At 51.8% G+C, this 115343-nt stretch carries 95 protein-coding genes and 1 rRNA gene (1 of these 96 running past the window's edge); 64 read left to right on the forward strand and 32 right to left on the reverse strand.

The annotated features are described in order from the left end of the window. Positions 1 to 111: 111 nt before the first annotated feature. Positions 112 to 227, forward strand: a 5S ribosomal RNA gene (rrf, locus tag AACU19_RS00005). A gap of 333 nt (positions 228 to 560) precedes the next feature. Next, complete coding sequence (kgtP, locus tag AACU19_RS00010) at positions 561 to 1859, forward strand: alpha-ketoglutarate permease (protein ID WP_000841107.1); 1299 nt, start codon at positions 561 to 563, stop codon at positions 1857 to 1859. Here kgtP and AACU19_RS00015 read toward each other — a convergent pair. The 5 genes from AACU19_RS00015 to trxC form a co-directional block, all read right to left on the reverse strand. Then, positions 1856 to 2179, reverse strand: coding sequence for a YfiM family lipoprotein (locus AACU19_RS00015; RefSeq protein WP_072004035.1), 324 nt, complete (start codon positions 2177 to 2179; stop codon positions 1856 to 1858). The two genes, kgtP and AACU19_RS00015, sit on opposite strands and share 4 nt — an antisense overlap. 44 nt (positions 2180 to 2223) lie before the next feature. Continuing rightward, positions 2224 to 3579, reverse strand: a complete 1356-nt coding sequence (gene pssA, locus AACU19_RS00020; RefSeq protein ID WP_000949265.1) for a CDP-diacylglycerol--serine O-phosphatidyltransferase — start codon at positions 3577 to 3579, stop codon at positions 2224 to 2226. 113 nt (positions 3580 to 3692) lie between these two features. Next, positions 3693 to 6353 (reverse strand): peptidyl-lysine N-acetyltransferase PatZ, encoded by a 2661-nt coding sequence (gene patZ, locus AACU19_RS00030; RefSeq protein WP_105277900.1) that lies wholly within the window; start codon positions 6351 to 6353, stop codon positions 3693 to 3695. Between the two features lie 31 nt (positions 6354 to 6384). Further along, positions 6385 to 7083 carry a tRNA-uridine aminocarboxypropyltransferase gene (gene tapT / locus AACU19_RS00035; protein WP_032184923.1) on the reverse strand — a complete coding sequence of 233 codons (699 nt, stop codon included), beginning with the start codon at positions 7081 to 7083 and terminating at the stop codon, positions 6385 to 6387. 68 nt (positions 7084 to 7151) lie between these two features. Beyond that, the gene (gene trxC / locus AACU19_RS00040; protein ID WP_039021704.1) at positions 7152 to 7571 is read right to left on the reverse strand and encodes a thioredoxin TrxC; all 420 of its coding nucleotides are present in this window, start codon (positions 7569 to 7571) and stop codon (positions 7152 to 7154) included. A gap of 206 nt (positions 7572 to 7777) precedes the next feature. On the opposite strand from trxC, the gene AACU19_RS00045 reads away from it, so the two are divergent. Further along, positions 7778 to 8815 carry a tRNA/rRNA methyltransferase gene (locus AACU19_RS00045; protein WP_105277901.1) on the forward strand — a complete coding sequence of 346 codons (1038 nt, stop codon included), beginning with the start codon at positions 7778 to 7780 and terminating at the stop codon, positions 8813 to 8815. Positions 8816 to 8862: 47 nt separating this feature from the next. On the opposite strand, the gene ung is transcribed toward AACU19_RS00045, so the two are convergent. After that, positions 8863 to 9552: a uracil-DNA glycosylase gene (gene ung / locus AACU19_RS00050; protein ID WP_105277902.1), complete on the reverse strand. Its 690-nt coding sequence runs from the start codon at positions 9550 to 9552 to the stop codon at positions 8863 to 8865. Positions 9553 to 9856: 304 nt separating this feature from the next. Between ung and grcA the strand changes: the two genes are divergently transcribed. Next, positions 9857 to 10240, forward strand: a complete 384-nt coding sequence (grcA, locus tag AACU19_RS00055; RefSeq protein ID WP_000627804.1) for an autonomous glycyl radical cofactor GrcA — start codon at positions 9857 to 9859, stop codon at positions 10238 to 10240. Between the two features lie 55 nt (positions 10241 to 10295). On the opposite strand, the gene eamB is transcribed toward grcA, so the two are convergent. Beyond that, entirely contained in the window at positions 10296 to 10883 is a 588-nt protein-coding gene (gene eamB, locus AACU19_RS00060; RefSeq protein ID WP_000189198.1) for a cysteine/O-acetylserine transporter, read from the reverse strand. A 102-nt stretch (positions 10884 to 10985) separates the two neighbouring features. Here eamB and AACU19_RS00065 point away from each other — a divergent pair, with 102 nt between their 5' ends. Then, positions 10986 to 11867: a LysR family transcriptional regulator gene (locus AACU19_RS00065; RefSeq protein WP_001353021.1), complete on the forward strand. Its 882-nt coding sequence runs from the start codon at positions 10986 to 10988 to the stop codon at positions 11865 to 11867. Positions 11868 to 12075: 208 nt separating this feature from the next. Here the strand turns inward: AACU19_RS00065 and srmB are convergent, their stop codons facing one another. After that, positions 12076 to 13410, reverse strand: a complete 1335-nt coding sequence (gene srmB / locus AACU19_RS00070; RefSeq protein WP_000219193.1) for an ATP-dependent RNA helicase SrmB — start codon at positions 13408 to 13410, stop codon at positions 12076 to 12078. Between the two features lie 131 nt (positions 13411 to 13541). Between srmB and trmN the strand changes: the two genes are divergently transcribed. Next, entirely contained in the window at positions 13542 to 14279 is a 738-nt protein-coding gene (gene trmN / locus AACU19_RS00075) for a tRNA(1)(Val) (adenine(37)-N(6))-methyltransferase TrmN (protein WP_105277903.1), read from the forward strand. Here the strand turns inward: trmN and nadB are convergent. Then, the gene (nadB, locus tag AACU19_RS00080) at positions 14264 to 15886 is read right to left on the reverse strand and encodes an L-aspartate oxidase (protein ID WP_105277904.1); all 1623 of its coding nucleotides are present in this window, start codon (positions 15884 to 15886) and stop codon (positions 14264 to 14266) included. The genes trmN and nadB overlap by 16 nt on opposite strands. A 255-nt stretch (positions 15887 to 16141) precedes the next feature. Between nadB and rseD the strand changes: the two genes are divergently transcribed. From rseD to shoB, 13 genes are all read left to right on the forward strand, one after another. Further along, on the forward strand, positions 16142 to 16297 hold the full coding sequence (gene rseD, locus AACU19_RS00085) for a rpoE leader peptide RseD (protein ID WP_001303621.1): 156 nt from the start codon (positions 16142 to 16144) through the stop codon (positions 16295 to 16297). Continuing rightward, positions 16294 to 16869 (forward strand): RNA polymerase sigma factor RpoE, encoded by a 576-nt coding sequence (gene rpoE / locus AACU19_RS00090; RefSeq protein ID WP_001295364.1) that lies wholly within the window; start codon positions 16294 to 16296, stop codon positions 16867 to 16869. The genes rseD and rpoE overlap by 4 nt, the downstream gene beginning before the upstream one ends. Before the next feature lie 32 nt (positions 16870 to 16901). Next, positions 16902 to 17552, forward strand: a complete 651-nt coding sequence (gene rseA, locus AACU19_RS00095; RefSeq protein WP_001168459.1) for an anti-sigma-E factor RseA — start codon at positions 16902 to 16904, stop codon at positions 17550 to 17552. Beyond that, positions 17552 to 18508 (forward strand): sigma-E factor regulatory protein RseB, encoded by a 957-nt coding sequence (rseB, locus tag AACU19_RS00100; protein WP_105277905.1) that lies wholly within the window; start codon positions 17552 to 17554, stop codon positions 18506 to 18508. Before rseA ends, rseB begins: the two co-directional genes overlap by 1 nt. Further along, positions 18505 to 18984, forward strand: coding sequence for a SoxR-reducing system protein RseC (gene rseC, locus AACU19_RS00105; protein ID WP_000589075.1), 480 nt, complete (start codon positions 18505 to 18507; stop codon positions 18982 to 18984). Before rseB ends, rseC begins: the two co-directional genes overlap by 4 nt. A 197-nt stretch (positions 18985 to 19181) precedes the next feature. Next, complete coding sequence (gene lepA, locus AACU19_RS00110; RefSeq protein WP_000790168.1) at positions 19182 to 20981, forward strand: translation elongation factor 4; 1800 nt, start codon at positions 19182 to 19184, stop codon at positions 20979 to 20981. Between the two features lie 15 nt (positions 20982 to 20996). Beyond that, the gene (gene lepB / locus AACU19_RS00115) at positions 20997 to 21971 is read left to right on the forward strand and encodes a signal peptidase I (protein ID WP_000002542.1); all 975 of its coding nucleotides are present in this window, start codon (positions 20997 to 20999) and stop codon (positions 21969 to 21971) included. 272 nt (positions 21972 to 22243) lie between these two features. After that, positions 22244 to 22924 carry a ribonuclease III gene (rnc, locus tag AACU19_RS00120; RefSeq protein ID WP_001068343.1) on the forward strand — a complete coding sequence of 227 codons (681 nt, stop codon included), beginning with the start codon at positions 22244 to 22246 and terminating at the stop codon, positions 22922 to 22924. After that, positions 22921 to 23826 (forward strand): GTPase Era, encoded by a 906-nt coding sequence (era, locus tag AACU19_RS00125; RefSeq protein ID WP_000063883.1) that lies wholly within the window; start codon positions 22921 to 22923, stop codon positions 23824 to 23826. Before rnc ends, era begins: the two co-directional genes overlap by 4 nt. Positions 23827 to 23837: 11 nt before the next feature. Then, entirely contained in the window at positions 23838 to 24566 is a 729-nt protein-coding gene (gene recO / locus AACU19_RS00130) for a DNA repair protein RecO (RefSeq protein ID WP_000399393.1), read from the forward strand. Between the two features lie 11 nt (positions 24567 to 24577). Then, a complete protein-coding gene (gene pdxJ, locus AACU19_RS00135; RefSeq protein WP_010349139.1) occupies positions 24578 to 25309 on the forward strand; it encodes a pyridoxine 5'-phosphate synthase in 732 nt (243 codons plus the stop codon). Then, positions 25309 to 25689: a holo-ACP synthase gene (acpS, locus tag AACU19_RS00140; RefSeq protein WP_000986038.1), complete on the forward strand. Its 381-nt coding sequence runs from the start codon at positions 25309 to 25311 to the stop codon at positions 25687 to 25689. The genes pdxJ and acpS overlap by 1 nt, the downstream gene beginning before the upstream one ends. Before the next feature lie 419 nt (positions 25690 to 26108). After that, entirely contained in the window at positions 26109 to 26189 is an 81-nt protein-coding gene (gene shoB, locus AACU19_RS00145) for a type I toxin-antitoxin system toxin ShoB (protein ID WP_000128779.1), read from the forward strand. Positions 26190 to 26382: 193 nt separating this feature from the next. On the opposite strand, the gene yfhL is transcribed toward shoB, so the two are convergent. Together yfhL and AACU19_RS00155 are read right to left on the reverse strand one after the other, a co-directional pair. Further along, positions 26383 to 26643, reverse strand: coding sequence for a 4Fe-4S dicluster ferredoxin YfhL (gene yfhL, locus AACU19_RS00150; RefSeq protein ID WP_001196283.1), 261 nt, complete (start codon positions 26641 to 26643; stop codon positions 26383 to 26385). Between the two features lie 55 nt (positions 26644 to 26698). Further along, on the reverse strand, positions 26699 to 27547 hold the full coding sequence (locus AACU19_RS00155) for a MurR/RpiR family transcriptional regulator (RefSeq protein ID WP_001013779.1): 849 nt from the start codon (positions 27545 to 27547) through the stop codon (positions 26699 to 26701). 208 nt (positions 27548 to 27755) lie between these two features. Between AACU19_RS00155 and yfhb the strand changes: the two genes are divergently transcribed. Both yfhb and tadA read left to right on the forward strand, forming a co-directional pair. Then, positions 27756 to 28391 carry a phosphatidylglycerophosphatase C gene (gene yfhb / locus AACU19_RS00160; RefSeq protein WP_105277906.1) on the forward strand — a complete coding sequence of 212 codons (636 nt, stop codon included), beginning with the start codon at positions 27756 to 27758 and terminating at the stop codon, positions 28389 to 28391. Positions 28392 to 28448: 57 nt separating this feature from the next. After that, positions 28449 to 28952 (forward strand): tRNA adenosine(34) deaminase TadA, encoded by a 504-nt coding sequence (gene tadA / locus AACU19_RS00165; RefSeq protein ID WP_206748650.1) that lies wholly within the window; start codon positions 28449 to 28451, stop codon positions 28950 to 28952. Here tadA and mltF read toward each other — a convergent pair. Continuing rightward, positions 28949 to 30505 (reverse strand): membrane-bound lytic murein transglycosylase MltF, encoded by a 1557-nt coding sequence (gene mltF, locus AACU19_RS00170; RefSeq protein WP_105277908.1) that lies wholly within the window; start codon positions 30503 to 30505, stop codon positions 28949 to 28951. The genes tadA and mltF overlap by 4 nt on opposite strands. 257 nt (positions 30506 to 30762) lie before the next feature. Between mltF and purL the strand changes: the two genes are divergently transcribed. The 5 genes from purL to glnB all read left to right on the forward strand — a co-directional run bounded on the left by purL (position 30763) and on the right by glnB (position 39255). Continuing rightward, positions 30763 to 34650 (forward strand): phosphoribosylformylglycinamidine synthase, encoded by a 3888-nt coding sequence (gene purL / locus AACU19_RS00175; RefSeq protein WP_105277909.1) that lies wholly within the window; start codon positions 30763 to 30765, stop codon positions 34648 to 34650. 576 nt (positions 34651 to 35226) lie between these two features. Then, positions 35227 to 36654 (forward strand): two component system sensor histidine kinase QseE/GlrK, encoded by a 1428-nt coding sequence (gene qseE / locus AACU19_RS00180; protein ID WP_105277910.1) that lies wholly within the window; start codon positions 35227 to 35229, stop codon positions 36652 to 36654. A 164-nt stretch (positions 36655 to 36818) separates the two neighbouring features. Then, positions 36819 to 37532, forward strand: coding sequence for a two-component system QseEF-associated lipoprotein QseG (gene qseG / locus AACU19_RS00185; RefSeq protein ID WP_105277911.1), 714 nt, complete (start codon positions 36819 to 36821; stop codon positions 37530 to 37532). Further along, positions 37522 to 38856 carry a two-component system response regulator GlrR gene (gene glrR / locus AACU19_RS00190; protein WP_012599921.1) on the forward strand — a complete coding sequence of 445 codons (1335 nt, stop codon included), beginning with the start codon at positions 37522 to 37524 and terminating at the stop codon, positions 38854 to 38856. Before qseG ends, glrR begins: the two co-directional genes overlap by 11 nt. Before the next feature lie 60 nt (positions 38857 to 38916). After that, positions 38917 to 39255, forward strand: coding sequence for a nitrogen regulatory protein P-II (gene glnB, locus AACU19_RS00195; protein ID WP_000717691.1), 339 nt, complete (start codon positions 38917 to 38919; stop codon positions 39253 to 39255). A gap of 43 nt (positions 39256 to 39298) precedes the next feature. On the opposite strand, the gene hmpA is transcribed toward glnB, so the two are convergent. Next, positions 39299 to 40489, reverse strand: coding sequence for an NO-inducible flavohemoprotein (gene hmpA / locus AACU19_RS00200; protein WP_105277912.1), 1191 nt, complete (start codon positions 40487 to 40489; stop codon positions 39299 to 39301). Between the two features lie 327 nt (positions 40490 to 40816). Between hmpA and glyA the strand changes: the two genes are divergently transcribed. Then, positions 40817 to 42070: a serine hydroxymethyltransferase gene (gene glyA, locus AACU19_RS00205; RefSeq protein WP_000919159.1), complete on the forward strand. Its 1254-nt coding sequence runs from the start codon at positions 40817 to 40819 to the stop codon at positions 42068 to 42070. Positions 42071 to 42267: 197 nt separating this feature from the next. On the opposite strand, the gene AACU19_RS00215 is transcribed toward glyA, so the two are convergent. Then, positions 42268 to 43461 (reverse strand): ROK family protein, encoded by a 1194-nt coding sequence (locus AACU19_RS00215; RefSeq protein ID WP_105277913.1) that lies wholly within the window; start codon positions 43459 to 43461, stop codon positions 42268 to 42270. A gap of 117 nt (positions 43462 to 43578) precedes the next feature. On the opposite strand from AACU19_RS00215, the gene AACU19_RS00220 reads away from it, so the two are divergent. The 6 genes from AACU19_RS00220 to AACU19_RS00245 all read left to right on the forward strand — a co-directional run bounded on the left by AACU19_RS00220 (position 43579) and on the right by AACU19_RS00245 (position 52508). Continuing rightward, entirely contained in the window at positions 43579 to 46860 is a 3282-nt protein-coding gene (locus AACU19_RS00220) for a DUF5107 domain-containing protein (RefSeq protein WP_105277914.1), read from the forward strand. Positions 46861 to 46956: 96 nt separating this feature from the next. Further along, complete coding sequence (locus AACU19_RS00225; RefSeq protein WP_001124916.1) at positions 46957 to 47940, forward strand: substrate-binding domain-containing protein; 984 nt, start codon at positions 46957 to 46959, stop codon at positions 47938 to 47940. A 22-nt stretch (positions 47941 to 47962) separates the two neighbouring features. Continuing rightward, a complete protein-coding gene (locus tag AACU19_RS00230; protein ID WP_088541194.1) occupies positions 47963 to 49474 on the forward strand; it encodes a sugar ABC transporter ATP-binding protein in 1512 nt (503 codons plus the stop codon). Positions 49475 to 49498: 24 nt separating this feature from the next. Beyond that, positions 49499 to 50497 (forward strand): ABC transporter permease, encoded by a 999-nt coding sequence (locus tag AACU19_RS00235; protein WP_105277915.1) that lies wholly within the window; start codon positions 49499 to 49501, stop codon positions 50495 to 50497. A gap of 32 nt (positions 50498 to 50529) precedes the next feature. After that, a complete protein-coding gene (locus tag AACU19_RS00240; protein ID WP_198599074.1) occupies positions 50530 to 51624 on the forward strand; it encodes a zinc-dependent alcohol dehydrogenase family protein in 1095 nt (364 codons plus the stop codon). 11 nt (positions 51625 to 51635) lie between these two features. Continuing rightward, a complete protein-coding gene (locus tag AACU19_RS00245; RefSeq protein WP_105277916.1) occupies positions 51636 to 52508 on the forward strand; it encodes an aldose 1-epimerase in 873 nt (290 codons plus the stop codon). A 46-nt stretch (positions 52509 to 52554) separates the two neighbouring features. Here the strand turns inward: AACU19_RS00245 and AACU19_RS00250 are convergent, their stop codons facing one another. From AACU19_RS00250 to hcaE, 6 genes are all read right to left on the reverse strand, one after another. Continuing rightward, entirely contained in the window at positions 52555 to 52977 is a 423-nt protein-coding gene (locus AACU19_RS00250) for a DoxX family protein (RefSeq protein ID WP_001094726.1), read from the reverse strand. 96 nt (positions 52978 to 53073) lie between these two features. Beyond that, positions 53074 to 54276, reverse strand: a complete 1203-nt coding sequence (hcaD, locus tag AACU19_RS00255) for a phenylpropionate dioxygenase ferredoxin reductase subunit (RefSeq protein ID WP_105277917.1) — start codon at positions 54274 to 54276, stop codon at positions 53074 to 53076. Between the two features lie 9 nt (positions 54277 to 54285). Next, the gene (gene hcaB / locus AACU19_RS00260; protein ID WP_001281377.1) at positions 54286 to 55098 is read right to left on the reverse strand and encodes a 3-phenylpropionate-dihydrodiol/cinnamic acid-dihydrodiol dehydrogenase; all 813 of its coding nucleotides are present in this window, start codon (positions 55096 to 55098) and stop codon (positions 54286 to 54288) included. Further along, positions 55095 to 55415: a bifunctional 3-phenylpropionate/cinnamic acid dioxygenase ferredoxin subunit gene (locus AACU19_RS00265; protein ID WP_001080102.1), complete on the reverse strand. Its 321-nt coding sequence runs from the start codon at positions 55413 to 55415 to the stop codon at positions 55095 to 55097. Before AACU19_RS00265 ends, hcaB begins: the two co-directional genes overlap by 4 nt. Beyond that, the gene (gene hcaF / locus AACU19_RS00270) at positions 55415 to 55933 is read right to left on the reverse strand and encodes a 3-phenylpropionate/cinnamic acid dioxygenase subunit beta (protein WP_001276084.1); all 519 of its coding nucleotides are present in this window, start codon (positions 55931 to 55933) and stop codon (positions 55415 to 55417) included. The genes AACU19_RS00265 and hcaF overlap by 1 nt, the downstream gene beginning before the upstream one ends. Further along, positions 55930 to 57291, reverse strand: coding sequence for a 3-phenylpropionate/cinnamic acid dioxygenase subunit alpha (gene hcaE / locus AACU19_RS00275; RefSeq protein WP_000211172.1), 1362 nt, complete (start codon positions 57289 to 57291; stop codon positions 55930 to 55932). The genes hcaF and hcaE overlap by 4 nt, the downstream gene beginning before the upstream one ends. Before the next feature lie 135 nt (positions 57292 to 57426). On the opposite strand from hcaE, the gene hcaR reads away from it, so the two are divergent. Both hcaR and AACU19_RS00285 read left to right on the forward strand, forming a co-directional pair. Next, positions 57427 to 58317, forward strand: a complete 891-nt coding sequence (gene hcaR / locus AACU19_RS00280) for a DNA-binding transcriptional regulator HcaR (RefSeq protein ID WP_105277918.1) — start codon at positions 57427 to 57429, stop codon at positions 58315 to 58317. A gap of 160 nt (positions 58318 to 58477) precedes the next feature. Then, positions 58478 to 59617 (forward strand): 3-phenylpropionate MFS transporter, encoded by a 1140-nt coding sequence (locus AACU19_RS00285; RefSeq protein WP_105277919.1) that lies wholly within the window; start codon positions 58478 to 58480, stop codon positions 59615 to 59617. On the opposite strand, the gene csiE is transcribed toward AACU19_RS00285, so the two are convergent. The 3 genes from csiE to suhB form a co-directional block, all read right to left on the reverse strand. After that, positions 59609 to 60889, reverse strand: a complete 1281-nt coding sequence (csiE, locus tag AACU19_RS00290; RefSeq protein WP_032184892.1) for a stationary phase inducible protein CsiE — start codon at positions 60887 to 60889, stop codon at positions 59609 to 59611. The two genes, AACU19_RS00285 and csiE, sit on opposite strands and share 9 nt — an antisense overlap. A gap of 190 nt (positions 60890 to 61079) precedes the next feature. Beyond that, complete coding sequence (locus AACU19_RS00295) at positions 61080 to 61934, reverse strand: alpha/beta hydrolase (protein ID WP_024212144.1); 855 nt, start codon at positions 61932 to 61934, stop codon at positions 61080 to 61082. 144 nt (positions 61935 to 62078) lie between these two features. After that, positions 62079 to 62882, reverse strand: a complete 804-nt coding sequence (suhB, locus tag AACU19_RS00300; protein ID WP_000553451.1) for an inositol-1-monophosphatase — start codon at positions 62880 to 62882, stop codon at positions 62079 to 62081. 118 nt (positions 62883 to 63000) lie between these two features. On the opposite strand from suhB, the gene trmJ reads away from it, so the two are divergent. The 11 genes from trmJ (at position 63001) to sseB (ending at position 72115) form a co-directional block, all read left to right on the forward strand. Continuing rightward, positions 63001 to 63741, forward strand: coding sequence for a tRNA (cytosine(32)/uridine(32)-2'-O)-methyltransferase TrmJ (gene trmJ, locus AACU19_RS00305; protein ID WP_000940023.1), 741 nt, complete (start codon positions 63001 to 63003; stop codon positions 63739 to 63741). A gap of 269 nt (positions 63742 to 64010) precedes the next feature. Next, a complete protein-coding gene (gene iscR / locus AACU19_RS00310; protein ID WP_001241357.1) occupies positions 64011 to 64499 on the forward strand; it encodes a Fe-S cluster assembly transcriptional regulator IscR in 489 nt (162 codons plus the stop codon). 240 nt (positions 64500 to 64739) lie between these two features. Continuing rightward, positions 64740 to 65954: a cysteine desulfurase gene (gene iscS, locus AACU19_RS00315; protein ID WP_001295373.1), complete on the forward strand. Its 1215-nt coding sequence runs from the start codon at positions 64740 to 64742 to the stop codon at positions 65952 to 65954. A gap of 27 nt (positions 65955 to 65981) precedes the next feature. Then, positions 65982 to 66368, forward strand: a complete 387-nt coding sequence (gene iscU, locus AACU19_RS00320; protein WP_000331707.1) for a Fe-S cluster assembly scaffold IscU — start codon at positions 65982 to 65984, stop codon at positions 66366 to 66368. 16 nt (positions 66369 to 66384) lie between these two features. Next, entirely contained in the window at positions 66385 to 66708 is a 324-nt protein-coding gene (iscA, locus tag AACU19_RS00325; RefSeq protein ID WP_000028953.1) for an iron-sulfur cluster assembly protein IscA, read from the forward strand. A gap of 95 nt (positions 66709 to 66803) precedes the next feature. Continuing rightward, positions 66804 to 67319 carry a co-chaperone HscB gene (gene hscB, locus AACU19_RS00330; protein WP_000384413.1) on the forward strand — a complete coding sequence of 172 codons (516 nt, stop codon included), beginning with the start codon at positions 66804 to 66806 and terminating at the stop codon, positions 67317 to 67319. A gap of 16 nt (positions 67320 to 67335) precedes the next feature. Further along, positions 67336 to 69186 carry a Fe-S protein assembly chaperone HscA gene (gene hscA, locus AACU19_RS00335; protein WP_105277920.1) on the forward strand — a complete coding sequence of 617 codons (1851 nt, stop codon included), beginning with the start codon at positions 67336 to 67338 and terminating at the stop codon, positions 69184 to 69186. Between the two features lies 1 nt (position 69187). Then, complete coding sequence (fdx, locus tag AACU19_RS00340) at positions 69188 to 69523, forward strand: ISC system 2Fe-2S type ferredoxin (protein ID WP_001124471.1); 336 nt, start codon at positions 69188 to 69190, stop codon at positions 69521 to 69523. An 11-nt stretch (positions 69524 to 69534) separates the two neighbouring features. Next, complete coding sequence (gene iscX / locus AACU19_RS00345; protein WP_000523616.1) at positions 69535 to 69735, forward strand: Fe-S cluster assembly protein IscX; 201 nt, start codon at positions 69535 to 69537, stop codon at positions 69733 to 69735. 177 nt (positions 69736 to 69912) lie between these two features. Beyond that, positions 69913 to 71196, forward strand: a complete 1284-nt coding sequence (pepB, locus tag AACU19_RS00350) for an aminopeptidase PepB (RefSeq protein ID WP_000133573.1) — start codon at positions 69913 to 69915, stop codon at positions 71194 to 71196. Between the two features lie 142 nt (positions 71197 to 71338). Continuing rightward, positions 71339 to 72115, forward strand: coding sequence for an enhanced serine sensitivity protein SseB (sseB, locus tag AACU19_RS00355; RefSeq protein ID WP_001353034.1), 777 nt, complete (start codon positions 71339 to 71341; stop codon positions 72113 to 72115). Positions 72116 to 72146: 31 nt separating this feature from the next. Here the strand turns inward: sseB and timP are convergent, their stop codons facing one another. Beyond that, positions 72147 to 72272, reverse strand: a complete 126-nt coding sequence (timP, locus tag AACU19_RS00360) for a small toxic inner membrane protein TimP (RefSeq protein ID WP_243204021.1) — start codon at positions 72270 to 72272, stop codon at positions 72147 to 72149. A gap of 342 nt (positions 72273 to 72614) precedes the next feature. Next, positions 72615 to 73460, reverse strand: a complete 846-nt coding sequence (sseA, locus tag AACU19_RS00365) for a 3-mercaptopyruvate sulfurtransferase (protein ID WP_074500906.1) — start codon at positions 73458 to 73460, stop codon at positions 72615 to 72617. 205 nt (positions 73461 to 73665) lie between these two features. Between sseA and yfhM the strand changes: the two genes are divergently transcribed. The 14 genes from yfhM to AACU19_RS00435 all read left to right on the forward strand — a co-directional run bounded on the left by yfhM (position 73666) and on the right by AACU19_RS00435 (position 101973). Further along, positions 73666 to 78627: an alpha2-macroglobulin gene (yfhM, locus tag AACU19_RS00370; protein WP_000736251.1), complete on the forward strand. Its 4962-nt coding sequence runs from the start codon at positions 73666 to 73668 to the stop codon at positions 78625 to 78627. Further along, the gene (gene pbpC / locus AACU19_RS00375; RefSeq protein WP_001137628.1) at positions 78628 to 80940 is read left to right on the forward strand and encodes a peptidoglycan glycosyltransferase PbpC; all 2313 of its coding nucleotides are present in this window, start codon (positions 78628 to 78630) and stop codon (positions 80938 to 80940) included. A gap of 148 nt (positions 80941 to 81088) precedes the next feature. After that, entirely contained in the window at positions 81089 to 81520 is a 432-nt protein-coding gene (gene ndk / locus AACU19_RS00380) for a nucleoside-diphosphate kinase (RefSeq protein WP_000963837.1), read from the forward strand. Positions 81521 to 81669: 149 nt separating this feature from the next. Then, positions 81670 to 82824: a bifunctional tRNA (adenosine(37)-C2)-methyltransferase TrmG/ribosomal RNA large subunit methyltransferase RlmN gene (locus AACU19_RS00385; protein ID WP_000003317.1), complete on the forward strand. Its 1155-nt coding sequence runs from the start codon at positions 81670 to 81672 to the stop codon at positions 82822 to 82824. Between the two features lie 284 nt (positions 82825 to 83108). Then, the gene (gene rodZ, locus AACU19_RS00390; protein ID WP_032184883.1) at positions 83109 to 84122 is read left to right on the forward strand and encodes a cytoskeleton protein RodZ; all 1014 of its coding nucleotides are present in this window, start codon (positions 83109 to 83111) and stop codon (positions 84120 to 84122) included. Between the two features lie 26 nt (positions 84123 to 84148). After that, the gene (ispG, locus tag AACU19_RS00395; protein WP_000551807.1) at positions 84149 to 85267 is read left to right on the forward strand and encodes a flavodoxin-dependent (E)-4-hydroxy-3-methylbut-2-enyl-diphosphate synthase; all 1119 of its coding nucleotides are present in this window, start codon (positions 84149 to 84151) and stop codon (positions 85265 to 85267) included. 110 nt (positions 85268 to 85377) lie between these two features. After that, the gene (gene hisS, locus AACU19_RS00400) at positions 85378 to 86652 is read left to right on the forward strand and encodes a histidine--tRNA ligase (protein WP_001107185.1); all 1275 of its coding nucleotides are present in this window, start codon (positions 85378 to 85380) and stop codon (positions 86650 to 86652) included. Positions 86653 to 86669: 17 nt separating this feature from the next. After that, positions 86670 to 87290, forward strand: coding sequence for an ancillary SecYEG translocon subunit YfgM (gene yfgM, locus AACU19_RS00405; RefSeq protein ID WP_000409211.1), 621 nt, complete (start codon positions 86670 to 86672; stop codon positions 87288 to 87290). A gap of 10 nt (positions 87291 to 87300) precedes the next feature. Further along, positions 87301 to 88479: an outer membrane protein assembly factor BamB gene (bamB, locus tag AACU19_RS00410; protein WP_001177040.1), complete on the forward strand. Its 1179-nt coding sequence runs from the start codon at positions 87301 to 87303 to the stop codon at positions 88477 to 88479. 117 nt (positions 88480 to 88596) lie between these two features. Continuing rightward, positions 88597 to 90069: a ribosome biogenesis GTPase Der gene (der, locus tag AACU19_RS00415; RefSeq protein ID WP_001353036.1), complete on the forward strand. Its 1473-nt coding sequence runs from the start codon at positions 88597 to 88599 to the stop codon at positions 90067 to 90069. A gap of 62 nt (positions 90070 to 90131) precedes the next feature. Next, positions 90132 to 90347 carry a zinc ribbon domain-containing protein gene (locus AACU19_RS00420; protein ID WP_000422357.1) on the forward strand — a complete coding sequence of 72 codons (216 nt, stop codon included), beginning with the start codon at positions 90132 to 90134 and terminating at the stop codon, positions 90345 to 90347. Positions 90348 to 90556: 209 nt separating this feature from the next. Beyond that, positions 90557 to 92731: an intimin-like inverse autotransporter SinH gene (sinH, locus tag AACU19_RS00425; RefSeq protein WP_105277921.1), complete on the forward strand. Its 2175-nt coding sequence runs from the start codon at positions 90557 to 90559 to the stop codon at positions 92729 to 92731. A gap of 55 nt (positions 92732 to 92786) precedes the next feature. Then, positions 92787 to 93779, forward strand: a complete 993-nt coding sequence (locus AACU19_RS00430; protein ID WP_105277922.1) for a SinI family autotransporter-associated protein — start codon at positions 92787 to 92789, stop codon at positions 93777 to 93779. 109 nt (positions 93780 to 93888) lie between these two features. After that, positions 93889 to 101973, forward strand: a complete 8085-nt coding sequence (locus AACU19_RS00435; protein ID WP_105277923.1) for an adhesion domain-containing protein — start codon at positions 93889 to 93891, stop codon at positions 101971 to 101973. Positions 101974 to 102028: 55 nt separating this feature from the next. Here AACU19_RS00435 and xseA read toward each other — a convergent pair whose 3' ends face one another. After that, entirely contained in the window at positions 102029 to 103396 is a 1368-nt protein-coding gene (gene xseA, locus AACU19_RS00440) for an exodeoxyribonuclease VII large subunit (RefSeq protein WP_105271458.1), read from the reverse strand. A gap of 161 nt (positions 103397 to 103557) precedes the next feature. Between xseA and guaB the strand changes: the two genes are divergently transcribed. Then, the gene (gene guaB, locus AACU19_RS00445; protein WP_001299507.1) at positions 103558 to 105024 is read left to right on the forward strand and encodes an IMP dehydrogenase; all 1467 of its coding nucleotides are present in this window, start codon (positions 103558 to 103560) and stop codon (positions 105022 to 105024) included. A gap of 68 nt (positions 105025 to 105092) precedes the next feature. After that, positions 105093 to 106670, forward strand: coding sequence for a glutamine-hydrolyzing GMP synthase (guaA, locus tag AACU19_RS00450; protein ID WP_000138270.1), 1578 nt, complete (start codon positions 105093 to 105095; stop codon positions 106668 to 106670). 93 nt (positions 106671 to 106763) lie between these two features. On the opposite strand, the gene AACU19_RS00455 is transcribed toward guaA, so the two are convergent. The 3 genes from AACU19_RS00455 to AACU19_RS00465 all read right to left on the reverse strand — a co-directional run bounded on the left by AACU19_RS00455 (position 106764) and on the right by AACU19_RS00465 (position 108339). Next, positions 106764 to 107303, reverse strand: coding sequence for a DUF5384 family protein (locus tag AACU19_RS00455; protein WP_000755178.1), 540 nt, complete (start codon positions 107301 to 107303; stop codon positions 106764 to 106766). Between the two features lie 15 nt (positions 107304 to 107318). Beyond that, positions 107319 to 107837 carry an outer membrane lipoprotein gene (locus tag AACU19_RS00460; RefSeq protein WP_001295476.1) on the reverse strand — a complete coding sequence of 173 codons (519 nt, stop codon included), beginning with the start codon at positions 107835 to 107837 and terminating at the stop codon, positions 107319 to 107321. Between the two features lie 310 nt (positions 107838 to 108147). Continuing rightward, entirely contained in the window at positions 108148 to 108339 is a 192-nt protein-coding gene (locus AACU19_RS00465) for a YfgG family protein (protein WP_000076001.1), read from the reverse strand. Positions 108340 to 108356: 17 nt separating this feature from the next. Here AACU19_RS00465 and AACU19_RS00470 point away from each other — a divergent pair, with 17 nt between their 5' ends. Together AACU19_RS00470 and pdeF are read left to right on the forward strand one after the other, a co-directional pair. Further along, positions 108357 to 108509 carry a hypothetical protein gene (locus AACU19_RS00470; RefSeq protein WP_001666647.1) on the forward strand — a complete coding sequence of 51 codons (153 nt, stop codon included), beginning with the start codon at positions 108357 to 108359 and terminating at the stop codon, positions 108507 to 108509. A 181-nt stretch (positions 108510 to 108690) separates the two neighbouring features. Continuing rightward, positions 108691 to 110934 carry a cyclic-guanylate-specific phosphodiesterase PdeF gene (gene pdeF, locus AACU19_RS00475; protein ID WP_105277924.1) on the forward strand — a complete coding sequence of 748 codons (2244 nt, stop codon included), beginning with the start codon at positions 108691 to 108693 and terminating at the stop codon, positions 110932 to 110934. 38 nt (positions 110935 to 110972) lie between these two features. Here the strand turns inward: pdeF and ppx are convergent, their stop codons facing one another. From ppx to purN, 3 genes are all read right to left on the reverse strand, one after another. Beyond that, positions 110973 to 112514 (reverse strand): exopolyphosphatase, encoded by a 1542-nt coding sequence (gene ppx, locus AACU19_RS00480; RefSeq protein WP_105277925.1) that lies wholly within the window; start codon positions 112512 to 112514, stop codon positions 110973 to 110975. Between the two features lie 4 nt (positions 112515 to 112518). Next, positions 112519 to 114585: a polyphosphate kinase 1 gene (gene ppk1, locus AACU19_RS00485; RefSeq protein WP_000529576.1), complete on the reverse strand. Its 2067-nt coding sequence runs from the start codon at positions 114583 to 114585 to the stop codon at positions 112519 to 112521. A 171-nt stretch (positions 114586 to 114756) separates the two neighbouring features. Continuing rightward, a protein-coding gene (purN, locus tag AACU19_RS00490) for a phosphoribosylglycinamide formyltransferase (protein WP_001028614.1) crosses the window boundary here: on the reverse strand, positions 114757 to 115343 show its 3' portion. The gene runs 52 nt beyond the window's last position; only the last 587 of its 639 coding nucleotides appear in the window; its start codon lies beyond the right edge, outside the window; it ends in the stop codon at positions 114757 to 114759.

The raw sequence follows: 115343 nt of genomic DNA on the forward strand, positions 1-115343 counted from the left end.
ACCGTGAGGCTTAACCTTACAACGCCGAAGGTGTTTTGGCGGATGAGAGAAGATTTTCAGCCTGATACAGATTAAATCAGAACGCAGAAGCGGTCTGATGAACAGAATTTGCCTGGCGGCCTTAGCGCGGTGGTCCCACCTGACCCCATGCCGAACTCAGAAGTGAAACGCCGTAGCGCCGATGGTAGTGTGGGGTCTCCCCATGCGAGAGTAGGGAACTGCCAGGCATCAAATTAAGCAGAAGGCCATCCGTCAGGATGGCCTTTTTGCGCTGGTGCGGAAAAAATGCCGGATGCGACGCTGGCTGCATCTTATCCGTCCTACGCTCCCACATAAGCCAGATTCAACAGCGAATACGGCTTCCCCAAATTGCCCACTTAAATACTTCCTCCTTACCAGAAATCTATCCTTAAGCTCCTTAATAACCATTTTCCTGCTAACTAAATTCATGGTTAAGGTTGCATAATGATGCGCAACAAATGTATAACATTTTCTTTACCAAAAAAAATAAACAACAGCGACCGACAAAAGCATCGGATTACGGCAGGAGACATAATGGCATGGCTGAAAGTACTGTAACGGCAGACAGCAAACTGACAAGTAGTGATACTCGTCGCCGCATTTGGGCAATTGTGGGGGCCTCTTCAGGTAATTTGGTCGAGTGGTTCGATTTCTATGTCTACTCGTTCTGTTCACTCTACTTCGCCCACATCTTCTTCCCTTCCGGGAACACGACGACTCAACTACTGCAAACAGCAGGTGTTTTTGCTGCGGGATTTCTGATGCGCCCAATAGGCGGTTGGCTATTTGGCCGCATAGCCGATAAACATGGTCGCAAAAAATCGATGCTATTATCGGTGTGTATGATGTGTTTCGGCTCACTGGTTATCGCCTGTTTGCCAGGCTACGAAACAATCGGTACCTGGGCTCCGGCATTATTGCTTCTTGCTCGTTTATTCCAGGGATTATCCGTTGGCGGAGAATATGGCACCAGCGCCACCTATATGAGTGAAGTTGCCGTTGAAGGGCGCAAAGGTTTTTACGCATCATTTCAGTATGTGACGTTGATCGGCGGGCAACTGCTAGCTCTACTGGTTGTCGTGGTTTTACAACACACCATGGAAGACGCTGCACTCAGAGAGTGGGGATGGCGTATTCCTTTCGCGTTAGGAGCTGTGTTAGCTGTTGTGGCGTTGTGGTTACGTCGTCAGTTAGATGAAACTTCACAACAAGAAACACGCGCTTTAAAAGAAGCTGGATCTCTGAAAGGATTATGGCGCAATCGCCGTGCATTCATCATGGTTCTCGGTTTTACCGCTGCGGGCTCCCTTTGTTTCTATACCTTCACCACTTATATGCAGAAGTATCTGGTAAATACTGCGGGAATGCATGCCAACGTGGCGAGTGGCATTATGACTGCCGCATTGTTTGTATTCATGCTTATTCAACCACTTATTGGCGCGCTGTCGGATAAGATTGGTCGTCGTACCTCAATGCTATGTTTCGGTTCTCTGGCAACCATTTTTACCGTTCCTATTCTCTCAGCATTGCAGAACGTTTCTTCGCCTTACGCCGCTTTTGGTCTGGTGATGTGCGCCCTGCTGATAGTGAGTTTTTATACTTCAATCAGTGGAATACTGAAGGCTGAGATGTTCCCGGCACAGGTTCGCGCATTAGGCGTTGGTCTGTCATATGCGGTCGCCAATGCTATATTTGGTGGTTCGGCGGAGTACGTAGCGTTGTCACTGAAATCAATAGGAATGGAAACAGCCTTCTTCTGGTATGTGACCTTGATGGCCGTGGTGGCGTTTCTGGTTTCACTAACATTGCACCGTAAAGGAAAAGGGATGCGTCTTTAGTGATGCGCCAGTTGCCAGACGGTATAGCCAGTAGTTGCACCGGCGACATCCCAGGTAAAATCTTTCCAGCTCCAGCCGCTCCCCTCGGGGCGGCTATCCCAAAGTTCTTTTGACGCGCCCAGCCCAACAGAGAACATCAGCCCGAAAGTGGCACTGCGATCGCGACTCATCCCCTGATGCTGTGAATATTCATTTCCGGCAGCGGAAAGCATCGCCGAGGCGATAAAGTGTTGAGCTTTATCCTGCCCGCTCCAGCTATCGTTAGCCATATGGCTGCATCCAGAAAGTAACAATAGCGAACAGACAAAAAGAATACGCAAAACGTGGCCTCCAAAAACAAACCCCGTACAGGACGGGGTTGTGATTACAGGATGCGGCTAATTAATCGGTCGATGCGGATACGGCGCAAACGGCGAATGAGTTTACGAACCTTCACCGGATAATCGGCAATACTTTGCAGATCGCGATAGTGCTTAACGATGGTGGTATGCTCGCGGATCAGCTCCAGTTCTTTCTCTCGCTGTGGCGCAAGCTCCAGTTGCGGATCGTGAATCAAAATAGCGTTTTCCAGATCCAGACGCCAGGCGCGCGGGTTCAGGTTATTGCCGGTGATCAGCATCCACTTATCATCAACCCACATCCCTTTCAGGTGATAGGTGTTGTCGTCGTCTTTCCATAACCGAACCACTAACTGGTCAGTATTGACGTAATACTGCAAACGGCTCAGGAAACGACGCAGATTGATCTCATAGAGATAAGGCAATGCGCCAATTATCTTGAAAGGTTCATCTTCCGGAATGTAGAAGTCATTCGCGGTTTTATCACCAACAATAATTTCGACCTTTTTCCCTTCGCGCAGTAACTGGATGATATTACGCACAAGGATTGCTGGCAGGTTGAAATATGGTGTACAAATGGTTAGTTTCTGCTCGGCACAAGGCATAAGGTGGAAAATGGTCTTGTTCAACAGACTCGATTTCCCCAGGCCCACCAATGGCGTAACAGAAAGCTGATCGTTATCAGCATCACCCTGGAAATGATAAGCGGCATCACGCAGCTCCTGGCGGAACAGGCGAATGTCGTTCTTGATTTCCGGGCTTTTTGGACGATTAACATCATCCAGACGATTAACTCCGCGACCATTCATTATATTCTGTGTAACCCATTCGAACATAATGTCTGACATCTTGCGGTTACGAATCAGATGATAACGGTCGTAGCGGTATTTATCGTGCTGATGCAGGTAAACATCGTTCAGGCTGGCACCGCTATAAAGTACGCTATCGTCGATGATAAAGCCTTTAAAGTGCAGAACACCAAGGGCCTCACGGGTATTGATTGGAACGCCATAAACTGGAACATCTACGCCCGGATTTTCCTGCGCCATGCGGCAGTACCAGTCAGCGTTAGTGTTAGATGCCGCAGCGCCAATGCGTCCACGTTGTGCACGATGCCAGTCGACCAGCACCCGTACATCCAGTTCCGGACGCTGCCTTTTAGCCTCATACAACGCGTTCAGAATGCCTTTGCCACCGTCATCCTGTTCGAGATACAGGGCGACAATGCAAATGCGCTGCTTCGCGCTGGCTATTTTTTCCAGCAGCGTCTCCCGGAAGTCGGCGGGAGCGTAAAAGAAATCGACATCATCAACTGATTGAGAAATCTTGGGTAGTTGGGCAAGGTGTTGTTGATGTTTATTACGCTTAAATTTTGACAACATCACAGTGCATTTCTTCTCTGTTCATTGAAGGGTCCTCTGTGCAATGCAGACGACATAAGCGGGCAATAATAACACCAGTCCCGATTAAGTGGTCAACATTTCCAGTACCTTACTCATGATTCCTCGCGCTGGGCAAGATTTAGCATAAGCCCAACGATCCCCTCTTCGAGCTGGATATCAACGTTAAACCCGAGCTTGCGGGCCAGCGTCACCATGCCACGATTGTTTGGCATCGTAATACCATTCAGACGTTGCAGTCCGTGATCTCGCGTATAGGTAATCAACTTTTCCATTAAGCGTCGACCTAAGCCTAACCCTTTGAGATCCGAGCGAACCAGCACGGCAAATTCGGCATCGATGTTATCAGGATCGGAGATCGCACGCGTGACGCCGAGGATCTCTTCCGTTTGATCAATACGTCGTACCGCTACAAATGCCATTTCCCGATCGTAGTCGATCTGCGTCATGTTGGCTAAATCTTCATGGGTAAATTCGTTGATCTCGCTAAAGTAGCGGTAATAAAGATCTTCTTTGGTGACTCGCGAAATGAACTGCTGAAGTTGTGGCTCATCTTCCGGCAAAATCGGGCGGAACAAGCAACGTTCGCCGTTTTTCAATTCTACCCATTCTTCCAGCTGATGAGGATAAGGGCGGACTGCCAGGCGACTCTCGTTATCGCCTTCAAACGGAGCGATATCCAGCGTGACATCAAGCGCGGTAAATTCATTGCCGGAAGCCAGCAAAGGATGAATATCCAGCCTCTGAATCTCCGGACAATCGACAATCAAGTTAGAAACCTGCACCAGTAACTGGCTTAATCCCGCCACATCCAGCGGGCGTAGCGCACTACGCGCACGAATCTTTTTACTTTTGATCCCCTGAATGACCAGATAACGTGCCAGGTTCATGTTCAGCGGCGGTAGTGCGACGACGGCTTGATCTTCAGGACGCCACTCCACACCGCCTTCGCCCAGCATGATCAACGGTCCGAAAACCGGATCGTGCTCAACCACTACTCGCAACTCCTGAGCGCCAGCACGGTTAGCCATACTTTGTACCAGCAGGCCGTGGATACGCGCCTGCGGCCAGGCCATTTTTACGCGATCGAAAATAGCATTTGCGGCTTGCTGGACTTCATTGGCTGTACGCAAGTAGAGCATGACGCCCTGAACTTCTGATTTATGTGGAATATCCGGCGAGCGTAATTTTAGTGCCACCGGATAACCAATCTGTTCGGCAATATGCACAGCCTCGGTGCTGTCAGTGGCAATCCAGGTGGGAAGTGTGTTCATGCCGTACGCTTGCAGGATAGGCTGAACTTCATGGGTATCGAGCGACGTTGCCCCTTCGACAATGGCCTGTTGCAACAGAAGATGCGCTTCTGCGGTATTAGAGGTCAGATTGCTGGGCAACGCCGGCGTTTCGCGTAGTTGCTTCTGATTACGCCGGTACTCCACCATATGCATAAAAGCGGTGATGGTTCCTTCCGGGGTGCGGTAGGTCGGCAGCCCGGCTTCGCTGAATAAACGTCGTGCCTCTTGCGAGGAGTGCTCGCCGCACCAGTTCGTCAGCAGAGAAACATACTTGCTGCGGGGATGATGCTTTACTGCTTCAATTAATGCATGCGCGCTTTCTGTTGCGGGAGCAGCGGCGCTGGGCGAATGAATAACCATCAGCGCATCAAAATCCTGACTGTGGAGCAGAATATCCAGCGTTTTAATATAATGCTCACTACTGGCGTCATCACGAAGATCGAGCGGGTTAGAGATTGCCACATGTTCTGGCAGTGCATCGCGCAATTTCTGGCAGGTTTCTTCACTGAGCGTAGCCAGCTTGCCATTGCGTGACCATAAGGCATCCAGCGCCAGTGCGGCAGGTGCTGCACCGTTGCTGATAATCATCAGCCGCTCTCCACGTAGCGGGCGCATATGGCTAAGGGTTTCGACTGCCGAAAACAGCTCGTGGGTATCCTGCACTCGCAACAAACCGGCGCGCTGAATAGCTGCATCCCAGGCAGGATCCATTCCTGCCGTGGTGTTCAGTAGTCGTTGCGCCGCCGGGCTACGTCCACTTTTAATCACCAGAATCGGTTTATTACGTGAGGCGCTACGTGCAGCCGAAACAAAACGTCGCGCATCACTTAATTGTTCGAGGTAGAGCAGGATTGCACTGGTTTTGCTGTCGCGCGCCAGATAATCGAGCAATTCATCAACGTCGATATCCAGACTGTCGCCGAGAGCAATAAAGTAGGAAAAGCCCATTTCCCGCTGTTGTGCCCAGTCGAGGATGGTATTGGAGACGGCGGCAGACTGCGAAATAAACGCCAGTTTGCCGCGTTTAATCGGTACAGGCGAAAAGCTGGCATTCAGGCCTTGCCAGGGGGCCAGTAATCCCAGACTGTTTGGCCCCAGCAGACGCATGTTATGGCGCAGGGCGCAGGCGCGGAGATCTTCGTGTTGCGATGCCGGGGCGGAAAGAATAATGCAGGTTTTACAGCCTTTCTCGCCGAGCTCTTCCAGAAGAGTAAGATTGCGGCTGGCATTGGTACATAAAACCGCAAGATCGGGTGTAAAGGGCAGGCTGGCAATATCCGGCCAGGCCAACACACCCAACACCGCTTTCCAGGCAGGCGTCACCGGGAGTACCGGCCCGTTAAATCCCCCCGCCAGCAGGTTACGCATCATCAGGTAACCTGCGCGATTGGGTTTCATCGATGCGCCAATTACCGCAATCGATTTTGGTCGCAGTAGTGCTTCCAGTCCTCGCTGACTCATATCGGTCTCCCGCAGAAGTGACCGAATGATTTTAAACGCTTTCTAACTGTTCTGCTGTGATGCTACCCAGATGTTGCGTTTTTCCTGCCAGATAGCGTGTTTTAAAGCGGGTGAAATACTCGCCTAGACCTGCCGCCGCTCCGGTATCGCCGGCCATATCTAACAGTGCGATGGCAACTTCGGCAGTGCAGTATTGGCCTTCAGCCTGGGCTTCACGCAGGCGATAGGCAGAAAGCCGGGAAAGATCGACGGAAATGACGGGAAGATTATCCAGATACGGACTTTTACGAAACATCTTGCGAGCTTCCGGCCAGGTACCATCGAGCATGATAAACAGCGGTGGCTTACCAGCAGGTGGTGTAAAAATCACTTCCCGTTGCTCATCAGCATACGAGGCGGGAAAGACCACCATTGGCTGATAATCCGGGTTTTGTACCAGAGCTAGCAAATCCTGCGAGGGTTCGGTACGGGACCATTGAAACGCGACGGTATTTGGCAAGATATCGGCAATCAGACGCCCGGTGTTACTGGGCTTCATTGGCTCGGTGTCGAACATCAGCAAACAAAAGCGACTTTTAGCTTCCGCTGGAGTAATTGTCGAACAGAGACATAATTTCTCTGGCAAAAGACAGCGTTGGCAGCGACGAACGCGATTACCGCGGGCAAGAAAAGGACGTGTTGCGCGCGCAATACGCTCGGCGCGTAACTGGAGAACAGCGTTTTCGGTCATAAGAGAGCGTCGAAAAAACGCCATTGTCGCAGAGGAGAAAACGGGGCACAAGATGCACCCCGACAAGATTAAAGCGATTCGTTCAGCCAGCTATCGAAAGGTGCTTTTGGTACTGCGCCATTAAGCATGTCGACAACCTGACCGTTTTTGAAAATCATGATTGTCGGAATGCTACGAATACCAAAGCGGCTGCTTAATTCACGTTCAGCTTCGGTATTCACTTTCACAAAGCGCACTTTACCGCTACGCTCTTGCGCAACATCTTCAAAAATTGGTGCGAAATTACGGCAGGGGCCGCACCACGGCGCCCAGAAGTCGATCACCACAGGCAGATCATCTTTCAGCAATTTATCGAGCGTTTCACTGGTCGCATTAATCACCTCTCCGTCAAACAAGTCGTGACCGCAGCGTCCGCATTTTGCCGCATCTTCGATCCGATCGTCGGGAATGCGATTGATGGCCTGACAATGGGTACAAACGGTATTCATAACTAACCTCGGGATGAGTAAGGAGACTTATCGGCAACGACGCCGGTATGTTTCTAATATGTTACATATTATCGGGGACATTGTTCCAGACAACAATCTGTTTTATTCAATAGGTATGATAGTCGCAGGCTTTGGTACGAAATCATGGCGAACCGCGCGCACTTCGGGTAATCTGCGCGCTTCGCGCAGCGCTGGTGGAGAAAAGCATGAACGATGAGATGAAAGGTAAAAGCGGCAAGGTCAAAGTGATGTATGTCCGCAGTGATGATGATTCTGATAAACGTACCCATAACCCGCGTACCGGGAAAGGGGGCGGGCGTCCAGGAAAATCTCGTGCCGACGGTGGCCGTCGCCCCGCCCGCGATGACAAACAAAGTCAACCCCGTGACCGCAAGTGGGAAGAGTCTCCGTGGCGCACGGTTTCCCGCGCGCCAGGTGATGAGACGCCGGAAAAGGCCGATCACGGTGGCATCAGTGGTAAAAGTTTTATTGATCCGGAAGTGTTGCGTCGTCAGCGTGCGGAAGAAACCCGCGTCTACGGCGAAAACGCCTGTCAGGCACTGTTCCAGAGCCGCCCCGAAGCGATTGTTCGCGCCTGGTTTATTCAGAGCGTAACGCCACGTTTTAAAGAAGCATTGCGCTGGATGGCGGCAAACCGCAAAGCGTATCATGTGGTGGATGAAGCGGAACTGACCAAAGCGTCAGGCACGGAACATCACGGCGGCGTTTGCTTCCTGATCAAAAAGCGTAACGGTACAACCGTGCAGCAGTGGGTAAGTCAGGCAGGTGCGCAGGATTGTGTACTGGCACTGGAAAACGAATCTAACCCGCATAACCTGGGTGGCATGATGCGCAGTTGCGCGCACTTCGGCGTGAAAGGCGTTGTGGTGCAGGATGCGGCGTTGCTGGAATCCGGTGCGGCTATCCGTACCGCAGAAGGCGGTGCAGAGCATGTTCAGCCGATTACTGGCGACAATATTGTTAACGTGCTGGATGACTTCCGCCGGGCGGGTTACACCGTAGTGACCACCTCCAGCGAGCAGGGTAAACCGCTGTTCAAAACCAGTCTGCCAGAGAAAATGGTGCTAGTGCTGGGTCAGGAATATGAAGGGTTACCGGATGCCGCACGCGATCCGAACGATTTGCGCGTGAAGATTGACGGAACTGGCAATGTTGCCGGGCTGAATATCTCTGTTGCAACCGGCGTTTTGCTTGGCGAATGGTGGCGTCAGAACAAAGCCTGATAAATCAGCCGGGTGGCAATTCTGCCATCCGGCGTTTTCCCTTAAATTTACTCACTCTCTGCCGGTAATACTGGCATCCAGTCAATCGGTTTCTCGCCACGTTGTTCCAGCCACTGATTTGCCAGCACAAAATGATTGCAGCCAAAGAATCCACGATGTGCAGAAAGCGGTGATGGATGCGGCGCTTTCAGTACGTGATGGCGTTGCTTATCAATAATCGCCCCTTTCTTTTGCGCATGTGATCCCCACAACAAAAACACCACGCCTTCGCGGTGCTGGTTAATCAGGCTGATGACTTTGTCGGTGAAGGTCTCCCAACCGAGGCTGGCGTGGGAATGCGCCTGACCTGCGCGAACCGTCAAGACGGTATTGAGCAGCAAAACGCCCTGACGCGCCCAGCTCTCAAGATAGCCATGGCCAGGGCGGGTAAAGCCAGGAATAGTATTTTCCAACTCTTTATACATATTCAGTAATGACGGAGGAATGGCGATTCCGGGACGAACAGAAAATGCCAGACCATGCGCTTGCCCGGGGCCATGATAGGGGTCCTGACCGAGGATCACGACTTTGACATCGCCCAACTCGGTAAAGCGAAAGGCGTTAAAGACATCTTTTTGTGGTGGATAGATAGTGACGCCGGACTGCCGCTCGCTGGCGACGGTCTGAAGGGTATTAAGAAAATAGGGTTGCTGCTTCTCTTCAGCCAGCACGTCATGCCAGGTTAATTCGTTAGCCATCTCGCTCTCCTGCGAATCTTCAATCCGCCTAGCTTAACTGCTTCTTTCTACAGAACAAAATCATGCTCATTTTATAGACAAAAAGACATGCAAAAAAATGTAAATTGGTAAAATTTCACACCTGCATAAGTTGATGTAAAACAATAAAATCCATTTGTGACCACATTCGATATGTGGTTTTTATTGATTTAAATCAAAGAATCAAGGGTGTTTGAGGAGTATATATACACTCAAGCAACAATGGTTTTACCAATTGGCCGCGACAGGCTGAACAAATCAAATAATTTTGCCGGGGAGGCATCACATGATTACAGGTATCCAGATTACTAAAGCCGCTAATGACGATCTGCTGAACTCTTTCTGGCTGCTGGACAGCGAAAAAGGCGAAGCGCGTTGCATCGTTGCGAAAGCAGGTTTTGCAGAAGACGAAGTGGTTGCAGTAAGCAAACTGGGTGACATTGAATACCGTGAAGTTCCAGTAGAAGTTAAACCAGAAGTTCGCGTTGAAGGTGGTCAGCACCTGAACGTAAACGTTCTGCGTCGTGAAACTCTGGAAGATGCAGTTAAGCATCCGGAAAAATATCCGCAGCTGACCATCCGTGTATCCGGTTATGCAGTTCGCTTTAACTCTCTGACTCCGGAACAGCAGCGCGATGTTATCGCTCGTACCTTTACTGAAAGCCTGTAAGGTTTAAGTAGCAAGTTACTAAGCGGAAGAGGGCGACCTCTTCCGCTTTTTTTCATTAACAGAAAATGCGCACCGCGCAATAGACCAGCAACAACGCCAGCACGATATTTAACTGGCGACCATACTGGCGAAACAATCGCTGAAACAGATGCCCCGCCAGCGCCCAGCACACATTGCCAAAGGTCCCAATCATTGCCAGCAAAACGCTGACGCCAATCACCCAGCTTAACGCCTGCGTTTGTGGCAGGACAAATGTCGACAGTGCTGTAATGCCGTACAAAATAATTTTGACGTTCACAAACTGCAAAGCAAAGCTGGCCCAGAAGCTGATCGGTTTGGCCTGAAGTCCGTCTTCCTTGGTTGGACTGGTAGCGATTTTCCACGCCAGCCAGACAATATATGCCGCTCCTGCCCAACTCAAAAGGTGCACCGCTGCCGGGTCAATAACAGCCAGTGAAAATGAAATTCCTGCACACAGTAACATCACAATCAAAAATCCCAGACTCATCCCTGCCAGTACGCGGGTACTCTGGCGAAAGCCGTGCGTTGTGGCTGAGCTAAGGGCGAGAATGTTGTTCGGTCCGGGCGTCAGAGCGGTAATCAGGGTGTAAGTCCAAAAAGCACTTAAAAGGGTCGGTGTCACTTGTTATCTCCTCTGTTTTGATAGACAGTACCCGACACGGAACATTTAAAAAAATGAATGTTTTTACATTCTAAATTCGATATTTTCGATAGGTTTGGGGTTATGGATCTGCGCCGTTTTATTACGCTTAAAACCGTGGTGGAAGAGGGTTCCTTTTTGCGAGCTTCGCAAAAGTTATGCTGTACACAATCGACGGTGACTTTTCATATTCAGCAGCTTGAACAGGAGTTCTCAGTACAATTGTTTGAGAAAATTGGCCGACGGATGTGCCTCACTCGCGAAGGCAAAAAGTTGCTGCCGCACATCTATGAACTCACCAGAGTGATGGATACGCTTCGTGAGGCTGCCAAAAAAGAGTCGGAACCGGACGGGGAACTACGCGTTGTTTCGGGCGAAACGTTGCTCTCTTACCGAATGCCGCAGGTGTTGCAGCGTTTTCGGCAACGTGCACCAAAAGTGCGTTTATCGCTGCAGTCGCTGAACTGTTACGTGATCCGTGATGCTCTACTGAATGATGAGGCCGATGTCGGTGTTTTTTATCGCGTAGGAAATGATGATGCTCTGAATCGACGAGAATTGGGTGAACAATCGCTGGTGCTGGTGGCTTCACCGCAAATTGCAGATATCGATTTTACCCAGCCGGGAAGACATAACGCCTGTAGTTTTATTATCAACGAACCGCAATGTGTCTTCCGGCAGATATTTGAGAGCACGCTGCGCCAGCGGCGGATCACGGTGGAAAATACCATTGAGCTTATAAGTATCGAAAGCATAAAGCGTTGTGTCGCGGCGAATATCGGAGTTAGCTATCTGCCGCGTTTTGCGGTGGCAAAAGAGTTGGAGTGCGGAGAATTAATCGAATTGCCTTTTGGCGAACAGTCGCAGACCATTACGGCAATGTGCGCACACCATGCCGGGAAAGCGGTTAGCCCGGCGATGCACACTTTTATTCAGTGTGTTGAAGAGTGTTTTTTGCCGGGATAAAAATAATGCCGGGCTTAAACCCGGCACCCAACTTGTCGACGAAGTGCGTTTTGTTCATGCCGGATGCGGCGTGAACGCCTTATCCGGCCTACAAGATCGTGCAAATTCAATATATTGCATGAGCCATGTAGGCCTGATAAGCGTAGCGCATCAGGCAGTTTTGCGTTTGCCAGCACTTTTAATTCCGGGCTTAAACCCGGAATTAAGATCACTCTTCTGTCGTTTGCGGTGGCACGCCCGTTCCGCTTGGTTTACGGCGCTTACCAATATTTTTGGTGTCGCGATGGCGTTTTTTCACCCGCGGCTTCTCTTTCTCTTTAGCTTTTTTCTTCTCGGCACGTTTAGCCAGTACTTTCTTCGATGGCTTGCCGGTCTGCTTTTCGCTTGGCGCACGCGTTTTCGGGCGTAACTCATCAATAACGCGAGCTTTAATTGGCTCTTCAATATAGCGGCCTACTTTGCCCAGCAGCAGATGGTCATGAGCTTCAACCAGTGAAATCGCGGTTCCCTTACGACCAGCGCGAGCAGTACGTCCGATACGGTGTAAATAAGTATCGCCACTGCGTGGCATATCGAAGTTAAAGACATGGCTGACATCCGGAATGTCGATACCGCGCGCGGCAACATCGGTGGCAACCAGTACGTTTACGCGACCTTCGGTCAGACGCTTGATCGCTTCGTTACGCTTGCCTTGTACCATCTCACCTTCGAGATAGCAGTTGTTGATGCCCGCTTCGCGCAGCCAGTTTGCCAGTTCATGCACACGCTCACGCTTACGCACAAATACAATTGAGCGGGTCGCTTCCGGTTGTTTTAACAGATGCACCAGTAATGCGGTTTTATGCTCAAGATCATCAGCACGGTAATACCACTGATGAATCTTTTTGCGCTCACGGGTGGAGGGATTCGCAGAAACTTCCACCGGATCTTCAAGCAGACGCTCGGCAAAATCCTGAATGGCATCGCCTTCAAGCGTTGCCGAGAAGAGCAGGGTCTGTTTACGCCAGCGCGTTTCGCCTGCAATATGTTCGATATCCTGAGCAAACCCCATATCCAGCATACGGTCTGCTTCGTCGAGGATCAGCGTTTCAACCGCGCGGCAATCGAAGTTCTCTTCTTTTATGTATTGCAGCAGACGTCCGGTCGTGGCAACCACGATATCCTGGTTTTCGCTGAATACTTCCGCGTGGTTCATATAGGCTACGCCGCCGGTGATGGTGGCGATATCCAGATGCGTATGTTTCGCCAGTTCGCGGGCATGATCGGCCACCTGCATCGCCAGTTCGCGAGTCGGGGTGAGGATCAAAATACGCGGCGGACCGGATTTCTTACGGGGGAAATCGAGCAGGTGCTGCAACGCTGGCAGCAGATACGCCGCCGTTTTACCGGTGCCTGTCGGCGCAGAACCGAGTACATCACGGCCATCGAGCGCAGGCGGAATGGCGGCAGCCTGAATGGCGGTCGGGCGAGTGAAACCTTTATCCTGGAGGGCTTCCAGCAGGCTTTCGTCGAGTTCAAGTTCGGAAAAAGTCGTTACAGTCATGTTCTACCTCTGTGTGGGGCGCTGATTATAGACGTTACGGCTGCAATCTTCATCTGTTTGTATGGATATCGCTTCTCGGGTATTGTTCTCACCCGGTGCTATCGCCGTTTTTCCTGCAAGGTTTTATTTTCATGTCACAGTCTACATCCGTGCTTCGTCGTAATGGATTTACTTTTAAACAGTTTTTTGTTGCTCACGATCGCTGTGCGATGAAAGTGGGAACGGATGGCATTTTGCTGGGCGCATGGGCACCGGTGGCTGGGGTAAAACGTTGCCTTGATATCGGCGCGGGTAGCGGGTTGCTGGCATTAATGCTGGCGCAGCGAACCGATGACAGCGTGATGATTGATGCCGTTGAACTGGAAAGTGAAGCTGCGACTCAGGCGCAGGAAAATATCAACCAGTCCCCGTGGGCAGAGCGGATTAATATCTATCCGGCGGATATTCAGCAGTGGATCACACAGCAGACAGCACGCTTTGATTTAATCATCAGTAACCCGCCTTATTATCAGCAGGGCGTTGAGTGCGCTACGCCGCAGAGGGAACAGGCACGCTATACCACTACGCTTGATCATCAATCGTTGCTAACCTGTGCGGCGGAGTGCATTACCGAAGAGGGATTTTTCTGCGTGGTGTTGCCAGAGCAGATTGGTAATGGTTTTACTGAACTGGCATTAAGTATGGGCTGGCATTTACGTTTGCGGACGGATGTGGCGGAAAACGAAGCGCGACTGCCGCATCGGGTGCTGCTGGCATTCTCCCCGCAGGCAGGAGAATGCTTTAGCGATCGCTTAGTCATTCGTGGGCCAGACCAGAACTATTCCGAAGCGTATACGGCGCTGACCCAGGCTTTTTATCTGTTTATGTAATGATTGCTGGGGGAAAGGATCGATGGACCGGAATGCGTGAGTAGCTGTGGGTAATCCAGCGTAAAATGCAGGCCACGGCTCTCTTTGCGCATCATCGCACAGCGAACAATCAACTCGGCAACCTGTACCAGATTACGCAGCTCCAGCAAATTATTTGAGACGCGGAAATGGGCGTAATATTCGTCTATTTCTTGTTGGAGCATGGTTATCCGCCGCAGGGCGCGTTCCAGGCGCTTCGTTGTGCGCACAATGCCAACGTAATCCCACATAAACAGACGTAACTCGTGCCAGTTATGTTGAATCACCACCAGCTCGTCTGGGTTCTCAACGCGGCTTTCATCCCATGGCGGTAACGTACTGACGCCGTGGGCATAAGGCATACGCCTGGTAATATCCTCCGCCGCCGACCAGCCGTAAACCAGACACTCCAGTAATGAATTTGAGGCCATGCGGTTAGCGCCGTGTAAGCCGGTATAACTCACTTCGCCAATGGCGTACAAACCTTCGACGTCCGTACGCCCATGATCATCAACCATTACACCACCGCAGGTATAATGTGCAGCAGGCACAATCGGCACCGGTTCTTTCGTGAGATCTATCCCCAGCCCGAGCAACTTTTCATAGATCATCGGGAAATGCTGGCGAATAAAATCGGCAGGCTTATGGCTGATATCGAGGAACATACAATCTGCGCCGAGGCGTTTCATTTCGTGATCAATAGCACGGGCGACAATATCGCGCGGAGCCAGTTCGCCGCGCTCGTCAAAATCAGGCATGAAACGCGTGCCATCCGGTCGCTTGAGATAAGCGCCTTCGCCGCGCAGTGCTTCCGTTAACAGAAAATTGCGTGCCTGCGGATGATACAGCGCGGTAGGATGGAACTGATTAAATTCGAGATTGGCGACCCGGCAGCCCGCGCGCCACGCCATAGCAATACCATCGCCAGAAGATATATCCGGATTGGTAGTGTACTGGTAAACTTTTGACGCACCGCCGGTTGCCAGCACCACTGCTTTTGCGTGGCAGGTTTCCACCGTTTCTTTATTTCGGTTCCATACCCACGCGCCAACAACTCGTCGCGTGCCCGGCAGGCCAATTTTGTCAGAGACAATCAGATCAACCGCGTTGCTGCGCTCCAGCACGCGAATATTCGGATGGTTCTGCGCCTTGCTCACTAGTGTGGTTTCTACTTCTTTACCGGTGGCGTCCGCAGCATGAAGAATTCGTCGGTGACTATGTCCACCTTCACGGGTCAAATGGTAACTTTCTTCGCCATTCGATTGAACGTGGGTATCAAACAACACCCCCTGGTCAATTAACCATTGCACACAGGAACGCGCATTGCTGGCGACAAATTCAACTGCATGGCGATCACAAATACCAGCACCGGCTATCATTGTGTCTTCCACATGCGAATCAATGCTGTCAGTTTCATCAAACACGGCGGCAATTCCGCCCTGGGCATAAAATGTTGAACCTTCCGTGACTGGGCCTTTACTTAGAACGATGACATGATGCCGATCAGCCAGACGTAGCGCCAGTGAAAGCCCGGCAGCGCCGCTACCGATAATCAACACGTCACATGAATGTTCAGGGAGAGTATTCATTTTTTTTGTTTAATTTACTAAACACAGTTTGGTCAGCATAGCATCATGTTGTGCGATTAAACACCTGCTATTTTAATTTTTGTTACAGGGGCTAAACAGACCGAATCACGGCGACGAGAAAACGAGAAGTTACTGGCTGGCGAAGGATTAGGTGGTGAAATAAAAAGGCCGTTGGGTTACTCTTCAGGCAGTTAAATGGGCATTTCTACACAGATAATGCGATGTTCAGATTCTGTAGACTTATAATGATAGATAATGATCCGTCTACAGCATGACAAACAAAAACAGATGCGTTACGGAACTTTACAAAAACGAGACACTCTAACCCTTTGCTTGCTCAAATTGCAGCTAATGGAGTGGCGTTTCGATAGCGCGTGGAAATTTGGTTTGGGGAGACTTTACCTCGGATGAGCGAGCAGTTAACGGACCAGGTCCTGGTTGAACGGGTCCAGAAGGGAGATCAGAAAGCCTTTAACTTACTGGTAGTGCGCTATCAGCATAAAGTGGCGAGTCTGGTTTCCCGCTATGTGCCGTCGGGTGATGTTCCCGATGTGGTACAAGAAGCTTTTATTAAAGCCTATCGTGCGCTGGATTCGTTCCGGGGAGATAGCGCTTTTTATACATGGCTGTATCGGATTGCTGTAAATACAGCGAAAAATTACCTGGTTGCTCAGGGACGCCGTCCACCTTCCAGTGATGTGGATGCCATTGAAGCTGAAAACTTCGAAAGTGGCGGCGCGTTGAAAGAAATTTCGAACCCTGAGAACTTAATGTTGTCAGAAGAACTGAGACAGATAGTTTTCCGAACTATTGAGTCCCTCCCGGAAGATTTACGCATGGCAATAACCTTGCGGGAGCTGGATGGCCTGAGCTATGAAGAGATAGCCGCTATCATGGATTGTCCGGTAGGTACGGTGCGTTCACGTATCTTCCGAGCGAGGGAAGCTATTGATAACAAAGTTCAACCGCTTATCAGGCGTTGACGATAGCGGGATACTGGATAAGGGTATTAGGCATGCAGAAAGAACAACTTTCCGCTTTAATGGATGGCGAAACGCTGGATAGTGAGCTGCTTAACGAACTGGCTCATAACCCAGAAATGCAAAAAACCTGGGAAAGCTATCACTTAATCCGTGACTCAATGCGGGGTGATACTCCCGAGGTGCTCCATTTCGATATCTCTTCACGCGTAATGGCCGCCATTGAAGAAGAGCCAGTACGTCAACCGGCGACACTGATCCCAGAGGCCCAGCCTGCGCCGCATCAATGGCAGAAAATGCCATTTTGGCAGAAAGTACGTCCATGGGCTGCACAGCTTACCCAAATGGGCGTAGCAGCATGCGTATCGCTTGCAGTTATCGTTGGCGTCCAGCACTATAATGGGCAATCTGAAACGTCCCAGCAGCCCGAAACGCCAGTATTTAATACACTGCCGATGATGGGTAAAGCCAGCCCGGTTAGCCTGGGAGTACCTTCTGAAGCGACTGCAAACAATGGTCAACAGCAGCAGGTACAGGAGCAGCGTCGTCGCATTAATGCAATGTTGCAGGATTACGAACTGCAACGTCGACTCCACTCTGAACAGCTTCAGTTTGAGCAGGCCCAAACACAGCAAGCCGCTGTACAGGTGCCAGGAATTCAAACTTTAGGAACGCAATCGCAGTAATGAAGCAACTTTGGTTTGCCATGTCATTAGTGACAGGTAGCCTGTTATTCTCTGCTAACGCCTCGGCCACTCCCGCGTCCGGGGCGTTATTACAGCAGATGAACCTGGCCAGTCAGTCACTGAATTACGAGCTGTCATTCATCAGCATCAATAAACAGGGTGTTGAGTCTCTGCGTTATCGACATGCACGCCTCGATAACCGTCCTCTTGCACAATTGTTGCAAATGGATGGCCCGCGCCGGGAAGTGGTACAGCGCGGCAATGAAATCAGCTACTTTGAACCGGGCCTTGAACCGTTCACGCTTAATGGCGATTACATTGTTGATTCTCTGCCATCGCTCATCTATACCGATTTCAAACGCCTTTCTCCTTACTACGATTTTATCTCCGTGGGACGCACGCGTATTGCTGATCGTCTTTGCGAAGTCATTCGCGTGGTGGCCCGTGATGGCACACGCTATAGCTACATCGTGTGGATGGACACCGAATCGAAATTACCGATGCGGGTTGATCTCCTTGATCGCGATGGTGAAACGCTGGAACAATTTCGCGTGATTGCTTTTAACGTTAATCAGGATATCAGCAGCAGTATGCAGACGCTGGCGAAAGCAAATCTGCCGCCGCTGCTTTCTGTTCCTGTAGGTGAAAAAGCTAAATTCAGCTGGACGCCAACCTGGTTGCCACAGGGGGTTAGTGAGGTTTCCAGCAGCCGACGTCCGTTACCGACGATGGACAACATGCCTATCGAATCACGTCTCTATTCCGACGGATTATTCAGCTTCTCGGTAAACGTTAACCGCGCTACGCCATCGAGCACCGATCAGATGTTGCGCACCGGACGCAGAACCGTCAGTACAAGCGTACGTGATAACGCCGAAATCACCATTGTCGGCGAACTGCCGCCGCAAACGGCGAAACGCATTGCCGAGAATATTAAGTTCGGGGCAGCGCAATGATCAAAGAGTGGGCTACGGTCGTCTCCTGGCAAAACGGGCAGGCGCTGGTCAGTTGTGATGTTAAAGCCTCATGCAGCAGCTGTGCTTCTCGTGTCGGTTGCGGTAGCCGCGTGCTGAATAAACTTGGCCCACAAACCACGCATACCATTGTCGTACCCTGTGATGAACCGTTAGTGCCGGGGCAAAAAGTGGAATTAGGAATCGCCGAGGGCAGCCTGCTTAGCTCCGCATTACTGGTTTATATGTCGCCGTTGGTGGGATTATTCCTCATCGCTTCGTTATTTCAGCTACTCTTTGCTTCAGATATTGCAGCATTATGCGGTGCGATTCTCGGCGGCGTTGGTGGATTCCTGATTGCACGCGGCTATTCGCGAAAGTTTGCTGCCCGGGCAGAATGGCAACCGATCATCTTAAGCGTGGCATTGCCGCCTGGCCTTGTGCGATTTGAAACATCTTCGGAAGACGCGAGCCAGTGATTTCACTGGCTTTGTTGCATTTTGCATAACAAATGCGAGGACGTTTCCAGATACCACAATCCATACGGTATGAACATTTCCTCGCCTCAATGTTGTAGTGTAGAATGCGGCGTTTCTATTAATACAGACGTTAAGCTCAGAACAGCGACTTCTAAAAGCCTGGTTAACCGGGCATTAAGGCACAATAATCATACTTTATGAAGAATATACGTAACTTTTCGATCATAGCTCACATTGACCACGGTAAATCGACGCTGTCTGACCGTATTATCCAGATCTGCGGTGGCCTGTCTGACCGTGAAATGGAGGCGCAGGTTCTCGATTCCATGGATCTTGAGCGTGAGCGTGGCATTACCATCAAAGCGCAAAGCGTGACGCTGGATTACAAAGCGTCTGACGGCGAAACCTATCAGCTTAACTTTATCGACACCCCGGGCCACGTAGACTTCTCCTATGAAGTTTCCCGTTCGCTGGCTGCCTGTGAAGGTGCATTGCTGGTGGTCGACGCCGGGCAGGGCGTAGAAGCACAAACCCTGGCAAACTGCTACACCGCGATGGAAATGGATCTCGAAGTAGTGCCGGTACTGAACAAGATTGACCTGCCGGCAGCTGATCCTGAACGCGTAGCAGAAGAGATTGAAGATATCGTTGGTATCGACGCCACCGACGCAGTGCGCTGCTCAGCGAAAACCGGCGTTGGTGTGCAGGACGTTCTCGAACGTCTGGTGCGCGATATTCCGCCGCCGGAAGGCGATCCGGAAGGCCCGTTACAGGCGCTAATTATCGACTCCTGGTTCGACAACTACCTGGGCGTTGTTTCACTTATCCGTATTAAAAACGGCACCCTGCGTAAGGGCGACAAAGTGAAAGTCATGAGTACCGGGCAGACCTATAACGCCGACCGTCTGGGTATTTTCACGCCGAAGCAGGTTGACCGCACTGAACTGAAATGCGGTGAAGTTGGCTGGTTGGTATGTGCGATCAAAGACATCCACGGTGCACCGGTAGGCGATACCTTAACACTGGCGCGTAATCCGGCAGAAAAGGCGCTGCCTGGCTTTAAGAAAGTCAAACCGCAGGTTTACGCAGGCTTGTTCCCGGTAAGCTCTGACGACTATGAAGCCTTCCGTGACGCGCTGGGCAAACTCAGCCTGAATGATGCCTCACTGTTCTATGAGCCGGAAAGCTCCAGCGCGTTGGGCTTTGGTTTCCGCTGCGGCTTCCTCGGCTTGCTGCACATGGAGATCATTCAGGAACGTCTGGAACGTGAATACGATCTGGATCTGATCACCACGGCGCCGACCGTAGTGTATGAAGTTGAAACTACGTCAAGAGAAGTTATTTACGTCGACAGCCCATCGAAGCTGCCAGCGGTAAATAACATCTACGAACTGCGCGAGCCGATTGCAGAGTGTCACATGCTATTGCCGCAGGCATATCTCGGTAACGTTATTACGCTGTGCGTAGAAAAACGTGGCGTACAAACCAACATGGTTTACCACGGTAACCAGGTAGCGTTGACCTACGAGATCCCGATGGCTGAAGTGGTGCTCGACTTCTTCGATCGCCTGAAATCTACCTCGCGTGGTTATGCGTCTCTGGATTACAACTTCAAACGCTTCCAGGCGTCCGACATGGTACGTGTAGACGTATTAATCAACGGTGAACGTGTTGATGCGCTGGCGCTGATCACCCACCGTGATAATTCGCAAAACCGTGGTCGCGAGCTGGTGGAAAAGATGAAAGATCTGATCCCACGCCAGCAGTTTGATATCGCCATTCAGGCTGCGATTGGTACGCACATCATTGCGCGCTCCACCGTGAAACAGCTGCGTAAAAACGTACTGGCTAAATGTTATGGCGGCGATATCAGCCGTAAGAAAAAGCTGCTGCAGAAGCAGAAAGAAGGTAAGAAACGCATGAAGCAGATCGGTAACGTCGAGCTGCCGCAGGAAGCGTTCCTCGCCATTCTGCACGTCGGCAAAGACAACAAATAACCCTTAGGAGTTGGCATGGCGAATATGTTTGCCCTCATTCTGGTGATTGCCACACTGGTGACGGGCATTTTATGGTGCGTGGATAAATTCTTTTTCGCACCTAAGCGACGGGAACGTCAGGCAGCGGCTCAAGCGGCTGCTGGTGACTCACTGGATAAAGCAACGCTGAAAAAAGTTGCGCCGAAGCCAGGTTGGCTGGAAACCGGGGCTTCTGTTTTTCCGGTGCTGGCTATTGTATTGATTGTGCGTTCGTTTATTTATGAACCGTTCCAGATCCCGTCAGGTTCGATGATGCCGACTCTGTTAATCGGTGACTTTATTCTGGTAGAAAAGTTTGCTTACGGCATTAAAGATCCTATCTACCAGAAAACGCTGATCGAAACCGGTCATCCGAAACGTGGCGATATCGTGGTCTTTAAATACCCGGAAGATCCAAAGCTTGATTACATCAAGCGTGCGGTGGGTTTACCGGGCGATAAAGTCACTTACGATCCGGTTTCAAAAGAGCTGACGATTCAGCCGGGATGCAGTTCCGGTCAGGCGTGTGAAAACGCGCTGCCGGTCACCTACTCAAACGTGGAACCGAGCGATTTCGTTCAGACCTTCTCGCGCCGTAATGGTGGGGAAGCAACCAGCGGATTCTTTGAAGTGCCGAAAAACGAAACCAAAGAAAATGGAATTCGTCTTTCCGAGCGTAAAGAGACTCTGGGTGATGTGACGCACCGTATTCTGACAGTGCCGATTGCGCAGGATCAGGTGGGGATGTATTACCAGCAGCCAGGGCAACAACTGGCAACCTGGATTGTTCCACCGGGCCAATACTTCATGATGGGTGACAACCGTGACAACAGCGCGGACAGCCGTTACTGGGGCTTTGTGCCGGAAGCGAATCTGGTAGGTCGGGCAACGGCTATCTGGATGAGTTTCGATAAGCAAGAAGGCGAATGGCCGACTGGTGTGCGCTTAAGTCGTATTGGCGGCATCCATTAATAGCTTATCTTCGTTCACGTTGTCGCCGTTATGGCGACAACGTGAATTATTTATGAGATAAATCTCCCGTGGCTAACGACATCCCCCGTCGTTGTGTATAGAATATTCCCCCGAAGTTTAAGGTTGGCACCTCCAGGTTGCCACGGCACACGAAACAGCGTTGGTCCCCATATACCGGTAAACTGAAACTGCAGCGAAGCAGTTAGCAGAGCCATGTATATCAGGTCTGTTTCGTGTGCTGAATTGTTGACGCATTTATTTATTGGTATCGCATGAACCCCATCGTAATTAATCGGCTTCAAAGGAAGCTGGGCTACACTTTTAATCATCAGGAACTGTTGCAGCAGGCATTAACCCATCGTAGTGCCAGCAGCAAACATAACGAGCGTTTAGAATTTTTAGGCGACTCTATTCTGAGCTACGTTATCGCCAATGCGCTTTATCACCGTTTCCCTCGCGTGGATGAAGGCGATATGAGCCGGATGCGCGCCACGCTGGTCCGTGGCAATACGCTGGCTGAACTGGCGCGCGAATTTGAGTTAGGTGAGTGCTTACGTTTAGGGCCAGGTGAACTTAAAAGCGGTGGATTTCGTCGTGAGTCAATTCTCGCCGACACCGTCGAAGCATTAATTGGTGGCGTATTCCTCGACAGTGACATTCAAACCGTCGAGAAATTAATCCTTAACTGGTATCAAACCCGTCTGGACGAAATTAGCCCAGGCGATAAACAAAAAGATCCGAAAACGCGCTTGCAAGAATATTTGCAGGGTCGCCATCTGCCGCTGCCGACTTATCTGGTAGTTCAGGTACGTGGCGAAGCGCACGATCAGGAATTTACTATCCACTGCCAGGTCAGCGGCCTGAGTGAACCGGTGGTTGGCACAGGTTCAAGCCGTCGTAAGGCTGAGCAGGCTGCCGCCGAACAGGCGTTGAAAAAACTGGAGCTGGAATGAGCAACGATAAAAGTTACTGCGGATTTATTGCTATCGTCGGACGTCCGAACGTTGGCAAATCCACATTGTTGAATAAATTGTTGGGGCAGAAAATCTCCATCACCTCCCGCAAGGCGCAGACAACTCGTCACCGCATTGTGGGGATCCATACTGAAGGCGCGTATCAGGCGATCTACGTCGATACCCCAGGCCTGCATATGGAAGAAAAACGCGCCATTAACCGCCTGATGAACAAAGCGGCGAGCAGTTCCATTGGCGACGTTGAGCTGGTGATTTTTGTCGTTGAAGGCACCCGCTGGACGCCGGACGATGAAATGGTGCTCAACAAACTGCGCGATGGCAAAGCGCCGGTAATCCTCGCGGTGAACAAAGTGGATAACGTGCAGGAAAAAGCCGATCTGCTGCCGCATTTACAGTTCCTGGCAAGCCAGATGAACTTCCTCGATATCGTGCCGATCTCTGCCGAAACCGGGCTGAATGTCGACACTATCGCGGCAATCGTGCGTAAGCATCTGCCTGAAGCGACCCATCACTTCCCGGAAGATTACATCACCGATCGCTCACAGCGTTTTATGGCGTCTGAAATCATCCGCGAAAAACTGATGCGTTTCCTCGGCGCTGAACTGCCGTACTCCGTGACCGTGGAGATCGAACGTTTCGTCTCTAACGAACGCGGTGGTTATGACATCAACGGTTTGATTCTCGTTGAGCGTGAAGGGCAGAAGAAGATGGTTATTGGCAACAAAGGGGCCAAGATCAAAACCATCGGGATTGAAGCGCGTAAAGACATGCAGGAAATGTTCGAAGCGCCTGTTCACCTTGAGCTGTGGGTAAAAGTGAAATCCGGTTGGGCCGACGACGAACGCGCACTGCGCAGTCTCGGTTACGTTGACGATCTTTAAGAGTAACTCCGATGGAAGGCTGGCAGCGCGCATTTGTCCTGCATAGTCGCCCGTGGAGCGAAACCAGCCTGATGCTGGACGTCTTCACGGAGGAATCGGGTCGCGTGCGTCTGGTTGCCAAAGGCGCACGCTCTAAACGCTCTACTCTGAAAGGTGCATTACAGCCCTTCACTCCTCTCTTGCTACGTTTTGGCGGGCGTGGCGAAGTCAAAACGCTGCGCAGTGCTGAAGCTGTCTCGCTGGCGCTGCCATTAAGCGGTATCACCCTTTACAGTGGTTTGTACATTAACGAACTTCTCTCCCGCGTGCTGGAATACGAGACGCGCTTCTCTGAACTCTTTTTCGATTACTTGCACTGCATTCAGTCTCTTGCAGGTGCCACTGGTACGCCAGAACCCGCGCTGCGCCGCTTTGAACTGGCACTGCTCGGTCATCTGGGTTATGGCGTCAATTTTACCCATTGTGCGGGTAGCGGCGAGCCGGTAGATGACACCATGACGTATCGTTATCGCGAAGAAAAAGGGTTTATCGCAAGCGTCGTTATCGACAATAAAACGTTCACTGGAAGGCAGTTAAAAGCGTTAAACGCGCGGGAATTTCCTGACGCAGACACACTACGCGCCGCGAAACGCTTTACCCGCATGGCGCTTAAGCCGTATCTTGGCGGTAAACCATTAAAGAGCAGGGAACTGTTCCGGCAGTTTATGCCTAAGCGAACGGTGAAAACACATTATGAATGATGAGGATTGTCATGGCTGAATTACTGTTAGGCGTCAACATTGACCATATTGCAACGCTGCGTAACGCACGTGGTACTGCTTACCCGGATCCGGTGCAGGCGGCGTTTATTGCTGAGCAGGCGGGGGCGGATGGCATTACCGTGCATCTACGTGAAGATCGTCGCCACATTACCGACCGCGACGTGCGCATCCTGCGTCAGACGCTGGATACCCGCATGAATCTGGAGATGGCGGTGACCGAAGAGATGCTGGCGATCGCCGTTGAGACAAAGCCGCATTTTTGCTGCCTGGTACCGGAAAAGCGTCAGGAAGTCACGACCGAAGGCGGCCTGGACGTTGCAGGGCAGCGTGACAAAATGCGTGATGCCTGCAAACGTCTGGCGGATGCCGGGATTCAGGTTTCTCTGTTTATTGACGCCGATGAAGAGCAGATCAAAGCCGCGGCAGAGGTTGGCGCACCGTTTATTGAGATCCACACCGGTTGCTATGCCGATGCCAAAACTGACGCTGAACAGGCGCAGGAGCTGGCGCGCATTACGAAAGCCGCGACCTTTGCCGCAAGTCTCGGTCTGAAAGTTAACGCTGGTCACGGTCTGACCTATCACAACGTGAAAGCCATTGCCGCCATTCCTGAGATGCACGAACTGAATATCGGTCATGCCATTATTGGTCGTGCAGTGATGACCGGACTGAAAGATGCGGTGGCAGAAATGAAGCGTTTGATGCTGGAAGCGCGTGGCTAATGGCAATATTAGGTTTAGGCACGGATATCGTGGAGATCGCTCGCATAGAAGCGGTGATCGCCCGATCCGGTGAGCGCCTGGCTCGCCGCGTATTAAGCGATAACGAATGGGAAATCTGGAAAACGCACCACCAGCCAGTGCGTTTTCTGGCGAAGCGTTTTGCTGTGAAAGAAGCGGCAGCAAAAGCGTTTGGCACCGGGATCCGCAATGGTCTGGCGTTTAATCAGTTTGAAGTATTCAACGATGAGCTCGGCAAACCACGGTTGCGGCTATGGGGTGAGGCGTTAAAACTGGCGGAAAAACTCGGCGTTGTAAATATGCATGTAACGCTGGCAGATGAGCGCCACTATGCTTGTGCCACGGTAATTATCGAAAGTTAAAATAATATCGTTCTCTTTAAAAAGTAAAACCCCCGAACTGGTAAGGAACGGGGGTTTTACTTTACAACTTTAATTTTGTGCAGCACACGATTCCAACAAAAATGATTATGGATCAATTTCGTTATCCTGTACAAGCAACTTGCAATCTTTAGCATAAAAACTCGAGCCTTTACGAAGAAATCGATATTGATGAAAAGATTAACGTGACCGCTTTTTGATAAGTACATTAGAATCGGCGTCGTTATTGGATATTTTGCTGTGTTCTACGCCATGCCACTGAATTCCCCCATTGAAACGAGTGGTGTCGTCAAAGCTCTGGTGTGGAGTGCGGCACTCGATTCCAATAACTCGCACGTTCAGTTTTGGGGAGATGTAAGGGCTAATCTGAACGGCTGCATTCCTTGTTTAAGGAAAAACGAATGACTGATTGCCGATACCTGATTAAACGGGTCATTAAAGTCGTCATTGCTGTTTTACAGCTGATCCTTCTGTTCTTGTAACACCAGGAAACGTACTTAAGGCGCGTCAGGTTAACCAGCCAGGCGCGCCTTTAATAATTAGACGTAAGTGTCGGCGTATATATTATCGGAATTCATTTAATGAATATATTCATTAATGACATCATGAAAATGAATATGTAACTTTCGCTTTTATACGAGCAATTAAGCAATATCCTGCTCATAGAGCAAAATATTAAATTTTATCCGCGTGGTGCATCAGCACAAATTTATCCCACAACTGTTCTTCTGTCTCGACATGCGCCGGATCTTTCACAATAGTATTAGGGATCGGGCACACCTTCTGGCAGGTTGGTGTCTCGTAGTGCCCTACGCACTCGGTACACTTATCGCTGTTAATCTCGTAGATATGATCGCCCATTGAAATCGCCTCATTCGGGCATTCGGGTTCACACATATCACAATTGATGCATTTTTTAGTGATTAACAGCGCCATAAGGAAACTCTCAAAACAACACAAACCGGGCGGGCATTATACGCGCATTCTTTACTCAAACCAGTTTTTTCACCAACGCTTCACTATGACGAATACGTTCTGGTGCCAGTTCCAGATCCTGCTGAATCAGCGCAATGAACAGTAAATCCGTTAACATTCCCTGAGCGTGACAAGCAGAGATTGAAGCACTGTTTGTCGCTTGTTCTTCGGCAATGGTATACAGGCAATGAGAAGCACGCTGTTGCAGGGCATTGGGAGTAAAGCCGGTAATCGCCAGCACTTTTCCGCCCACTCGCAGCATCTCATCTGCCGCCAGGTTTAACTCGCGTCGTACACCGGTGTAGGATATGGCTAATAACAGATCGTCAGGGGACGACGCCTGTACTGTAGCGAGTAGCGCATGCATATCGCGCACTGCGGCAGCATTGAAGCCAATCTTCATCAGCTTCCAGGCAAAGTTTTGCGCCACCAGACCCGAAGCGCCAATACCGGTCAGAATTATCCGCCGTGCAGAGCGCAACATTGTTACGCATTCATGCAGTTTCTCTTCACTATTAACATTTAGCGTTGCGTACATAGCGGCAGTATTTTCTTTAATCAGTTTTTCGCCGACCAGCCGTAACGGATCATCACCGCGGATTTGGTTATGAATGGGCACGGAGGGAGATTCCGGCTGGCTTGCCAGCGCTTCACTCAACGCCAACTTAAGTGCCGGAAAACCTTTATAGCCGAGTTTTTGCGCGAACTTCACGACGCTGGACTGACTGACTCCGGCTTCGTTGGCCAGTTGCTGAGAGCTTAAATGGCGCGCCGTATCAGGTTGTAGCAGCAGATAATCCGCCAGTTTTTTATCACTCTGGGCAAGCCCCTGGTAACGCTGACGGATACGAAGTAAGCCGTTCATATCTTTCCTCGCGATGAAATAATGGCGACAACAGGCAATATGAGACACACGCGGGTGAATTTTATATTCCATTGCTGCTAATTGCCATGAATTAAAAATTCCAGATAGCCATGATGCAGTCGATTGTTGCCGGAAAAGTGATGATCTATCTGTTAGGCTATGTAGTAGCGAAGATTAATCAGGATGTTTCAGTCCAGAGGAGTATGGTTTGGCAACTCACGAGCGTCGTGTGGTGTTTTTTGACTTAGATGGAACATTGCATCAGCAGGATATGTTCGGCAGTTTTATGCGTTATTTACTGCGTCGCCAACCGCTGAATGCATTACTTGTCCTGCCGTTGTTGCCGGTCATTGCCATCGCGTTATTGATAAAAGGTCGTGCAGCACGCTGGCCGATGAGTCTGCTTCTTTGGGGATGCACTTTTGGTCACAGTGAAGCGCGCTTACAAGCGTTGCAGGCCGATTTTGTGCACTGGTTTCGCGACAATGTTACCGCTTTTCCGCTGGTTCAGGAGCGATTAACCACCTACCTGTTAAGTTCCGATGCTGATATCTGGTTGATTACCGGCTCTCCGCAGCCGCTGGTTGAAGCGGTTTATTTCGATACGCCCTGGTTGCCGCGGGTTAATCTTATTGCCAGTCAGATCCAGCGGGGTTATGGCGGTTGGATATTGACGATGCGTTGTCTGGGACATGAAAAGGTCGCACAACTGGAGCGCAAAATTGGCACGCCGCTGCGGCTGTACAGTGGCTATAGCGACAGTAATCAGGACAACCCGCTGCTTTATTTCTGCCAGCATCGCTGGCGGGTAACCCCGCGTGGTGAACTCCAGCAACTGGAATAGAGTAAAGCATAGCGTACGTGTATAATGCGCCGCGCTTTTATAATCGGAGTTTTCTTTTTGACTGAAGTCGAATTTAGCCACGAATACTGGATGCGTCATGCATTGACGCTGGCGAAGCGTGCCTGGGATGAGCGGGAAGTACCGGTCGGCGCGGTATTAGTGCATAACAATCGGGTAATCGGCGAAGGCTGGAACCGTCCGATTGGTCGACATGATCCCACCGCGCATGCAGAAATCATGGCTCTGCGGCAGGGCGGTCTGGTGATGCAAAATTATCGTCTGATCGACGCCACATTGTATGTCACGCTTGAGCCATGTGTGATGTGTGCCGGAGCGATGATCCACAGTCGTATTGGTCGCGTGGTCTTTGGTGCGCGTGACGCGAAAACGGGCGCTGCGGGATCTTTAATGGATGTGCTGCACCATCCGGGTATGAATCACCGAGTGGAAATTACAGAAGGAATACTGGCGGATGAGTGCGCGGCGTTGCTCAGTGACTTCTTTCGCATGCGCCGACAGGAAATTAAAGCGCAGAAAAAAGCGCAATCCTCGACGGATTAATTTTGTTTCTCTTCACTCCCTTTCCTCGAAAACAGCAGAGAGGGAGAGTGGGTCAAATAGTTTGATGACGACTGGGAAAGAAACGAGAGAAAAGGAAATTTCTCTTTGCCCAGCTCCGTTGGCGATACTGCCGGATAATCCTGCGCCAGTTGCATCGCCGCTTCTGTAGCCTGCTTCTCTTTCTCTTGCAGATAACCCACCAGGCTAATCTGATACTTACGAATATTTTCGACATAAGCGTAGGCTTCATGCCCACGTGCGTAGCCGTAAGTCAGCTTGCTGTAATAGGGTTTCTGGCTAAGTAAAGGCAGGCGCTGTTTCACGTCAGCCCAACTGTCAGGATTACCTTTAGTTTTTGCCGTCAGGGCGCGGGCATCCAGCATATGCGCATAGCCCATATTGTACGCGGCGAGGGCAAACCAGATCCGTTCGTTCTCCGGCACACTTTCCGGCACTTTACTCATCATATCCTGCAAATAACGCACGCCGCCGCTGATACTCTGTTCGGCATCGGTACGATCCGTAATGCCGAGGCTTTGCGCGGTATTTTTGGTTAACATCATCATGCCGCGCACGCCCGTCGGTGAAGTGGCCTGCGCATCCCAGTGCGATTCCTGATAAGCAATAGCGGCCAGCAAACGCCAGTCAATTTCTTCGGCGTACTTCTCAAACAGCGGTTTCAACTGCGGCAGTACGGTATCGACGGCGCGTAAAAACGTGCGCGTATCGACGTAATCAAAATCATCGCCATGCCCCAGGTATTTCTCTTCAATGCGTGCCAGCGTGCCGTCTTCATTCATTTCGTTGAAGAAGTCGAGCAGAGCGGCAGAAAGGGTATTATCGCCATCTAACGGGCTAAACCATGTCACCGGCTGTTCGTCGGTGATATCAAGCGCTACAGCGAGTTCCGGGTGAACGCGCTGAAACAGGCTGATGGCGACAGAATCAGCAATGGTGTAATCGAGTTTTCCTTCGATGACATCTTCCATTAGTTCTGCTGAGCCTTTTTTGTCGTCTACCTTCCAGCTTAATTCCGGGAATTTTGTTTCTTTCAGGGTCTGGAGATCGTTAACCACCACATGGCCTGGTGCGATGGTAAGTTGCTCCGCTGTCAGATTGCCCAGCGTACGCGGGCGATACTGACCCACTTTATAAACCAGTTGTTGTGACACGGAATAGTAGGTAGGGCCAGGCTGATAGTTTTTTACCCGCTCACTGTTATAAACCAGTCCTGCAGCCAGCAGATCGGCGTTGCCGTTATCGAGGTCGTCAAACAGCTGGCTGATATTCTGCCGCACGGTCACTTTCAGTTTTACGCCGAGGTACTCGGCAAACTGTTTCGCCAGTTCGTAATCCAGGCCAAAAGGTTTCCCGTTGATTTCGTTATAAGTCAGTGGGGTATGAATAGTGCTCACACGCAACTCTCCCCGCGCTTGAATGGCGGCGATACGGTTGTCGGCTTTACCAAACCAGGGAATGGATGGCCAGAGAGCGACCGCGAGCAGCAGTGCCAGAATGCCGATGAACAGATAATTAATCTTTAATTTTTTCAATTAGTTAATTCTCTGTGTCGTGCGCATCCCAGCTTGAAAAAACGTAATAATAGTGAAAGGTTTACTCATAAATGAGCGGCATTTTGCGTAAACCAGCGCCAGTTAGCAACTTATTACAGCCATTGGCGGCACGCGTTGCTAATTCACGATGGTGATTTTATTTCCACGCAAACGGTTTCGTCAGCGCATCAGATTCTTTATAATGACGCCCGTTTCCCCCCCTTGGGTACACCGAAAGCTTAGAAGACGAGAGACTTATGATGGAAATTCTGCGTGGTTCGCCTGCATTGTCGGCATTCCGAATCAACAAACTGCTGGCACGTTTTCAGGCTGCCAGGCTCCCGGTTCACAATATTTACGCCGAGTATGTCCATTTTGCTGACCTCAATGCGCCGTTAAACGATGATGAGCACGCACAACTTGAACGCCTGCTGAAATATGGCCCGGCACTCGCCAGTCATGCCCCGCAAGGCAAACTCCTGCTGGTGACCCCGCGTCCTGGTACCATCTCTCCCTGGTCTTCGAAAGCGACCGATATCGCCCATAACTGCGGGCTGCAACAGGTAAACCGCCTTGAGCGCGGCGTTGCTTACTATATAGAAGCCGGTACGCTGACCCATGAACAATGGCAGCAGGTGACCGCTGAACTGCACGACCGTATGATGGAAACGGTCTTTTCTGCTTTAGATGATGCAGAGCAGCTGTTTGCACACCATCAACCGACTCCGGTCACCAGCGTTGATTTGCTGGGGCAGGGCCGTCAGGCGCTAATCGACGCTAACCTGCGTCTTGGCCTGGCACTGGCGGAAGATGAAATTGACTATCTGCAGGATGCATTCACAAAGCTGGGTCGTAACCCGAACGACATCGAGCTGTATATGTTCGCCCAGGCGAACTCTGAGCACTGCCGTCATAAAATTTTTAACGCCGACTGGATTATCGACGGTGAACAGCAACCGAAATCGCTGTTCAAGATGATCAAAAATACCTTCGAAACCACGCCGGATCACGTTCTTTCTGCTTATAAAGATAACGCCGCCGTGATGGAAGGTTCCGAAGTGGGCCGCTACTTTGCTGACCACGAAACGGGCCGCTACGATTTCCATCAGGAACCGGCGCACATTCTGATGAAAGTCGAAACCCACAACCACCCAACGGCGATTTCTCCGTGGCCGGGCGCAGCTACCGGTTCCGGCGGTGAAATCCGCGATGAAGGTGCCACCGGCCGCGGCGCGAAGCCGAAAGCTGGCCTGGTCGGTTTCTCCGTATCCAACCTGCGTATTCCTGGCTTTGAACAACCGTGGGAAGAAGATTTCGGTAAGCCTGAGCGCATTGTCACTGCGCTGGATATCATGACCGAAGGCCCGCTGGGCGGCGCGGCATTTAACAACGAATTTGGTCGTCCGGCACTGAACGGCTACTTCCGTACCTATGAAGAAAAAGTGAATAGCCACAACGGCGAAGAGCTGCGCGGGTATCACAAACCGATCATGCTGGCGGGTGGGATCGGCAACATTCGCGCCGATCACGTACAAAAAGGCGAGATCAACGTCGGTGTGAAACTGGTCGTTCTCGGCGGCCCGGCAATGAACATCGGTCTTGGCGGCGGCGCGGCCTCTTCCATGGCCTCCGGCCAGTCTGACGCGGATCTCGATTTCGCGTCCGTTCAGCGCGATAACCCGGAAATGGAACGTCGTTGCCAGGAAGTGATCGACCGCTGCTGGCAGCTTGGCGACGCGAACCCGATTCTGTTTATCCACGACGTCGGCGCAGGCGGTCTTTCTAACGCCATGCCGGAGCTGGTGAGCGACGGCGGACGCGGCGGTAAATTTGAACTGCGCGATATCCTGAGCGACGAACCGGGCATGAGCCCGCTGGAAATCTGGTGTAACGAATCCCAGGAACGCTACGTGCTGGCCGTTGCTGCCGATCAGTTACCGCTGTTTGACGAACTGTGTAAGCGTGAGCGCGCACCGTACGCGGTGATTGGTGAGGCCACCGAAGAATTACATCTTTCTCTGCACGATCGTCATTTTGATAATCAACCCATCGATCTGCCGCTCGACGTACTACTTGGCAAAACGCCGAAGATGACCCGCGATGTGCAAACGCTGAAAGCGAAAGGCGACGCGTTGTCCCGTGAAGGGATCACCATCGCTGACGCGGTGAAGCGTGTGTTACATCTGCCGACTGTGGCGGAGAAAACCTTTCTGGTGACCATCGGCGATCGCAGCGTAACCGGCATGGTGGCGCGCGATCAGATGGTGGGTCCGTGGCAGGTGCCGGTCGCTAACTGCGCAGTCACTACCGCCAGCCTCGACAGTTACTACGGTGAAGCGATGGCAATAGGCGAACGTGCGCCAGTTGCACTGCTGGATTTCGCCGCTTCTGCCCGCCTGGCGGTCGGTGAAGCGTTAACTAACATCGCCGCTACGCAGATTGGCGATATCAAACGCATCAAACTTTCCGCTAACTGGATGGCGGCAGCAGGTCATCCAGGTGAAGATGCGGGCCTGTATGAAGCCGTTAAAGCGGTGGGCGAAGAGCTTTGTCCGGCGCTGGGCCTGACGATTCCGGTGGGTAAAGACTCCATGTCGATGAAAACCCGCTGGCAGGAAGGTAACGAAGAGCGCGAAATGACGTCGCCGCTGTCGCTGGTGATTTCTGCATTTGCCCGCGTGGAAGATGTGCGTCACACCATCACGCCGCAGCTTTCTACCGAAGATAACGCACTGCTGCTGATTGATCTGGGCAAAGGCAATAACGCGCTGGGCGCAACGGCGCTGGCGCAGGTTTATCGTCAGCTTGGCGACAAACCGGCAGATGTACGCGATGTCGCGCAACTGAAAGGCTTCTATGATGCGATTCAGGCGCTGGTTGCACAGCGTAAGCTGCTCGCGTATCACGACCGCTCTGATGGCGGGCTGGTGGTAACGCTGGCGGAAATGGCCTTTGCTGGTCATTGCGGCATTGACGCGGATATCGCCACTCTGGGTGACGATCGCCTGGCGGCGTTGTTTAACGAAGAACTGGGTGCGGTGATTCAGGTTCGAGCCGCTGACCGTGAAGCAGTTGAAGCGGTACTGGCACAGCATGGGCTTGCTGATTGCGTCCATTATGTTGGGCAGGCGGTTTCCGGTGACCGTTTTGTGATTACCGCCAACGAGCAGACTGTATTCAGCGAAAGCCGCACTACGTTGCGTGTCTGGTGGGCAGAAACTACCTGGCAGATGCAACGCCTGCGTGACAACCCGGAGTGTGCCGATCAGGAACATCAGGCGAAATCTAACGACGCCGATCCGGGCCTGAATGTGAAACTGTCGTTTGATATCAACGAAGATGTGGCAGCACCGTATATTGCCACCGGTGCGCGTCCGAAAGTTGCCGTGCTGCGTGAGCAGGGTGTGAACTCGCATGTTGAAATGGCGGCAGCTTTCCACCGTGCAGGCTTCGATGCAATCGATGTGCATATGAGCGACCTGCTGGCTGGACGCACGGGCCTGGAGGATTTCCACGCTCTGGTAGCGTGCGGCGGTTTCTCCTACGGTGACGTGCTGGGTGCTGGTGAAGGTTGGGCGAAGTCTATCCTGTTCAATGACCGTGTACGCGATGAGTTTGCAACCTTCTTCCACCGTCCGCAAACGCTGGCGCTGGGGGTATGTAACGGTTGCCAGATGATGTCTAATCTGCGTGAACTGATCCCGGGTAGCGAGTTGTGGCCACGTTTCGTGCGTAACACCTCCGATCGCTTTGAAGCGCGTTTCAGCCTGGTAGAAGTGACACAAAGCCCGTCGCTGCTGTTGCAAGGGATGGTGGGTTCGCAGATGCCGATTGCTGTCTCTCACGGCGAAGGACGCGTGGAAGTGCGCGATGCGGCGCATCTGGCGGCACTGGAAAGCAAAGGGCTGGTGGCACTGCGCTATGTCGATAACTTCGGCAAAGTCACTGAAACCTACCCGGCTAACCCGAACGGTTCTCCGAATGGTATTACGGCGGTCACGACTGAAAATGGTCGAGTCACCATTATGATGCCGCACCCGGAACGTGTTTTCCGTACTGTCAGTAACTCCTGGCATCCGGAAAACTGGGGCGAGGATGGCCCATGGATGCGTATTTTCCGCAATGCGCGTAAGCAGTTGGGGTAAGTCGTCAAACTATTGGTTTTGCTGCCCGGATGTGGCATTCACGCCGCATCCGGCATTAAACGCCGACCACTATCATAAGCTCCCAGCTCCGGGAGCTTTTTTTGTGTCTGTAAATCACGACAATGGGTGGTTTACCGTGTCGCTTTTTGGCGACATTTAATTGATTGATTTTATTTGGATCTAATAAATTTATCTTAAGGTGTCTCTTTTTAGCGACATAATGGCTGATTTACACCCAAATAGCGAAGAAGTCATAAATCCATCAAAACAACGTATAATCAGTACGTTACCAAACTATTTTATTTATTGGCACAGTTACTGCATAATAGTCATCAGTGGCTCATTCACCGACTTATGTCAGCCCCTTCGGGACGTGCTACATAAAATTCGAATGACGCACAACAAGGTGCCTGCCGTCCAACTTCTGATATCAGCTTAGCTATATCAACCCTCGGGCGAAACGTCGAGTTAGGCACCGCCTTATTCCATAACAAAGCCGGGTCATTCCCGGCTTTGTTGTATCTGAACTTCCCCTCGGTTAGCATCAGGCTATTCGCGTCTGACGAGAGTAACACCTTGAAACGCTGGCCCGTTTTTCCCCGCTCATTACGACAACTGGTAATGCTGGCATTTTTGCTGATTCTGCTGCCCCTGTTGGTGCTGGCATGGCAAGCCTGGCAAAGCCTGAATGCGCTTAGCGATCAGGCGGCGCTGGTTAACCGCACTACGCTTATTGATGCCCGGCGCAGTGAAGCGATGACCAACGCGGCGCTGGAGATGGAGCGTAGCTACCGTCAGTATTGCGTGCTGGATGACCCAACCCTGGCGAAGGTTTATCAAAGCCAGCGCAAGCGTTATAGCGAAATGCTCGATGCCCACGCAGGCGTACTGCCGGACGATAAACTATACCAGGCATTGCGTCAGGACTTGAACAATCTGGCTCAACTTCAGTGTAACAACAGCGGTCCCGATGCTGCCGCCGCCGCGCGTCTGGAAGCCTTTGCCAGCGCCAATACCGAAATGGTACAGGCCACGCGCACAGTGGTGTTCTCTCGTGGACAGCAGCTTCAGCGTGAAATCGCCGAACGTGGGCAATATTTTGGTTGGCAATCGCTGGTGTTATTTCTGGTAAGTCTGGTGATGGTGCTGCTCTTCACGCGGATGATTATCGGCCCGGTGAAAAATATTGAACGGATGATCAACCGTTTGGGGGAAGGGCGTTCTCTGGGCAATAGCGTTTCGTTCAGTGGACCGAGTGAGTTACGCTCGGTTGGGCAACGTATTCTTTGGTTAAGTGAGCGCCTGTCATGGCTGGAATCCCAACGTCATCAATTTTTAAGACATTTATCTCATGAATTAAAAACCCCGCTGGCGAGTATGCGCGAGGGCACTGAATTACTGGCTGACCAGGTTGTCGGGCCGCTTACGCCCGAGCAAAAAGAGGTGGTGAGCATCCTTGATAGCAGCAGCCGCAATTTGCAAAAACTGATCGAACAACTGCTTGATTACAACCGTAAACAGGCGGACGGCGCGGTGGAACTGGAGAAAGTAGAGCTGGCACCGCTGGTGGAAATGGTGGTTTCTGCTCATAGCCTGCCCGCGCGGGCTAAAATGATGCATACCGACGTCGTTCTCAAAGCAACAGATTGCCTGGCGGAGCCAATGCTACTGATGAGCGTGCTGGATAATCTTTACTCCAATGCGGTGCACTACGGGGCTGAATCCGGTAACATTTGTATTCACAGCAGTTTACATGGCGCACGGGTTTATATTGATGTCATCAATACAGGCACACCCATTCCGCAAGAGGAACGCGCCATGATCTTCGAACCCTTTTTTCAGGGAAGTCACCAGCGAAAAGGGGCGGTGAAGGGCAGCGGTCTGGGATTAAGTATTGCCAGGGATTGTATTCGCCGTATGCAGGGGGAACTGCATCTGGTCGACGAGAGCGGGCAAGAGGTTTGCTTCCGCATTGAATTACCGTCGTCGAAAAACACGAAATAATGTTAAGAGCCTATCCCATCAGGCTATTTTATTTGCCAGTTTGGCCCCGTGCAGTGCTCGAAATCCTTACGTACTACGTGTACGCTCCGGTTTCTCCGCGCTGTCCATGTCCAAACTGCCTGCAACAATTACGCCCACTGGGATAGGTTTTAAGTCTGGTGAATATGCGACACATTTTTCAACGATTATTGCCCCGACGGCTATGGCTGGCAGGGCTGCCATGTCTGGCATTGCTGGGTTGCGTGCAGAGTCACAATAAGCCAGCTATTGATACGCCAGCAGAAGAAAAAATTCCGGTTTATCAACTGGCTGACTATCTTTCTACTGAATGCAGCGACATCTGGGCACTGCAAGGTAAGTCAACCGAAACCAATCCGCTTTACTGGCTGCGGGCGATGGATTGTGCTGATCGTTTAATGCCTGCGCAGTCGCGTCAGCAAGCCCGCCAATATGACGACGGCAGCTGGCAAAATACCTTCAAACAAGGGATTTTGCTCGCCGACGCCAAAATTACGCCTTATGAGCGCCGCCAGCTGGTCGCGCGCATTGATGCGTTAAGTACCGAGATCCCGGCACAGGTTCGCCCACTGTATCAACTCTGGCGCGACGGTCAGGCGCTGCAACTGCAACTGGCGGAAGAGCGCCAACGCTACAGCAAACTCCAGCAGTCCAGCGACAGCGAACTGGATACTTTGCGCCAGCAACATCACGTTCTACAGCAGCAACTGGAGCTCACCACCCGCAAGCTGGAAAATCTGACCGATATTGAACGTCAGCTCTCGACCCGCAAACCGGCTGGCAATTTCTCGCCGGATACGCCGCACGAGAGTGAAAATCCCGCGCCATCTACCCATGAGGTCACTCCTGATGAGCCATAAGCCTGCGCATTTATTACTGGTCGATGACGATCCTGGATTGCTGAAACTGCTTGGCTTGCGTCTGACCAGCGAAGGCTACAGCGTGGTCACGGCAGAAAGTGGAGCTGAAGGATTGCGGGTACTGAATCGCGAAAAAGTAGATTTAGTCATCAGCGACCTGCGGATGGATGAAATGGACGGTATGCAGTTGTTTGCCGAAATCCAGAAAGTGCAGCCGGGAATGCCGGTAATTATTCTTACCGCCCATGGTTCCATTCCCGATGCGGTTGCCGCGACACAGCAGGGCGTGTTCAGTTTCCTCACCAAGCCTGTCGATAAAGACGCGCTGTATCAGGCAATTGACGATGCTCTGGAGCAATCAGCTCCCACTACCGACGAACGCTGGCGCGAGGCGATTGTCACTCGTAGTCCGTTAATGTTGCGCTTGTTGGAACAGGCGAGGCTGGTGGCGCAGTCAGATGTTAGCGTTTTGATTAACGGTCAGAGCGGTACCGGGAAAGAGATTTTTGCCCAGGCGATCCACAACGCCAGCCCGCGCAACAGCAAGCCGTTTATTGCTATTAACTGTGGCGCATTGCCCGAGCAATTACTGGAGTCCGAGCTGTTTGGTCATGCGCGTGGCGCGTTTACTGGCGCTGTCAGCAATCGCGAAGGTTTATTCCAGGCGGCGGAAGGCGGTACGCTGTTTCTCGATGAGATTGGCGACATGCCCGCACCGTTGCAGGTCAAACTGCTACGCGTGTTGCAGGAGCGCAAAGTGCGCCCGCTGGGCAGCAACCGCGATATTGATATCGACGTGCGGATTATTTCCGCCACTCACCGTGACCTGCCAAAGGCGATGGCGCGCGGGGAATTCCGTGAAGATCTCTACTATCGCCTCAACGTTGTCAGTCTGAAAATCCCGGCATTGGCGGAGCGCACAGAAGACATTCCGCTACTGGCAAACCACTTATTGCGCCAGGCGGCAGAGCGACATAAACCGTTTGTCCGCGCATTCTCCACCGATGCAATGAAACGACTGATGACCGCGAGCTGGCCGGGCAACGTGCGCCAGTTGGTCAACGTGATTGAACAGTGCGTGGCGCTGACATCATCTCCGGTAATTAGTGATGCGTTAGTCGAGCAGGCGCTGGAGGGCGAAAATACGGCTCTGCCAACATTTGTCGAAGCGCGTAATCAGTTTGAACTCAACTACTTGCGTAAGCTGCTGCAAATCACCAAAGGTAATGTCACCCACGCGGCGAGAATGGCGGGGCGCAACCGGACAGAATTTTATAAACTGCTTTCCCGACACGAGCTGGATGCAAACGATTTCAAGGAATGAATCGGCGTAATGTGTTACGTTTAGCAGATCAAAAGACAGGCGACCTTTTCAAGGAATAGCATGAAAAAGATTGATGCGATTATTAAACCCTTCAAGCTGGACGATGTCCGCGAAGCACTGGCTGAAGTCGGCATTACCGGCATGACGGTCACCGAGGTGAAAGGTTTTGGCCGCCAGAAAGGCCATACCGAGCTGTATCGCGGCGCGGAGTATATGGTGGATTTTCTGCCGAAAGTGAAAATTGAGATTGTCGTGCCGGACGACATTGTCGATATCTGCGTAGATACGATTATTCGCACGGCGCAAACCGGCAAAATCGGTGACGGTAAAATTTTCGTCTTTGACGTGGCGCGGGTTATTCGTATCCGTACCGGTGAAGAGGATGACGCGGCAATTTAAACCGCGTCAGGGTTGCCGGATGTCTCCATCCGGCAACCTCAAATCACAGCACTTTATGCGGGCCAAAGCATTCGTAATGAATGTTTTCCTGTTTCACACCCAGGTCCACTAACTGTTTCGCGGCAAACTGCATGAAGCCAACCGGGCCGCAGAGATAGAACTGCATTGTCGGATCGCTGAACGCACCTTCCAGTTTGCTCAAATCCATCAGACCTTCACTATCAAACTGACCTTTAGCGCGATCGGCTTTGCTCGGCTGACGATACCAGGTGTGCGCGGTAAAGCGTGGCAGTGCTTGCCCCAGTTCCTTAACTTCATCGGCAAAGGCATGAACATCGCCATTTTCTGCCGCATGGAACCAGTTTACCTGAGCGCTATGACCTGCTTTTGCCAGCGTGTCGAGCATTGCCAGCATTGGTGTTTGACCGACACCGGCAGAGATTAACGTCACTGGTGTGTCATCTGCGACAGCCATAAAGAAATCACCTGCCGGAGCGACCAGTTTCACAACATCGCCAACGTTGGCGTGATTGTGCAGCCAGTTGGATACCTGCCCACCCTCTTCGCGTTTCACCGCAATACGATAGCCTTTGCCATCAGGTTTACGGGTCAAAGAGTACTGACGAATCTCCTGATGCGGGAAACCTTCCGGTTTCAACCAGACGCCGAGATATTGCCCCGGACGGTATTCCGCCACTGCACCGCCGTCCACCGGCTCAAGTTCGAAGCTGGTGATCAATGCGCTGCGCGGTGTTTTAGCCACAATGCGGAAATCGCGAGTACCTTCCCAGCCACCGGCTTTGCTGGCGTTTTCGTTATAGATTTCCGCCTCGCGATTGATAAATACATTAGCCAGTACGCCATAGGCTTTACCCCACGCGTCCAGCACTTCCTGGCCCGGGCTGAACATTTCGTCCAGCGTCGCCAACAGGTGTTCGCCGACGATGTTGTACTGTTCCGGTTTGATCTGGAAACTGGTGTGCTTCTGCGCGATTTTTTCAACCGCTGGCAGCAGCGCAGGCAGGTTTTCGATATTGCTGGCGTAGGCGGCAATGGCGTTAAACAAGGCTTCACGTTGATCGCCATTACGCTGGTTACTCATGTTAAAAATTTCTTTGAGTTCTGGGTTATGAGTAAACATACGGTCGTAGAAATGGGCGGTTAACTTTGGCCCTGTTTCCACCAGTAAAGGGATGGTGGCTTTTACTGTAGCGATGGTTTGAGCGTCAAGCATATGGTCTTCCTTTTTTTGCATCTTAATTGATGTATCTCAAATGCATCTTATAAAAAATAGCCCTGCAATGTAAATGGTTCTTTGGTGTTTTTCATGAGGAATGTGATGAAGTGAAAAATTTGCATCACAAACCTGAAAAGAAATCCGTTTACGGTTGCAAGCTCTTTATTCTCCAAAGCCTTGCGCAGCCTGAAGGTAATCGTTTGCGTAAATTCCTTTGTCAAGACCTGTTATCGCACAATGATTCGGTTATACTGTTCGCCGTTGTCCAACAGGACCGCCTATAAAGGCCGAAAATTTTATTGTTAGCTGAGTCAGGAGATGCGGATGTTAAAGCGTGAAATGAACATTGCCGATTATGATGCCGAACTGTGGCAGGCTATGGAGCAGGAAAAAGTACGTCAGGAAGAGCACATCGAACTGATCGCCTCCGAAAACTACACCAGCCCGCGCGTAATGCAGGCGCAGGGTTCTCAGCTGACCAACAAATATGCTGAAGGTTATCCGGGCAAACGCTACTACGGCGGTTGCGAGTATGTTGATATCGTTGAACAACTGGCGATCGATCGCGCGAAAGAACTGTTCGGCGCTGACTACGCTAACGTCCAGCCGCACTCCGGCTCCCAGGCGAACTTTGCGGTCTACACCGCGCTGCTGGAACCCGGCGACACCGTTCTGGGTATGAACCTGGCACATGGCGGTCACCTGACTCACGGTTCTCCGGTTAACTTCTCCGGTAAACTGTACAACATCGTTCCTTACGGTATTGATGCTACCGGTCATATCGACTACGCCGATCTGGAAAAACAAGCCAAAGAACACAAGCCGAAAATGATCATCGGTGGCTTCTCTGCATATTCCGGCGTGGTTGACTGGGCGAAAATGCGTGAAATCGCTGACAGCATCGGTGCTTACCTGTTCGTTGATATGGCGCACGTTGCGGGACTGGTCGCTGCTGGCGTCTACCCGAACCCGGTTCCTCATGCTCACGTAGTGACTACCACCACTCACAAAACCCTGGCGGGTCCGCGCGGCGGCCTGATCCTGGCGAAAGGCGGTAGCGAAGAACTGTACAAAAAACTGAACTCTGCCGTTTTCCCTGGTGGTCAGGGCGGCCCGTTGATGCACGTAATCGCTGGTAAAGCGGTTGCTCTGAAAGAAGCGATGGAACCTGAGTTCAAAACTTACCAACAGCAGGTCGCGAAAAACGCTAAAGCGATGGTAGAAGTATTCCTGGAGCGCGGCTACAAAGTGGTTTCCGGCGGTACTGATAACCACCTGTTCCTGGTTGATCTGGTTGATAAAAACCTGACCGGTAAAGAAGCTGACGCCGCTCTGGGCCGTGCTAACATCACCGTCAACAAAAACAGCGTACCGAACGATCCGAAGAGCCCGTTTGTGACTTCCGGTATTCGTGTAGGTACTCCAGCGATTACCCGTCGTGGCTTTAAAGAAGCCGAAGCGAAAGAACTGGCTGGCTGGATGTGTGACGTGCTGGACAGCATCAATGATGAAGCGGTTATCGAGCGCATCAAAGGCAAAGTTCTCGATATCTGCGCACGTTACCCGGTTTACGCATAAGCGAAACGGTGATTTGCTGACAATGTGCTCGTTGTTCATGCCGGATGCGGCGTGAACGCCTTATCAGGCCTACAAATTCTTGCAAATTCAATATATTGCAATCTCCGTGTAGGCCTGATAAGCGTAGCGCATCAGGCAATTTTTCGTTTGTGATCATCAAGGCTTTCTTCGGGAAGCCTTGTTACGTTATCGCGCCATCAAATCTGTCGTAACTGCGCCTCAACATACAAATAGCCAATCCCCAGCACCTGTTGTGCGCGGCTTAATTGCCCAAAGCCAATTTGCGTCGCTTTCACGCTCGGTCCTTCGTCACGGTCGAACGGGTTAAATCCTGTTAGGCGAATAATGGAATTAAGCCAGTTCTCACCAAAGGCGCAGCTGCGACCGTACAGCCAAATCTGATTAATATTGAGGATATTGAGGAAGTTATACAGACTCAAACCAATGGCGTTGGCACTGCGGTCAACCCAGCTGGTGATCCACGGTTCTCCACTCTGCCAGGCAGCGATTAACTGCGCGGTAGTCAGTTTTTCAGGATCAAGCTGAGTATTAACCGGTTGTGATTTTAGCCATACCCGCGCCTGTTTTTTTAATGCGCTTAACGAGGCGACGGTTTCCAGGCAGCCATAACGTCCACAGTCGCAGGCGACGCCATCCGGATTAACGATGGTGTGACCAATCTGTCCGCTACCATACAAACTGCCGCGATAAATTTGCTCGTTAATCACGAACGACGAGCCAATACCGTAATCAACGTTGATCACGCAGAAATCCCGTCCTTGCGAATTATTTTGCCATTTCTCCGCCAGCGCCAGCATCACGCAGTCATTATCGACCATCACCCGAATGCCCAGCTTCTCTTCCAGCAGATACTTCACCTCAACCGGCGTTGTCCACGGCGCTTGCGGCATGGTTTGCGACACGCCAGTCACTGGATCAACCTGACCGTGGATAGCCAGCGCCAGGTTGATGGTACGGTCTGGCCACAGTTTACGATGACGATGCCAGCATTTTTCGATTTCGGACAACAGAGCCTGCGGTGTCGGTGCATCAATCTGAAAATACTCAAATTCGCCTTTCGGACTTAAACAGGCATTAGCGACCTGACACTCAATGCTGGTGGGCGTCACGTTCAGGCACAGCGTCCAGTCACCTTCCGGCGCGATCAGCCATGTACCGCTACTGTGCCCGCGCGTCTGGCTTTCATCGTCGATATTCACCACCCGCTTTTCGCTTTCCAGTTCCTGCAAAATATTACTGACCGCCGGAATTGAAATTTGCGCCAGCCGGGCCAGCGTTGATTTATTGGCGCGCTTTTGCCGGTACAGCAGTTCCAGAATCACGCATTTGTTATGGTGGCGGATCTGTTGATTGTTAATGCAGGCTCTCATATTCACTAAACCTTGTTTAGTTAATTGCGTGATTATTCCGCGAAAACATTGCCAGATTGTTCAATACACTGCCACAAATCTTTTAATTCAGTATGTCTTGTTAATATTGAGGGCACCATGACTCCAGTAAAAGTGTGGCAAGAGCGCGTTGAGATCCCGACTTATGAAACCGGGCCGCAGGATATACACCCTATGTTCCTGGAAAATCGCGTTTATCAGGGATCGTCCGGCGCGGTTTATCCCTACGGCGTGACCGATACGCTGAGCGAGCAGAAAGTCCTGAAATCCTGGCAAGCGGTGTGGCTGGAAAACGACTATATCAAAGTGATGATCCTGCCGGAGTTGGGCGGTCGGGTGCATCGCGCTTGGGATAAAGTGAAACAGCGCGATTTTGTCTATCACAATGAGGTGATTAAACCGGCGCTGGTAGGGCTATTGGGGCCGTGGATTTCGGGCGGGATTGAGTTTAACTGGCCACAACACCATCGCCCAACCACCTTTATGCCCGTTGATTTCACCATCGAAGCCCATGAAGACGGCGCACAAACTGTGTGGGTTGGCGAAACGGAGCCGATGCACGGTTTACAGGTGATGACCGGTTTCACACTACGCCCTGACCGGGCCGCACTGGAGATTGCCAGCCGCGTCTATAACGGCAATGCCACGCCGCGTCATTTCTTGTGGTGGGCTAACCCGGCAGTGAAAGGTGGCGAAGGGCATCAGAGCGTTTTCCCGCCGGATGTAACGGCGGTGTTTGATCACGGCAAACGGGCCGTCTCCGCTTTCCCCATCGCCACCGGCACTTACTACAAAGTGGACTACTCCGCCGGAGTGGACATTTCTCGCTATAAAAATGTGCCCGTTCCAACCTCATATATGGCTGAAAAATCACAGTACGATTTTGTTGGCGCGTGGTGTCACGATGAAGATGGTGGTTTGCTACACGTTGCCAACCACCATATCGCGCCAGGTAAAAAACAGTGGAGCTGGGGACACAGTGAATTTGGCCAGGCGTGGGATAAGAGCCTGACTGACAATAACGGCCCGTATATCGAACTGATGACCGGTATTTTTGCCGATAACCAGCCTGATTTTACCTGGCTTGATGCTTACGAAGAGAAGCGTTTCGAGCAGTATTTCCTGCCTTATCATTCTCTGGGCATGGTGCAAAACGCCTCCCGCGATGCGGTGATTAAACTCCAGCGTAGCGAGCGGGGGATTGAGTGGGGGCTGTATGCCATCTCCCCGTTGAAAGGATGCCGCCTGGCGATCCGCGAAATCGGCAAATGCAACGCGTTGCTCGACGATGCCGTGGCTCTGACGCCAGCGACCGCCATACAGGGCGTGTTGCATGGTATCAATCCTGACAGACTAACCATTGAACTCTCCGATGCTGACGGCAATATCGTACTGAGTTATCAGGAACATCAGCCGCAAGAGTTGCCGTTGCCGGACGTCGCCAAAGCGCCACTGGCAGCACAAGAGATTACCAGTACAGATGAAGCCTGGTTTATCGGTCAGCATCTGGAGCAATATCATCATGCCAGCCGTTCCCCCTTCGATTACTACCTGCGCGGCGTGGCGCTGGACCCACTGGATTATCGCTGTAACCTGGCGTTGGCGATGCTGGAATATAACCGCGCCGACTTCCCGCAAACGGTGGCGTATGCCACTCAGGCGCTGAAACGCGCACATGCGTTGAACAAAAACCCGCAGTGCGGACAGGCGAGTTTAATTCGCGCCAGTGCTTACGAACGTCAGGGGCGATATCAACAAGCCGAAGAGGATTTCTGGCGTGCGGTCTGGAGCGGCAACAGTAAAGCCGGTGGCTATTATGGTCTGGCACGGCTGGCGGCGCGTAATGGTAACTTCGACGCGGGGCTGGATTTTTGCCAACAAAGTCTTCGCGCCTGCCCAACCAATCAGGAAGTGCTTTGCCTGCATAACCTGCTGCTGGTGTTAAGTGGTCGTCAGGACAACGCGCGTTTGCAGCGAGAGAAGTTGCTGCGTGATTATCCGCTGAACGCCACTCTGTGGTGGCTGAACTGGTTCGATGGTTGTAGCGAATCTGCCCTCGTACAGTGGCGAGGTCTGTGTCAGGGACGCGACGTTAACGCCCTGATGACCGCCGGGCAACTGATTAACTGGGGCATGCCCGCTCTGGCGGCAGAGATGCTGAACGCACTGGACTGTCAGCGCACGCTACCGCTTTACCTGCAAGCCAGTTTGCTGCCAAAAGCTGAACGCGGAGAACTGGTCGCAAAAGCTATTGATGTCTTCTCGCAGTTTGTCCGTTTCCCTAATACGCTGGAAGAAGTGGCGGCGCTGGAGAGTATCGAAGAGTGCTGGTTTGCCCGGCATTTACTGGCCTGTTTCTACTACAACAAACGCAGCTACGGCAAAGCCATTGCCTTATGGCAACGTTGCGTTGAGATGTCGCCGGAGTTTGCCGACGGATGGCGTGGGCTGGCAATCCATGCGTGGAATAAGCAGCATGATTATGAACTGGCTGCGCGTTATCTTGATAATGCTTATCAACTTGCGCCGCAGGATGCACGTTTGCTATTCGAACGGGATTTGCTGGATAAGTTAACCGGTGCTGCACCAGAAAAACGTCTGGCGCGTCTGGAAGCTAATCTGGAAATCGCCCTGAAGCGTGATGACATGACCGCAGAATTGCTCAATTTGTGGCATCTCACTGGTCAGGCCGACAAAGCGGCAGAGATTCTCGCCACGCGTAAATTCCATCCGTGGGAAGGCGGAGAAGGGAAAGTCACCAGTCAGTTTATCCTCAACCAGTTGTTACGCGCCTGGCAATACCTTGATGCCAGACAACCGCAGCAGGCCAGCGAACTGCTTCATGCCGCGCTGCACTATCCGGAGAATTTAAGCGAAGGCCGTTTACCGGGGCAAACTGACAACGACATCTGGTTCTGGCAGGCGATATGTGCCAAAGCCCAGGGCGATGAAACTGCAGCGACGCGTTGTTTACGTCTGGCGGCGACGGGTGATCGCACTATTAACATCCACAGTTATTACAACGATCAACCGGTTGATTATCTCTTCTGGCAAGGGATGGCGCTGCGATTACTGGGCGAACAACAAACCGCACAGCAACTGTTTATTGAAATGAAACAGTGGGCGCAAGAGATGGCGAAAACCAGTATCGAAGCGGATTTCTTTGCCGTCTCGCAACCTGACTTGTTATCGCTGTATGGCGATTTACAACAGCAACATAAAGAAAAATGTCTGATGGTGGCGATGCTGGCGGCTGCGGGATTAGGCGAGATTGCGCAATACGAATCTGCTCGCGCTGAATTGACGGCGATTAATCCAGCCTGGCCGAAAGCGGCATTATTTACCACCGTGATGCCTTTTATTTTTAGCTACGTTCACTAAACACTATTAACTGTAATATTTGAGCGGCACGCGCTGCCGCTCACGCTCAAATAATTAAAATAAGCCGTTGTAAATAAAAACCCTACAGGATGCACTATGCCTAAAAAAATGAGAACAACCCGTAATCTATTATTAATGGCTACGCTATTAGGTAGCACACTATTTGCCAACGCTGCGGAAAAAGAAATGACCATTGGTGCAATATACCTTGATACCCAGGGATATTACGCTGGAGTGCGCCAGGGCGTTCAGGATGCGGCAAAAGATTCTTCAGTACAGGTACAGTTAATTGAAACTAACGCCCAGGGCGATATTTCGAAAGAAAGTACCTTTGTTGATACCCTCGTGGCGCGTAATGTCGATGCCATTATTTTGTCGGCAGTGTCTGAAAATGGCAGTAGCCGCACCGTTCGCCGCGCCAGTGAGGCGGGTATTCCGGTGATTTGCTACAACACCTGTATTAATCAAAAGGGTGTCGATAAATATGTCTCGGCATATCTGGTTGGCGATCCGCTGGAATTTGGTAAAAAACTGGGTAACGCTGCCGCCGATTATTTTATTGCCAACAAAATTGACCAGCCGAAAATTGCTGTCATCAATTGCGAAGCCTTTGAAGTTTGTGTGCAACGACGTAAAGGGTTTGAAGAAGTATTAAAAGCCCGCGTTCCCGGCGCGAAAATTGTCGCTAATCAGGAAGGGACTGTTTTAGATAAAGCGATTTCTGTTGGTGAAAAACTGATTATCTCCACGCCAGATCTCAACGCCATTATGGGGGAATCGGGTGGAGCGACACTCGGCGCGGTAAAAGCGGTACGTAATCAAAATCAGGCTGGAAAAATTGCCGTTTTCGGTTCAGATATGACCACTGAAATTGCTCAGGAACTGGAAAATAACCAGGTGCTGAAAGCGGTAGTGGATATTTCCGGTAAGAAAATGGGCAATGCTGTTTTCGCGCAAACATTGAAGGTTATCAATAAACAAGCCGACGGTGAAAAAGTGATTCAGGTGCCAATCGATCTCTATACCAAAACGGAAGACGGTAAACAGTGGCTGGCAACGCACGTTGATGGTCTGCCCTAATCGCTGATTCGCAGAGGTCCCTATGTTCACGGCAACAGAGGCAGTTCCGGTAGCAAAAGTGGTGGCAGGAAATAAGCGTTACCCCGGTGTCGTTGCGCTGGATAACGTTAACTTCACGCTCAATAAAGGCGAAGTTCGCGCGCTGTTAGGTAAAAACGGTGCGGGAAAATCGACCCTCATTCGAATGCTTACCGGTAGCGAACGTCCGGATAGCGGTGATATCTGGATTGGCGAGACGCGACTGGAAGGCGACGAAGCTACGCTGACTCGCCGTGCCGCTGAACTGGGGGTACGCGCGGTTTATCAGGAATTAAGTCTGGTGGAGGGGCTGACGGTGGCGGAAAACCTCTGCCTTGGTCAATGGCCCCGCCGCAACGGCATGATTGATTACCCGCAAATGGCGCAGGATGCCCGACGTTGTTTACAGGCGCTGGGCGTCGATGTTAGCCCTGAACAACTTGTTTCGACACTAAGCCCGGCGCAAAAGCAACTGGTGGAAATTGCGCGGGTGATGAAAGGCGAACCGCGCGTGGTCATCCTTGATGAACCGACCAGCTCGCTTGCCAGTACGGAAGTTGAACTGGTAATCAGCGCCGTGAAAAAAATGTCAGCACTGGGCGTGGCGGTGATTTATGTCAGCCACCGGATGGAAGAAATTCGCCGCATTGCCTCCTGTGCCACCGTTATGCGCGATGGTCAGGTGGCGGGCGATGTGATGCTCGAAAACACCTCAACCCGTCATATTGTGTCGCTGATGCTCGGGCGCGATCACGTTGATCTTGCACCGGTTGTAGCTCAGGAGATTGCGGACCAGACCGTACTGGAAGTTCGCGCGTTACGCCACAGACCAAAACTTACGGAGATCAGTTTTTCCCTGCGTCGTGGCGAAGTGCTCGGCATTGCTGGCCTGCTGGGGGCAGGGCGCAGTGAATTGCTGAAGGCGATTGTTGGGCTGGAGACGTATGAACAGGGCGAAATTGTTATCAACGGCGAGAAAATCACGCGCCCCGATTACGGCGAGATGCTGAAACGCGGCATTGGCTATACGCCAGAAAACCGCAAAGAAGCGGGGATCATTCCCTGGCTGGGCGTTGACGAAAATACGGTACTGACCAATCGGCAAAAAATCAGCGCCAACGGTGTGCTGCAATGGTCCACCATCCGCCGCCTGACCGAAGAGGTGATGCAGCGGATGACGGTCAAGGCAGCCAGTAGCGAAACGCCTATTGGCACGCTTTCTGGCGGCAATCAGCAAAAAGTGGTGATCGGTCGTTGGGTCTATGCCGCCAGCCAGATTTTATTGCTCGACGAGCCAACGCGCGGCGTCGATATCGAAGCCAAACAGCAGATTTACCGTATTGTCCGCGAGCTGGCTGCCGAAGGGAAAAGCGTGGTGTTTATCTCCAGTGAAGTAGAGGAGTTGCCGCTGGTGTGCGACCGCATCCTGTTATTACAGCACGGTACGTTCTCGCAGGAGTTTCACTCGCCGGTCAATGTGGATGAGCTGATGTCCGCCATTCTGTCTGTGCACTGATGAATTTTACCGAGGAACCTGAAGATGTCTGCTTCGTCATTATCATTGCCGCAGGGCAAGAGCGTCTCGCTCAAACAATTTGTCAGTCGCCATATTAATGAGATTGGTTTGCTGGTGGTAATCGCCATTCTTTATCTGGTCTTCTCCCTGAACGCACCGGGCTTTATCTCATTGAATAACCAAATGAACGTGCTGCGCGATGCTGCCAGCATCGGGATCGCCGCCTGGGCAATGACGCTGATTATTATCTCCGGTGAAATTGATGTCAGCGTTGGACCAATGGTGGCTTTTGTCTCGGTGTGCCTGGCATTTTTGCTGCAATTTGACGTTCCGCTGGCGATTGCTTGTCTGCTGGTGTTGCTGTTAGGCGCGCTGATGGGGACGCTGGCGGGCGTGCTGCGCGGCGTGTTTAACGTGCCCAGTTTCGTTGCCACGCTGGGGCTGTGGAGCGCCCTGCGCGGAATGGGGCTGTTTATGACTAACGCCCTGCCAGTGCCGATTGACGAAAACGAGGTACTGGACTGGCTGGGGGGACAATTTCTCGGTGTGCCAGTATCCGCGCTGATCATGATGGTGTTGTTTGCGCTGTTTGTGTTCATCAGCCGCAAAACCGCCTTCGGGCGCTCGGTTTTTGCCGTTGGCGGTAATGCCACGGCAGCGCAGTTGTGCGGTATCAACGTTCGTCGGGTGCGCATTCTTATTTTTACCCTTTCGGGATTATTAGCGGCGGTGACCGGCATTTTGCTGGCAGCTCGCCTCGGTTCTGGTAACGCAGGTGCGGCAAACGGTCTGGAGTTTGACGTCATCGCTGCGGTCGTGGTCGGCGGTACGGCACTTTCCGGCGGTCGCGGTTCCTTGTTCGGTACGTTGCTTGGTGTGCTGGTGATTACGCTAATCGGTAACGGTCTGGTGTTGCTCGGGATTAACTCTTTTTTCCAGCAGGTGGTGCGCGGCGTCATCATCGTGGTGGCGGTTCTGGCGAATATCTTGCTGACCCAGCGAAGCAGTAAAGCGAAACGCTAAACCTTAACGCCCCTGGCGCGGGTGCGGCAGGGATGAAAATTAATCGTATTGTTAATGAGGGAATTATGAAAACGATGCTGGCAGCTTATTTACCAGGAAATTCGACCGTCGATCTGCGGGAAGTTGCGGTGCCGACACCGGGGATTAACCAGGTACTGATTAAAATGAAATCCTCCGGGATTTGCGGAAGCGATGTCCACTATATCTATCATCAACACCGTGCCACGGCGGCGGTGCCCGATAAACCGTTATACCAGGGATTTATCAACGGTCATGAACCGTGCGGGCAAATTGTGGCGATGGGGCAAGGTTGTCGCCATTTTAAAGAGGGCGACCGCGTGCTGGTGTATCACATTTCTGGCTGTGGTTTTTGCCCGAACTGCCGTCGCGGTTTTCCTATCTCTTGTACTGGCGAAGGAAAAGCCGCTTACGGCTGGCAGCGTGACGGCGGTCATGCCGAATACCTGCTGGCGGAAGAAAAAGATCTGATCCTCCTGCCGGACGCGCTGAGCTATGAAGATGGTGCGTTTATCAGTTGCGGCGTTGGTACAGCGTATGAAGGGATTTTGCGCGGCGAAGTTTCCGGCAGTGATAACGTGCTAGTGGTCGGTCTGGGGCCGGTCGGCATGATGGCGATGATGCTGGCGAAAGGTCGCGGTGCAAAAAGGATCATCGGCGTTGATATGCTGCCGGAACGTCTGGCGATGGCAAAACAGTTAGGGGTGATGGATCACGGCTATTTAGCAACGACCGAAGGTCTGCCGCAGATTATCGCCGAACTCACCCACGGTGGCGCGGATGTTGCGCTCGATTGTTCCGGTAATGCCGCAGGTCGCTTACTGGCGTTGCAATCCACTGCTGACTGGGGACGGGTGGTTTACATCGGGGAAACCGGAAAAGTGGAGTTCGAGGTTAGCGCTGATCTGATGCATCATCAACGGCGGATTATTGGCTCCTGGGTGACCAGTCTGTTCCATATGGAAAAATGCGCCCACGATTTAACGGACTGGAAACTGTGGCCGCGTAATGCCATTACCCATCGCTTCTCACTGGAACAGGCAGGAGATGCCTATGCGCTGATGGCGAGCGGTAAATGCGGGAAAGTTGTGATTAACTTCCCGGATTAAGGAGTCAGCGGATGACCATCTATACCTTATCTCACGGGCCGCTAAAGCTGGACGTTTCTGACCGGGGCGGCGTCATCGAAGGCTTCTGGCGTGACGCGACGCCGCTCTTACGTCCCGGTAAAAAAAGCGGTGTGGCAACCGATGCCTCTTGTTTTCCGCTGGTGCCGTTTGCAAACCGGGTGAGCGGCAACCATTTTGTCTGGCAGGGGCGTGAGTATCAACTGCAACCGAATATTGAATGGGATGCGCACTATCTGCACGGCGACGGCTGGCTGGGCGAGTGGCAATGTGTCTCGCGCAGCGATGAAAGCTTGTGTCTGGTATATGAACATCGCACAGGTATTTATCAGTATCGGGTAAGTCAGGCGTTTCATTTAACGGCAGATACGCTGACGGTGACGCTCTCTGTCACCAACCAAGGGACAGAGACGCTGCCATTTGGTACCGGCTGGCATCCTTATTTTCCGTTGTCACCACAAACGCGGATTCAGGCGCAGGCGAGCGGTTACTGGCTGGAGCGGGAGCAGTGGCTGGCGGGTGAGTTTTGCGAGCAGCTACCGCAGGAGCTGGATTTCAACCAGCTCGCGCCGTTGCCGCACCAGTGGGTGAACAATGGCTTTGCCGGATGGAATGGTCAGGCCCGCATTGAGCAGCCGCAGGAGGGTTATGCCATCATCATGGAAACGACGCCGCCTGCACCATGTTATTTCATCTTTGTTTCCGATCCGGCGTTTGATAAAGGATATGCGTTTGATTTCTTCTGTCTGGAACCGATGAGCCATGCGCCGGATGACCATCATCGTCCGGAAGGAGGTGACCTCATTGCGCTTGCTCCGGGGGAATCAATAACGTCAGAGATGTCGTTGCGGATTGCGTTACTGTAATTTATAAAATGCCGGATAAGGCGTTCACGCCGCATCCGGCATGTTTTTAACGCCGATCGAGAGAAATTGCCCCCGGCCCGGTAATTGCCAACAGCAGGAATGCGCCAGCGATACTGACATTCTTCCAGAAATTAATCATATTTGGCCCAACCGCATCGCCGGTCATATCCCAGTAATGGTGACCAATCACCGCCGTACCCAGCGTGTAGAAAATAAACAGCACCGCCAGCGGACGGGTGAAAAAGCCAAGTACGATTAAAATCGCGGCGGGCACTTCCATAACTACCGCAATAATCGCTGCCAGCATCGGCATTGGCGCGCCCAGCGAGGCCATATATTGGACCGTACCGTCAAAGCCCATCATTTTGGGAAAACCAAAAATAATGAAAATTAAGACCACGGCGATACGGGCAATTAATAACAAAACGGGGCGGGCAGCACCAAAATCAAAATAACGTAGTGTGTTCATAACCAATCCCTTTGCAAGATAATGTGATTTAAACGTAATACACACTCTGGTACCTCGCCACGCCCCAGGCGTTGAGATATTCGCTAATTATCCTGGTTACAGTGATTTAAGCGCGATGTCCTCATCTATCAGCAGTTTCGCATCAAACGTTTTGCCGCTCTGGATCCATTTGCGGATTGGGCGAATCTCACGGCCCTGATTCAGTGTTACCGCACCGATAAGCACGCCGTTTTGCAGATTAAACCAAATCGCCTTCTGAGTTTCCGGGTTGCCACGACAAATCCAGTCATCGCCACGCATATCGCCAATAAACTGTAAGTTATCACTGTACTGATCGCTCCAGAACCACGGCGGCGGCAGTCGCGGAAGCGGTAGCCCCAACATTGCGGCAGCGGCAATTTGCGCCTGGTTATTGGCGTTTTCCCAGCTTTCGCAGCGGTGTAGTGCACCATTATCAAGACGGGTGATTGCCACATCGCCACCGGCAAAGATCGCGGGATCGCAGGTGCGGCAAGCTTCATCAATGACAATACCATTGGCAGTATCAAGGTTGGCCTCGCGAGCCAGTTGGTCGTTGGCGCTGATACCAATACCGTAAATCACCACATCGGCCTGAAGCGTTTCGCCACTTTGCAGCGTCAGTTCTACTTTTTCACCATCGACCACATGTTCAATGGCATTATTGAGCAGAATGCTCACACCAGCCTGCTGATGGCGCTGTAAAAGATAGTGTTGCACGGGCGGTGGTGCATTACGGCCCATGACGGTTGCCGCCAGTTCAATCACTGTCACCTTACATCCATGCTGCGTGGCGCTGGCAGCCAGTTCCAGACCAATAGTTCCGGCACCGACAATCACGACTGACCGTTCGGGCTGCAGAACTTCTCGCAGTCTGGCGGCATCGCCGGCATGGCGCAGGGTAAAGCAGCGTTCTCCCAGTGCATCAAGCAATGGCAGCGGTCGGGCTGCCGCGCCGGTTGCCATAAACAGCTGATCCCAGTGCCAACTTTCGCCGTTGGTTAACACTAACTCTCTTGTGTCGCGGCCCAGCGTTTTGATGGTTACGCCAGAATGCAGATGAACATTGTTTTCCTGCCACCAGTGAGCAGGTAACACCTGCTGTAACTGCGGGGAATCTTCCAGCAACATGGATTTCGAGAGCGGGGGGCGTTCATAAGGAAGATGTTGCTCATCGGAAAACAGATGCAGCTCACCGGTGAACCCTTGCTGGCGTAGCGAGGCCGCAGCCATTGCCGCCGCTTGCCCGCCACCGACAATAATGATCGTTTTTTCTTTCATCGTGCTTCCTTAAAGATCCAGCCCAGCCGCTACGTGGCGAATGCCGCGAATCGCTAAACCCGCATCAGCGTTGATCATCACACCGCTTAATGCGCGATTATTGCGCCGCGATGCCAACATCACATACGGACCCGTAAAATCCGCCGGTTGCGGGAAAAATTGCAGCGGTAATATGGCGGCAATTTTCTCCGGCGTCAGAGACTGCATTATCGAGGTTTCACTTTGCCCGAGCGCCTGTGGGCCGCGTAGATCGCTGGCCATACCGCATGGCCCAACGCCATTCACCCGTACTTTCGGTGCCAGTTCATAGGCCAGTTGGCGAATAAGTCCGGTTGCGGCATGTTTACTGGCGGTGTACAGCGGGCCACCGCCGCCGGGATACCAGGCGGCATTTGACAGTGTGAAAATCATGCTGCCTTCACTGGCGATTAACGCCGGAGCGCAGGCTTTTGCGCCCAGCAGGTAACCGAGTACGTTGACGTTAAACAGCTCGTGGAAGCCGGTTTCGAGCGTCTCTGCGGGAGTATTAACCAGTGAGGCATTGTGATCCCAGATGCCCGCATTGCCGATAAAACAATCCAGCTTGCCAGAACGAGTCAGGATCTGATCGACCGCGCGTTGATAATCGGCATAGCAGGTCACGTTACCTTCCACCGCCAGAATATGTTCGCCAAATCGCTGACGCAGACTGGCGACTTTTGCCGCCGACAGTTCCAGCGTGGCAACCTGCGCGCCTTCTTCGATAAATCGCTCGACCAGCGCCAGTCCTAATCCCGATCCGCCACCAGTAATAAAGATGGACTCGTTATGCAGATCGCTCATGGCTGCGCCTCCGGTAAGTCGATGAAGATATCACCACCTTCAACGTGTACTGGATAAGTGGTTAGCGGATCGGTGGCGGGCAGGCATAACGCTTTCCCCGTTTTCAGGCAAAAACTGGCGGCGTGCAGTGGGCACTCTACCGTAGCATCATCTTCCAGATACCCTTCTGACATCGACGCATTACCATGACTGCAACGATCGTTAATGGCATAAAACTCGCCGCCAACGTTGAACAGGGCGATGACGGGCGAGGTATCGATCCGGAGAGCCTCACCCTCCGGCACATCCGCAACGGGACACGCATAAATTCGATTCATCAGAACAGTACACTCAGGTTATGGGACGTGATCACCGCTTGATCCAGGACGATATCCCGTTCCAGCAAGCGCCAGTTGCCATCTTCCAGACGACGAACTTTGTCAAAACGAGTCCCGACATAGAACGTTTCATCGCGCTCTTTTTGTGCCCGATAAAGCAGATAATTTACCCGAACAGCAAACACGTCTGGGGTGTCGGTTTCGCTTACCTGGCAGTTGCTGATTAAGTGACGGGTGCGCGACGGCGGCTCTTCCGCCCAGGCCATGCCCGTTTCCAGACGCGCGATTCGCCGCTCCAGCTGGTCTTTGGTGTCATTAAAAATCCAGGTTGTCGGTGGCTGAACGCCTTTGCGGCGGTCACGCGTTTGCGCGTTAACCGTGGTGCGCATGGTGTAACGAATCTCTTTGTCGAGCTGCGCCAGCCAGTCACGAAATTTCCAGTCATCCAGCAGACTGGCTTCGTGATAGAGAAACTGGCTAATGCGGTGATGTAACTCCAGTGAAACCTGCGCACTCATTTCATCACCTCCTGCTGGTATGCGGCGGTTTTATCGAGCACTTCCTGCCAGCTTTCGCTGCTCAGGAGATCGGCCCAGCGTTGATACATTCCACGGGCGGCCGTTTCTGAGAAGATATAGTTTGTAATGCCTGGAATGCCGTCGTCGCGACGTTTTTCCTGACCAAGTCCCATTTCCAGACAAAGTTTACTGTTGCGGGCGCGGTGACCTTTCAGCAATTTCTGGATTTCACACCAGTTCTCCGAGTCATCCTGCTCGAGAAAACCAGCAGGACCAAAAGCACGAGTGGCGCTGTTTTCAAAAGCGGCTTTAACTTCATCGGAGGCGGCTTTGTCAGTAATACAGAACGCCCACACTTCAACTTGATCAGGGCCGCGCGGATGCCAGACGCGGAGTGTGGCAGTGCCGTTGAGCCAGGAAAGCGTGGGGAAAATATTGTTATGACCCGCCAGGCGCAGGGCGCGAACTTCACCTAAACGTTGTTCTGCTTCGGCATAGGTTTCGCGGTAATAGCTGGAAACCGCGCCATCGACCCAGACATTAGCATCCGGTTTTTCAGTAAAGAAGAAACCGCTACCGTGACCGTCCTGACCAAATTGCAGCGCATCTTTGGCGGTTTCCCACACCGGGCGGGCGGTTTGTCCATCACCGAGACGCTTATCGCTGCCATCATCTTTCGCCCCTAATACCTGAACGGCAGAAGCATGGCTGAACAGAGCATGATACTGGTCACTGGCGAACTGCTCTGCCGGGAATTTCCAGTTGCAGTTGATCACCCACTTTTGTACGCCGCCGACAATTTCGGTACCGCCTTCGCGACGATCCAGCATGCCATCCAGATACCAGGCAATGTCACCCAGGTAATCACGCAGGCCCGGCGCGGAGGTATCCCAGTTGCCAAAAATCAGCCCCTTATAACTCTCCACACAGGGAACTTCGTTTAACCCCCAGTGGGATTTACACAGCCCTTGTGGGTAGGCGCGAGGTTCCAGCGGTACATCAATCAACTCGCCGTTAATACCATAAGACCAGCCATGATACGGGCAGGTAAAGGCGCGAGTGTTGCCGCAATCGGCATAACTCACACGCATGGCCCGGTGGCGGCATTGGTTGAGAAACGCCTTGATGCTGCCGTCTTTCTGGCGCACCACGACAACCGCATCTTCTCCCATGTAGGTGTTAAAAAAATCACCGGGTTTAGGGATCTGGCTTTCATGAGCGAGAAACAGCCAGCAACGACCGAAAATGCGCTCAAGCTCCAGTTGGTAAATATCCGGGTCGGTATAAATACGCGGAGTAACCCGACCGTTTTGGGTGTCAATCAGTTGGTAAATGTTCAAATCTGAGGGTGTGGTCATATTTTTTAATCCTGAAAGATAAGATGTATTGACCTTCTATTTTTGTGCCATAAGGATGTTGCTGGTTGGTTGCTGATATGTGAAATAGTTAATTTCTACCAACTGAGACGTTTTTTCGATAACAAGGGGAAGGTGATGGAACTACGGCATTTACGCTATTTCGTCGCAGTGGCGCAGGCACTGAACTTTACCCGTGCGGCGGAAAAACTGCATACCTCACAGCCTTCGTTAAGCAGCCAGATCCGCGATCTCGAAAACTGTGTTGGTGTTCCGCTACTGGTACGTGATAAACGTAAAGTCGCGTTGACGGCGGCGGGAGAATGTTTTCTCCAGGACGCGCAGGCAATCCTGGATCAAGCGGAAAATGCCAAACAACGGGCGCGGAAAATTGTTCAGGAAGATAAGCATTTAATCATCGGTTTTGTGCCATCGGCGGAAGTGAATTTACTGCCAAAAGTATTGCCCATGTTCCGACTGAAACAGCCAGAAACTTTGATCGAATTGGTGAGTTTAATTACCACGGAACAGGAAGAAAAAATTCGCCGTGGTGAACTGGATGTCGGCTTAATGCGCCATCCTGTCTATAGCCCGGAGATTGATTATCTGGAACTTTTTGACGAACCATTAGTGGTAGTGTTGCCGGTTGATCATCCTTTAGCACAAGAAAAAGAGATCACCGCCGCGCAGCTGGATGGCGTGAATTTCGTTAGTACCGATCCGGCGTATTCCGGTTCGCTTGCGCCGATCGTTAAGGAGTGGTTTGCGCAAGAAAACAGCCAGCCGAATATCGTCCAGGTGGCAACCAATATTCTGGTAACGATGAATTTGGTGGGGATGGGGCTTGGCGTAACTTTGATACCCGGTTATATGAATAATTTTAATACCGGGCAGGTGGTATTTCGGCCAATTGCCGGAAATGTGCCTTCCATTGCCCTACTAATGGCGTGGAAGAAAGGCGAAATGAAACCGGCATTACGCGATTTCATCGCCATTGTGCAGGAACGTTTGGCAAGCGTAACGGCATAAATACGCAATAATTTTGCAAGGTGCGTTGTGGGGCGCAGCTTTTTTAGTGCTTGCGAACAGGCGTTACAGACATCGGGAAGCAGGCTCGAATATTCTTATTTTTCAACTTGCACCAACATTTGATTAACCCCAGACTAACGCCTCCTGACGGGAGGGACTCATGGTTTTGCAATCCACGCGCTGGTTGGCGCTCGGTTATTTCACATACTTTTTTAGTTACGGCATTTTTCTACCTTTCTGGAGCGTCTGGCTTAAGGGGATTGGCTTAACGCCAGAAACTATCGGCCTGTTATTGGGGGCTGGTCTGGTTGCCCGTTTTCTCGGGAGTTTGCTCATCGCGCCACGCGTTAGCGATCCTTCCCGCCTGATTTCCGCCTTGCGCGTACTGGCACTGCTGACACTTCTCTTTGCTGTCGCCTTCTGGGCGGGGGCGCATGTAGCGTGGTTGATGGTGGTGATGATTGGCTTTAACCTCTTTTTCTCACCGCTGGTACCGTTGACCGATGCACTGGCGAATACATGGCAAAAACAGTTCCCGCTTGATTACGGCAAAGTGCGACTGTGGGGCTCGGTGGCGTTTGTCATTGGCTCGGCGCTGACAGGCAAACTGGTCAGTATGTTGGATTATCGGGTGATCCTCGCGCTGTTGACGTTGGGCGTGGCGTCCATGCTGCTTGGATTTCTCATTCGTCCAACGATTCAGCCACAAGGGGCTAGCCGTCAGCAGGAGAGCACGGGAGGGCCAGCCTGGCTGACACTGGTCCGCCAGAACTGGCGCTTTCTGGCCTGCGTTTGTTTATTACAGGGAGCGCATGCAGCCTATTACGGTTTTAGCGCTATTTACTGGCAGGCAGCTGGGTATTCTGCTTCAGCGGTGGGCTATTTGTGGTCGCTGGGCGTGGTGGCAGAAGTCATTATTTTTGCGCTGAGTAATAAACTTTTCCGCCGTTGTAGTGCACGCGATATGCTGCTGATCTCGGCGATTAGCGGTGTAATGCGCTGGGGAATTATGGGAGCAACGACGGCGTTGCCGTGGTTGATAGTGGTGCAAATTCTGCATTGCGGCACCTTCACGGTCTGCCACCTGGCGGCCATGCGTTATATTGCCGCCCGCCAGGGTAGCGAAGTCATCCGTTTGCAGGCGGTTTACTCTGCCGTTGCAATGGGCGGTAGTATCGCCATCATGACCGTCTTCGCCGGTTTCCTGTATCAATATCTGGGCCACGGCGTGTTCTGGGTGATGGCGCTGGTGGCGCTTCCGGCAATGTTCTTGCGCCCGAAAGTTATTCCCTCATGCTGATTCGAGCATTTTGCGGATCTGCTCCTGTTGGTGTGTTGTCAGCGTCAGATCTGTGTAGATCAGCGGTGGTGAAAAGAGCGGTAACGGCGTGGTGTAAGGCGCAATAATCAGTGCCGCGCCGCGTGGAGCACCTCTCTGCAAAAATGCTTTTACCGACATATGCTTAATGTTGAGCGGCAGTAACGTTAGTTCACGTAACTGCTGCTCAATCTGCGCTTCACGCTCGCTATCATTCCCGGTCAGTAGAATAATCTGTTTTTCATGCAGATCGTTTTCCTGCATTAGCCAGGCACCGAAAATCACCGCGACCAGACCGCTTTCCTCATCAGAAAGATGGACGCTGTATTCACTTTCAAATCCGGTCAGCGCCGCGCGGGTGGTGCGCACCAGGCGTGGGTACAGTCTGGAGAACTCTTCTGGCAGGGTGTTATCAATACCGATGGCAAACAAACTGCGATTTAACGCCTGGGCGAGGTGAGTATAAAGCTGATCGCATAACCCCTGTTCATCATAAAAACGAACATTTCCCAGCTCACGAAAATGGTTTACCAGACGTTTGATAGACTGACGCAATTGTCTATCCCGCTGATGCGCATCCCGAATTGGATCGGGAACTCGCAACATGGAAAAAAGTAATGCCATAAATAGTGGCTCATCAGGCGGTACAGGCTGGAGCGCCCGACGCTGCCAGTGGCGTCCAATTTCCTGCGCTACCTGAAATTCCAGGCAGGATTCTGCCCAGCGACGTTGGAGCGGATTAAACTGAGGCGTAATGCCAGCGTGGTGTTGCAGCAAGCAATATTGCAGATACAGACACAGGAAATGAATATCGCGCGATTCAAAGCGTTTTTGTAGCCGTCGAGAGCAGAGATTCACTAACGCTTGTAGATTGGTATCGTCGTAAAAGTTACGCGAAATTCCGCGCCGCTTTAGTTCACTCTTCAGAGCGGGTGTGAATTGGCTGGTAATAAATGACGGACACAGACGGAAACCACGTCGTAGCCAATGAAATAAACACAAACGTTGGTTAAGCACTGTGCCTTCAACCCGGTAGCTACCGTCATAACCAGTAGTCAGTGTGAGTTGATGATAGCGCAGGATCTCCCGTCCTGTTTCGCTGATATCAAGACTGGCAATATCATCATCCACACCATTAAGCTTGCTGAAGGTTGCCGTGGTGGCGGTCAACCCCGGCTGAAAGAGTGTCAGCAAGATCTGGCAGCGGCGCTGGGGAGCCGAAAGGACAGATGGTGAAGCAAGCGTAGGCATCATCTGTAGATCTCCCATAAGCATAATTGATAAGAATAGCTAAAGTTTGCCCAGGGAAATGGCGAAGGGAATGCTAATCATCAGAAATGTTGGCAAGCGTCACAGAATTTTTCTCATCTTAAACTGTTCTGACCAGTGAATTAGCTCGTCTAAAGGTGGATTTGTGAATGATTATCGCGCTAGCGATCATGGGTTAGTTGTGCGGATTCAACGTGCTAAGGATAAAATCCACTATTTGTTCGCGATAAACATCACCGTGACGATCGGAAAAAGCATCAATGTGTTCGCCGTCAGGGATTAAGATTAAACGTTTTGGCTCTTTTGCCAGATCATACAACTTTTGGCTGTGCTGCCATGGGATAACGTGATCGGCCTTACCGTGAATGAGTAAAACTGGGATCGGGCTGACGCTGGCGATGTAATTTTCGCCGCTGTAACTCTCATCAAGTAAGTAGCCACTGCCGGGGATCATCTGGTTGGCGATGGTTGCATAAGAGGCAAATGTGGAGTCGAGGATCACTGCACGTATGCCCTCACGATCACCCTGACCAACAACATCAAGAATATTCGCCCCGCCAATACTCTGCCCGAACAGCACCAGTCGTTGTGGGTTTACATCACTGCGATGGCGCACCACATTGATGGCACTTAGCGTATCGTCCAGCAATCCGGCCTGAGAAGGCGTGCCTTTTGATTTACCAAACCCGCGATAATCAAACATAAAAACGTTGAAATTACGCTCGGGTAACCAACTGACCAGCGGCCAGTGGGCGGACATATTTCCGGCATTGCCGTGAGCATGAATGATGGTTGCGATGGCGTTGTCAGCGGGGCCTGTCGAAGAGGGGATAAACCAGCCTTGTAGCCGTGTGCCATCTTTAGCCGTAAATTCAACAGATTCCGCAGACCAGGGATCAGGACCGTAAATTTTGTCGTCGGGATAATAGAAGAAGTTGATGGCAACGCGCGGCACTAAATAAACGCAGAAGGCAACAACAAAGAGAATAAACAGAATTTTGAGAACGCGTGTGTTCACTGGCAGTGCCATAACCTTTCCTTGCGACTTCTTTATCATCCATTAATCGGGGAAAGATGGTGGGAGAGTGACGAAAGAAAGTAAAGCAGAGCGGAAGCATTTCGGAATAGCGCCTGAAAGGCGAGGGCGGGTGAGAGAAATCACCCGCCAGAGAAATTAACGCTTCAGGGCGTCGCTTAACTCGTCACGCATGTTCGCCAGCATGGCTTTAACAACGCGCGGGTTACCGGCAACGATGTTACCGGTCAGCATGTAGTTATGACCACCGGTGAAGTCGCTGACGATACCGCCCGCTTCACGAACCAGCAGCTCACCTGCGGCGAAATCCCACGGACGCAGACCGATTTCAAAGAAACCGTCAACACGACCAGCGGCAACGTAAGCCAGATCCAGCGCCGCAGAACCAGTACGACGGAAGTCTGCACATTCGTTGAACAGTTTGCCGACGATGTTGATGTAAGTGGTAGCGTACTGTTTTGCTTTGAACGGGAAGCCGGTCGCCAGAATAGTACCGTCGAGATCGCGAGCGGTGCTGCCGCGCAGACGGTAGCCGTTCAGCTGTGCGCCCTGACCGCGAGTCGCGGTGAACAGTTCGTTACGCATAGGATCATAAACCACAGCAACTTCAGTGCGGCCTTTGATACGAACGGCAATAGATACCGCGAAGTGCGGCAGGCGTTTGATAAAGTTGGTAGTGCCATCCAGTGGATCGATAACCCATTGAACATCCTGATCGGTACCTTCAAGTTCACCGCTTTCTTCGGTGATGATGGTGTGCTGTGGGTAAGATTTACGAATCGTGTCGATAATCACCGCTTCGGCAGCTTTATCTACGTTGGTCACGAAATCGTTACTGCCTTTCTGGCTCGCTTCTACAGCGTCCGGGGTTTCATAGTTTTTGGCAATTAAATTACCCGCCTTGCGCGCTGCGCGCACGGCGATGTTCAGCATCGGATGCATCGGTCTCTCTCACTGGATGTTAAAGAACGGGAAAACGGCGCAGAGTATAGCAGCGAGATCGGCATCTGTCTTCGTTTTATGATAAGATGCGCGAATAATCTTTAGATGAAGAAAGACAATGCTGCAAAATATTCGAATTGTGCTGGTGGAGACGTCACACACCGGCAATATGGGTTCTGTTGCCCGTGCCATGAAAACAATGGGATTAACCAATCTGTGGCTGGTTAATCCACTAGTGAAACCTGACTCCCAGGCGATTGCTCTGGCAGCAGGGGCCAGCGACGTGATTGGTAATGCTCACATTGTCGATACGCTCGACGAAGCGTTAGCCGGTTGTAGCCTGGTGGTTGGCACCAGCGCACGTTCCCGCACGCTGCCATGGCCGATGCTCGACCCGCGCGAATGCGGTTTGAAAAGCGTCGCTGAAGCGGCAAATACGCCGGTGGCACTGGTTTTTGGTCGTGAGCGCGTTGGCTTGACCAATGAAGAGTTGCAAAAGTGCCATTATCATGTCGCCATTGCCGCTAACCCGGAATACAGTTCGCTGAACCTGGCGATGGCTGTTCAGGTTATTGCCTATGAAGTGCGCATGGCCTGGCTGGCGACTCAGGAGAACAGCGAGCAGGTTGAACATGACGAGACGCCGTATCCGCTGGTCGATGATCTGGAACGTTTTTACGGTCATCTTGAACAAACGCTGCTGGCAACCGGCTTTATCCGTGAAAACCATCCGGGGCAGGTGATGAATAAGCTGCGTCGTCTGTTTACCCGTGCGCGCCCGGAAAGCCAGGAGTTGAATATCCTGCGCGGGATTCTGGCTTCTATTGAGCAGCAGAATAAAGGTAACAAGGCCGAATAACCGAGGTTGCCTGATGCGGCGCTTAACGCGTCTTGTCAGGCCTACATTGTACTGAACCCCTGGTCGGATAAAGTGTTTACGCCGCACCCGACAACAGGTACAAACGCCACGATAAAAAAATGGCACTGAAGGTTAAATACCCGACTAAATCAGTCAAGTAAATAGTTGACCAATTTACTCGGGAATGTCAGACTTGACCCTGCTATGCAATACCCCCACTTTTACAATAAAAAACCCCGGGCAGGGGCGAGTTTGAGGTGAAGTAAGACATGAGACTGACATCTAAAGGGCGCTATGCCGTGACCGCAATGCTTGACGTTGCGCTCAACTCTGAAGCGGGCCCGGTACCGTTGGCTGATATTTCCGAACGTCAGGGAATTTCCCTTTCTTATCTGGAACAACTGTTTTCCCGTCTGCGTAAAAATGGTCTGGTTTCCAGCGTACGCGGACCAGGCGGTGGTTATCTGTTAGGCAAAGATGCCAGCAGCATCGCCGTTGGCGAAGTGATTAGCGCCGTTGACGAATCTGTAGATGCCACCCGTTGTCAGGGTAAAGGCGGCTGCCAGGGGGGCGATAAATGCCTGACCCACGCGCTGTGGCGTGATTTGAGCGACCGCCTTACCGGTTTTCTCAACAACATTACTTTAGGCGAACTGGTTAATAACCAGGAAGTGCTGGATGTATCTGGTCGTCAGCATACTCACGACGCGCCACGCACCCGCACACAAGACGCGATCGACGTTAAGTTACGCGCTTAATTTAACCGTCCTGTTTCGTGTTGCATCTGCGTTGACTGCACATACTCACTCCGGTCACTTACTTATGTAAGCTCCCGGAGATTCGTAAGTTTGTCAACTTGCTGAAACCCGAAACAGTTAGGTTAAAGATAACAAGATATTAGAATCAGGCCGGGGCGTCTCGCGCTCCGTAAACACGGTCGTACATCCAGCCGGTAGCCTGGTTCCTTGCATTGAGTGATGTACGGAGTTTATAGAGCAATGAAATTACCGATTTATCTCGACTACTCCGCAACCACGCCGGTGGACCCGCGTGTTGCCGAGAAAATGATGCAGTTTATGACGATGGACGGAACTTTTGGTAACCCGGCCTCCCGTTCTCACCGTTTCGGCTGGCAGGCTGAAGAAGCGGTAGATATCGCTCGTAATCAGATTGCCGATCTGGTTGGCGCTGATCCGCGAGAAATCGTCTTTACCTCTGGTGCTACCGAATCTGACAACCTGGCGATCAAAGGTGCTGCTAACTTTTATCAGAAAAAAGGCAAGCACATCATCACCAGCAAAACCGAACACAAAGCGGTACTGGATACCTGCCGTCAGCTGGAGCGTGAAGGTTTTGAAGTCACTTACCTGGCACCGCAGCGTAACGGTATTATCGACCTGAAAGAACTCGAAGCAGCGATGCGTGACGACACCATCCTTGTTTCCATCATGCACGTAAATAACGAAATCGGCGTGGTGCAGGATATCGCGGCTATCGGCGAAATGTGCCGTGCTCGTGGCATTATCTATCACGTTGATGCAACCCAGAGCGTGGGCAAACTGCCTATCGACCTGAGCCAGTTGAAAGTTGACCTGATGTCTTTCTCCGGTCACAAAATCTACGGCCCGAAAGGTATCGGTGCGCTGTATGTGCGTCGTAAACCGCGCGTACGTATCGAAGCACAAATGCACGGCGGCGGTCACGAGCGCGGTATGCGTTCCGGTACTCTGCCTGTTCACCAGATCGTCGGTATGGGCGAAGCCTATCGCATCGCAAAAGAAGAGATGGCGACCGAGATGGAACGTCTGCGCGGTCTGCGTAACCGTCTGTGGAACGGCATCAAAGATATCGAAGAAGTTTACCTGAACGGTGACCTGGAACACGGTGCGCCGAACATTCTCAACGTCAGCTTTAATTACGTTGAAGGTGAGTCGCTGATTATGGCGCTGAAAGACCTTGCGGTTTCTTCCGGTTCTGCCTGTACGTCAGCAAGCCTCGAACCGTCCTACGTGCTGCGCGCGCTGGGGCTGAACGATGAGCTGGCACATAGCTCTATCCGTTTCTCTTTAGGTCGTTTTACTACTGAAGAAGAGATCGACTACACCATCGAGTTAGTTCGTAAATCCATCGGTCGTCTGCGTGACCTTTCTCCGCTGTGGGAAATGTACAAGCAGGGCGTGGATCTGAACAGCATCGAATGGGCACATCATTAATCGGTATCGGAATCAGGAGAATTTATAATGGCTTACAGCGAAAAAGTTATCGATCATTACGAGAATCCGCGTAACGTGGGTTCCTTCGACAACAACGACGAGAACGTGGGCAGCGGCATGGTGGGTGCACCGGCCTGTGGCGACGTGATGAAGTTGCAGATTAAAGTCAACGATGAAGGTATCATTGAAGACGCGCGTTTTAAAACTTACGGCTGCGGTTCCGCTATCGCTTCCAGCTCCCTGGTCACCGAATGGGTGAAAGGGAAGTCTCTCGACGAAGCACAGGCGATCAAAAACACCGATATTGCTGAAGAACTTGAACTGCCGCCGGTGAAAATTCACTGTTCTATTCTGGCAGAAGACGCGATCAAAGCCGCCATTGCGGACTATAAAAGCAAACGTGAAGCAAAATAAGAGTTGAGGTTTGGTTATGTCGATTACACTGAGCGACAGTGCAGCAGCGCGAGTAAATACCTTTCTGGCTAACCGCGGCAAAGGGTTTGGCCTGCGTCTGGGTGTGAGAACCTCCGGATGTTCAGGTATGGCTTATGTACTGGAATTTGTTGACGAACCGACGCCGGAAGACATCGTGTTTGAAGACAAAGGCGTGAAAGTCGTGGTCGATGGCAAAAGCCTGCAATTTCTGGACGGTACGCAACTGGATTTCGTAAAAGAAGGCCTGAACGAAGGGTTTAAATTTACCAACCCGAACGTCAAAGATGAGTGTGGTTGCGGCGAAAGCTTCCACGTTTGATGCGCATACCGATAACCCCACCGTGGTCAGCTGCGCGTGGGGTTTGTTTTACCTGATTCGTCGTTATTGCGGCGGATCGCAGCCCTGAGAATGTTATGGATTACTTCACCCTCTTTGGCTTGCCTGCCCGTTATCAACTCGATACCCAGGCACTGAGCCTGCGTTTTCAGGATCTACAACGTCAGTATCATCCTGATAAATTCGCCAGCGGAAGCCAGGCGGAACAACTCGCCGCCGTACAGCAATCTGCAACCATTAACCAGGCCTGGCAAACGCTGCGTCATCCGTTAATGCGCGCGGAATATTTACTTTCTTTGCACGGTTTTGATCTCGCCAGTGAGCAGCATACTGTGCGCGACACCGCGTTCCTGATGGAACAGCTGGAGCTGCGCGAAGAACTGGACGAGATCGAACAGGCGAAAGATGAAGCGCGGCTGGAAAGCTTTATCAAACGTGTGAAAAAGATGTTTGATACCCGCCATCAGTTGATGGTTGAACAGTTAGACAACGAGACGTGGGACGCGGCGGCGGATACCGTGCGTAAGCTGCGTTTTCTCGATAAACTGCGAAGCAGTGCCGAACAACTCGAAGAAAAACTGCTCGATTTTTAATTTCTGGAAGCTAAACATGGCCTTATTACAAATTAGTGAACCTGGTTTGAGTGCTGCGCCGCATCAGCGTCGTCTGGCGGCCGGTATTGACCTGGGCACAACCAACTCGCTGGTGGCGACAGTGCGCAGCGGTCAGGCCGAAACGTTAGCCGACCATGAAGGCCGTCACCTGCTGCCCTCTGTTGTTCACTATCAACAGCAGGGGCATTCGGTGGGTTATGACGCGCGCACTAACGCAGCGCTTGACACCGCCAACACCATTAGTTCTGTTAAACGCCTGATGGGGCGCTCGCTGGCTGATATCCAGCAACGCTACCCGCATTTGCCTTATCAATTCCAGGCCAGCGAAAACGGCTTGCCGATGATTGAAACAGCAGCGGGATTGCTGAATCCGGTGCGCGTTTCTGCGGACATCCTCAAAGCACTGGCGGCGCGGGCAACTGAAGCCCTGGCAGGCGACTTGGATGGTGTCGTTATCACCGTTCCGGCGTACTTTGACGATGCCCAGCGTCAGGGCACCAAAGACGCGGCGCGTCTGGCTGGGCTGCATGTTCTGCGCTTGCTTAACGAACCGACCGCTGCGGCTATCGCCTACGGGCTGGATTCCGGTCAGGAAGGCGTGATCGCTGTTTATGACCTCGGTGGCGGGACGTTTGATATTTCCATTCTGCGCTTAAGTCGCGGCGTGTTCGAAGTGCTGGCGACCGGCGGTGATTCCGCGCTCGGCGGCGATGACTTTGACCATCTGTTAGCAGATTACATTCGCGAACAGGCGGGCATTCCTGACCGTAGCGATAACCGCGTTCAGCGTGAACTGCTGGATGCCGCCATTGCGGCCAAAATCGCGCTGAGCGATGCGGACTCTGTGACCGTGAGTGTTGCGGGCTGGCAGGGTGAAATCAGCCGTGAACAATTCAACGAACTGATCGCGCCATTGGTAAAACGAACCTTACTGGCTTGTCGTCGTGCGCTGAAAGACGCGGGCGTTGAGGCTGACGACGTACTGGAAGTGGTGATGGTTGGTGGTTCTACTCGCGTTCCACTGGTGCGTGAACGAGTGGGCGAATTTTTCGGTCGTCCACCGCTGACTTCCATCGACCCGGATAAAGTCGTCGCTATTGGCGCGGCGATTCAGGCGGATATTCTGGTGGGTAACAAGCCGGACAGCGAAATGCTGTTACTTGATGTGATCCCGCTGTCGCTGGGCCTCGAAACCATGGGTGGCCTGGTGGAGAAAGTGATCCCGCGTAACACCACAATTCCGGTGGCGCGCGCCCAGGATTTCACCACCTTTAAAGATGGTCAGACGGCGATGTCTATCCATGTAATGCAGGGTGAGCGTGAGCTGGTGCAGGACTGCCGCTCGCTGGCACGTTTTGCGCTGCGTGGTATTCCGGCGCTACCGGCTGGCGGCGCGCATATTCGCGTAACGTTTCAGGTCGATGCTGATGGTCTTTTGAGCGTGACGGCGATGGAGAAATCCACCGGCGTTGAGGCGTCTATTCAGGTTAAACCGTCTTATGGTCTGACCGACAGTGAAATCGCTTCGATGATCAAAGACTCAATGAGCTATGCTGAGCAGGACGTAAAAGCCCGTATGCTGGCTGAACAAAAAGTAGAAGCGGCCCGTGTGCTGGAAAGTTTGCACGGCGCGCTGGCTGCTGATGCCGCGCTGTTAAGCGCCGCAGAACGTCAGGTCATTGACGATGCTGCCGCTCACCTGAGTGAAGTGGCGCAGGGCGATGATGTTGACGCCATCGAACAAGCGATTAAAAACGTAGACAAACAAACCCAGGATTTCGCCGCTCGCCGCATGGACCAGTCGGTTCGTCGTGCGCTGAAGGGCCATTCCGTGGACGAGGTTTAATATGCCAAAGATTGTTATTTTGCCTCATCAGGATCTCTGTCCTGATGGCGCTGTTCTGGAAGCGAATAGCGGTGAAACCATTCTCGACGTTGCGCTGCGTAACGGCATCGAGATTGAACACGCCTGTGAAAAATCCTGTGCTTGCACCACCTGCCACTGCATCGTTCGTGAAGGTTTTGATTCGCTGCCGGAAAGCTCAGAGCAGGAAGACGACATGCTGGACAAAGCCTGGGGGCTGGAGCCGGAAAGCCGTTTAAGCTGCCAGGCGCGCGTTACCGACGAAGATTTAGTGGTCGAAATTCCGCGTTACACTATCAACCATGCGCGTGAGCATTAACAGAGGTTAGTATGGGACTTAAGTGGACCGATAGCCGCGAAATTGGCGAAGCACTGTACGATGCATATCCCGATCTTGATCCGAAAACGGTTCGATTCACCGATATGCATCAGTGGATTTGCGATCTGGAAGATTTCGACGACGACCCGCAGGCGTCCAACGAGAAAATCCTCGAAGCGATTTTATTAGTCTGGCTGGACGAAGCCGAGTGATTTCCGCGTCATGCTTCACGCCGCAGATGCGTTGGCTGCGCTCGTTCACCCCAGTCACATAGTTATCTATGCTCCTGGGGCTTCACTCACTTGCCGCCTTCCTGCAACGCGAATCATTTAGCGGAAAAATCCTGGGGCTGCCAACTGGCGGCCCTTTTACAAATAAGGATAACTAAAATGACAGAAGCGATGAAGATTACCCTCTCGACCCAACCTGCCGACGCGCGCTGGGGAGAAAAAGCGACTTACAGCATTAATAATGATGGTATTACCCTGCATTTGAACGGGGCAGACGATCTGGGGCTGATCCAGCGTGCGGCGCGCAAGATTGACGGTCTGGGCATCAAGCATGTTCAGCTAAGCGGTGAAGGCTGGGATGCGGATCGTTGCTGGGCATTCTGGCAAGGTTACAAAGCCCCGAAAGGCACGCGTAAAGTGGAGTGGCCGGATCTGGACGATGCCCAGCGCCAGGAACTGGATAACCGCCTGATGATCATCGACTGGGTGCGTGACACCATCAACGCACCAGCAGAAGAACTGGGGCCATCGCAACTGGCACAGCGTGCTGTTGATCTGATCAGCAACGTCGCAGGCGATCGTGTGACTTACCGGATCACCAAAGGTGAAGATCTTCGTGATCAAGGTTATATGGGGCTGCACACTGTCGGGCGTGGTTCAGAACGTTCCCCGGTATTGCTGGCGCTGGATTACAACCCAACTGGCGATAAAGAAGCGCCGGTGTACGCGTGCCTGGTAGGTAAAGGCATCACCTTTGATTCCGGCGGCTACAGCATCAAACAGACCGCGTTTATGGACTCAATGAAGTCTGACATGGGCGGTGCGGCAACGGTTACCGGGGCGCTGGCATTTGCCATTACGCGCGGTCTGAACAAGCGCGTGAAGCTGTTCCTCTGCTGTGCGGATAACCTGATTAGCGGCAACGCGTTCAAACTGGGCGATATCATTACCTATCGCAACGGTAAAAAAGTCGAAGTCATGAACACCGATGCGGAAGGGCGTCTGGTTCTGGCAGATGGCCTGATTGACGCCAGTGCGCAGAAACCGGAACTGATTATCGATGCCGCGACACTCACCGGTGCGGCGAAAACCGCGCTGGGTAATGATTATCACGCGCTGTTCAGTTTTGACGATGCGTTGGCCAGTCGCCTACTGGAGAGTGCCGCCCAGGAGAACGAACCGTTCTGGCGTCTGCCGCTGGCGGAGTTCCACCGTAGCCAGCTGCCATCTAACTTTGCGGAACTGAACAATACCGGAAGCGCGGCGTATCCGGCGGGTGCAAGTACGGCGGCGGGCTTCCTGTCGCACTTTGTTGAGAACTATAAACAAGGTTGGCTGCATATCGACTGTTCGGCGACTTACCGTAAAGCACCAGTTGAACAGTGGTCTGCGGGTGCGACCGGGCTGGGTGTGCGCACGATTGCTAATCTGTTAACGGCGTAAACTAATATGCCGGATGCGGCGTAAACGCCTTATCCGACCTACAAAGTATTGTGAATTCAAAAAATTGCGATTCCCTTGTAGGCCTGATAAGCGTAGCGCATCAGGCACTTGTGCCCCGAACATTGAATGAATTGTGGTTCTTATGTCCGAAACAAAAAACGAACTTGAAGACCTGCTGGAAAAAGCAGCAACCGAACCGGCGCACCGCCCGGCCTTTTTCCGTACTCTACTGGAATCCACTGTCTGGGTACCAGGTACGGCGGCGCAGGGCGAGGCAGTGGCTGAAGATAGCGCGCTTGATTTACAGCACTGGGAAAAAGAAGACGGTACCAGCGTCATTCCTTTTTTCACCTCGTTAGAAGCACTGAAACAGGCGGTTGAAGACGAACAGGCGTTTGTCGTAATGCCCGTTCGCACACTGTTTGAGATGACCCTTGGCGAAACGCTCTTCCTTAATGCCAAATTGCCAACCGGTAAAGAGTTTATGCCGCGTGAAATCAGTTTGTTGATTGGTGAAGAAGGAAATCCGCTGAGTAGTCAGGAAGTACTGGAAGGCGGTGAATCGCTGATATTATCGGAAGTCGCAGAGCCGCCAGCGCAAATGATTGATTCACTCACCACCTTATTTAAAACCATTAAGCCGGTGAAGCGTGCTTTTATTTGTTCAATTAAAGAGAACGAAGAGGCACAGCCTAATTTACTTATTGGTATTGAAGCCGATGGCGATATCGAAGAAATTATTCAGGCGGCGGGAAGTGTAGCGACCGATACATTACCTGGTGATGAACCAATAGATATTTGCCAGGTGAAAAAAGGGGAAAAAGGAATTAGCCACTTTATTACCGAACATATTGCGCCATTCTATGAACGTCGCTGGGGTGGATTCCTGCGTGATTTTAAACAGAATCGAATAATTTAAAATATGCCGCCCCAAAGGGCGGCATTCGGGCTTACTTGCTGTTCTGAAGGTTGTTAACCATCAGTAAATTGTTGCCGGAGGGACTCCGGTTATTATTTACTTCGGAAAACAGCGCACCAGAAACAATAAGTACGATACAGAAGTACCGTATCTTCATTGTGCGGTCCATGCGAAGACCGCATCACGACAGCACCACTGGCGATATTGCCGCGATAGCAAGCGCTGTGGGGTGCCTGCATTTACGGTCATGGAACATCCTTTCCTAAAGCCAGCGCCCGTTTGCGAGACGGCGAAAAGGGCCGTCACGAATAATACTCTCATATTTGAATAATTACTCTATTTATTATCTTGACTTAGCCAGGCATAAAAGACAGTATTTCAATACTGTGGGGTGCCTGCGTTGCTCCGGCAACACAAGTCAACCTGCTGGAAAGGCCGCGAACCAGACCAGCAATAAAAAACCGCCAAATTCGGCGGTTTTTTATTGCCTGTAAAAAGCTTATTTTACGGGCTCAACCGGTAAATCGGCCCGTGCGCCCCATTCACTCCATGCGCCGTCGTACAGTTTCACGTTTGGCACATCCAGCGTCGCGAGTGCTAACAAAACCACGGCTGCCGTTACACCAGAACCGCAACTGACGATAATTGGTTTGTCGTAGCTGACACCGCGACCAAAAAATATCGCATCCAGTTCATCGGTCGTTTTTAGTTCGCCTTCTCGTACTAGTTCTGTCCACGGAACGTTCAACGCGCCGGGAATGTGCCCGCGACGTAAACCTGGGCGAGGTTCATCAACTTCTGCATTAAAACGTGCAGCCGGGCGGGCATCAATAATTTGCGCCGTATTTTCATGGCTTGCCAATAACACATCGGTTACTTTCACCACAGCCTCAGGATTAAACGCAGCGTTAAACTCACCTTCTGGCAGCGCTACTGCACCTTCTTCTAATAGCAGATCATCACGCTGCCAACCTGCAAGTCCACCACCCAGAATCGACACTTTCTCTACACCAAAGGTGCGCAGCATCCACCATGCACGTGGGGCTGAGAAAAGATTACCTTCGTCATAGACAATCAGGTGCTTATCCTGGTTAACGCCTAACTCACGCATTGCAACGGCGAACGTTTCCGGGCGCGGCAGCATGTGCGGAAGCGGGGAATTGTGATCAGAAAGCGCTTCGATATCGAAAAACACTGCGCCGGGAATATGTCCATTCAGATACTCCTGGGCAACGTTACGATCTTCCTGTCCAGGCGGTGCCATGCGGGCATCGATAATCTGAATTTCCGGGTCATCAATATGTTCGGCGAGCCAGTCGGCTCCTACAAACCATGTCGTGGACATAGGCATCTCCATTTTTGCCGGGTTAGGCTAAATTGTCGGATGTTTAGTGAAAAGCGACAAGCAAAAGAGGCTGATTTGGCTGTCTGAGCCACAATTCTCACTAAAATTCGGATTCCATGGGCGCGATACTGAATTACATAACGTAAATTCTCACGCATAATAATTATTAGACGTTGCTAACGGGCCATTGTGGCAGGGATGAAAAATGAAAAAGTTACGCGTAGCCGCCTGCATGCTAATGCTGGCGCTGGCAGGGTGCGACAACAACGATAACGCGCCAACAGCGGTGAAAAAAGATGCACCTTCTGAAGTTACTAAAGCGGCATCTTCAGAAAACGCGAGTTCAGCAAAACTCTCTGCACCGGAGCGACAAAAACTGGCACAACAGAGTGCCGGTAAGGCGCTGACATTGCTGGATCTCTCTGAAGTCCAACTCGATGGCGCAGCCACGCTGGTGCTGACCTTCTCTATCCCTCTCGACCCGGATCAGGATTTCTCGCGCGTTATTCACGTCGTTGATAAAAAAAGCGGCAAAGTGGATGGGGCCTGGGAGCTGTCAGATAATCTTAAAGAGCTGCGTTTACGCCACCTCGAGCCGAAACGTGATTTGATCGTTACTATTGGCAAGGAGGTCAAGGCACTCAACAACGCAACCTTCAGTAAAGATTACGAAAAAACTATAACTACCCGCGATATCCAGCCCAGCGTCGGTTTTGCCAGCCGTGGTTCGCTGCTGCCTGGAAAAGTTATTGAAGGACTGCCGGTAATGGCGCTCAATGTTAACAATGTCGATGTTAACTTCTTCCGTGTTAAGCCAGAATCTCTGCCAGCATTTATTAGCCAATGGGAATACCGAAATTCGCTGGCGAACTGGCAGTCAGACAAACTGCTGCAAATGGCGGATCTGGTTTATACCGGACGTTTTGATCTCAATCCTGCGCGTAACACCCGTGAAAAATTATTGCTGCCGCTGGGTGATATCAAACCGCTTCAGCAGGCGGGTGTGTATCTGGCTGTGATGAATCAGGCTGGACGTTACGATTACAGTAATCCCGCGACGCTGTTTACATTAAGTGATATCGGCGTATCGGCCCACCGTTATCACAATCGTCTGGATATCTTTACCCAAAGCCTGGAAAACGGCGCGGCCCAGCAAGGAGTTGAAGTCTCATTATTAAATGAGAAAGGGCAGACTCTGACTCAGGCAACCAGTGATGCCCAGGGGCATGTGCAGCTGGAAAATGATAAAAACGCGGCATTACTGTTGGCGCGTAAAGACGGTCAGACAACGCTACTCGATTTAAAACTTCCGGCGCTGGACTTAGCAGAATTTAACATTGCTGGCGCGCCAGGCTATAACAAACAGTTTTTCATGTTTGGCCCGCGCGATCTTTATCGCCCGGGTGAAACAGTCATCCTTAATGGTTTATTGCGTGATGCAGACGGTAAAGCGTTGCCCGATCAACCCATCAAGCTGGACGTAATTAAACCCGACGGGCAGGTACTCAGGAGCGTCGTTAGTCAGCCGGAGAATGGCCTCTATCACTTTACGTGGCCACTCAATAGTAATGCGGCCACCGGCATGTGGCATATCCGAGCCAACACGGGCGATAACCAGTATCGGATGTGGGATTTCCACGTCGAAGATTTTATGCCAGAGCGCATGGCGCTGAATCTGACCGGTGAGAAAACCCCGCTAACGCCGAAAGATGAAGTGAAATTCTCCGTGGTGGGTTACTACCTGTACGGGGCGCCTGCTAATGGTAATACTTTGCAAGGGCAACTTTTCCTGCGCCCACTGCGTGAAGCTGTGTCAGCCTTACCTGGTTTCGAATTCGGCGATATAGCTGCCGAAAACCTTTCGCGCACGCTGGATGAAGTTCAGTTGACGCTGGATGATAAAGGGCGCGGCGAAGTTTCTACAGAAAGCCAGTGGAAGGAAACGCATTCCCCATTACAGGTTATTTTCCAGGGCAGTTTGCTGGAGTCTGGCGGTCGCCCGGTGACGCGCCGTGCTGAGCAGGCTATCTGGCCTGCCGATGCATTGCCGGGGATCCGTCCGCAATTCGCCTCGAAATCGGTTTACGATTATCGCACTGACAGTACGGTAAAACAGCCCATTGTTGATGAAGGCAGTAACGCCGCTTTTGACATCGTTTATAGCGATGCACAGGGCGTCAAAAAAGCTGTGTCTGGCTTACAAGTGCGCCTGATTCGCGAACGCCGCGATTACTACTGGAACTGGTCAGAAGATGAAGGCTGGCAGTCACAGTTTGATCAAAAAGATCTGATCGAAAATGAACAAACACTGGATCTTCAGGCTGATGAAACCGGTAAAGTCAGTTTCCCGGTAGAGTGGGGCGCTTATCGTCTGGAAGTCAAAGCGCCGAATGAAGCGGTCAGTAGTGTGCGTTTCTGGGCTGGCTATAGCTGGCAGGACAATAGCGACGGTAGCGGTGCTGTGCGACCAGACCGTGTCACGCTGAAACTGGATAAAGCCAGTTATCGCCCTGGTGATACCATTAAGTTGCACATTGCCGCGCCAACGGCGGGTAAAGGCTATGCGATGGTCGAGTCCAGTGAAGGGCCGCTGTGGTGGCAGGAGATTGATGTTCCGGCACAAGGGCTGGATCTGACGATTCCGGTCGATAAAACCTGGAATCGTCATGATCTTTATTTAAGTACGCTGGTGGTACGTCCTGGCGATAAATCTCGCTCCGCGACGCCAAAACGCGCAGTTGGCGTGTTGCATTTGCCGCTTGGCGATGAAAACCGTCGTCTCGATCTGGCGCTGGAAACTCCAGCGAAAATACGCCCCAATCAGCCATTAACCGTGAAAATTAAAGCCAGCAATAAAAATGGTGAGATGCCAAAACAGGTGAATGTGCTGGTGTCTGCGGTTGATAGCGGTGTGTTGAATATTACTGATTATGTCACGCCAGATCCGTGGCAGGCATTCTTTGGTCAGAAACGCTATGGCGCAGATATTTACGATATTTACGGTCAGGTCATTGAAGGTCAGGGGCGTCTGGCAGCTCTGCGTTTTGGTGGCGATGGTGATGAACTGAAACGCGGTGGTAAACCGCCAGTAAATCACGTCAATATTGTTGCGCAACAGGCGCTACCGGTAACACTCAACGAACAGGGCGAAGGCACGGTTACATTGCCGATTGGTGATTTTAACGGTGAATTGCGCGTCATGGCACAAGCATGGACGGCAGATGATTTCGGTAGCAACGAAAGCAAAGTGGTTGTTGCCGCACCGGTGATAGCAGAACTGAATATGCCGCGCTTTATGGCCAGCGGTGACACCTCACGTCTGACGCTGGATATCACTAATCTTACCGATAAACCGCAAAAACTGAACGTTGCTCTGACCGCCAGTGGCTTGCTTGAACTGGTTAGCGATTCACCCGCAGCCGTTGAATTAGCGCCGGGCGTGCGAACCACGCTGTTTATCCCGGTGCGAGCATTGCCGGGTTATGGTGATGGTGAAATTCAGGCCACTATTAGCGGGTTAGCGTTACCGGGCGAAACCGTTGCCGATCAGCATAAGCAGTGGAAAATGGGTGTCCGTCCGGCATTTCCGGCACAAACCGTCAATTACGGTACGGCGTTGCAGCCTGGTGAGACATGGGCGATTCCAGCTGATGGATTGCAAAACTTCTCGCCTGTTACGCTGGAAGGGCAATTGTTGTTGAGCGGCAAAGCACCGTTGAATATTGCACGTTATATCAAAGAGTTAAAAGCGTATCCGTACGGTTGTCTGGAGCAAACCGCCAGCGGCCTGTTCCCGTCACTTTACACCAACGCAGCCCAACTGCAGGCGTTGGGAATCAAAGGCGACAGTGATGAGAAGCGCCGTGCGGCAGTCGATATCGGCATTTCTCGTTTACTGCAAATGCAACGTGATAACGGTGGCTTTGCCCTGTGGGATAAAAACGGTGACGAAGAGTACTGGCTGACGGCTTACGTGATGGATTTCCTGGTCCGCGCAGGTGAGCAGGGTTACAGCGTGCCGACAGAAGCCATTAACCGGGGGAATGAGCGTCTACTGCGCTATTTACAAGATCCGGGCATGATGTCGATTCCGTATGCGGATAATCTCAAAGCCAGTAAATTCGCCGTACAGTCTTACGCTGCGCTGGTGCTGGCCCGTCAGCAAAAGGCACCGCTGGGTGCGCTGCGTGAAATCTGGGAGCATCGTGCCGATGCTGCGTCTGGATTACCGCTGCTGCAACTTGGCGTTGCGCTGAAAACCATGGGCGATGCAACGCGTGGTGAAGAAGCGATTGTGCTGGCACTGAAAACGCCGCGCAATAGTGATGAGCGGATATGGCTGAGTGATTACGGTAGTCCACTGCGCGACAACGCATTGATGCTCTCCTTGCTGGAAGAGAACAAATTGCTACCCGATGAGCAGTACCCTCTGCTGAACACACTTTCGCAGCAGGCGTTCGGTGAACGCTGGTTATCAACTCAGGAAAGCAACGCGCTGTTCCTGGCTGCCCGTACGATTCAGGATTTACCGGGCAAATGGCAGGCGCAAACGTCTTTCTCTGCTGAGCTGCTGACAGGTGAGAAAGCGCAAACCAGCAATCTGAATAGCGATCAACTTGCCACCTTACAGGTGACCAACAGTGGCGATCAGCCGTTATGGCTGCGTGTGGATGCCAGCGGTTATCCGCAATCCGCCCCTTTACCGGCGAGCAATGTGCTGCAAATCGAGCGCCATATTCTTGGCACTGACGGTAAGAGCAAATCGCTGGATTCGTTACGTAGCGGCGATCTGGTACTGGTCTGGTTGCAGGTCAAAGCCAGTAACAGCGTGCCGGATGCTTTGGTCGTTGATTTACTGCCTGCTGGCCTGGAACTGGAAAACCAGAACCTGGCTAACGGCAGCGCCAGCCTGGAGCAAAGTGGTAGCGAAGTGCAAAACCTACTCAGTCAAATGCAACAAGCGAACATTAAGCACATTGAGTTCCGTGACGATCGCTTTGTGGCGGCGGTTGCCGTTGATGAATATCAACCAGTCACGCTGGTGTATCTGGCGCGGGCGGTAACGCCGGGAACATACAATGTTCCGCAACCAATGGTGGAATCGATGTATGTTCCCCACTGGCGGGCGACTGGCGCGGCTGAAGATCTGCTGATTGTCAGACCGTAAATGCCTCGCCTGTTAACCAAACGCGGCTGCTGGATAGCGCTGGCAGCTGCGCCTTTTCTCCTTTTTTTTGCCGCGTGGGGAGCAGATAAACTCTGGCCCCTGCCATTGCATGAAGTCAATCCCGCACGCGTAGTCGTGGCGCAGGATGGTACGCCACTCTGGCGTTTCGCCGATGCTGAGGGCATCTGGCGCTATCCGGTAACCATCGAAGATGTCTCTCCGCGTTACCTTGAAGCACTGATCAATTATGAAGATCGCTGGTTCTGGAAGCATCCGGGGGTGAATCCATTCTCGGTGGCGCGCGCAGCATGGCAAGATCTCACTTCGGGACGGATTATTTCCGGCGGCAGCACACTCACCATGCAGGTTGCTCGTCTGCTTGATCCTCACCCCAAAACTTTTGGCGGCAAAATTCGCCAGCTCTGGCGCGCGTTTCAACTGGAATGGCACTTGTCTAAACGTGACATTCTGACCTTGTATCTTAATCGCGCTCCGTTTGGTGGTACGTTGCAGGGGATCGGTGCGGCAAGTTGGGCATATCTCGGAAAATCGCCTGCGAATTTAAGCTATTCCGAGGCGGCAATGCTGGCGGTGTTACCACAAGCGCCCAGCCGACTGCGTCCGGATCGCTGGCCGGAACGTGCCGAGGCCGCACGTAATAAAGTGCTCAATCGGATGGCTGCGCAAGGTGTGTGGTCCCGTGAGCAGGTAAAAGAATCTAGTGAAGAGCCCATCTGGTTGGCACCCAGACAAATGCCGCAACTGGCACCGCTGTTTTCGCGCATGATGCTCGGTAAAAGCAAAAGCGACAAAATCGTTACTACGCTGGATGCTGGTTTACAGCGTCGTCTGGAAGAACTGGCGCAAAACTGGAAAGGACGATTGCCACCGCGCAGTTCGTTGGCAATGATCGTTGTTGATCATACTGATATGAGTGTGCGCGGTTGGGTAGGATCTGTTGATCTTAATGATGATTCCCGCTTTGGGCATGTCGATATGGTCAATGCGATCCGATCGCCGGGATCGGTACTCAAACCGTTTGTTTATGGTCTGGCGCTGGATGAAGGCTTGATCCACCCTGCATCGCTGTTGCAAGACGTTCCCCGGCGCACTGGTGATTATCGACCAGGCAACTTTGACAGCGGTTTTCATGGCCCGATCAGCATGAGCGAGGCGCTGGTGCGCTCTCTGAATTTACCTGCTGTGCAGGTGCTGGAAGCCTATGGACCGAAACGGTTTGCGGCAAAGTTACGCAATGTTGGATTGCCGTTATATTTGCCCAACGGTGCTGCACCGAATCTTTCGCTCATTCTCGGCGGCGCAGGTGCAAAACTGGAGGATATGGCTGCAGCGTATACCGCATTTGCTCGCCACGGTAAGGCGGGTAAGTTGCGCTTACAGCCGGGGGACCCATTACTTGAGCGACCGTTAATGTCGCCGGGGGCCGCGTGGATTATCCGCCGTATTATGGCAGATGAAGCGCAGCCGCTTCCGGATGGCGCTTTGCCACGCGTCGTACCACTGGCGTGGAAAACAGGAACCAGTTATGGCTATCGCGATGCATGGGCTATTGGCGTTAACGCTCGTTACGTAATTGGGATCTGGACTGGCAGACCGGACGGTACGCCCGTTGTCGGTCAGTTTGGCTTTGCCAGCGCCGTACCGCTGTTGAATCAGGTCAATAATATCTTACTGTCGCGCAGTGCGAATCTGCCGGAAGACCCGCGTCCTGATTCTGTAAGCCGTGGCGTTATCTGCTGGCCGGGTGGGCAATCATTGCCAGAAGGCGATAGCAATTGCCGCCGTCGTCTTGCCACCTGGCTGCTCGAAGATAGCCAGCCACCAACATTACTTTTACCGGAGCAAGAAGGAATAAGTGGGATTCGTTTCCCCATCTGGCTTGATGAGCAAGGTAAACGTGTTGCTGCTGATTGTCCTCAGGCTCGACAAGAAATGATTAATGTCTGGCCGTTACCGCTGGAACCCTGGCTACCTGCTGCTGAACGACGAGCAGCGCGCTTACCTGGGGCATCAACAAATTGCTCGCCGTATGGTCGTGATGCTCAGGTACCTTTACAGTTGATTGGTGTGCGTAATGGCGTAATTATCAAACGTCTGCCAGGAGCTACTGATGCGTCATTACCAGTACAATTAAGCGGAGGAACAGGCGAACGCTGGTGGTTTCTTAATGGTGAACCGTTAGCTGAACGCGGGCGTAACGTGACTCTGCATTTGACAGAGAAAGGCGATTATCAATTGCTGGTAATGGACGAAATGGGGCAGGTGGCGACAGTGAGATTTGTCATGCAGTAGTCTGTTTTGCTCATATTTGTTGCTTAAACTCGTTTTATTTTAAAAAAATGTTACCTTCATCAATAGTCAACGGCCCTGTTGCTCATTATAATCCGCGCCATCTCGTACGCTGGTACAGACAACAACAGAACAATTTACAGAGGTAAAAATGGCTATTGAACGTACTTTTTCCATCATCAAACCGAACGCGGTAGCAAAAAACGTCATTGGTAATATCTTTGCGCGCTTTGAAGCTGCAGGGTTCAAAATTGTCGGCACCAAAATGCTGCACCTGACCGTTGAACAGGCTCGTGGCTTTTATGCTGAACACGATGGAAAACCGTTCTTTGATGGTCTGGTTGAATTCATGACCTCTGGTCCGATCGTGGTTTCCGTGCTGGAAGGTGAAAACGCCGTTCAGCGTCACCGCGATCTGCTGGGCGCGACCAATCCGGCAAACGCACTGGCCGGTACTCTGCGTGCTGATTACGCTGACAGCCTGACCGAAAATGGTACCCACGGTTCTGATTCCGTCGAATCTGCCGCTCGCGAAATCGCTTATTTCTTCGGCGAAGGCGAAGTGTGCCCGCGCACCCGTTAATAATTTCGTAAATGCCGCGTGCAAACGTGGCATCCGTGCGCCAGAATTTGTACAATGCAGCGCCCCCGGACGAGCAGCCGCTCACCGGGGCGTTTCTTTTTTCAACCCTCCAGGGGCCATAACGTGTAATAACGAGGCCGGAATAGCATATGTCTGAACAATTAGTCACACCTGAAAACGTCACCACGAAAGATGGAAAAATCAACCTGCTGGATCTCAACCGTCAGCAGATGCGGGAGTTTTTTAAAGATTTAGGTGAAAAACCCTTCCGCGCCGATCAGGTGATGAAGTGGATGTATCACTATTGCTGCGACAACTTTGATGAGATGACCGACATCAACAAAGTGTTGCGCGGCAAGCTAAAAGAGGTGGCGGAAATCCGCGCACCGGAAGTGGTTGAAGAACAGCGTTCATCTGACGGCACCATTAAATGGGCGATTGCCGTTGGCGATCAGCGCGTCGAAACGGTGTATATCCCGGAAGACGACCGTGCCACGCTTTGCGTTTCCTCGCAGGTGGGGTGTGCGCTGGAGTGTAAATTCTGTTCCACCGCCCAGCAGGGCTTTAACCGCAATCTGCGGGTGTCGGAAATTATCGGCCAGGTGTGGCGTGCAGCGAAAATCGTTGGCGCAGCAAAAGTCACCGGTCAGCGCCCAATCACTAACGTAGTGATGATGGGTATGGGCGAGCCGCTGCTCAACCTGAACAACGTCGTTCCGGCGATGGAAATCATGCTCGATGATTTCGGTTTTGGTCTGTCTAAACGTCGCGTTACGCTCTCTACATCAGGCGTTGTTCCGGCGCTGGATAAACTGGGCGATATGATCGACGTAGCGCTGGCAATTTCCCTGCATGCGCCGAACGACGAAATTCGTGACGAAATTGTGCCGATCAACAAAAAGTACAATATCGAAACGTTTCTTGCTGCGGTGCGCCGCTATCTGGAGAAATCTAACGCCAATCAGGGCCGAGTCACTATTGAATACGTGATGCTTGATCACGTTAACGACGGCACTGAACACGCGCACCAACTGGCGGAGCTGCTGAAAGATACGCCGTGTAAGATCAACCTGATCCCGTGGAACCCGTTCCCTGGCGCGCCGTATGGACGCAGCTCAAACAGTCGTATCGACCGTTTCTCAAAAGTGCTGATGAGCTACGGTTTCACCACTATTGTGCGTAAAACTCGTGGTGATGATATCGATGCTGCCTGTGGTCAGTTGGCGGGCGATGTTATCGACCGTACTAAACGTACCCTGCGTAAACGAATGCAGGGTGAGGCCATCGACATTAAAGCGGTCTGATAGCCATTACGCCACGGTTACTTTATGTACCGTGGCGTAATCTTTTATGAATGAAGTATTAAGTTGCAATTGTCAGGTCAATATTAACGGTGCGTTTTTGCTGACTTTAAGGCAGTATGTAACGATGCAACAGTAAGTTAGCCTTAGTGAATGTGGGCTTTGTCACGAGCACACAGACGGTCTTATACTGTATGATAACGGTTAACTTAACGGATGTTTCGCGGTGTGGGTGAGCATGATGGTTCACCGGCATCTCAATTCTCATTTAAACGTACCTGCAGCGAATGAATACTGAAGCCACGCACGACCAAAATGAAGCACTTACTACCGGCGCTCGCCTGCGTAATGCTCGCGAACAACTAGGACTTAGTCAGCAGGCCGTTGCTGAGCGACTTTGCCTGAAGGTTTCCACGGTACGCGACATTGAAGAAGATAAGGCACCTGCCGATCTTGCTTCAACATTCCTGCGCGGATATATCCGCTCTTATGCGCGTCTGGTACATATTCCAGAAGAAGAACTGCTACCGGGGCTGGAAAAACAGGCTCCACTACGAGCTGCAAAAGTTGCGCCGATGCAGAGTTTTTCCCTCGGTAAACGCCGCAAAAAACGTGACGGCTGGCTGATGACCTTCACCTGGCTGGTGTTGTTTGTGGTTATTGGCCTGAGCGGTGCCTGGTGGTGGCAAGACCACAAAGCTCAGCAGGAAGAGATCACTACTATGGCCGATCAATCTTCTGCGGAACTGAGCAGTAATAACGAACAGGGGCAGAGTGTTCCGTTAGATACGTCGACAACCACAGACCCGACTACGACGTCCACGCCGCCAGCGTCTGTGGATACTACCGCAACTAACACGCAAACACCTGCCATAACTTCGCCAGCACCAGCTGTTGATTCACAACAGAATGCAGTTGTTTCACCTTCGCAGGCAAATGTTGATACCGCTGCGACCCCGGCACCAACGGCAACAACAACGCCAGATGGTGCTGCGCCGTTGCCAACCGATCAGGCTGGCGTGACCACGCCAGCGGCTGATCCGAATGCGTTGGTGATGAACTTTACTGCCGATTGCTGGCTGGAAGTCACTGATGCTACCGGTAAAAAATTGTTTAGCGGTATGCAGCGTAAAGACGGTAATTTGAACTTAACCGGCCAGGCTCCGTACAAACTGAAAATTGGTGCGCCAGCCGCAGTACAGATCCAGTATCAAGGGAAACCTGTCGATCTGAGTCGTTTTATCAGAACTAACCAGGTTGCGCGTCTGACCCTAAATGCCGAACAATCACCGGCGCAGTAACAGACGGGTAACGCGGGAGATTTTTCATGCATAACCAGGCTCCAATTCAACGTAGAAAATCAACACGTATTTACGTTGGGAATGTGCCGATTGGCGATGGTGCCCCCATCGCCGTACAGTCCATGACCAATACGCGCACGACAGACGTCGAAGCAACGGTCAATCAAATTAAGGCGCTGGAACGTGTTGGCGCTGATATCGTCCGTGTCTCCGTACCGACGATGGACGCGGCAGAAGCGTTCAAACTCATCAAACAGCAGGTTAACGTACCGCTGGTGGCTGATATCCACTTTGACTATCGCATTGCGCTGAAAGTAGCGGAATACGGGGTCGATTGTTTGCGTATTAACCCTGGCAATATCGGTAATGAAGAGCGTATTCGCATGGTGGTTGACTGCGCGCGCGATAAAAACATTCCGATCCGTATTGGCGTTAACGCTGGATCGCTGGAAAAAGATCTGCAAGAAAAGTATGGCGAACCGACCCCGCAGGCATTGCTAGAATCTGCCATGCGCCATGTTGATCATCTTGATCGTCTGAACTTCGATCAGTTCAAAGTCAGCGTCAAAGCCTCTGATGTCTTCCTCGCTGTTGAGTCTTATCGTCTGCTGGCAAAACAGATCGATCAACCGCTGCATCTTGGGATCACCGAAGCGGGCGGCGCACGTAGTGGGGCAGTAAAATCTGCCATTGGTTTAGGCCTGCTGCTGTCTGAAGGCATCGGCGACACGCTGCGCGTATCGCTGGCGGCCGATCCGGTCGAAGAGATCAAAGTCGGTTTCGATATTTTGAAATCGTTGCGTATCCGTTCGCGCGGGATCAACTTCATCGCCTGCCCGACCTGTTCGCGTCAGGAGTTTGACGTTATCGGTACGGTTAACGCCCTGGAGCAACGCCTGGAAGATATCATCACCCCGATGGACGTTTCGATTATCGGCTGCGTGGTGAATGGACCAGGTGAGGCGCTGGTTTCTACACTCGGCGTTACCGGCGGCAACAAGAAAAGCGGCCTCTATGAAGATGGCGTGCGCAAAGACCGTCTGGACAACAACGATATGATCGACCAGCTGGAAGCGCGCATTCGTGCGAAAGCCAGCCAACTGGATGAAGCGCGTCGAATTGACGTTCAGCAGGTTGAAAAATAATAACGTGATGGGAAGCGCCTCGCTTCCCGTGTATGATTGAACCCGCATGGCTCCCGAAATATTGAGGGGCGCGTTGAGGGTTCATTTTTATATTCAGAAAGAGAATAAACGTGGCAAAAAACATTCAAGCCATTCGCGGCATGAACGATTACCTGCCTGGCGAAACGGCCATCTGGCAGCGCATTGAAGGCACACTGAAAAACGTGCTCGGCAGCTACGGTTACAGTGAAATCCGCTTGCCGATTGTAGAGCAGACCCCGCTATTCAAACGTGCGATTGGTGAAGTCACCGACGTGGTTGAAAAAGAGATGTACACCTTTGAGGATCGCAATGGCGACAGCCTGACTCTGCGCCCTGAAGGGACGGCGGGCTGTGTACGCGCCGGCATCGAGCATGGTCTTCTGTACAATCAGGAACAGCGTCTATGGTATATCGGGCCGATGTTCCGTCACGAGCGTCCGCAGAAAGGGCGTTATCGTCAGTTCCACCAGTTGGGTTGCGAAGTTTTCGGCCTACAAGGTCCTGATATCGACGCTGAACTGATTATGCTCACCGCCCGCTGGTGGCGTGAACTGGGTATCTCTGAACACGTAACTCTTGAGCTGAACTCTATCGGTTCGCTGGAAGCACGCGCCAATTATCGTGATGCGCTGGTGGCATTCCTTGAGCAGCATAAAGAAAAACTGGACGAAGACTGCAAACGCCGCATGTACACTAACCCGTTGCGCGTGCTGGATTCCAAAAATCCGGAAGTGCAGGCCCTTCTCAACGACGCCCCAGCATTAGGTGACTATCTTGACGAGGAATCTCGTGAGCACTTTGCTGGTCTGTGCAAACTGCTGGAGAGCGCGGGTATCGCTTACACCGTAAACCAGCGTCTGGTGCGTGGTCTGGATTATTATAACCGTACTGTTTTTGAGTGGGTGACTAACAGCCTCGGTTCCCAGGGCACCGTGTGCGCAGGCGGTCGTTATGACGGTCTGGTGGAACAACTGGGGGGTCGTGCAACACCGGCAGTCGGTTTCGCGATGGGTCTCGAACGTCTTGTATTGTTAGTTCAGGCCGTTAATCCGGAATTTAAAGCCGATCCTGTTGTCGATATATATCTGGTGGCTTCAGGTGCTGACACACAATCTGCGGCTATGGCATTAGCAGAGCGTCTGCGTGATGAATTACCGGGCGTGAAACTGATGACCAACCACGGCGGCGGCAACTTTAAGAAGCAGTTTGCCCGTGCTGATAAATGGGGCGCCCGCGTTGCTGTGGTGCTGGGTGAGTCTGAAGTGGCTAACGGCACAGCAGTAGTGAAGGATTTGCGCTCTGGTGAGCAAACGGCAGTTGCGCAGGATAGCGTAGCCGCGCATTTGCGCACGTTACTGGGTTAAGGAAGGAGAAGGACAGCGTGGAAATTTACGAGAACGAAAACGACCAGGTTGAAGCGGTTAAACGCTTTTTTGCTGAAAATGGCAAAGCACTGGCTGTTGGGGTGATTTTGGGCGTTGGCGCATTGATTGGCTGGCGCTACTGGAACAGCCATCAGGTTGATTCTACACGCTCCGCTTCTCTTGCCTATCAAAATGCGGTTACCGCAGTGAGCGAAGGCAAACCGGATAGCATCCCGGCGGCGGAAAAATTTGCTGCTGAAAATAAAAATACCTATGGTGCGCTGGCTTCTTTGGAACTTGCGCAGCAATTTGTTGACAAAAATGAACTAGAGAAAGCTGCCACCCAGTTACAACAGGGATTGGCGGACACGAGCGATGAAAATCTCAAAGCCGTGATAAATCTGCGTCTTGCCCGCGTTCAGGTACAGCTCAAGCAGGCTGATGCCGCGCTGAAAACCCTCGATACCATCAAAGGTGAAGGGTGGGCTGCCATTGTTGCCGACCTGCGTGGCGAAGCATTGCTGAGCAAAGGTGATAAGCAAGGTGCGCGTAGTGCATGGGAAGCAGGCGTGAAAAGCGATGTTACTCCGGCACTGAGCGAAATGATGCAGATGAAAATTAATAATTTGTCCATCTGAGAGGGACCCGATGCAATTGCGTAAATTACTGCTGCCAGGACTGCTTTCCGTTACCCTTTTAAGCGGCTGTTCGCTGTTTAACAGCGAAGAAGATGTGGTAAAGATGTCCCCATTGCCGACCGTTGAAAACCAGTTTACGCCGACCACGGCGTGGAGCACTTCCGTGGGTAGCGGCATTGGCAACTTCTATTCCAATCTTCATCCGGCACTGGCGGACAACGTTGTCTATGCAGCAGACCGCGCTGGTTTAGTAAAAGCGCTGAATGCGGATGATGGCAAAGAAATCTGGTCTGTCAGTCTGGCCGAGAAAGATGGCTGGTTCTCTAAAGAGCCTGCATTACTTTCTGGCGGCGTGACCGTGTCTGGCGGACATGTCTACATTGGTAGCGAAAAGGCGCAGGTTTACGCGCTGAATACCAGTGATGGTACTGTGGCATGGCAGACTAAAGTCGCGGGTGAAGCGCTTTCTCGCCCGGTGGTCAGCGACGGTCTGGTGTTAATCCACACCAGTAACGGTCAGTTGCAAGCCCTGAACGAAGCTGACGGCGCTGTCAAATGGACAGTTAACCTCGATATGCCTTCACTCTCTTTGCGTGGCGAGTCTGCGCCAGCAACGGCTTTTGGTGCGGCCGTCGTGGGTGGCGATAATGGTCGCGTCAGCGCAGTGCTAATGGAACAGGGCCAGATGATTTGGCAGCAGCGTATTTCTCAGGCGACCGGTTCTACCGAAATTGACCGCCTGAGCGATGTTGACACGACTCCCGTCATTGTTAACGGCGTTGTTTTCGCGCTGGCCTATAATGGTAACCTGACGGCGCTTGATCTGCGCAGCGGTCAGATTATGTGGAAGCGCGAACTGGGTTCGGTGAATGATTTCATCGTCGACGGCAACCGCATCTATCTGGTCGATCAAAATGACCGGGTGATGGCGTTGACCATTGATGGCGGCGTTACGCTGTGGACACAAAGCGATCTGCTGCATCGTCTGTTGACTTCTCCGGTGCTGTATAATGGCAACCTGGTGGTAGGTGACAGTGAAGGTTATCTGCACTGGATCAACGTCGAAGATGGTCGTTTCGTTGCCCAGCAAAAAGTTGATAGCTCCGGTTTCCAGACTGAACCGGTTGCCGCTGACGGCAAACTGCTGATCCAGGCAAAAGACGGGACTGTGTACTCTATTACACGTTAATCGTCTCTGTCGTTCACTTTGAAAACGGCTCCTGGACAGGGGCCGTTTTCCTGTTTTTAACAACGACACGAATATAGCGTGCGTTGTCTGATGATTTATAAAAATGAGGCTTTAAACATGGTACCTGTGGTCGCGCTTGTCGGGCGCCCTAACGTAGGAAAATCCACGTTATTTAACCGTCTAACTCGCACCCGAGATGCGCTGGTTGCGGATTTCCCGGGTCTGACTCGTGACCGTAAGTACGGTCGTGCGGAAATTGAAGGCCGCGAGTTTATCTGTATTGATACCGGCGGGATTGACGGAACAGAAGACGGTGTAGAAACCCGCATGGCGGAACAGTCGCTGCTGGCGATTGAAGAAGCGGACGTCGTACTGTTTATGGTGGATGCGCGCGCGGGCCTGATGCCTGCGGATGAAGCGATTGCTAAACATCTGCGCTCCCGCGAAAAACCGACCTTCCTGGTGGCAAACAAAACCGATGGTCTGGATCCGGATCAGGCCGTTGTTGATTTCTATTCGCTCGGTTTAGGTGAAATCTATCCTATCGCCGCGTCTCACGGTCGTGGCGTATTAAGTCTGCTGGAGCACGTGTTGTTGCCGTGGATGGAAGATATCGCACCACAAGAAGAAGTGGATGAAGACGCTGAGTACTGGGCGCAATTTGAAGCGGAAGAGAACGGCGAAGAAGAAGAGGAAGACGACTTTGACCCGCAAAGTCTGCCAATCAAACTGGCGATAGTGGGTCGTCCTAACGTCGGTAAGTCTACACTCACTAACCGTATCCTTGGCGAAGAACGCGTCGTAGTTTACGACATGCCGGGCACCACGCGTGACAGTATTTACATTCCAATGGAACGCGATGGACGTGAGTATGTACTCATCGATACTGCGGGCGTACGTAAACGCGGCAAAATCACCGATGCGGTAGAGAAATTCTCCGTAATCAAAACATTGCAGGCGATTGAAGATGCCAACGTGGTGATGTTGGTGATTGATGCTCGCGAAGGTATTTCCGATCAGGATCTCTCCCTGCTGGGCTTTATTCTCAATAGTGGGCGCTCACTTGTCATTGTAGTGAACAAGTGGGACGGCCTGAGCCAGGAAGTGAAAGAGCAAGTAAAAGAGACGCTGGACTTCCGTCTGGGCTTTATCGACTTCGCCCGTGTGCATTTTATCTCTGCATTACACGGCAGCGGCGTTGGTAATCTGTTTGAATCAGTGCGTGAAGCGTATGACAGCTCCACCCGTCGCGTGGGTACGTCAATGCTGACGCGTATCATGACCATGGCGGTTGAAGATCACCAGCCGCCGCTGGTTCGCGGTCGTCGAGTGAAGCTGAAATATGCCCACGCCGGTGGCTATAACCCGCCGATTGTGGTGATTCACGGCAACCAGGTGAAAGACCTGCCGGATTCGTACAAACGCTACTTGATGAATTACTTCCGCAAGTCTCTGGACGTGATGGGTACGCCGATTCGTATTCAGTTCAAAGAAGGGGAAAACCCATATGCGAACAAGCGTAACACCTTGACGCCGACCCAGATGCGCAAGCGTAAGCGTTTGATGAAGCATATTAAGAAAAGTAAGTAATCTCTTATCCGGTTTCCCTTTCCAAACGGAGAGGGAAACTGAACAACAGGCGAGGAGTATTTATGGAACTCAACTGCCCAACCTGCCATAACCCTCTCGAACGCAACGGTGAAACTGCCCACTGTGCAACTTGTGCCAAAGATTTCACCATTCAGGCGCTTTGTCCTGACTGCCATCAGCCATTACAGGTGTTAAAAGCTTGTGGTGCAGTAGATTATTTCTGCCAGCATGGGCACGGTTTAATATCCAAAAAGCGCGTTGAATTTATTGTTGCTTAATATTATTTAAATATATGGTGTAATCATTTGTATTCATAATATAAATGATTGCATCCTATTTTATTTGTTGAAACGCAAATGTAAGTGAGCGAAATCACTGTGTTATAAATTTAAGATTATATTTAGTTTTCCTGGCGTGCCTTTCTGAATAATCTGGAATAGAATATTAGAGCTAATTTTAAGCATTATTAATGTCACAGGGGATGTGCATGCTGCGATGGAAACGCTGTATTATGCTAACATTTATCTCTGGAGCTGCTTTTGCGGCTCCAGAGATAAATGTTGAGCATAAAGAATCGTTACCTGATTTAGGTAGTCAGGCCGCACAACAGGAAGAGCAAACTAACAAGGGTAAATCGCTAAAAGAGCGTGGTGCCGATTACGTCATTAACTCTGCCACGCAAGGGTTTGAAAACCTGACACCCGAGGCGCTGGAGTCCCAGGCCAGAAGCTATCTGCAAAGTCAAATTACCTCTACGACACAATCTTATATTGAGGATACACTCTCCCCCTACGGTAAGGTCCGAACGAATCTTTCTCTTGGTCAGGGCGGCGATCTGGATGGCAGTTCCATCGATTATTTTGTTCCCTGGTATGATAATCAAACTACTGTTTATTTCAGCCAATTTTCTGCACAACGAAAAGAAGATCGTACGATCGGGAATATTGGGCTTGGTGTAAGACATAATTTTGATAAATGGTTGTTGGGTGGAAATATATTTTATGATTATGATTTTACCCGTGGGCATCGCCGTTTAGGTTTAGGCGCCGAAGCGTGGACTGATTATTTAAAATTCTCTGGCAACTATTATCACCCGCTTTCTGACTGGAAAGACTCCGAAGATTTCGATTTTTATGAGGAGCGCCCGGCGCGCGGCTGGGATATTCGCGCCGAAGCCTGGCTACCTGCTTACCCGCAGCTTGGCGGTAAAATCGTTTTCGAACAGTATTACGGTGATGAAGTCGCGCTTTTTGGCACCGATAATCTGGAGAAAGATCCCTTCGCCGTCACGCTGGGTGTGAAATACCAGCCCGTACCACTCATTGCCGTAGGAACGGATTTCAAAGCCGGCACTGGCGATAATACCGATCTTTCTGTTAACGCAACGCTGAACTACCAGTTTGGTGTCCCGCTCAAAGACCAGCTTGATCCTGACAAAGTGAGCGCGGCCCACTCGCTCATGGGCAGCCGTCACGACTTTGTTGAACGTAACAACTTTATTGTTCTGGAATACAAAGAGAAAGATCCCCTCGATGTCACTTTGTGGCTGAAAGCCGATGCGACGAATGAACATCCCGAGTGCGTGATTAAAGATACGCCAGAAGCAGCCATCGGGCTGGAAAAATGTAAGTGGACCATTAACGCGCTCATTAATCATCACTACAAAATCGTTGCTGCCTCCTGGCAGGCGAAAAACAATGCTGCACGTACGCTGGTGATGCCGGTTATCAAAGAAAATACGCTTACTGAAGGTAACAACAATCACTGGAATCTGGTGCTGCCTGCCTGGCAGTACAGCTCTGATAAAGCCGACCAGGAAAAACTCAATACCTGGCGGGTACGCCTGGCGCTGGAAGATGAAAAAGGCAATCGGCAGAACTCCGGCGTGGTGGAAATTACCGTTCAGCAGGACCGTAAAATTGAGCTCATTGTTAACAACATCGCCAATGTACCGGATGAGAACAATCACAGCCACGAAGCCAGCGCGCAAGCGGATGGTGTAGATGGTGTCGTCATGGATCTCGACGTTACCGATAGCTTTGGCGACAACACTGACCGTAACGGTAATGTCTTGCCGCAGGATAATCTCAGCCCGCAGCTGTTTGATGCCAACGATAAAAAAGTGACGCTGACGAATAAACCCTGCACCACCGAAGTGCCGTGCGTTTTTATCGTCAAACAAGATAAAGAAAAGGGGACCGTTACGCTCTCCAGTACGTTGCCCGGCACTTTCCGCTGGAAGGCGAAAGCCGCCCCTTATGATGACAGTAACTATGTTGACGTAACGTTCCTGGGTTCTGACATCGGCGGGCTGAATGCTTTTATCTACCGCGTTGGTGCAGCTAAGCCCGTCAATCTTATTGGTAGCAAAGAACCGTTGCCTCTCAATAGCCGCTATCGCTTTGTGCTGTGGCGCGACGCTAACAAAGACGGCGTGTTCCAGCTTTCTGAGAAGCTCACTGACGAAGAGATGAAACAGTATGACTATCAGTGGGAATTCACGGGGCATAGCGTAAATGGCAATACCGGTGCGCAAACCAATACCACGAACGTCGATATAGAGATCCCGGCAACCAACAAGGAAGCGGCAGCAAAGTTTAGTGCCCAGGTAACCGATGGCGTGCAGGGATACGGTTTGCAGGTCAATTACAGCAAGAAATAGGGGCGGCGCCATGGCTGATCGGGCCACCGCTGAATATTAATCAAGGAGAGTGTTTATGAAACCTCATATGAAACGTGGCCTGACAAAAGTCGCGCTGGCACTGATGCTGGCTGGATACTGTGCCGTACCAGCCGCTATGGCGGAAGATGCCGCCTGGGTCTCCAGTGGAACGACCGCTGAATTCGAGGGGACCATACCCTGGCTCTATCGCGAAGGGGGGAATGCCACGATTAACTCGGAAGATGCGGATCACATTAAAGTAACGTCTGATGGTAAAGGTACCCGTCCTCCGGGTAGCGAGACGGATAAACGCCTTTACTCAGGGGATACCATCACGCTGGGTTGGGATATCGGCGATACCGAAGGGGATATTGATGATGGTCCCGCAGGCATTGATGCGAAAACGACAGCCACTATCAAATGGTACAGTTACAGCGATAATGCGGGTGGCGGTAAAACGGAGCTGACCGCAGCGGCAGGCAAGACGAGTTATAAACTCACTGATGACGAACGTGGGCGTTATATCGGTGTTGAAATCCAGCCCATCACCCAGACCGGTAATCCTTTCCAGGGAACATCGCTGACTCTGCTGGATATTTCAACGGCCAGCGGTGGCGGCAGCGATACGGACAATGTCGATCCCGGCCCGGTTGTGAACCAGAATCTGAAAGTTGCCATCTTCGAGGAAGGTACCACTACCAACCTTATCGGTGGTAATACGGCCATTGCGCTTAACAAAACATATGTGGCCAAACTGTACTCGGATGAAAACCAGAACGGTAAATATGACGCGGGTACGGATATGGACGTTACCGCTAACTATGACTTTGCATGGGTCTTTAACGGTAACAGTAAACAACTCGGTGCTGCAGGCGGTATTGCTAATGCCAGCTTCGATAACAATAAAATTGTTATCCCACAAACTAACGAAGAAGCAAGAACCAGCCTTAACGGTAGTGATCGTAATGGTAAGAGTGGTCTTGCGATCCCGGCAAACGGCGACGGCGTTCAGGGCTATACGCTGTCTATCATTTACAAACACCACTAATGCGCACAACAGCATTCCCATACGGGGATGCTGTTTTCCGCCTGTTTTGCTTAGCGACGCGTTAAGCAAAACAGGTTGATGTTTTGTTTATCATGCTGGAGTTTTTTACATGTCGGTATGTCTGAAACCAGGGAAAATCATTATGCTTCTGGGCATGTTGGCAGCGTTTATGCTGTCTGACTTTGCACGGGCAGGGGCGGAATGGCAGACATATCCTGATTCTACAGGCGAGTTTAACGGAACCGTTCCTTTTGCCGACAGCGCCAGCGTACCCGTCTATCAGGGCAGTGTTCAGCTTAATCCTGCTGAATCTCATGATGTCGGGTTTACTGCTAAACCGAATGAATTTAGCGTTGACGATGACGCTGCTAACCTGATTGTTGCTAATCCTCAGGACAATGAAGGCGACCAGTTTTCCACACCACCTGCGCTGCGCTGGGAAAATCAAACACCCCCTACCGTCAGCCTGGTGTGGGCCGATGCCGCCACGCCCGATGTGCCCCTTAACCCACAACCCATTGCTAACCGTAGCTTTTGTGCTCAGGGGCTCGCCGGACGCTCGCTGGTGGCCTGGCCGCAGATTGATGCGCAGCAAACCCTCCCACTGCTCTACCTGTTGACCTCGACCGGGTATCCCTATGCGGGGACGGTGGCGCTGGTGGACCAGAAAGTGACCCTGAACATCGCGCCCGCGCAGGGCGATTTAATCTCGGTGAGCGCCAGCGGTTATAACGAAACGATCGCGGCGGCAAAAACCACCGTTGGCGACACCATCACGCTCACCGTCACCACTAAAGATTGTCAGGGCAACGTCGCGGGTAATATTCCGTTTATTATCAAACGTAAAGATGCTGAAAATCGCCAGGGGGCAGTGAATAATAGTGCGCCAGTGGTACTGGATAGCACCGAGTTAACGACGACGGCTACCGAATACCATGGCACCTCTGATGCCAACGGCACGGCCACCATCACGGTGAGCCAACCGAACGGCCCTGGCGTCAAAACGCCACTGGTGGTCAGCATTTCCGGCATTGCGCAAACCAGCGAAACCGCAGTGATTTTTACCGTACTCACCAGCCCGGACGTGGCGCAGGCTACGATGTGGGGCCATATGGCGGAGACGGTAGAAGCCCACGGTTACACCTTCAGTCGACCAAAGCTGGCGGCAGAAGTCAGCAATGAAAGCGCCACGGTCGTCGATCACAACGAAACCTGGTCCACCTTCACCTGGAGCGGCGCAGATAGCCACTGCACCGTGCTGCCCGGCATGCGCCACTTCGGCGCGCTGGCGACCGTTATCCCCACATCGGTGCAGACAGTCCTTGGCTGGCCGATGCAGGGGGATTATTACTGGTCATCGCTGGCGGGCACCACCGGGCAGCACCATGCGGCGGATGTCTCTAACCGTGGTGAAACGCAAAAGCCGGATAGCACCCCGTTTCTTGTAAGCTGTGTGGATAAACCCGCGCCTGATGTCGAACCGAAAATCGTCCTTACGCCCGAAAACTATGATGATACGGCACAGGCGATGAAATCGCAGGTGGGCGAAGACGCCACGATGCGTCTGACGATCACCGACAATAAAAATAACGATCAACCACTGGCGTATTACTACTTCTCGCTGCATCTGGATGACGGCGTTAACCGCAAAAATCAAACCGATTCCGCCTGGGAAGCCCATCCGGTGCAGATTACTGGTGGTTCGAATTTGCAACAGGTTGATGCTCACACCTATGAAGGCATGACCGATGTCAACGGTCAGGCTTCGCTAACCCTGAGTCAGCCCGACGGCGCAGGCGTGAAAACCCATATCACGGCGAAAATGCGCAGCAATTTTACGGCCACAGATGCCAAAGATGTGATTTTTACCGTGATCACCAGCCCTGATAGCGATAAGGCGCGGATGTGGGGCCATATGCGCGGCATTGTTGAATCTGGCAGCCTGTTCAAACGCCCAGTGCTGGCGGATGAAACTGAGCATGAACTGGGATCGGTGCGGGAAAATGACGAAGACTGGGCGCTGTTCGATCAAGACACCAGTATGCAGGCTGAATGCGGCGTCGGCCATACGCCACGTCAGAGTGGGCTGGAAAGCCTGTTTTCAGCCCATCCCGGTAACGCGATTGGCACTGAGTATGGCTGGCCCACCGCCCAACAGAGCTACTTAAGCGCGGTGGAGCAAGCCACGCATTCATCGGTGAATCTGGGGAACGGAAACGTCGACAGCTACTCCGGCTTTAAGCAGAATTACCTCTCCTGTTCGGGCAATGAGATGGTAGCGAAGGTTGAAGTCAGCACCGATCACGATATCACCCCTGGCAGCAAAGCGCAGGCCAAAGTAGGTGACACCATCGTGATGACCGTGCGTACGATTAACGCGCTCAATAATACCCCGGTACCCTTTACTGCATTCACCATTACCAAAGGCATGGGGTATAACCGAGCGGGGCTGGTGAGCGGGTTTGATGACCCGAGCAGCGGCGCAATCTCGATGAATGGCACGCAATACGGCACATCACAGCCGTCGATGGTCTACACAGGTACGACAGATGCACAAGGCGTGGCAACGGTCGAAATAGAGCAACCCCAGGGGGTGGGGTTAAGAACCGTGCTGAGCATTACGCCGGTCAATTCCCATCTACCAAATGCCATTAATTACAATGTTATTTTTACCACCCCAACCAGCCCGGATGTTAGTGGGGCGCAGATGTGGGGCCATATGGATGAAACGATTACCGTTGATTCATTAACCTTTACCCGGCCTAAGCTGGCAGCAGAAATCGCCAGTCCGGATGGCACACTAACGGAAAAAAACGAAGTCTGGGCGCGCGTTAGCCAGGCCAGTACGGCCATTACCAGTAAAGGCGGTTGCGGAACCAATATGCTGCCGCGCCGCTCCCAGCTCAGTGCGCTTTATGACGCTAATAACGGTAATGCGGTGCAAGCCACACACGGCTGGCCGACGCAGCGTCAGCCCTACTGGAGCAGTTCCCCCGCGGATTTAACGCCGCACAATTACACCATTGCCCTGGATAACGGCGCACAGGCCATCGGCGGCGATACGCCGGTTTACGTCAGTTGCCTGACGACGGCGAACAAACCTGCCAGCAGCATTACGCTGGATGTGGTTGATAACGCACAGTGGGCTGCCGGAAATAACGCGGCGAAGCTGAAAAAAGGCGAAACGCTACGGGTTAAGGTAACGGTAAAAGATGCGCAGGGTAATCCGCTCACGGATATGCCATTTAAACTGAGTCGCGGAGACGGTTATACCCGCACGGGCGAAAAACATATTGCCGGTAGTGGCGATGCGCTGGTGGCACCGGTGGTGATTAACAGTGGGCTGGCGGATGAAACGACGTTGAACGACACCGCGGGATTTTATACTGCCATGACCGGTAGCGACGGCAGCAAAATCCTCAATATTACCCGCCCGGATACTCACGGCACCAAAACGGCGCTGACGGCGACGTTGTATTCCGATCCAACAAAAAAAGACAGCCTGGATACAATCTTTACTGTGGTCACCAGCCCGGATAGTAGCAAAGCGAAAATGTGGGGGCATATGCCGGAAACGGTGACGGCTGCGGACGGTACGGTATTTAAACGCCCGCTGTTGTTGAAGGAACTGGCCTATCAGACTGGGCGAACATCGACGTCTGAAGACAATGAAAACTGGGCGTTGTTTAACATTAATTATGCGAGTTCTTCCACGACGTATAGTGGCTGTGGAACCAACTATATTCCGACTCAAGCCGGTCTGACGTCACTGTTTGCTAATAATGCGGGCAACACCATGAAAACCGTGCAGGGCTGGCCGGTGGCAACACGCTATTTGTCCAACACGTCCGACAACGGCAGCATGGAGCAGCGTAACTACAAGGCGGTAGATCTCAGCAATGGCACGAGTGCGGCAGTGTCATCAACGGCGCTGCAACTGCTGACCTGCCAGACCACGCCGGTAACCACGGTGGGCCAAATTCTGCTGGAAGCGGCAGATCCGGCGACGCTGGATACCACCTATAACGTGGTAAAAGCGAAAAAAGGCGAAGAATCCGTGGTGCGCGTCACCACCAAAGATACGCAAGGCAACCTGGTGGGCAATACGGCATTTATCCTGACGCGTGCCAACAGCGTGAGTCGGGCTAACGCATCAGCAACCGCGAGCGTGGGCGCGCTGACGGTGACGGATGCTTGGGGAAATACGCGAAATAATTTCCAGTCGACGAGTGAAACGATTTACGGCGTGACTGGTGCAGACGGGTCAACGACATTTACCCTGAAACAGGATAACAGTACCGGGTTAAGAACCGATCTCACGGCAAAACTGGATACGTCCAGCAGCGTCAAGGCGACGCTACCGGTGGTCTTTACTGTCGTGACCAGCCCGGATTCGCCAAAAGCGAATTTTTGGGGACATATGGCCGAAACGGTGATGGCCTCCGACGGTACAATCTATAAACGACCACTGTTGTTGAAAGAGCTGAGTAACACCAGTGGTCGAAATTCTACGGCTGAAAACGGTGAAGATTGGGCAAGATTCACCTGGACTCAGTCGGCTGACACCAGCATGAATGGGTGTGGTACAGATTATATGCCGACGCTGGATGGACTGAAGTCTTTGTATGACGCCAATAGCGGTAATGTGATGAGTACGGTGCAGGGATGGCCGGTAAAAACGACCTATCTCACCAATACCCCGAGTGATACGCAAACAGGGAGCCGTTACTACAATGTGGTGCAACTGAATACTGGTGCAGTCTCACAAATCTCGACGAACACAGTCGTGCAACAAACCTGCCGCACAACGCCGTTGACGGCTGCTAGCCAGATTACGCTGGAGGCCTCAGACCCCTCGCAATTTGTCAGCATTGACAGTACGCTTAGCGCGATCAAAGTGCAGAAAGGCGATAGCGTGTCGATCCGCATTTCGACTAAAGATGCACAGGGGAATTTAGTCGGCAATACGCCGTTTGCCCTGAAACACGCTAACCCGGTCAATCGCCAAAATGTGGCGTCAACATCGCAGAAAGTGTCGGTCACGACTGCGTCGGGTACGACGGTGGATACCACTGCATCGACCATTCTGTATGGCGTGACCGGGCCAGACGGAACCACCACGATGACACTCCGACAGGATGTGTCTACTGGACTCAAAACCGACTTTTATGCTCTGTTGAACGATACCGGCGTGTCGTCGAACACCTTGCCAGTGATCTTCACCGTCGTCACCAGCCCGGATACACCGCTGGCGGCCAACTGGGGGCATATGGCGGAAACCTTTACCAGCAGCAAGGGCGTCACCTTCAAACGGCCTTTCCTCAAAGCTGAACTTTCTGGTGGTACGGCGGTAACGACCAATAATGAAGTCTGGTCGCGCCTGACAGCAACGGAGAAAACGGATGCCAGCAAGGCTGGGTGTGATGAGAGTTATCAACCGCTGATGACTGACATGCAGGGGTTGTATGCGGATTACCCTAACAACCAGTTGGGCACGGTGCTCGGCTTGCCGACTTCCGCCGGGTATATGTGGGCCTACGACATGATGACGGTTTCTGGCAGCAGCTGGAGCAACCAGGCATATTCGCTCGTTAATGGTCAGACAGTTCAGGCATCGTCCAGTTATACGGCGGTAGTGATGTGCCTGGTGGAACCGCATACCGTTCCGGCGATGATAGAGATCACTTCAACAGCACAGGATGCGGCAAAAACGGTCAGCAATGGTGGTCGACCGAGCGCCGTAGCGAAGAAAGGTGAGACGATTCCGCTGACGGTGACCGTACGTGATAGCACCGGGAATCCGGTACCCTACGCCGACTTTACCCTCACGCGTGGAACGACGCTGGATCGCTCGAAAGCAACCGTTAACTCGAGTGCGGACGATCTTACCGTGAAGTCATTGATACCCGCGAACAGCGACGCTGGGCTGACGGCAAATGGGGCAAAAGTGCTCAGAACAACGGGCAGTGATGGCACAGCCACCTTTGAAGTGAGCCAGAATGCCACGACAGGTCTGGCGACACCGATAACCGTCACGCTGGCGCGCGATACAACCAAAACCGCCACGCTGGATGTTATCTACACGGTGATAACCAGCCCGGACTCACCGAGCGCGAAATTCTGGGGACACATGCCGGACACCTTTACCAGTTCGGCAGGCGTCACCTTCAGACGACCGCTCCTGAAAGCCGAAGCGACTTCAGGGTCATCGATTAACACTAACGGCAATGGTGAAGTGTGGTCGTATATGAGCAACGTTCAAAATTTAACATCGACAGATTGTCCGCTGGAGAATCAACCGCGCAGTAATGAATTGTTGGATTTGTATAATGATCATCCCAACGGCGCGATAATGACTGACCTGGGGCTGCCGATATATGCAGGCAAGTGGTGGGCTTATGATATGGTCATGCCGGATTTATATACGTGGCAGTATCAGACTGTCAGCCTGAGCGCAGGAGATATCGCGAAGAGCTCGGCAAACAACGCGCTGATGCTTTGCCTGGCGAAGCCGCATCCGGCAGGCGTCAGCGTAATGTTGACGTCATCCGCAATGGATAACGCCAGAACCCTCAGTAATGGCGGGCGACCCAGCGCGTCAGTGAAAAAAGGTAACCCACTGCCAATTGTGGTGACGGTCAAAGATCGTGATGGCAACCCGCTGGCGGGAGAGGCCGTTACGCTCAGGCGTGGTTCAGCGATGAGCCGTTCAGGAGCAGGAGTGGGCACGCCGGCAAATGCAATGACGTTGACAGAATTGACACCTGTGTCGGCGGAGTTTTCTCTGGCCGCACACGATACGCAATGGCAAGGTTTCACCGGCAGTGATGGTACGGCCACTTTCAATGTTGAACAGCCTGAGACCATCGGCCTGGCCATTCCGTTCACCGCTATACTGGCGCGAGATGTCGCAACTACCAGCGTCATTGATGCGATCTTTACCGTCGTCACCAGCCCGGATTCCGCAATGGCGACCTACTGGGGCCATATGCCGGATACGGTAACGGCGGAAAACGGCGTGGTCTTTGAACGGCCTAAATTGTTGAAAGAGCTGCCGTCGAGCGCCGGAGTCAGTCAGGTGACGGATAACAATGAAGTGTGGCCGTTGTTTAAGGCAACGCAAAGGGAAGATAGCAGCCTCAGTCCTTGTGAAGCGGCACGTCGGCCATTGAGCGATGATTTATTATCGCTCTACGCGCGCTATCCGGGGAACACGCTGACGACTCAAATCGGCTGGTCTACGAAGTATGCATGGTGGGCACTGGATAACAAGCAGGGGAATGCCCTGGTTGTCAGTCTGAATAATGGTTTTGAGTCGTCGACGGCGAGTACGGGGTATCAGGGATGTCTGGTCAATCCCCGCGCGACCGTCTCCAGCGTCACGCTGACATCGACGGCGATAGATGCTACTACGCAGGCAGCGAAGGTAAAAAAAGGTGAAGCCGTGCCCCTCGTTGTTACCGTAAAAGACAGCGCCGGGAAGCCGGTACCGAATGTCGCTTTCACCTTAAAACGTGGTGAAGCCGTGCCACGCAACAGCGGGGCGACGTTGTATGGTGATATTGCGGCGATGGATGATATGACGGTACAACCTGCCAGCGGGACGGTGGTAACGCTGGTTGACAGTGGGAATACGGTCGACGGTGTGACAGGGGCGGACGGTACGGCAAGTTTTACCGTTCGTCAGGATAATACGCCAGGATATAAAACGCCGTTGACGGTGACGCTGACGGATAACGCCACAATAACGGCGACGCTGGACACGATTTTCACCGTGCCGACCAGTCCGAATGTCGCCACGGCGTATTTCTGGGGGCATATGGCGGATACCGCCACCGTAAGTGGCAAGACGTTACATCGCCCGCTATTGCAATCAGAGTTGCCGTCAGGGGCTACAGCGGCAGTAGCGCCAACGGTGAATAATGAAATCTGGGCGCTGGCACATGTGATCGATGCTCAAAAATGGGATATTGCAAAGCAGTGCGGTGACTTTAGTAAATCACCGAGTTATGCCGATTTACAGTCATTACATAGCGGCTTTAGTGCGCTGGGATGGCCATCATCGATAAGCTTCCCCTATTTCTCTACCGATCGGGCCGGTTCGTTCTATTGTGGCATGGATGAAGGGGCGGGGACACAAAACTGCGGTATTCAGGCATCCAGTACTGCGGGGTTTGCAACCTGCTTCCAGTAGTCTTAACGGGTCTGTAAATGGGGGCCAAGATGTAAATAAGATTCGCAATGCGTCATTAGGTTTTCTTGCGCGGCTTGCGGCTTTTCGTCACAGCACTCACTTCACTGATCACTACGCCATCGCCCAGGCGAGTGGTCAGTGTCTCACCCACTTTCACCTGCTTAACCTGTTTCAGCACTGCGCCATCAGCGGCGCTGGTAACGCTATAACCGCGTGCGAGCGTGGAGAGTGGACTCACCGCTTCGAGGTGCGTCACTGTATTACCAAAGCGTTCGCGCGTGGCGCTAAGCTGTGCGCGAAGTGTTTCAGCGAGACGATATTCCAGCTGTTGGATCCGCGTTTGCGCACGATGAATCTTCGGCTGCGGATTTTGCTGATTCAGCCGCTGTGTTAATCGCTGCTGTTGCTGACCGGCGCGTTTAAGCTGATTCTCCAACGCAAAGCTCATCCGCTTTTGCAGACGCTCAAGCGTGGTTTGCTGACGCGCCAGCCGGAGCTGTGGATGCTGCTGCTGTAAACGGTGATGAATCTGCGTAAAACGTCGTGTGCGGTTGGCGAGGTAGTAATCCATCGCCATTTCCAGCCGTTGCTGCGCAGACTGCACCTGACGCAGTAACTCTTGCTGATTGCGGCTCACCACTTCGGCGGCGGCTGACGGCGTTGGCGCACGTAGATCAGCAACAAAGTCGGCAATCGTCACATCGGTTTCATGCCCAACGGCGCTGACCACCGGAATGCGGCTGGCAAAAATCGCCCGTGCCACGCGTTCATCGTTAAAACTCCATAAATCTTCCAGCGAACCACCGCCACGCCCGACGATCAGTACGTCACATTCGTTGCGAAGATTCGCCAGCTCAATGGCGCGAACGATTTGCCCCGGCGCGTCATCGCCCTGAACGGCGGTCGGGTAAATTATCACTGGCAGAGACGGATCGCGGCGTTTCAACACATGCAAAATATCGTGCAGTGCAGCACCGGTCTTTGAGGTGATAACGCCCACGCAGTGCGCAGGTGACGGTAGCGGATTCTTGAATTGCTGGTCGAATAACCCTTCAGCCTGCAACTTCGCTTTAAGCTGTTCGTACTTCTGTTGTAGTAAACCTTCACCGGCGGGCTGCATACTTTCGACAATAATTTGATAATCGCCGCGCGGTTCATACAGCGTAATGTTGGCACGAACTAAAACCTGTTGCCCATGCTGCGGGCGAAAGGTCACCCGGCGATTGCTGTTGCGGAACATCGCGCAGCGCACCTGGGCGTTATCGTCTTTAAGCGTAAAGTACCAGTGACCGGAAGCCGGTTGTGTGAAATTAGAGATTTCGCCACTGATCCACACCTGCCCCATCTCATGCTCAAGCAGCAGACGAACCGTTTGATTCAGGCGGCTAACGGTAAAAATTGCAGGGGATTGAGAAGGTAACATGTGAGCGAGATCAAATTCTAAATCAGCAGGTTATTCAGTCGATAGTAACCCGCCCTCCGGGGATAGCAAGCATTTTTTGCAAAAAGGGGTAGATGCAATCGGTTACGCTCTGTATAATGCCGCGGCAATATTTATTAACCACTCTGGTCGAGATATTGCCCATGCTACGTATCGCTAAAGAAGCTCTGACGTTTGACGACGTTCTCCTCGTTCCTGCACATTCTACCGTTCTGCCGAATACCGCTGACCTCAGCACCCAGCTGACGAAAACTATTCGTCTGAATATCCCTATGCTCTCCGCAGCAATGGATACCGTAACGGAAGCGCGCCTGGCTATCGCCCTGGCTCAGGAAGGCGGTATCGGCTTTATCCACAAAAACATGTCCATTGAACGCCAGGCTGAAGAAGTTCGCCGCGTGAAAAAACACGAATCTGGCGTGGTAACCGATCCGCAGACTGTTCTGCCAACCACGACGCTGCGCGAAGTGAAAGAGCTGACCGAGCGTAACGGTTTTGCAGGCTATCCGGTTGTGACCGAAGAAAACGAACTGGTCGGCATTATCACCGGTCGTGACGTGCGTTTTGTTACCGATCTGAACCAGCCGGTTAGCGTTTACATGACGCCGAAAGAGCGTCTGGTAACCGTGCGTGAAGGCGAAGCCCGTGAAGTGGTGCTGGCAAAAATGCACGAAAAACGCGTTGAAAAAGCGCTGGTGGTTGATGATGAATTCCACCTGATCGGCATGATCACTGTGAAGGACTTCCAGAAAGCGGAACGTAAACCGAACGCCTGTAAAGACGAACAAGGCCGTCTGCGTGTAGGTGCAGCGGTTGGCGCAGGTGCGGGTAACGAAGAGCGTGTTGATGCGCTGGTTGCCGCAGGCGTTGACGTTCTGCTGATCGACTCCTCTCACGGTCACTCTGAAGGCGTTCTGCAGCGTATCCGTGAAACTCGCGCTAAATATCCTGACCTGCAAATCATCGGCGGCAACGTGGCAACAGCTGCAGGTGCCCGCGCGCTGGCAGAAGCCGGTTGCAGTGCCGTTAAAGTGGGTATCGGCCCAGGTTCTATTTGTACTACCCGCATTGTTACTGGCGTCGGTGTACCGCAGATCACTGCCGTTGCTGACGCAGTAGAAGCCCTGGAAGGCACCGGGATTCCGGTTATCGCTGACGGTGGTATTCGTTTCTCTGGCGATATCGCCAAAGCTATCGCTGCTGGTGCAAGCGCGGTGATGGTAGGTTCCATGCTGGCGGGTACTGAAGAATCCCCAGGTGAAATCGAGCTCTACCAGGGCCGTTCTTACAAGTCTTACCGTGGGATGGGCTCTCTGGGCGCGATGTCCAAAGGTTCTTCTGACCGTTACTTCCAGAGCGACAACGCTGCCGACAAACTGGTGCCGGAAGGTATCGAAGGCCGTGTAGCCTATAAAGGTCGCCTGAAAGAGATCATTCACCAGCAGATGGGCGGCCTGCGCTCCTGTATGGGCCTGACCGGCTGTGGTACTATCGACGAACTGCGTACTAAAGCGGAGTTTGTACGTATCAGCGGTGCGGGCATTCAGGAAAGCCACGTTCACGACGTGACCATTACTAAAGAGTCCCCGAACTACCGTCTGGGCTCCTGATTCTCTTCGCCCGACTTCATGTCGGGCGATTTATATTATCTGTTTCACTTGCCTCGGAATAAGCGTCAATGACGGAAAACATTCATAAGCATCGCATCCTCATTCTGGACTTCGGTTCTCAGTACACCCAACTGGTTGCGCGCCGCGTGCGTGAACTGGGTGTTTACTGCGAACTGTGGGCGTGGGATGTGACAGAAGCACAAATTCGTGACTTCAATCCAAGCGGCATTATTCTTTCCGGCGGCCCGGAAAGCACCACCGAAGAAAACAGCCCGCGTGCGCCGCAGTATGTCTTTGAAGCAGGCGTACCGGTATTCGGCGTTTGCTATGGTATGCAGACCATGGCAATGCAGTTGGGTGGTCATGTTGAAGCCTCTAACGAACGTGAATTTGGCTATGCGCAGGTTGAAGTCGTAAACGACAGCGCCCTGGTTCGCGGTATCGAAGATGCTCTGACAGCAGACGGTAAACCTCTGCTCGATGTCTGGATGAGCCACGGCGATAAAGTTACCGCTATCCCGTCCGACTTCATCACCGTAGCCAGCACCGAAAGCTGCCCGTTCGCCATCATGGCAAATGAAGAAAAACGCTTCTATGGCGTACAGTTCCACCCGGAAGTGACTCACACCCGCCAGGGGATGCGCATGCTGGAGCGTTTTGTGCGTGATATCTGCCAGTGTGAAGCCCTGTGGACGCCAGCGAAAATTATCGACGATGCAGTAGCCCGTATCCGCGAGCAGGTAGGCGACGATAAAGTGATCCTCGGCCTCTCTGGTGGCGTGGATTCCTCCGTGACTGCAATGCTGCTGCACCGCGCAATCGGCAAAAACCTGACTTGCGTATTCGTCGACAACGGCCTGCTGCGTCTCAACGAAGCAGAGCAGGTTCTGGATATGTTTGGCGATCACTTTGGTCTGAACATTGTTCACGTTCCGGCAGAAGATCGCTTCTTGTCAGCGCTGGCTGGTGAAAACGATCCGGAAGCAAAACGTAAAATCATTGGTCGCGTTTTCGTTGAAGTATTCGATGAAGAAGCGCTGAAACTGGAAGATGTGAAGTGGCTGGCGCAGGGTACTATCTACCCTGATGTTATCGAATCTGCCGCGTCTGCAACCGGTAAAGCGCACGTCATCAAATCTCACCACAACGTGGGCGGCCTACCGAAAGAGATGAAGATGGGCCTGGTTGAACCGCTGAAAGAGCTGTTCAAAGACGAAGTGCGTAAAATTGGTCTGGAGCTGGGCCTGCCGTACGACATGCTGTACCGTCACCCGTTCCCGGGACCAGGGCTTGGCGTTCGTGTGCTGGGCGAAGTGAAGAAAGAGTACTGCGACCTGCTGCGCCGTGCTGATGCCATCTTCATTGAAGAACTGCGTAAAGCGGACCTGTACGACAAAGTTAGCCAGGCGTTTACCGTGTTCCTGCCGGTACGTTCTGTTGGCGTAATGGGCGATGGTCGTAAATACGACTGGGTTGTGTCTCTGCGTGCCGTCGAAACCATCGACTTTATGACCGCACACTGGGCGCATCTGCCGTACGATTTCCTTGGTCGCGTTTCCAACCGCATTATCAATGAAGTGAACGGTATTTCCCGCGTGGTGTATGACATCAGCGGCAAGCCACCGGCGACTATTGAGTGGGAATGATTTGATCCCTGCACTATGAATTAGCAAAACCCTCTGTTACTACAGAGGGTTTTTTATACTCACGAATCATAGGATTGAAGTTACTGACATCGCTTAGTTAAACCAGCTGTCCGATTTGTTCTCTTCTGCTTTGCCCACGCTTTTCATCAGATCGCGACCGCCTTCAGTCATATTCCTGTTTGCGTCAGCTTCAGATTGCACCACATCGGTTTGCGCAGCTTTGTGCTTCAGTTCCTGATCGATAAATTCGTTTTCTCGCTTAACGCGGGCTTCTTCTTTCGCCAGCGCCAGTTTTTGTTTCTGAATCTCTAAGCTGCGTAGCTCATCTTCATAACTTTGATCGCGTTTCTTGTCCGCAGTGGCTTCGGCGTCCAGTTTATCCTGACGAGCTTTCTTATTCGCCGCTGCCGTTGCCGCTCTTTTATTAGCCGCGGCCTGGGCGTTTGCGCGACGTTGCTTCTCTTGCTGGATTTCCCTGTTGCGCTCCGCGACCCATTCGTCATGCTGCCTTTGCTCTTCATTTTTACCTTGCTGTTCCGCTTCTGCGACAGCAGAGAGTTGATCCTGCAATGATGAGGCGATAGCCGGATAGCTTAAGGAGGCTAAGATGGCGCAAAGAAAAACTTTCTTCATGACTCCTCCTGATTATTAGCTCTTTTCAGGACATTTGGTATTTGGCTGAATACGCGTTTCGTTATACGTCGTGGTAATAACAACGGCTAAACCTGTCGTAAACTGGCACTCTTTACCCACCTGGGTGGAGGTATACACTTTGGTGCCTTCCTTATACGTTAGAGAAACACCTTCCACTAAGGTTTTATCATTCACCATAGAACCTGCTGCCGCGCCAACAGCTCCGCCGCCAACTGCACCTGCCGTCGTTCCGGAATTGCTGCCAGACCCCACGTTGTGGCCGATAACACCGCCAGCGACTGCACCAATAAGCGCGCCGAAGGCTTGTGCGTTTCGTTTATTTTGGGAGTTGTCTACGGCAACTTTTGCGGGAAGAATGGAAATAATATTAACGGTTTTAGTTTCTTGTTTGGTATTCAGTTGATCGGTTTGATAAACATCGGCGGCATGATCATCAGCATTTGACTGGCATCCTGCCAGAGTGAATGACGCTAACATTGCCACAGGTAGAAGACATTTTTTAAATTTCATCACTATTCCTTGTTATACACATTACGAAAAATAAGACATTTAAGATCATCAAAAGAGGAAAGTAAATGTATTGCGTATAAAGGAATAGATTAAATTTATTAAAATTCATGTGGAAAATAATTTATAAAAATACATCATTAAAACATATGTATTAATTTTATATTTATTTCGCAGCCAAACAGGATAAACATCAGTCAGGACAAAGACGTAAAATTTAAGATGAAAGAATATCTGCCGCTTTGATAATCTCAAAGAGCAACTGCATCCGACAGCGAGGTGCCGTTATGTTCAGTGAAGGTGGAGAAGGTAACCGCTAACGTTGTACCGGTGATTCGACGGAGAGTGTGGATTGTTGAGCTTCTTTTTTGCTCTGATGGTGCTGCCAGGCACCGACGGACGAGTAGATAAAGCGGCCAAAGAAGAAGATAAAGCTGATGAGCAGTACGATACGGGTCATGCGACTGTTAAATCGGTGTCGTTTTCGCATACTGGTTGCCTGACTCACAAAAGGTTCCTTGAAGTATGTCCCACGCCGTGGACGGTACTTACATTAAGGCACACCAGGACAAAATGGTCAATTCTTCGTTATGTAAAAAAGCGTCAGTGGATACATATTTTAATGTTATGGAAGTTAATTTAATTATTTACAATGATGATGTAATAATGATGAATTAACATGATAAACGTAATAATTCATTAATCAGGGTTATTTTGTTTGATATATATCAATTGGAACTTTCATATGACACTTAGAATCAATGCTCTCTATAGTGATGAATAATCATCATTCGAAGTCAGGTGGGATGCCTGTCTGAATACACCTCCTTCAGGATGTGGGGGATTCTGCTGAGCATCTATGAAACTGAATGCAACCTATATAAAAATACGTGATAAATGGTGGGGGCTTCCGCTGTTCCTGCCTTCTTTAATCTTGCCCATTTTCGCCCATATTAATACTTTCGCGCATATTTCTTCCGGTGAGGTTTTTCTCTTTTACCTGCCTTTGGCACTGATGATCAGCATGATGATGTTTTTCAGCTGGGCGGCATTGCCAGGGATCGCCTTAGGGATTTTTGTCCGCAAATATGCAGAGCTGGGTTTTTACGAAACGCTCTCATTAACAGCTAATTTTATTATCATTATCATTCTCTGTTGGGGCGGTTACAGGGTCTTTACTCCCCGGCGTAACAACGTTTCACATGGTGATACCCGTTTAATTTCCCAGCGTATATTCTGGCAGATTGTGTTTCCTGCAACGCTGTTTCTGATACTTTTCCAGTTTGCTGCGTTTGTAGGGTTACTGGCGAGTAGAGAAAATCTGGTCGGCGTCATGCCTTTTAACCTCGGGACCTTAATCAATTATCAGGCCTTACTGGTGGGCAATCTGATTGGTGTTCCGCTGTGCTACTTCATCATTCGGGTGGTGCGAAATCCGTTTTATTTACGCAGCTATTATTCGCAATTAAAACAGCAAGTTGATGTCAAAGTCACCAAAAAAGAGTTCGCGCTCTGGCTACTGGCATTAGGTGCGTTGTTGTTGCTGTTATGCATGCCGTTAAATGAAAAAAGCACGATTTTCAGCACCAATTATACCTTGTCATTATTGCTACCCCTGATGATGTGGGGAGCCATGCGCTATGGTTATAAGTTGATTTCGCTGCTCTGGGCGGTCGTGCTGATGATCAGCATCCACAGCTATCAAAATTACATTCCCATTTATCCTGGCTATACCACGCAACTGACCATAACCTCCTCCAGTTATCTGGTATTCTCTTTTATTGTCAATTATATGGCTGTACTGGCAACCCGTCAGCGAGCGGTAGTCAGACGCATTCAGCGGCTTGCGTATGTGGACCCGGTGGTTCATCTGCCAAATGTTCGCGCCCTGAATCGCGCGTTGCGTGATGCCCCCTGGTCTGCGCTTTGTTATTTACGCATCCCCGGCATGGAAATGCTGGTTAAGAACTATGGCATCATGCTACGGATTCAATACAAGCAAAAACTTTCTCACTGGCTGTCACCATTGCTGGAACCGGGTGAAGATGTTTATCAGCTTTCGGGTAACGATCTCGCGCTGCGACTGAATACAGAAGCGCACCAGGAGCGCATTACCGCACTGGATAGCCATCTCAAGCAATTTCGTTTCTTTTGGGATGGAATGCCGATGCAACCGCAGATTGGCGTCAGTTACTGCTATGTGCGCTCGCCAGTGAATCATATCTACTTACTGCTGGGAGAGCTAAATACGGTCGCCGAACTTTCCATCGTGACCAACGCCCCGGAAAATATGCAGCGTCGCGGGGCAATGTATTTGCAACGCGAATTGAAAGATAAAGTCGCGATGATGAATCGGCTACAGCAGGCGCTGGAACACAACCATTTTTTCCTGATGGCCCAGCCGATTACCGGTATGCGTGGTGATGTCTACCATGAGATCCTTCTGCGCATGAAAGGTGATAATGATGAACTGATCAGCCCCGACAGCTTCTTGCCGGTCGCGCACGAATTTGGTTTATCGTCGAGTATCGACATGTGGGTCATTGAGCATACGCTGCAATTTATGGCTGAAAACAGAGCGAAGATGCCCGCTCACCGTTTTGCGATTAATCTGTCGCCAACCTCGGTATGTCAGGCTCGTTTTCCCGTTGAAGTCAGTCAGCTGCTGGCTAAATACCAGATTGAAGCGTGGCAACTTATTTTTGAAGTCACCGAAAGTAATGCGCTGACCAATGTTAAGCAGGCGCAAATCACCTTGCAGCATCTTCAGGAATTAGGCTGCCAGATTGCGATTGATGATTTCGGCACCGGCTACGCCAGCTATGCGCGGCTTAAAAATGTGAATGCCGATCTCCTTAAAATTGACGGCAGTTTTATCCGCAATATTGTGTCAAATAGTCTGGATTACCAGATAGTGGCGTCGATTTGTCACCTGGCGCGAATGAAGAAAATGCTGGTAGTGGCAGAGTACGTTGAAAACGAAGAGATCCGCGAGGCGGTGCTTTCTTTAGGGATAGATTATATGCAGGGTTATCTTATTGGTAAGCCGCAACCGTTAATTGATACGCTGAATGAAATCGAACCCATTCGCGAAAGTGCCTGAACAGCGAGGGCCGACATTTCTCGTCGGCCCGCAAAGCATTAAGCAGCTATTTCAGGTGAACTTTCTTCTTCAATTTTCAATCGCCAGCCAGCCACGCCTTCCCAGTATTCTTGCTCCTTTTCCAGATCAAGCAGTACCAGTGCATTCTGACTAAACCAGTCATGCGGAAAACGCAATGTCCAGTGACTGTCATCGGTAATCAGCGTTAATGTTGGCGGTGTGGTGGTTGCCTGACGTTGATTGTTGAGCAAGACGCCAAGACGCAATAGCTGAATCAGCGGCAGAAACTGTTTCTTTTTAAACAAGGTAAAGCGCGGCAGATCGTCGAGCTTAATCGCTTTACGGTGATAGCGTACCAGCGTCGCCATCATCAGTTGCTGTTCCTGATTAAATCCCGGTAAGTCGCTGTTTTGCAAGATATAAGCGGAGTGGCGATGCAAACCGCTATGGTTGATATTCAATCCGACCTCATGCAGCATGGCGGCCCATCGCAGGAGCGCTTCCAGTTGCGGATGCGCCAGCTTCGGTTGCTGCTCACGCCACTGTTCGTACATTTGCATAGTGGTATCCAGCACCCGTCGGGCCTGTTCACTGTCGATGTGATACTGGTTAGCGAGACTACTGGCGGTGCGACTACGCACATCCTGATGACGGAAACGTCCTTCCATTTCATACAATACGCCTTCGCGTAACGCCCCATCAGAAAGGCGCAGTTCACGGATGGCTAAGGCATCAAACACACCGCATAAAATCGCCAGTCCAGGAACGAAGACAGTTTTCCGCTCCTCGGAAAGACCCGGTAAGCTCAGCGATGCGAAATTACGGTGCCGTAAAACTTCTTTCACCAGTTTTTCGAGACGTTCCGGGGTAATTACCCCGTCTTTCTCGCCCATTTCCATTAACACTTCATGGGCGGCTTTTATGGTACCGGAAGCGCCCATTGCCACGTTCCAGCCCTGAATACGGAATTGCCAGGTTAAAGTTTCCAGTTTTTGTGCTGCCGCCATGCGAGCGCGCTGAAAATTCTCTTTATTGATGACCCCGCCAGGGAAATAAAGCTGGGCAAAGCTGACACAACCCATCCGGCGGCTTTCAACGAGAATCGGTTCGAAATTTTCACCAATCACCAGTTCCGTAGATCCGCCGCCAATATCAATAACCAGTTTGCGACCTTTCTCCGGTTGGGTATGTTCCACGCCCATAAAAATCAGACGGGCTTCTTCATTACCGGAAATAATTTCAATCGGGTAGGGAATGACCTTTTCCGCGCGTTTCAAAAAGTCAGTAGCATTCAACGCCTGACGCAGCGTATGGGTGCCAACAATACAAACGCTGGCAGGAGAAAACCCTTGCAGCCGTTCGGCAAACAACGATAGGCAGTTCAATCCGCGTGTGATTGCCTCTTCACTCAACATATTATCTGGCCCCAGACCGTCTGCCAGATGGACCCGCTGTTTCAGGCGACCAATAATCTGCATAGCGCCATCCACCACACGGGCAATAACCATGTGGAAACTGTTTGAACCAAGATCGACCGCAGCAAACTCCTGCGGACGAGGGGATTTGTCGTGTATTGGCATAGGGTTATTCAGGTTGTTCGAGGGATTTGATGTAATCGTAAATCGCCAACTGCGCCCGCACTTTGCGGCGGTTACCGCGGGGAACGTAGCGATTACTAAGTTCTTTATCGATATAACGCGCTTTGACCGTATCGCTGAATAAAATGTCGATGATGTCCAGTACTCGCTGCTTCAGGCGTGGATCGAGTAGTGGCGTCGCTACTTCAATACGATAATCAATATTGCGCGTCATCCAGTCGGCGGAAGAAAGGTAGACCTTTTTATCGCCGCCATTTTCAAAAATATAAACCCGGTCATGTTCAAGGTAACGGTCAACAATACTGATGGCACGAATGTTGTCGCTAATGCCTTCCAGATTGGGGATCAGCGAACACATGCCGCGAACCAGCAGATTAACCGGCACGCCGGAGCTGGAAGCCGCATACAGACGGTCGACCAGACCTTTATCGACAAGGTTATTTAGCTTTAGAGTGATACCGCTGGGCAGCCCTTGCTGCGCGTTGGCGATCTCGCGGTCCACCATCTCATACAACAAACGGCGGGAGTTTTGTGGTGACACCATTAAATAATCAAATGTCACCGGGCGGTATGGGTTTTCAATAAAGTTGAACACCCGCCGTACTTCGTTGGTGATGCGCGCATCGGCGGTCAGCAACGAATAGTCAGTATAAAGCCGCGCGGTTTTTTCGTTAAAGTTCCCGGTCCCGATGTGTGCGTAACGCACCACTTCACCGTTTTCTTTACGTGAAATCAGGAACAGTTTGGCGTGAATTTTCAGCCCCGGCGCAGAGAAGATAACGTGCACGCCTGCTTCGGTCAGGCGCTTCGCCCAGTGAATGTTGGCTTCTTCGTCGAAACGCGCCTGTAACTCAACCACCACGGTGACTTTCTTACCGTTGTGTGCGGCGTGGATCATCGAGTCGATGATGCGTGAATCTTTCGCCACGCGGTAAATGTTAATTTTAATCGCCAGTACGCTCGGGTCGAACGAAGCCTGACGCAGCAGTTCCAGTACATGCTCAAAGGTATGATAAGGATAATAGAGCAACACATCACGTTCGCGAATGGCATCAAAACCGTTGCGGAACTGGGCTTTATCGAACCAAATATGGCGTAAACGCGGCAATGGTTTGTTCACCAGATTGGCTTTGCCGACGTTGGGGAAATTAATAAAGTCTTTAAAATTGTGATAACGGCCGCCGGGGACGATGGAGTCGTAGCGGGAAATAGTCAGTTTTTCGCGTAACACTTCAACCAGCGCATTAGGCATATCGCGCTGATAAACAAAACGTACCGGTTCTGCGGTTAAGCGCTGCTTCAGGCTGGAAGACATCAACTCCATCAGGCTGGCTTCCATCTCGTGCACTAAATCGTATTCGGCATCGCGGGTCATCTTCATTGAATAGGCATTCAGCGCGTCATAATCAAAGAAGCCTTTGAAAATATCATCAAGGCAGTAACGCAGAATGTTATCCAGAAGAATCATCGGCTTGCGTCGACGCGGCGCTTCTGGCGGTAAATTCACAAATCGCGGCACTTTATCTGATGGGATCTCCAGCAGCGCGTAACGGATGGTATCGCCACGGATAATTTCCACCGCCAGATAGGTGTAATCATCTTTCAGGAACTGCACTAAGTCAGTGTCAGGATTGATTAAAATCGGCGTAATGTGCTGACGCAGATACTGCTTAAAATAATGACGCAGCCAGTTTTGTTGATTGACGGAGAGCTGTCGTTCATTAATCAGGAAGATCTGGTTGCGCGCCATCTCCAGCAACAGCTCGTTGTAGAGGCCGTCGAATTCCTGATCGGCTTTCAGCACCCGGGACTGAATTTTGCCCAGTAAATGGCGGGAATGAGAGTTGGAACCTTGTTCTTCGCTAATAATGATGCGTCGCTTCAGTTCAGCGAAGCGGACTTTATAGAACTCATCAAGGTTATTGGAATAGATCCCCAGGAAACGCATCCTTTCAATCAGCGGGTTAGATTTGTCCGCCGCTTCCTGAAGCACGCGTTCATTGAACGATAACCAACTGAGCTCTTTTTCGATGTATAGCTTTTCCTGACCCATTACCACTTTTACTCCGTTTTATTCACGGGACACTGCCTGGATATTATGGCGAGCAATATTGGCAGATGTCCAACTATGCCAGAAAAGGGGGAAAAAAACTGCTGGAGCTTGCGATTTACAGGTGAATTGAAAAACGCCAGCGGCAGAGCTGGCGCTTTAACTACGGGGGCATTACTCGTCGGCAGCGTAGCCCTGCGGCGGCAGACGTTGACCATCCAGCCACGCGGCGTTTTCGTGCATTTTCAGACGACCATCGGCAAACCAGCTAATCACCAGTGGATAAATAGCGTGTTCCTGGGTTTGCACGCGGGCGGTGATGTCATCCTCCGTATCACCAGCAAATACCGGGACTTTCGCCTGTAAAATAACCGGGCCACCGTCCAGTTCATCGGTGACGAAATGCACCGATGTACCGTGCTCTTCATCGCCATTTTCCAGCGCCTGACGATGGGTGTGTAATCCGGGATATTTCGGCAGCAGAGAAGGGTGAATGTTCAGCAAACGCCCGGCATAGTGGGAGACAAACGCCGGGCTGAGAATGCGCATAAAACCCGCCAGCACGACCACATCGGGTGCGTACATGTCGATTTCATGAATCAACTCCCGGTCATAGGCTTCACGACTGTCAAACGCGCTGGCGATGAGCGTATGCGTTGCAATACCCGCCTGGCGGGCGCGTTCAAGGCCGAACGCGTCGGCCTTATTGCTGAAAACTGCCCGTACGGTGCCTTTAATTTTATTTGTTTTGCAGGCGTCAA

It is taken from the genome of Escherichia sp. MOD1-EC4550 (assembly GCF_963876935.1).
In the GTDB taxonomy this organism is placed as follows: Bacteria; Pseudomonadota; Gammaproteobacteria; order Enterobacterales; family Enterobacteriaceae; genus Escherichia; species Escherichia coli_F.

What these genes read in the sequence shown, in the direction of transcription:
- nadB (WP_105277904.1), bottom strand. Translation starts at nt 15,886, where the DNA reads ATGAATACTCTCCCTGAACATTCATGTGACGTGTTGATTATCGGTAGC.
- ispG (WP_000551807.1), top strand. Translation starts at nt 84,149, where the DNA reads ATGCATAACCAGGCTCCAATTCAACGTAGAAAATCAACACGTATTTAC.
- pdxJ (WP_010349139.1), top strand. Translation starts at nt 24,578, where the DNA reads ATGGCTGAATTACTGTTAGGCGTCAACATTGACCATATTGCAACGCTG.
- xseA (WP_105271458.1), bottom strand. Translation starts at nt 103,396, where the DNA reads ATGTTACCTTCTCAATCCCCTGCAATTTTTACCGTTAGCCGCCTGAAT.
- AACU19_RS00455 (WP_000755178.1), bottom strand. Translation starts at nt 107,303, where the DNA reads ATGAAGAAAGTTTTTCTTTGCGCCATCTTAGCCTCCTTAAGCTATCCG.
- iscR (WP_001241357.1), top strand. Translation starts at nt 64,011, where the DNA reads ATGAGACTGACATCTAAAGGGCGCTATGCCGTGACCGCAATGCTTGAC.
- ppx (WP_105277925.1), bottom strand. Translation starts at nt 112,514, where the DNA reads ATGCCAATACACGACAAATCCCCTCGTCCGCAGGAGTTTGCTGCGGTC.
- glrR (WP_012599921.1), top strand. Translation starts at nt 37,522, where the DNA reads ATGAGCCATAAGCCTGCGCATTTATTACTGGTCGATGACGATCCTGGA.
- AACU19_RS00215 (WP_105277913.1), bottom strand. Translation starts at nt 43,461, where the DNA reads ATGAGAGCCTGCATTAACAATCAACAGATCCGCCACCATAACAAATGC.
- patZ (WP_105277900.1), bottom strand. Translation starts at nt 6,353, where the DNA reads ATGAGTCAGCGAGGACTGGAAGCACTACTGCGACCAAAATCGATTGCG.
- AACU19_RS00235 (WP_105277915.1), top strand. Translation starts at nt 49,499, where the DNA reads ATGTCTGCTTCGTCATTATCATTGCCGCAGGGCAAGAGCGTCTCGCTC.
- ppk1 (WP_000529576.1), bottom strand. Translation starts at nt 114,585, where the DNA reads ATGGGTCAGGAAAAGCTATACATCGAAAAAGAGCTCAGTTGGTTATCG.
- era (WP_000063883.1), top strand. Translation starts at nt 22,921, where the DNA reads ATGAGCAACGATAAAAGTTACTGCGGATTTATTGCTATCGTCGGACGT.
- glyA (WP_000919159.1), top strand. Translation starts at nt 40,817, where the DNA reads ATGTTAAAGCGTGAAATGAACATTGCCGATTATGATGCCGAACTGTGG.
- timP (WP_243204021.1), bottom strand. Translation starts at nt 72,272, where the DNA reads ATGAAGATACGGTACTTCTGTATCGTACTTATTGTTTCTGGTGCGCTG.
- ndk (WP_000963837.1), top strand. Translation starts at nt 81,089, where the DNA reads ATGGCTATTGAACGTACTTTTTCCATCATCAAACCGAACGCGGTAGCA.
- guaB (WP_001299507.1), top strand. Translation starts at nt 103,558, where the DNA reads ATGCTACGTATCGCTAAAGAAGCTCTGACGTTTGACGACGTTCTCCTC.
- hcaF (WP_001276084.1), bottom strand. Translation starts at nt 55,933, where the DNA reads ATGAGTGCGCAGGTTTCACTGGAGTTACATCACCGCATTAGCCAGTTT.
- AACU19_RS00470 (WP_001666647.1), top strand. Translation starts at nt 108,357, where the DNA reads ATGTCCCACGCCGTGGACGGTACTTACATTAAGGCACACCAGGACAAA.
- AACU19_RS00430 (WP_105277922.1), top strand. Translation starts at nt 92,787, where the DNA reads ATGAAACCTCATATGAAACGTGGCCTGACAAAAGTCGCGCTGGCACTG.
- rseC (WP_000589075.1), top strand. Translation starts at nt 18,505, where the DNA reads ATGATCAAAGAGTGGGCTACGGTCGTCTCCTGGCAAAACGGGCAGGCG.
- rnc (WP_001068343.1), top strand. Translation starts at nt 22,244, where the DNA reads ATGAACCCCATCGTAATTAATCGGCTTCAAAGGAAGCTGGGCTACACT.
- pbpC (WP_001137628.1), top strand. Translation starts at nt 78,628, where the DNA reads ATGCCTCGCCTGTTAACCAAACGCGGCTGCTGGATAGCGCTGGCAGCT.
- AACU19_RS00420 (WP_000422357.1), top strand. Translation starts at nt 90,132, where the DNA reads ATGGAACTCAACTGCCCAACCTGCCATAACCCTCTCGAACGCAACGGT.
- AACU19_RS00250 (WP_001094726.1), bottom strand. Translation starts at nt 52,977, where the DNA reads ATGAACACACTACGTTATTTTGATTTTGGTGCTGCCCGCCCCGTTTTG.
- kgtP (WP_000841107.1), top strand. Translation starts at nt 561, where the DNA reads ATGGCTGAAAGTACTGTAACGGCAGACAGCAAACTGACAAGTAGTGAT.
- yfhM (WP_000736251.1), top strand. Translation starts at nt 73,666, where the DNA reads ATGAAAAAGTTACGCGTAGCCGCCTGCATGCTAATGCTGGCGCTGGCA.
- hcaB (WP_001281377.1), bottom strand. Translation starts at nt 55,098, where the DNA reads ATGAGCGATCTGCATAACGAGTCCATCTTTATTACTGGTGGCGGATCG.
- rodZ (WP_032184883.1), top strand. Translation starts at nt 83,109, where the DNA reads ATGAATACTGAAGCCACGCACGACCAAAATGAAGCACTTACTACCGGC.
- hscA (WP_105277920.1), top strand. Translation starts at nt 67,336, where the DNA reads ATGGCCTTATTACAAATTAGTGAACCTGGTTTGAGTGCTGCGCCGCAT.
- hcaR (WP_105277918.1), top strand. Translation starts at nt 57,427, where the DNA reads ATGGAACTACGGCATTTACGCTATTTCGTCGCAGTGGCGCAGGCACTG.
- AACU19_RS00230 (WP_088541194.1), top strand. Translation starts at nt 47,963, where the DNA reads ATGTTCACGGCAACAGAGGCAGTTCCGGTAGCAAAAGTGGTGGCAGGA.
- guaA (WP_000138270.1), top strand. Translation starts at nt 105,093, where the DNA reads ATGACGGAAAACATTCATAAGCATCGCATCCTCATTCTGGACTTCGGT.
- lepB (WP_000002542.1), top strand. Translation starts at nt 20,997, where the DNA reads ATGGCGAATATGTTTGCCCTCATTCTGGTGATTGCCACACTGGTGACG.
- ung (WP_105277902.1), bottom strand. Translation starts at nt 9,552, where the DNA reads ATGGCTAACGAATTAACCTGGCATGACGTGCTGGCTGAAGAGAAGCAG.
- shoB (WP_000128779.1), top strand. Translation starts at nt 26,109, where the DNA reads ATGACTGATTGCCGATACCTGATTAAACGGGTCATTAAAGTCGTCATT.
- trmN (WP_105277903.1), top strand. Translation starts at nt 13,542, where the DNA reads ATGTCACAGTCTACATCCGTGCTTCGTCGTAATGGATTTACTTTTAAA.
- AACU19_RS00155 (WP_001013779.1), bottom strand. Translation starts at nt 27,547, where the DNA reads ATGAACGGCTTACTTCGTATCCGTCAGCGTTACCAGGGGCTTGCCCAG.
- rseA (WP_001168459.1), top strand. Translation starts at nt 16,902, where the DNA reads ATGCAGAAAGAACAACTTTCCGCTTTAATGGATGGCGAAACGCTGGAT.
- trmJ (WP_000940023.1), top strand. Translation starts at nt 63,001, where the DNA reads ATGCTGCAAAATATTCGAATTGTGCTGGTGGAGACGTCACACACCGGC.
- rseB (WP_105277905.1), top strand. Translation starts at nt 17,552, where the DNA reads ATGAAGCAACTTTGGTTTGCCATGTCATTAGTGACAGGTAGCCTGTTA.
- sseB (WP_001353034.1), top strand. Translation starts at nt 71,339, where the DNA reads ATGTCCGAAACAAAAAACGAACTTGAAGACCTGCTGGAAAAAGCAGCA.
- iscU (WP_000331707.1), top strand. Translation starts at nt 65,982, where the DNA reads ATGGCTTACAGCGAAAAAGTTATCGATCATTACGAGAATCCGCGTAAC.
- trxC (WP_039021704.1), bottom strand. Translation starts at nt 7,571, where the DNA reads ATGAATACCGTTTGTACCCATTGTCAGGCCATCAATCGCATTCCCGAC.
- grcA (WP_000627804.1), top strand. Translation starts at nt 9,857, where the DNA reads ATGATTACAGGTATCCAGATTACTAAAGCCGCTAATGACGATCTGCTG.
- lepA (WP_000790168.1), top strand. Translation starts at nt 19,182, where the DNA reads ATGAAGAATATACGTAACTTTTCGATCATAGCTCACATTGACCACGGT.
- suhB (WP_000553451.1), bottom strand. Translation starts at nt 62,882, where the DNA reads ATGCATCCGATGCTGAACATCGCCGTGCGCGCAGCGCGCAAGGCGGGT.
- der (WP_001353036.1), top strand. Translation starts at nt 88,597, where the DNA reads ATGGTACCTGTGGTCGCGCTTGTCGGGCGCCCTAACGTAGGAAAATCC.
- bamB (WP_001177040.1), top strand. Translation starts at nt 87,301, where the DNA reads ATGCAATTGCGTAAATTACTGCTGCCAGGACTGCTTTCCGTTACCCTT.
- sseA (WP_074500906.1), bottom strand. Translation starts at nt 73,460, where the DNA reads ATGTCCACGACATGGTTTGTAGGAGCCGACTGGCTCGCCGAACATATT.
- AACU19_RS00295 (WP_024212144.1), bottom strand. Translation starts at nt 61,934, where the DNA reads ATGGCACTGCCAGTGAACACACGCGTTCTCAAAATTCTGTTTATTCTC.
- rseD (WP_001303621.1), top strand. Translation starts at nt 16,142, where the DNA reads ATGATCCGTCTACAGCATGACAAACAAAAACAGATGCGTTACGGAACT.
- hcaD (WP_105277917.1), bottom strand. Translation starts at nt 54,276, where the DNA reads ATGAAAGAAAAAACGATCATTATTGTCGGTGGCGGGCAAGCGGCGGCA.
- qseG (WP_105277911.1), top strand. Translation starts at nt 36,819, where the DNA reads ATGCGACACATTTTTCAACGATTATTGCCCCGACGGCTATGGCTGGCA.
- AACU19_RS00385 (WP_000003317.1), top strand. Translation starts at nt 81,670, where the DNA reads ATGTCTGAACAATTAGTCACACCTGAAAACGTCACCACGAAAGATGGA.
- pssA (WP_000949265.1), bottom strand. Translation starts at nt 3,579, where the DNA reads ATGTTGTCAAAATTTAAGCGTAATAAACATCAACAACACCTTGCCCAA.
- csiE (WP_032184892.1), bottom strand. Translation starts at nt 60,889, where the DNA reads ATGATGCCTACGCTTGCTTCACCATCTGTCCTTTCGGCTCCCCAGCGC.
- rpoE (WP_001295364.1), top strand. Translation starts at nt 16,294, where the DNA reads ATGAGCGAGCAGTTAACGGACCAGGTCCTGGTTGAACGGGTCCAGAAG.
- recO (WP_000399393.1), top strand. Translation starts at nt 23,838, where the DNA reads ATGGAAGGCTGGCAGCGCGCATTTGTCCTGCATAGTCGCCCGTGGAGC.
- AACU19_RS00240 (WP_198599074.1), top strand. Translation starts at nt 50,530, where the DNA reads ATGAAAATTAATCGTATTGTTAATGAGGGAATTATGAAAACGATGCTG.
- AACU19_RS00045 (WP_105277901.1), top strand. Translation starts at nt 7,778, where the DNA reads ATGAACGATGAGATGAAAGGTAAAAGCGGCAAGGTCAAAGTGATGTAT.
- AACU19_RS00285 (WP_105277919.1), top strand. Translation starts at nt 58,478, where the DNA reads ATGGTTTTGCAATCCACGCGCTGGTTGGCGCTCGGTTATTTCACATAC.
- acpS (WP_000986038.1), top strand. Translation starts at nt 25,309, where the DNA reads ATGGCAATATTAGGTTTAGGCACGGATATCGTGGAGATCGCTCGCATA.
- AACU19_RS00435 (WP_105277923.1), top strand. Translation starts at nt 93,889, where the DNA reads ATGTCGGTATGTCTGAAACCAGGGAAAATCATTATGCTTCTGGGCATG.
- pdeF (WP_105277924.1), top strand. Translation starts at nt 108,691, where the DNA reads ATGAAACTGAATGCAACCTATATAAAAATACGTGATAAATGGTGGGGG.
- AACU19_RS00245 (WP_105277916.1), top strand. Translation starts at nt 51,636, where the DNA reads ATGACCATCTATACCTTATCTCACGGGCCGCTAAAGCTGGACGTTTCT.
- AACU19_RS00220 (WP_105277914.1), top strand. Translation starts at nt 43,579, where the DNA reads ATGACTCCAGTAAAAGTGTGGCAAGAGCGCGTTGAGATCCCGACTTAT.
- hmpA (WP_105277912.1), bottom strand. Translation starts at nt 40,489, where the DNA reads ATGCTTGACGCTCAAACCATCGCTACAGTAAAAGCCACCATCCCTTTA.
- AACU19_RS00065 (WP_001353021.1), top strand. Translation starts at nt 10,986, where the DNA reads ATGGATCTGCGCCGTTTTATTACGCTTAAAACCGTGGTGGAAGAGGGT.
- sinH (WP_105277921.1), top strand. Translation starts at nt 90,557, where the DNA reads ATGCTGCGATGGAAACGCTGTATTATGCTAACATTTATCTCTGGAGCT.
- iscX (WP_000523616.1), top strand. Translation starts at nt 69,535, where the DNA reads ATGGGACTTAAGTGGACCGATAGCCGCGAAATTGGCGAAGCACTGTAC.
- hcaE (WP_000211172.1), bottom strand. Translation starts at nt 57,291, where the DNA reads ATGACCACACCCTCAGATTTGAACATTTACCAACTGATTGACACCCAA.
- tapT (WP_032184923.1), bottom strand. Translation starts at nt 7,083, where the DNA reads ATGACCGAAAACGCTGTTCTCCAGTTACGCGCCGAGCGTATTGCGCGC.
- hscB (WP_000384413.1), top strand. Translation starts at nt 66,804, where the DNA reads ATGGATTACTTCACCCTCTTTGGCTTGCCTGCCCGTTATCAACTCGAT.
- pepB (WP_000133573.1), top strand. Translation starts at nt 69,913, where the DNA reads ATGACAGAAGCGATGAAGATTACCCTCTCGACCCAACCTGCCGACGCG.
- AACU19_RS00225 (WP_001124916.1), top strand. Translation starts at nt 46,957, where the DNA reads ATGCCTAAAAAAATGAGAACAACCCGTAATCTATTATTAATGGCTACG.
- AACU19_RS00265 (WP_001080102.1), bottom strand. Translation starts at nt 55,415, where the DNA reads ATGAATCGAATTTATGCGTGTCCCGTTGCGGATGTGCCGGAGGGTGAG.
- iscS (WP_001295373.1), top strand. Translation starts at nt 64,740, where the DNA reads ATGAAATTACCGATTTATCTCGACTACTCCGCAACCACGCCGGTGGAC.
- yfhL (WP_001196283.1), bottom strand. Translation starts at nt 26,643, where the DNA reads ATGGCGCTGTTAATCACTAAAAAATGCATCAATTGTGATATGTGTGAA.
- purL (WP_105277909.1), top strand. Translation starts at nt 30,763, where the DNA reads ATGATGGAAATTCTGCGTGGTTCGCCTGCATTGTCGGCATTCCGAATC.
- iscA (WP_000028953.1), top strand. Translation starts at nt 66,385, where the DNA reads ATGTCGATTACACTGAGCGACAGTGCAGCAGCGCGAGTAAATACCTTT.
- fdx (WP_001124471.1), top strand. Translation starts at nt 69,188, where the DNA reads ATGCCAAAGATTGTTATTTTGCCTCATCAGGATCTCTGTCCTGATGGC.
- glnB (WP_000717691.1), top strand. Translation starts at nt 38,917, where the DNA reads ATGAAAAAGATTGATGCGATTATTAAACCCTTCAAGCTGGACGATGTC.
- srmB (WP_000219193.1), bottom strand. Translation starts at nt 13,410, where the DNA reads ATGACTGTAACGACTTTTTCCGAACTTGAACTCGACGAAAGCCTGCTG.